This window comes from Mycobacterium sp. MAA66 (genome assembly GCF_041261665.1).
Taxonomy (GTDB): Bacteria; Actinomycetota; Actinomycetes; order Mycobacteriales; family Mycobacteriaceae; genus Mycobacterium.
Genome location: NZ_JBGCCC010000001.1, coordinates 340,777 through 452,105 on the forward strand (window position 1 = coordinate 340,777; position 111,329 = coordinate 452,105).

Here is a 111,329-nt window from a genome sequence, read left to right on the forward strand (position 1 = left end):
CTGAGAGGGTCGGTCAGTGCTTGTGCCCGGCTTTGGCAGGGTCGGGTGGGCCCTTGCCGATGATCTTGTCTCCGCGCTCGTCCGAGGCCCAGCCGCCGGTGTTGTACCCGGTGGTGTCGATGCAGACGTCGCAGAACTGCTGGCCGAAGGTCGACAGGTAGATGCTGCGGTAGACGCTGATGGTGCTGGCCGCCCGCGCCGCCGCTTCCAGTGCTCGTGGTTGTACCTCGAGCAAGGCGTATCGCCGGTAGTCGGCGACCGGCTCGGTGGAAAAACGCACCAGTCCAAGACGATTCAGGTTCACCAGGTACCGGTCGTCGAATTCTGGCCACCGGCAGCCGGCCATTTCGGCAATCATGTTGACACCGGCGGCGAGTCGCTCGGAACCGACCTGGAACAGCGTCTTGGTGCGGATGTCGATCGCCGGCTGCGGTCCGGCGACGGCCAGGAAACGTACGACGCGCGACTCGTCGGGGCTGAGCTGTTCCAGGATGTGGCCGAACGCCGGATGACGATGGGGTGGCTTTTTCGCAGGCTGCTGCGAGGCGGCAATCAGTTGGTCGCCGACAGCCCGCAGCTGGATATCGGTGTCGGTTTTGGTGCCGCGGTCGGGGGCGACAATGCGGCGCACCGGTGAGACCGCGACGCCCAGCACCGCGCTCGGATTCAGAATCGTCTCGGCTGCTCGCTTGAGCCCGCCGACGATGCCGGGACCGGCTGCCGGTGCCGTGGCCGGCAGTGATGCGGTGTCTTCGGGGGTGTCGCCGTCGATGTCGGGATCGTCGGCTGCGGCGAGAGCGGGGATGTCGGCGGGCGAGAGCGCTGAATCACGTTGTGCGCCACCGTCGCGACCGGGTATGCGGTTGAGCACATTGGCCAGCCGCCACAGATCGCGACCGGCGGCTCTGGTGGACTGCACGGCTGCGGCGAGGTCACGCGCGGTGTCGATGCCCAATTGTGCAAGGGGATCGATGAGAGCACTGAGCGGGTTCTCATCACGCCCCGGTTCGCGACCGTCCGTCATTGCGGCTCCATCACCCCATTGTGAATTAACGTGTGCGTCAACGATTGTCAGGCCGTTGAGCGTGTTTCGCACGTTACGCGCGGTGCGAGCCAACTGGGTTTGGTTTGGAATTTGCCGTTGAACAGGCCGATCTGTGGATGGATTGGGCACTGTGGATAACTGACCGTCCGGCCGGACGATTTCGCCTACGGCGCTGGCGATCTGTCGGTGTCACCCGCCACGGTGGCGATATGAACACACCACCACGCATGAGCCGCGCCGAGATCGGGGCACTCGGTGAACAACTCGCTGTCGATCACCTGACGTCGCAGGGCATGACGGTGCTGGCCCGGAACTGGCGCTGCCGCTGGGGCGAACTCGACATCATTGCGGCCGACAATGGCGGCGACACTGTGGTTTTCGTCGAAGTGAAAGCCAGGACCACAGCCGAGTTCGGTGGCGTCGAAAACGCGGTGACTCCCGAGAAAGTCCGTAGGCTGCGCCGGCTGGCCGGGGTGTGGCTGGCCGAGAAGGGCCAGCGGTGGCCCGGGCTGCGGATCGATGTGGTCGGCGTGCGCTTCGGCGGTCGGCACCCGGAACTGCTGCACCTGAAAGGGATCGGCTGATGGCACTCGGACGGGCCTACTCTGTGGCCATTCGCGGACTTGACGGTGTCATCGTGGAGATCGAGGCAGACATCACCTCGGGGCTGCCCGGTGTGCATCTCGTCGGGCTGCCCGATGCGGCGCTGCAGGAATCGCGCGACCGAGTGCGCGCCGCGATCACCAATTGCGGTAACACCTGGCCGATGTCGCGCCTGACGCTCGGCTTGTCGCCGGCGACGCTGCCCAAGGGTGGATCGATGTACGACCTGGCGATCGCGGCCTCGGTACTGTCGGCGCACCTGAAGACACATTGGTCCCGACTCGAAAAGACGGTTCTGCTGGGGGAGTTGGCGCTCGACGGGCGGGTTCGTCCGGTCAAAGGTGTGCTGCCCGCGGTGATGGCTGCCAAACGCGAAGGATGGCCGGCGGTGGTGGTGCCCGCCGAGAACCTGGCCGAGGCCTGCTTGGTCGACGGCATCGAGGTGTGGGGCGTACGCACTCTCGGGCAGATGCAGGCCTGGCTCAACGGCAAGGCACCCTTGGATGAACGGGTTGGCACCTCGGCGCCGGTGGCCGACGATGCGGTCGATCTCGCTGATGTGGTGGGACAGTCCCAGGCGCGCTGGGCCGTCGAGATCGCCGCGGCCGGTGCCCATCACCTGATGTTCACCGGCCCGCCAGGGATCGGGAAAACAATGCTGGCTCAACGGCTTCCGGGGTTGTTGCCGAATCTGACCGACGACGAGGCGCTGGAGGTCACCGCCATCCATTCGGTGGTCGGTCTGCTGACCGGGGACACTCCGCTGATCACCCGGCCGCCGTTCGTGGCACCGCACCACACCTCCACGGTGTCGGCGCTCGTCGGCGGTGGGTCCGGGATGGCTCGGCCAGGTGCGATCAGCCGCGCGCACCGTGGTGTCCTGTTTCTCGACGAGTGCGCAGAGATCGGGGTCAGTGTGCTCGAAGCATTGCGCACACCGCTGGAAGAAGGCCAGATCCGCCTTGCTCGGCGGGACGGCGTGGCGTGCTATCCGGCCCGTTTCCAACTCGTCATGGCCGCCAACCCGTGTCCGTGCGCCCCGCCGAATCCGAGGGACTGCGTGTGCCCGTCGGCGGATCGGCGCCGGTACCTGGGCAAGTTGTCCGGGCCGTTGATGGACCGGGTCGATCTTCAGGTCGGCATGCACCCGGTGCTTGCCGGGGCCTTCGCCGATCAGACCGCCGAGTCCACCAGCGCTGTCCGGGACCGGGTCGCCGCGGCGCGGGCCGCCGCCGCCGAACGTTGGCAGGTGGTCGGGGTGCGGACCAATGCGGAAGTGCCGGGGCCGGTGCTGCGCCGGGCATTTCGGCCGAGCCGTCAGGCCATGGCGCCGCTACGGTCCGCCCTCGATTCCGGAAAGCTGAGCATCCGCGGCGTCGACAGGACACTGCGCGTCGCGTGGTCGTTGGCCGATCTCGGTGGTCGGGCATCTCCGAATCTGGAGGATATCGGTACCGCCCTGAGCTTTCGGGAGTCGGCGCGATGAACAACAACGATGCGCAGCGACTTGCGTGGGCGTACCTGTCACGGGTGGTCGAACCGCCATGCCCGCAACTGACTGCCTTGGTGGCCGAGCGCGGTCCGGTCGAGGTAGCTCAGATGATCCGGTCCGGCGCTGAACCACATGAGTTGACCGGCAAGGTCGCTGCACGTCGTGAGTCTGACTACGCAGCACACGATTTGGCGGTCTTGGACCGACTGGGCGGACGTCTCATCACCGCTGCGGACGCAGAATGGCCGTACTTGTCGTTCGCGGCCTTCAGTAACCCTGGAGCGGATCAGCGGGTATACCAGGCCGCGCCCATGGTGCTGTGGGCTGTCGGTCCTGCGCGGCTCGATGCCGTCGCCAACCGGGCCGCTGCGATCGTCGGCACGCGGGCCTGCACGCGTTATGGCGAGCACGTCACCGCGGAGCTGGCGGCCGGGCTGGTCGAAAGGGACGCCGCGGTCGTCTCTGGCGGCGCTTATGGGATCGATGGTGCTGCGCATCGAGCAACCCTTGCCGGAGACGGCGTCACCGTGGCGGTGCTGGCCGGCGGTGTCGATGTGCCGTATCCCTCGGGGCACTCGGCTCTACTGCGGCATGTTGCGGACACTGGATTGGTCATCAGCGAGTACCCGCCCGGGGAGCGGCCGACCCGCTACCGTTTTCTCACGCGAAATCGACTGGTAGCGGCCATGTCCGGGGCCACGGTCGTGGTTGAGGCGGGCCTGCGAAGCGGCGCAGCCAACACTGCGGGGTGGGCGGCACGGCTGGGTCGGGAGGTCTGCGCCGTGCCCGGCCCCGTGACCTCGGCGTCGTCGGCCGGCTGCCACGTGCTGTTGCGCAACGGTGCGACGTTGGTCGACCGAGCCGACCAGATCGTCGAAATCATCGGTCGGATAGGCGAACTCGCCGACGAGCCGGACCACCCCGAGACACCGCTGGACGGGCTGCCACCCGATCAAGGTTTGGTCTACGAAGCCCTGCCGGCGCGTGGCTGGCGCAATCTGGAGCAAATCGCGGTCGGTGCGGCGCTGCCGCCAGAACGCGTCCTCGGGCCGCTGGCGTTACTGGAGGTCGGTGGGCTGGTTGAGAAGCGGGACGGGAGGTGGCGGATCGCCAGGGCAGGGTGAGGGGCATGCGACGACACCGCCGCTGGAAGGAAGCCACCGCTGTGGCCGCCGGCGCTCGTATAGTCGACCGGTGGCCGGTCGACCGATTCATACCTTCCAGGTGGTGCGCAGCGAGCGCCTCACACCGCACATGATCCGCGTCGTTTTCGGCGGCACCGGGTTCGACACCTTCGAACCCAAGGAGTTCACCGATTCGTACGTGAAGATCGCCATCGTCCCTGATGGGGTTGACGTCGAGGCATTGGAACGGCCGCTGGGCCTGGACAACTTCAAGGTGCTGCCGGCCGAGCAACAGCCCACGGTACGGACCTACACCGTGCGCTCCTACGACGCGGTCGCCCGCGAGATCACCATCGACTTCGTGGTGCACGGGGACACCGGTGTTGCCGGACCGTGGGCCGCATCGCTGGCACCCGGCGACAGCGCCTACCTGATGGGACCCAACGGCGCTTACGCCCCCGATCCGCATGCTGATTGGCACCTGCTGGTGGCTGACGAAGCCGGGCTGCCGGCTTTGAGTACTGCGCTGGAAGCGTTGCCGCCCAACGCAATTGGACAGGCGTTCATCGAAGTCGCCGGACCCGATGACGAGCTCGATCTGACCGCGCCCGCCGGCGTGCAGGTCCGGTGGATTCACCGTGGCGGCCGCGCCGACCTGGTGGCCGACAGCGCAGCCGGCGACAACGCCCCGGTGATCGCCGCGGTCCGCGAGGCGGACTGGTTGCCGGGTCAGGTTCAGGTCTTCATGCACGGTGAGGCACAGACCGTCATGCACAACCTGCGTCCCTACGTCCGCAAGGATCGCGGCGTTGATGCCAAGTGGACCTCGATTTCCGGCTATTGGCGGCGCGGCCGCACCGAGGAGACCTTCCGGCAGTGGAAGGCTGAGCTGGCCAAGGCAGAAGAAGATGGGCGGGACTGACAGTGGCTTACGGCGACTACCAGCTGGAGATCTACCTGCAAGGGCTCGGCGGCGTCGTGCCCACGCTGCCGATGTCCTTCGACGAACTCGAAGAGCGCGCGCAAGCCGCCATGCCACCGTCGGTGTGGTCCTACGTGGCGGGCGGCGCGGGTGATGAACGCACCCAGCGGGTCAACGTCACCGCCTTCGAGCGCTGGGGCCTGATGCCGCGGATGCTGGTCGGGGCCACTGAACGCGACCTGTCCATCGACCTGTTCGGCATGAAGCTGGCCTCACCGCTGTTCCTGGCGCCCATCGGCGTCATGGGCATCTGCTCGCGCGACGGTCACGGTGACCTGCACGCCGCGCGCGCTGCGGCCCAGACCGGTGTACCGATGATGGTCTCCACGCTCACCACTGATCCGTTGGAAGATGTCGCGGCCGAGTTCGGCGACACCCCGGGTTTTTTCCAGCTGTACACACCCAAGGACCGCGACCTGGCGGCCAGCTTCGTCGCGCGCGCCGAGGCCGCCGGCTATCGCGGCATCGTCGTCACCCTGGATACCTGGGTGCCCGGCTGGCGGCCGCGCGACTTGTCGACCTCGAACTTCCCGCAGCTGCGCCGGCACTGTCTGTCCAACTACACCAGTGACGCGGTGTTCCGGGCCAAGCTGCCCGCCCCGCCCGAGCAGAACCCGCAGGGTGTGGTGCTGCAGTGGGTGCAGGACTTCGGTAACTCGTTGACCTGGGATGACCTGGCCTGGCTGCGGTCGCTGACCAAGCTGCCGCTGCTGGTCAAGGGCATCTGCCATCCGGATGACGCGCGCCGTGCCCGTGACGTGGGAGTGGACGGCATCTACTGCTCCAACCACGGGGGGCGTCAAGCCAACGGCGGGATCCCGGCGATCGACTGTCTGGCTGCTGTGGTCGAGGCGGTCGACGGTATGCCGGTGCTGTTCGATTCCGGTGTGCGCAGTGGTGCCGACGTTGTCAAGGCGTTGGCGCTGGGTGCCACCGCAGTCGGCGTGGGCCGGCCGTACGCCTACGGCATGGCGCTGGCCGGCACTGCAGGCGTTGTGCATGTGCTGCGTTCGCTGCTGGCCGAGACCGACCTGATCATGGCCGTCGACGGTTACAAATCACTGGCCGACCTGACGCCGGACGCGCTGCGACGGGTCGACGCTCGATAACGGCTCGGCCACCGTCGGCGGGTCCGACGGCGCTCACGCCCGCGGGCTGTCAACGTAGGGGAGTGCGCCAGGCCGTCCTCGAAGAGTTCGATCAATACCTCGAACTGGAATGCGGTCGTTCGGCACACACCCGTCGGGCATACCTCGGTGACCTGCGGTCATTGGGGGAATTTCTGGGGCCTGAGGCCGAGCTGTCCGAGTTGAGTCTGCCGATACTGCGGTCTTGGCTTGCCCAGCAAGCCGGCCAGGGCGCGGCGCGGACCACGCTGTCACGGCGCACCTCGGCGATCAAGACGTTCACCGCGTGGGCACTGCGCCGAGGGCTGCTGGCCACCGACCCGGCCGCGCGGCTGCAGACCCCGAAGGCCCGGCGCACCCTGCCCTCGGTGCTGCGTCAGGACCAGGCGGCCGACGCCATGGATGCGCTGAATTCCGGTGCGCAGCAAGGTGATCCGATGGCGCTGCGAGACCGGGCGATCGTCGAGATGTTGTACGCCACCGGAATCCGGGTCAGTGAGCTGTGTGGGCTGGATATCGATGACGTCGACACCGGCCGGCGGGTGCTGCGGGTGCTGGGCAAGGGCAACAAACAGCGCACTGTGCCGTTCGGTGAACCGGCCCTGCAGGCCCTGCGGGCGTGGCTTTCCGCTGGCCGTCCAGCCGTGGCGGTGGCGACGTCGGGCCCGGCGCTGCTGTTGGGGGCCCGGGGACGACGGCTCGATCCGCGACAGGCCCGCACCGTCGTACACCAGACGATGTCCGCGGTCGCCGGGGCGCCGGACATCGGTCCGCACGGTCTGCGGCACAGTGCCGCAACGCATCTGCTGGAAGGCGGCGCCGATCTGCGGGTGGTCCAGGAACTGCTGGGTCATTCGTCGTTGGCGACCACCCAGCTGTACACCCATGTCACCGTCGCCCGGTTGCGGGCAGTGCACGACCAGGCCCACCCCCGCGCCTAGGTGTGCTCCCGAACGTCGGCTCCTGTGCCGTCCCCCAGCGGTTTGAGGCGGATGGGGGTTTCGGCGACCAGACCCAGCGGATCGACGTAGTCGGCGCGGGAGGCCGGGCCCCACATCGCACCCCAGTGCAGGCAGGCCGGCGCCGGGCACCCCGCATGACCAGCCAGCAGTGCGCCGAGCACCGATCCGGCTTCGACCAGAGTGCCGGGACGGACCGCCGCGGTCATCGGCTCGTAGCTGGTGCGTAGCCCACCGGCGTGAGCCACCGAAACCAGTGGCCGGCCTGCGAGCGAGCCGGCGAACACCACTGTTCCGGCCTCTGCGGCGTATACCGTCTGACCGGGTTTTCCAGCCAGGTCGACGCCGCGATGCCCGCGCTGCCACTTGAGTTCGGGGCCGTCGAAAGCTCGCACAACGGCGGGCCGGGGCCGTAGTGGCCAGTCCAACCGGTCCTCGGTTGCCGCGGCCTGCGCTGTCGGCCGAAGGACTGCCAGCAGCACCAGGGCGGCGAACTTTCGCATCGTTCCAGCTCAGCGCACTGACGGGGAGAACGGAACCCGGGGTGGCCCGATCTGTGGATGGTCGGAGCTCTGTGGACAAAGCACCCCATTTCACCGTGTAAACTTCCCTTTGCAATCCGCCCATGTGGATTGACTTCGCGCGCCTGCACAGTGGCCCGTTTCGGGTCTCGATCGCATGCCGGGCGGTCTCACCTCGGACAACCGAGCTGGGTCCGGCACGCAGCAGACGCCAGGGTCCGGGATCACCGATGCTGGACGACAACCGACAACACAAAGGAATGAGCTCATGGCTGTAGTGACCATGAAGCAGCTGCTCGACAGCGGCGCGCACTTCGGGCACCAGACCCGTCGCTGGAACCCCAAGATGAAGCGGTTCATCTTCACCGACCGCAACGGCATCTACATCATCGACCTGCAGCAGACGCTGACCTACATCGACAAGGCGTACGAGTTCGTCAAGGAAACCGTCGCCCACGGTGGCAGCGTTCTGTTCGTCGGCACCAAGAAGCAGGCGCAGGAGTCCATCGCCGAAGAGGCCACCCGCGTCGGCATGCCCTACGTGAACCAGCGCTGGCTGGGCGGCATGCTCACCAACTTCTCCACCGTGCACAAGCGTCTTCAGCGCATGAAGGAACTTGAGGCCATGGAGCAGACCGGTGGCTTCGAGGGTCGCACCAAGAAGGAAATCCTCATGCTCACGCGTGAGAAGACCAAGCTCGAGCGCAGCCTCGGCGGTATCCGCGACATGCAGAAGGTGCCGTCGGCCATCTGGGTCGTCGACACCAACAAGGAGCACCTGGCCGTCAACGAGGCCATCAAGCTCGGCATCCCGGTCATCGCGATCCTGGACACCAACTGCGACCCCGACCAGGTCAACTACCCGATCCCGGGCAACGACGACGCCATCCGCAGCGCTGCGCTGCTGACCAAGGTCATCGCTTCGGCGGTTGCCGAGGGTCTGCAGGCCCGTTCGGGTGCAAAGACCGAGACCGAGGGTGCAGAGCCGCTCGCCGAGTGGGAGCAGGAACTACTCGCCGGGGCGACGGCAGGAACCGACGCTGCACCGTCCTCCGACACCACCGAATCCACCACGACAGAAAGCTGAGATGGCTAACTACACCGCTGCTGACGTCAAGCGACTGCGGGAGCTCACCGGCTCCGGCATGTTGGACTGCAAGAACGCACTGGTTGAGACCGACGGTGATTTCGACAAGGCCGTCGAGCTTCTGCGCATCAAGGGTGCCAAGGACGTCGGCAAGCGCGCTGAGCGCGCCACCGCCGAGGGCCTGGTCGCCGCCAAGAACGGCGCACTGATCGAGCTGAACTCCGAGACCGACTTCGTCGCCAAGAACGCCGAATTCCAGGCTCTCGCGGATCAGATCCTCACCGCGGCCGTCGAGGCCAAGGCCGACGACGTGGACGCCCTCAAGGCTGCCACGGTCGGAGGCACCACTGTGGAGCAGCTGGTTGCGGACCTGTCGGCCAAGATCGGCGAGAAGCTCGAGCTGCGCCGGGTCGCCTACTTCGACGGCACCGTGGAGACCTACCTGCACAAGCGCGCCGCGGACCTGCCGCCGGCCGTGGGCGTGCTGGTCGAGTACACCGGTTCCTCGGAAGAGGCCGCTCACGCCGTCGCTCTGCAGATCGCCGCGCTGAAGGCCAAGTACCTCACCCGTGAGGACGTGCCCGCAGACCTGGTGGCCAACGAGCGTCGCATCGCCGAAGAGACTGCCAAGGAAGAGGGCAAGCCCGAAGCCGCGCTGTCGAAGATCGTCGAAGGCCGCGTCACCGGCTTCTACAAGGACGTTGTGCTGCTGGATCAGCCGTCGGTGTCCGACAACAAGAAGACCGTCAAGGCGCTGCTGGACGAGGCCGGTGTCACTGTGACCCGCTTCGTTCGCTTCGAGGTCGGCCAGCAGTAAGAACTTGAGCGGCGCACCAACCGCTCAATTGAAAAACCCCGCGCAAGCCCGGCGATCCCGGGCGCGCGGGGTTTTACTTTTCTCGGGCTAGGGCCGGGGGAGCCTGCGGTGCAGGGGATTCGCAGTCACCTGTGCGCGGCGGTTGCTTGCCGGCAAGCTCCGGACCACATCTGGGCTGTCGGCCGTGGCACGGGTGCCATCGTGCAGTCGCATCGCCGTGGTGCTGCCGATGCCCAAGCTCGGCGCGCCCACCTTGCGTCGGGCCTGACCGTCACAACTCGGGCAGCACACGACGTCGGGCACCGTGGCCATCGGGTGTAGTTCGGTGAAATCCGGGCAACCCTGTCCGCACCGGTATGCATAGGTAGGCATGGCGATCACCATAAGCCCTATCGGCCAACGTCATCCGGACGTAACGTGGGCGATCTATAGACGAGACATCTTCACTATTGAATACTTCCATTCGGAATGAAATGTCGTGTGTCGCCAGGCTAGGGAGGTCAATGTGCCCGAATTGCTGTTCCCCTTGGATTCGACGAAGAAGTTCACCGAGCAGTCGCTCGTCGGCCACAACCGCTGGCATCCGGATATCCCGCCGGCGGTGACCGTCAAGCCGGGGGACAGCTTCCGGGCGCATTGCCGGGAGTGGTTCGACGGCGCGATCCATAACGACGACTCGGCCGAGGACATCCTCAATGCCCCACTCAAGGGCGTGCACTGTCTGTCCGGGCCGTTCGCGGTCGAGGGAGCCGAGCCCGGCGATCTGCTGATCGTCGACATCCTCGATGTCGGGCCCATTCCGCAGGAGGACTCGGGGCCGCTGGCGGGGCAGGGCTGGGGGTACACCGGAATTTTCGCCAAACAGAACGGCGGGGGATTCCTCACCGATCAGTTTCCCGATGCCTACAAGGCGATTTGGGACTTCGCCGGCCAGAGTGCAACCTCACGGCACGTGCCCCGGGTGAAGTACACGGGCATCGTGCATCCAGGTCTGATGGGCACCGCACCGTCGGCGGCTCTGCTGGCCAAATGGAATGCGCGAGAGGGTGCGCTGATCGCGACTGATCCGGACCGGGTCCCGCCGCTGGCCTTGCCGCCCGAACCACAGGACGCGATCCTCGGTTCGTTGCGCGGCGAGGCGTTCGCCAAGGCTGCAGCCGAGGCTGCCCGCACTGCGCCGCCTCGGGAGAACGGCGGGAATCAGGACATCAAGAACCTCACCAAGGGCAGTCGGGTGTTCTATCCGGTGTTCGTACCGGGTGCGAACCTGTCGTTCGGCGACCTGCACTTCTCACAGGGCGATGGCGAGATCACGTTCTGCGGGGCGATCGAGATGGGCGGATTCCTGGACCTGCATGTGGATCTGATCAAGGGCGGTATGGATACCTACGGTGTCAATGAGAACGCGATCTTCATGCCGGGTAACACCGACCCGCAGTACTCGGAATGGCTGGCCTTCTCCGGTACCTCGGTAACGCTCGACGGCGAACAGAAGTACCTCGACTCGGATTTGGCTTATCAACGAGCCTGTCTGCACGCGATCGACTACCTCACCAAATTCGGATACCGGCCCGAGCAGGCCTATCTGCTGCTCGGGTCCGCGCCGATCGAAGGCCGGCTTTCCGGAGTGGTGGACATCCCGAATTCCTGTGCCACGGTGTACATCCCGACGGCGATCTTCGACTTCCCGGTGGCGCCGTCGGCGTCGGGGCCCTACCAGATCGATCCCGGAATGGGTGCACCGCACGCCAGTTTCTGATCTTGCAGCCGGCGGTCGGTCCCTCGATTATGTTGGGGGACCGGCTGTTTGGCCGGTGCGGTGCTTGGCGATGGATGTCCGGCTCACCGTAACGCGGTGAGCAACTCGGCCAGTTTGTCGGCCGGAACCGGACTGGTCGCACACAGCGCGGTCAATTGCTCGGACTTGTTGAGGCGCTCGCGGATCTGGCGGTAGAGCGAAGCGCCCCGCCTGGTCTGATACACCAGTACCCGCCGTCGATCGACGATATCGGCCTTGCGCAGCACCAGATTGTCGTCGACCATGCCATCGATCAAGCGGGTCAGGCTGGGCCCAGGTAGCAGAGTCACATCGGCCAGCGCAGTCATCGGTTTGCCGACGCCACCGTCGAGAGTGGCCAGCACATGCCATTGCCGCACCGACAAACCGGCCAGATGCTCGGTGACCAGGCGGTCGAGCTCATGGGCGGCCGACTTCACCAATCGAGAGAGCTCCTCGATCGTGTCGGCGCGGGTGCCCAGCTTGATGTCCATGATGGCGCTCAGCCTACCGCTGTTGGCGCATTCGTCTCGCCGGGAAACTACGCTGGTCGGCAGGTATGTTGAAATGAATTCTTGCCGCTGAGTATTGGACGTCGTGGTCTTTGCGACTCGGGTGGCATAGCTGGGCCGGTCTCCTGGACGAGGTGATGGTGGATCCGAATCCTGACGGTGGGCTGCCGACAATTACCGCGCGCGGCGACCAGGACGTGGTCGACATCGCGCTCGTGGTGCCGTTGAGTGGACCCGCCGGAATGTTCGGGCCGTCCTGCGAGGCAAGCGCCGAGCTGGCCGCCGAAGACATCAATGCTGCCGGCGGCATCCTGGACCGGCCGGTTCGCATTCATCCGGTCGACGCTGGTGCGCAATTGGGTGATCTGGCTGATGAATTGGGCCGCTTGGTCACCCAACAGCGGATTGATGCGGTGGTGGGTTGGCATCTGTCCAACGCCCGGCGGGTGATCACCCCGCAGACCGCCGGTCGAGTGCCCTACGTGTACACCACCTTCTATGAAGGCGGAGAGAGCGCTGACGGGGTTTACATGGTAGGCGAAACCCCAGAGCAGCAACTATTTCCGGCGTTGTGGTGGTTGCGGGAGAACCTCGGGCTGAGACGCTGGTGCATCGTCGGTAACGACTACATCTGGCCGCGGCAGACCGCGAGGGTGACGAAGGAGTACATGTGGCGATCGGGCATCGAATTCGTCGGTGAGGCCTTCGTTCCGTTGGGGGGACGAGATTTTGGGCCGATGCTCGATCTCATCGGCAGCTCGCAGGCCGACGGCGTGCTGGTGCTGATGGTCGGCGCAGACAACGCCGCGTTCAACCGTGCGTTTGCCGGTACCGGTCTGTGTCAGAGCGTCGTTCGACTGTCGCTGATGATCGGTGAAGATGTGTTGTGCGCCAGCGGAAGTGGGGCGACCACCGGCTTGTACACGGCGTGCGGTTACTTCGAGAGCCTGCCCACCGAGGTGAACATGGGGTTCGGCTCGCACTATCAGCAGCGGTTCGGCACTGCAGCTCCGGTGCTGAACAATATCGGTGAATCCTGTTATGAGGGACTGTTGCTGCTGACTGCGCTTGCGCAGGCGGCCCGCAGCCTAGAGGTGTCGGCGATCGACCGGGTGCGGTCCAACGTCGCTTACCAGGGACCCCGGGGTGAGGTTGCCATGCGGGGTGCGCACACCCGACAACCGGTGTACCTCGCCAGCGCTGATGAACTCGAATTCGATGTAATCGCCGAGCTCACTTCATAACCGCCACGTGACATCCGTGGTTGAGACGGGGGAGGCGTGCTGGGCAACCCGGTAGGGCGCTGTTACCGTCACGCCATGACGCGGATAAGCACGTTCGGCGACGACGCCCTCGGTGACCTCGACGCCGTCGGCGTGGTCGAAGCGCTGCGCAGTGGTGCGGTGTCGGCGGCTGAGGTGGTGCACGCCGCGATCGCCCGCACCGAGAAGGCCGACCCCGAGCTGGGTGGTCTGGCCTACGAGGCGTACGAACAGGCCCGGCAGCGGGCAAGTGCGCCAAGGCCATTCGGCGGATTCTTCGATGGGGTGCCGACTTTCATCAAGGACAACGTCGCGGTCGGAGGTTGGCCGACTCAGCAGGGCACTGATGCCTGGACACCCCGACCGATGCCGGCCGACGGCAACTTCGCCCGGATGTATCTGTCGACCGGGTTGGTGCCGTTGGGCAAGACCCAGTTGTCGGAATTCGGGTTCAGTGCTTCGGCGGAGCATCCGCGGCTGGGACCGGTGCGCAACCCCTGGGATACCACCGTGACTGCCGGCGCGTCGTCATCGGGCGCAGGTGCGTTCGTGGCGGCTGGCGTGGTGCCCATTGCCCATGCCAACGACGGTGGTGGGTCCATCCGAATTCCGGCCGCCTGCAACGGATTGGTGGGTCTCAAGCCCACCCGCGGAAGGCTGCCGATCGATCGGGAGACCTGGATGCCGCTGCAGATCGTCGCCAACGGCGTGGTGACCCGCAGTGTCCGCGATACCGCTGCGTTCTATCGCGAAGCTGAGAAGATCTACCGCAGTCCGAAGCTGCCCGTCATCGGCGACGTCACCGGGCCCGGCCGGCGCCGGCTGCGAATTGCCGTGTGCACCAGCTCGATTGGTCGCGACGCCAGCCCTGAGATCCGCGACCTGACAGCGAAAGTCGCTGCCCAACTGGAGGGGCTCGGGCATCGGGTCGATAGCATCGGTAACCCGGTGCCGGACCGGTTCCGCGACGACTTCCTGCTCTACTGGGCATTTTTGGCGTTCGCGTTGGTCCGAGGCGGCAAGCGTACCTTCGGGCCCAGCTTCGACCGCAGCAAGCTCGACAATCTGACGCTGGGTCTGGACCGACAGGCTGCGCGCAACCTGCACCGCCTGCCGGCGGCCATCGCCCGACTGTCTGCATCACGACGCATCCCGGCTCGGCTGGCTCAGGACTACGACGTGGTGCTGACGCCGACACTGGCCCACGTGACCCCGAAGATCGGCTACCTGGACCCGACCGCCGACTACGACCAGATCATCTCGCGATTGATCGACTGGGTCGGATTCACACCGCTACAGAATGCCAGTGGGGCGCCGGCGATTTCACTGCCGCTGGCGCAGTCGGCCGACGGCCTGCCGGTGGGCATGATGCTGGGGGCGGCCGCAGGGCAGGAGGCGCTGCTGTTGGAGCTGGCCTACGAGTTGGAACAGGCCATCGGCTGGCCGACGCTGGCGCGCTGACTCAGCTCCGGCCGGCCAGCGCGGTCAGGATGGTGCGGAATTCGCGTTGCTGTTCAGGCGAGAGGTCGTCCAGCAGATTCTCGTCCGCGGCCCGAACCCCGGCATCGGTCTCCCGCGCCAGGGTGTGACCGGCCCGGGTCAGTTCGGTCGGGCGGGACCGCCCAGATGCGACGGTGGAGGGGCGGGCGACCAGGTCGCGATCCTGCAGGGCGCGAACCACGATGTTCATCGCCTGCGGGGAGACCCCGATCTCGCGGGCCATCTCGGCGTTGGACATCCCGGGGAAGTTCTCCAGCATCCGCAGGCAGATGAACTGCGGGAAGCTCAGGCCCAGTGGCTCGAGCACAGTGGCGGTGATTTCGGCGCGCAGCCGACCGGAGACGCGATTCAGCAGATATCCGAGCGGAGCGTCATCACCTTTGAACATGTCAACCATGTTGACACATATCAATCAGGTTGATAAACCGGACGCATGACCAGACCAAACGAAGTGATGTTCGAAGCCGCCTACCGGGGCGAGGCCCCAGAGATGGGAGAGGGGCAACGCCCGCCGTGGAGCATCGGTGAGCCGCAGCCGGAGATCGCCGCGCTGATCGAAGCCGGCAAGGTGCACGGTGAGGTTCTCGACGCCGGCTGTGGTGAGGCCGCGACCGCAATTGCCCTGGCCGAGCGCGGATTCGTGACCGTCGGACTGGACGCGTCGGCGACGGCGATCGAACTGGCCCGTGACGAGGCCGCCCGCCGCGGCGCGCACAACGCCAGCTTCGAGGTGGCCGACATCAGCAATTTCTCCGGCTACGACGGCCGATTCGGCACCATCATCGACAGCACGCTGTTCCACTCGATGCCGGTCGAGCTGCGCGACGGCTACCAGCGTTCCATCGTCCGGGCGGCGGCTCCCGGCGCCTCGTACTTCGTGCTGGTTTTCGACCGAAACGGTATGCCGGAGGGCCCGGTCAACGCCGTCACCGACGACGAGTTGCGCGAGGTCGTCGGCAAATACTGGGTTATCGACGACATCCGTCCGGCCCGGATCCACGCCCAGGTCTCCGCTGCCTTCCAGGAGCGGTTCACGACCTTCGGCGGCAGCGTTCGCGACGAAGCGGGCGGCCGCAAGTCGGTCGGCGCTTGGTTGCTGTCGGCGCACCTGGGGTAGATATTCGGGCCCGGCCCGACGGGGTTGCACCCTCGGGCCGCGCACCGGTCTCCATGAGGCAGGATGGAGCCGCCGCCTGACGTCAGGGGTGGTTTTGGCATGCAGGGGACCGGAGGAGTGTTCGATGGCCTACTCGCGAGTGGTGCTCAAGCTCGGTGGGGAGATGTTCGGCGGCGGCGCCGTCGGTCTGGATCCCGACGTGGTGGCATTGGTGGCCAGGCAGATCGCCGAGGTCGTCCGTGACGGTGTTCAGGTCGCGGTGGTCATCGGCGGCGGTAACTTCTTCCGCGGCGCGCAGTTGCAACAGCGCGGCATGGAACGCACCCGCAGCGACTACATGGGCATGCTCGGCACAGTGATGAACAGCCTTGCGCTGCAGGACTTCTTGCAGAAGGAAGGCATCGACACCCGGGTGCAGACCGCGATCACCATGGGACAGGTCGCCGAGCCGTACATCCCGCTGCGGGCACGTCGGCACCTGGAGAAGGGCCGGGTGGTGATTTTCGGCGCCGGCATGGGCCTGCCGTATTTCTCCACGGACACCACCGCTGCTCAGCGCGCCCTGGAGATCGGTGCCGAGGTGGTGCTGATGGCCAAGGCCGTCGACGGCGTGTTCACTGCGGACCCGCGGGAGGTGCCTGACGCCGAGATGATCACCAGCATCACCCATCGCGAGGTGCTCGAACGTGACCTGAAGGTCGCCGATGCCACCGCATTTAGCCTGTGTATGGACAATGGCATGCCGATGCTGGTGTTCAACCTGCTGACCGAAGGCAATATCGCGCGTGCGGTCGCGGGTGAGAAGATCGGAACGCTGGTTTCCACCTAGTCGGTGTGGTCTGAGACAGGAGAATGTGAAATGGGCGAGCGGCAGCGACAGGCAATAATCATGTGGGCGAGCGCCAGCGACGGGAATCAGTGAAGTGATCGACGAAACGCTCTTCGACGCCGAAGAGAAGATGGACAAGGCCGTGTCCGTGGCCCGGGATGACCTGGCGGCCATCCGGACCGGTCGGGCCAATCCCGGCATGTTCAACCGCCTCAACATCGAGTACTACGGCTCGATGACCCCGATTACCCAGCTATCGAGCATCAACGTCCCCGAGGCGCGCCTGGTGGTCATCAAGCCTTACGAGGCCAGCCAGCTCAAGTCGATCGAAGATGCGATCCGCAACTCGGACCTGGGCGTCAATCCGAGCAACGACGGCAGCGTCATTCGCATCTCCATCCCGCAGCTGACCGAGGAACGTCGCCGCGAGCTGGTCAAGCAGGCCAAATCCAAGGGCGAAGACGCCAAGGTCTCGGTGCGGAACATCCGTCGCAAGGCGATGGAAGAGCTGGCCCGGATCAAGAAGGACGGCGAGGCCGGCGAGGACGAGGTCGGCCGCGCCGAGAAGGATCTGGACAAGACCACCGGTACCTACACCGCGCAGATCGACGATCTGGTCAAGCACAAGGAAGGCGAGTTGCTGGAGGTCTAGGGACCACCAGCGCCCGAATTCTCATGGCCACCGACACCGCTCCCGCCGGGGAGCCCAAGAAGACCTCGCGCGCCGGGCGAAATCTGCCGGCGGCGATCGCCGTCGGCGTGATTCTCGGTGGCACCGTGATCGCCACCCTGCTGTTCGCCCCGCAGTTCTGGGTGGTGCTGGTCGCGATCGCCATCGCGTTGGCCACCCACGAGGTGGTCCGACGGCTGCGTGAAGGCGGTTATGCCGTCCCGGTGATCCCGCTGCTGATCGGCGGTCAGGCCATGGTCTGGCTGACGTGGCCATATCGGGAAGCCGGCGCGCTCGGCGCCTTCGGTGCCACGGTGGCGCTGTGCCTCATCTGGCGGTTGCTCTCCGGTGGGCTGAAGGTCGCGCCGGTCAACTACACGCGCGACGTGTCGGTGACGATCTTCTTGGCCGCCTGGGTTCCGCTGTTCGGCGCGTTCGCGGCGCTGCTGATCTATCCGCACTATCCGTACCTGGGCGACTATCACGCGGGCGCCATGCAGGTGTTCTGCATGATGCTGGGTGTGGTGGCCTCCGACATCGGTGGCTATACGGCCGGCGTGCTGTTCGGCAAGCACCCGATGGTGCCGGCGATCAGCCCCAAGAAGTCCTGGGAGGGCCTCGGCGGGTCGATGCTGTTCAGCATCGTCGTCTCGATGCTGTCGGTGCATTATCTGGCGGGTCGGCCGATATGGGTCGGCGTGCCTTTGGGCATCATGCTGGTCATCACCGGCACCCTTGGGGACCTGGTGGAGTCTCAGGTGAAGCGGGACCTCGGGATCAAGGACATGGGCACTCTGCTGCCGGGTCACGGTGGCCTGATGGACCGGATCGACTCGATCCTGCCGTCGGCGGTGGCGGCGTGGTTGGTGCTGGAGCTGTTGAGCTGACGCTCTGGGCGGCCGAGTTGAGCCAGCAGGCGGCTGCTCCGATGACCAGGCCGATGACGATCCCGATGTCCGGGCGCTGACCGAGGATCAGCCAGGACAGCAGCCCGGCGATCGCGGGGATCACGGCGAACAGCATCGATACCGCCGCCGCGCCGTACCGGTCGATGGCGCGCACGTACAAGGTCATGCACAGCGTCGAATTCAGCAGGACCACTGCGGCCACCCCGATGATCGCCTTGTGGAGGTCGGCCACGTGCCATGGCATGAAGACCGCCAGAATCGACACGGGCACCAGCGACGCCGCGTTCTGCAGGGCCGCGTTGGCCCGGAAGTCCACCCCTCTGCAGAACTTCTGCTGATACACCCCGCCCGCGGCGATCGCCAACAGCGAGGCGAACAGCAGGACAGTCACGACGTCCACCCCGCCGACCGTCAACAGTCGCTGTGCGCAGGCCGCGAGCACGGCGACCACACCCAGCACCAGCGCCACCACCCGCTTGGCGGTCAGGCGTTCACCGAGGAACACCGCTGCCAGCAGTGCCGTGGCCACGGGGTTCATCGAGATCATCACCGCGCCGAGCACCGCAGGCGAACCGTGCATCAAGGCCACGTACATGCAGCCGAACTGCAGCCCCTGGGTGAGCAGGCCGGCGACCAGGACGTGGCCCAGCAGGGCCCCGGTGGGCCATCTCACACCGGAAGCCAGTGCCCAGGCGGTCAGTATCAATGCGGATAGACCGAACCGGAACACCAACACGCTCATCGGTGACATGGCCGAAACGGCCAGTGCCCCAATGGGATAACCCAGTGCATAGATGACGGCCAAGATCGCGGCAGGACGAGGCGGCATGGCCCCATGGTGGGCGGTAGTCGGCGCGGAGTCCAATCATTTGATGGTGCAGTGCGATACTGGAGGCTCTTATGGCCGGTTCCCTACCTCTGGTTTTCGACGCGCCGCGACGGGCTATGCCGCCGCGGCACCTTGCCGACCTCGATGCCGACCAGCGAATCGCCGCCGTCGCCGAGCTGGGGCTGCCGAAGTTCCGGGCCAAACAGCTGGCCAACCAGTACTACGGCCGGCTGATCGCGGATCCGCGCGAGATGACCGATCTGCCGGCTGCGGTGCGCACCCAGGTGGCCGACGCGTTGTTCCCGGAATTGATCACGCCGGCGCGGCAGATTCAGTGTGACGCGGGGGAGACCCGCAAGACCCTGTGGCGCGCGGCGGACGGAACGACGTTCGAGTCGGTGCTGATGCGCTACCCCCAGCGCAACACCGTGTGCATCTCATCGCAGGCCGGCTGCGGCATGGCCTGCCCGTTCTGCGCCACCGGCCAGGGTGGGCTCAAGCGCAACCTGTCGACCGCCGAGATTCTGGAGCAGGTGCGCGCCGCGTCGGCGACCATGCGATCCGAACATGACGGCCGGCTCTCGAACATCGTGTTCATGGGTATGGGCGAGCCGCTGGCCAACTACAACCGGGTGGTGGCCGCGGTCCGGCGGATCACCGCGGCCGTGCCCGAGGGTTTCGGCATCAGCGCCCGATCGGTGACGGTGTCGACGGTGGGGCTGGCGCCGGCCATCCGCAAGCTGGCGGACGAGAAGCTGGGCGTGACCCTGGCGCTGTCGCTGCATACCCCCGACGACGAGCTGCGCGACACCCTGGTGCCGGTGAACAACCGATGGAAGGTGTCCGAAGTGCTCGACGCCACACGGTATTACGCCCAGACCACCGGGCGCCGGGTGTCGGTGGAGTATGCGCTGATTCGCGATGTCAACGATCAGCCTTGGCGGGCAGACCTTTTGGGCAAGAAGCTGCGTTCGGCCTTGGGCCCACTGGTGCATGTGAATCTGATTCCGTTGAATCCGACGCCGGGCAGCGAGTGGGACGCGAGTCCCAAGCCGGTGGAGCGTGAGTTCGTCAAGCGGGTCCAGGCTGCCGGGGTGTCCTGCACGGTGCGCGACACTCGGGGCCGCGAAATTGCCGCTGCCTGTGGGCAATTGGCGGCCGAAGGCTAGCTGCTTCGCGAGATCCCCACGGCGTGGCGCAGCTGGGAGAGGAACTGGTCGGCGTCGTCGCTGCGCACGATGTAGTGCGACACCGCCACCCGGATGGCCGTGCCGGCCTTGAGCCCGGCGTTGGGTCCGGTGAGCAGCTTCTGCAACCGGGCCCGCATGATCGGGATGACGTGGGTGAGTTGCGCGATGACGACCTCGGGCTCGATGTCGACCACTCGCACACCGGAATACGACTGCTGATACTGAACAATGAATCGCAAAGCGGCATCGAGCTTTTCGTTGCCGCGCAGCCCGGCGGTAGCCCGGCTGATGCCGTCGTCGAACAGATCCCGCTCGTGGCGGCCGAACGACTCGAGCAGCTCCTCCTTGGAGGCGAACCAGCGGTACAGCGTGGGCCGCGAGACCCCTGCCTGCAGAGCCACCTCGGACAGGCTGAGTTTGGTCTGGCCATTGCGGGCGAGCACCTCGGACGTGGCCGCGAGTATCCGGCTGCGCGTCGAGGTGTCCTCTGTTGCGGTCCCGGCGTCGTTCACGGTTCTGATGGTAGTTGCTGATCGGCTACAAACACTTCTGCAACTGCCTGACCGTGTCCAGATCTTCCAGGGCCGCCACTGCGCGGGCCAGGCCTTTCATCGCGATCGTGTGGTCCTGCATACCGCCCATGCCGGATGTGATCAACGTCGCGACGTATGCGTACGTCGCACCCTGACGGAACCGGTCCCACAGCTCGTCCCGGTCGAGCATCGGACCGCCGGCTGCGGCCAGCGCGCCGCGATAGAGGTCCAGCAGCTCACGCTGGTGGGCACGGCGGTCGTCGGTGGTCATGCTGGTCACCAGCGTGTACGACAGCTCGCGGCCTGGATGCCCTTTCCGTACCGCCTGCCAGTCCAGCAATCCCGCTTTTCCGTTGCGAAAGTAGATGTTTCCCGGATGTGCGTCGCCGTGCATGACGGTGGTGGGCGCCTGGTCGACGAGCGCCGCCGCGGCGCGGTAGTTGTCGATGATGAAGCGGCCGCTGGAGACCGGGATGTCGGTGCGTCCCTCCAGCTTTGTGATCGATGCGTTGGCCAGCGGCCCGGTCAGCAGGTTGGTGTCATCGCCGGAGGCCGAATACACCCACGGGTTGCCGGACCCGCCCCAGAAGGTGGCGTGCAGCCGCGCCAGCAGTTCCACGATCAGCGCGGCCTGATCGACGTTGAGCGGATGCAGGGTGTCCGGGAACTCGCACGGCCCTTCGGCCGCAAGGTCTTCGAGTACCAGGACGAAGCGGCCGGTCAGTTCGTCGAATGCGCTGCTGTGACAGCGCGGAACGTCGGGGAGTCGCGGCGCCAAGTCTCGGTAGAACCGCACCTCGGTAGCGCCGAGCCGGCCCAGTTCGCCCATCAGACGGGTGGCCACGGTCTCGGCGGCCATCTTCAGGAAGACGGTTTCGGGAACGTCGTCACCGGTCAGCCGGAGGCGGGCCCGGGACGAGGTCCCGGCGTCGCCGTCGATGATCTCGACGGACGTGACCTTCCGGCTCATCGCGGCGGACAGATAAGTCGCGTCCACATCGGCGATTTGGCGGGGGAGTGCGCGCATCCGCCCGATCGCCGCGTCAGTTGCGATACGTTGCACACCGTGGCCCAGATGGGCAACCAGGTTCAGGGTGGCAACCAGCGGAAGCATTCGGCAAGTTTACGAAGAATGCGATAGATGTAAAGGCGGGTTTGGGTATGGCCGGACCGATGGAGGGCTTCCGGGTGGTCGAGCTCGGTGTGTGGGTGGCCGCGCCCGCCGCCGCGGCCATCCTCGCCGATTGGGGTGCCGACGTCGTGAAGATCGAGTCACCGGCCGGTGATCCAGCGCGGACTTTCGGTGCGATGCTGGGATTGGAGCAGGACGGTGGCGTCGCGGCCAACCCGCCGTTCGAGATGGACAACCGCTCCAAACGCAGCATCGTATTGGATCTGGCGTCCCCGGACGGCCGCGAAGCGGCCATCCAACTGCTCTGTAGTGCAGACGTTTTCATCACCAATTTGCGTCCCGGCGCGCTGCAGCGGCTGGGGCTGGACCATCCGACCATCGCCGAACTGGCGCCGCAGTTGGTGTACGGCATGATCACCGGTTACGGAATGGACGGTCCCGACGCCGACCGTGCTGCCTACGATGTGGCCGCATTCTGGGCCCGCGCCGGAATCGCAGACCTGCTGACCAGGCCGGGCGACACCCCGCCGTTCCAGCGCGGGGGCATGGGTGACCACTCGTCGGGGATGACCCTGGCCGCCGCCGTGTGTGCCGCGCTGCTGGCCCGGAACCGTTCCGGTGCAGGACAATTGGTCACCACCTCGCTGTACCGGCAGGGGGCCTATACGATCAGCTTCGATCTGAACACCGTGCTGTTGTCCGGTCGGCAGGTGGCGATCGGACAGCGTGAGTCGATGGCCAACCCATGTATGAACAACTATGCCGCCGCCGATGGCAGACGGTTCTGGATCGTCGGTCTGCAGGGAGATCGGCACTGGCCCTCGCTGTGCCGCGCGATCGGGCGCGCGGACTGGCTCGACGATGACCGGTACCGCACCGCTCGCGACCGCTTCGTCAATGCCCGCGAGTTGATCGCCGCGCTGGACGCGATCTTCGCCACCCGGCCGCTGGACGAATGGGCCGAGGAGTTCGCCGCCGAGCCCGACTTCTTCTGGTCGCCGATCAACAGCCTCGATGATGTCATCGCCGACGAGCAGTTCTATGCGGCCGGCGGAATTGTCGATGTACCAGAAGGAAATTCGAGTGTTCCGATGGTCGCATCACCCGCCGACTTCTCCGGTACCCCGTGGCAGCCACGGTCGGTGGCTCCGGTCTTGGGACAGCACACCGAGGAGATCCTCGCCGAGCTGCGGCAGTCGCGCTGAGCGTCTCTCGGGATGCGCGGTCCATAGATCTTCGACTATATTTTGCTGATACGTCACCAATCAGGAATGTGATTACGTAACGTCGGCGTTGTGAGGATCATGCCCGTCGACCGTCAATCCTCTCCGACATGACGGTCGACGTCGGTGTACTCCGTCGTGTACTGACGGATCGCGACCAGCATCCGGTCCAGCAGCTCACTCAAGGTGTCGAGTTCGTCTTTGGAGAGCGGGTCGAAGAACAATTGCCGCACCAGTGCCACGTGGTTGGGTGCGGCGTGTTCGATGGCAGCCCTGCCCGCGGGGGTCAGACGAACGATCGAACCGCGGGCATCGTCCTGGCAGAACTCGCGAGCGACCAAGCCCCGCTTGACCATTCGGGTGACTTGATGCGAGGTGCGGCTACGGTCCCAGCCCAGCGCGATACCGAGGTCCTTGGTCCGCAATTGTCCGTTCGCGGCATCGGCCAACGGCACCATGACGGCGTAATCGGCGGCCGAGATGCCTTCTTGCCGCGACAGCTGAAGGTGGAACGCGGCCTGCAATTCCCTCCGCACATCGCGGTAGGACTGCCAGATTCGCGCTTCCCGTTTAGTGAGCCACCCGGACCTTCTCACCACAGCAACACGCTAGCAGGACACGTCCCCGATCAACGTCAACAGAAAGGCAGGCAGCAATGACCGATCTCGATACCCCCGAGGCCATCAAGGCATTGGTGCGGCGCAACACCGAAGAAGTCCAGGGCGGCGGCGATTTCGAGCTCTTCGACGAACTGTTCGCGGACGACTTCGTCGACCACACCCCCCAGCCCGGGACCACGCCCGACAAGGCCGGGGTCCTGGTGCTCTACAAACGACTGCGCGACGCCTTTACCGATTTTCGGCCCGAAATCCACTGGCAGGCCGTCGACGGCGACGTCGTGACGACCTACAAGGTCTATCACGGCGTCCACGACGGCGATTTCCTCGGCATCGCTCCTACCGGCAAGCGCGTCCAGTTCGAGACGGTCGACGCGATGCGCGTGCATGACGGCAAGATCACCGACCACTGGGGCGTGGCCAACCTCTATTCCGTCCTACAACAACTCGGAGCGCTACCGATCTGACCGAGTGGTTTCGACGCGGTGCGCGCTCAGCCGGGGTTCTTGAGCCGCGCGGCGTAGCGCAACTGCTCGAGGAACTGATCCTCGTCGTCACTACGAACCAGATAGTGCGACACCGCAACTCGCATGATGGTGGCCGCGATCTCGGCGGCGTTCGGCCCGGGGATCAACCGTTGCAGGCGTGCGCGCATCACCGGCATCGTGGCGCTCATGCGCGCGATGACCGGCTCGGGCTCGATGTCGACCATCCGAAAGCCGGGATAGGAGCGCTGATATTCGACGATGACCCGCAGTGCCGCATCGAGTCGTTCGGCAGGAGGCAGGCCCGCGGTCGCCTCGGCCACGCCGCGGTCGTAGAACGAACGCTCCCATTCCACGAAGGCCTCGAGCAGTTCTTGTTTGGAGGCGAACCATCGGTACAACGTCGGACGTGAGACCCCGGCCTGGGTTGCGACTTCGGACAAGCTGAGCTTGGTCATGCCTTGACGCCCGAGTACCGCGGCGGTGGCGGCGAGAATCCGCTCGCGCGTGGTGTCGGCCTCGGTTGACATGGCATAAGCTTTACAAAAAATTGCCGAAGTGTCACGCTAATTTAGTAGGGTCGCGATCGTCGGCCGCAGCGGGAAGGGGCGCCGGTGAGCGTTGTCAGTGAGTTGGACATCACGTCCCACGCTTTCTGGGAACAGCCATTCGACCAGCGCGACAAGACTTTTGCGCAATTGCGGCAGAGCAAGGGGGTGACCTGGCACCGGCCGCTGCCGTCGTTGTTCCCGATGGAGGAGCCCGGCTTCTGGGCGGTGACCCGACGCGCCGACATCGGCTACGTCAGCCACCACCCCGAGCTGTTCACCTCGGCTCACGGCGTTGCGCTCGATCCGATGCCCGCCGACGTGCAGCGATTCGCATCGTTCTTCCTGAGCATGGACCCGCCCGAGCACACCCGATACCGGCGGTTGATCAGCGCGGCCTTCACCCCACGCAACGTCCGGATGATCGAGCAGCAGATCCACGACAATGCGGTGCAGGTGGTCGACGATCTCGTCGGTGCCGGGGACGTCGACTTCGTCGAGGCCTGCTCGTCGCGGCTGCCGATGATGACCATCTCGGAGATGCTCGGTGTCGTTCCATCCGAGCGCGAAGCACTGGCCAAAGCCGCAGAGAAGTTGTTCAGCATGAGCGATGACGAGTACTCCTCACTCGAGGAACGCGCTGCCGACACCATCAACGAGATCATGCTGCTGTCCGGCACCGGCGTCGAGTTGGCCAAGTACCGCCGCGCCAACCCGGGCGATGACCTGATGACCGCGATCGTCAATGCCGAGGTGGACGGTCACCGGCTCACCGACGAGGAGATCGGCGCGTTCCTGATCCTGCTGGCCTCGGCGGGCAACGACACCACCAAGCAGACCACCACCCACGCCATGCTGGCGCTGCACCGCAATCCGGTTCAATTGGCTTGGCTGATGGAGGATCTCGAGGGCCGGATCGACCTGGCCGTCGAGGAGTTCATCCGGTGGGCCACGCCGGTCATGCAGTTCGCCCGCTTCGCCACCGAGGACACCGAGATCGCCGGCCAGCCGATCAAGGCCGGCGACAAAGTCGGCCTGTTCTACTGCTCGGCCAACCGCGATGCCGCCGTGTTCGAGGCGCCGGAGGAGTTCAACCTGCAGCGTTCACCCAACCCGCACATGGGCTTCGGTGGCGGTGGCCCGCACTTCTGCCTGGGCAACCAACTGGCCAAGGCTGAGCTGCGAAACCTGTTCCGGGAGTTGCTGACTCGATTGAAGACCATCGAGCTTGGCCAGCCCGACCTGCTGTACAGCAGCTTCGTGCACGGCATCAAACGTGTCCCGGCGCACCTGGCCTGATCGTTCGAGGAGGGGCAACCATGCGTATCGAGGTCGACCTGGATAAGTGCACCGGCCACGGCATCTGCGAGTCCATCGCCGACGAGATCTTCGAAGTGCAGGACGACGGTGCTGTGCGCATCCACGATGCTGAGCGCCCCGAAAGCGATCGGCAGCGCATGCAGCGGGTCGTCACCCAGTGCCCGGCGGCGGCGCTGCGGCTGATCGGTTAGTGCGCCCGCGCGCACTACTCGACGGTGCCCGTCAGACCGAGCTCGTCCAGCGTCTGTTGCACCGACTTGCCCAGTGCGTCTTTGTCATTGGCGGTGCCGAGAGTCCACCCGGTGACGGTGACCGAGGTGAATCGAGCTGTCTGCGCGGCCACCAGGAACAGATGCCCGCCGAGTCGTTCGAGGTCGGCCGACGTCAGCCCAGGCTCGATCATCCGGATCGACATGCGATCGGCGTCGGTGCCGTCTGGCCGGTTCACCGCACCGGCGATGGTGCCGATATTCGAACAGCCGATGGGTTTGCCAACCTTGAGCACCATCTTCTCCAGGCGCCGGGCCGCGAACTTGGGGACCAGCGGAGTCAACGGCAGTGGCGTCATCATCACCGTCGTCCATTCATCGACACCGGCCAGTTCCTGCTTGATGCCGCTGCGCAATTCACTCAAGTCGGTGTCGACCGGCGCTGGGTCGGTCATCACGGTGATGGTGGTCAACGCGTTGCCCCGGGTGTCGCCGGCGGAGCGGATGCTGACCGGGAACGACAGCATTGCCCGGCCGTCGTCATCCACACGTCCGATGACCTGCCCGAGCCGCGCCCCGAAGGCAGCGAACAGCACATTGCTGGTCCCGCCAAGGCTTTCCGCACGCCGATTCCAGGTCTCGGTCTCGACGTACAGCGTGACGGTCGGTAGCCGTACCGGTGCCTCGGTGCCAGTGGTCACCGGAGCCGAGGTCGTTCGCGCCGAGGTCGCCAGGTCGCTCTTCTGCTCGCGGGCGATACGGGCGAGGCCGGCCACCGCGGCGAACCAACTGGGCACCGAGCGAATGGTCTGACGCATATCCTGACGTACCGCTTCGCCTCGGGTGCGCGACCCCGGCAGCGGATAACCGAGGTCGCGGGGAACCCCGTCGATGGCGTCGGCGACCGCCTCGCTGATCGCCAACGCATCACCGATGGTGTGCGACACCACCAGTGACGCAACGGAACCGCCGCCTTCCAGCGGCTGTACGCCGAGGTGCCAGGCAGGTCCCTGCTCTGGGTCGACCGGCAGATGTACGCGGTCGTCCGCCCAGTCACCGGCATCGGCGCGGCTGCGGACCTGCGCTGCGACGTCGAGATTCACCGGACCCGGCGAACTCACCCACCGGTGGCGGCCGAACGGCAGTGGCGAACGCTCGATACGGCGTCCCAGTAGGCCGCCCTCACCCAGATTGCGCTGCAACCGGCGTAACCCATCCAGATCGACGGGCCGGTCATAGATCCAGGTGAACTGGATGACCGGACCACGGCCCAGAGCTCGCAGCCCCATGAACGACCCCTGGTCGAGGTAGTCGATGGTGTTGTCAGGTCCGGTCATGCGCCGATGGTACCCGGGCCGTTCATAATGTCCCGGTGAGTGATCAGTCTGTTGACCGCGTGGTGAGTCGGGAAGCGGCCGTTGGGTTGGAGGCCCGGTTGTCGTGGTTGCTGGCCTGGCTGGCGGGCATGATCGGCGCGGTGGCCTTCCTGCACAGTGCCGGCTACTTCGTCACCTTCATGACCGGCAACACCGAGCGTGCGGTACTGGGTTGGTTCCCCGTTGCCGGTCGGCAGAAGGTAGCCGGCGCCGGCCCGGAGGCCGCGATCTGGCTCATTGTGATGTTTCTGTTGGGTGTGTTCGCCGCGTCGTATCTGCGCCGCAAGTACTGGAAGAACCATCCGCACGGAGCCACCCTGCTGGCCACGTTCGGCTTGGTGGTCGCCGCGATTGTCGAACTGATCGAGGACGGCTGGGACTACCAGGAAGTGGATTTCACCGGAATCCTCATGGTCTCGTTCTCAGTGGGTGCCCTGAACACCAGCTTCATCCGCAACGGTGAGGTTTCGGTGCCGCTGAGCTACGTCACCGGAACGTTGGTCAAGCTGGGCCAGGGGTTGGAGCGGCACTTCTGTGGCGACGGCACCATCTACGACTGGCTGGGCTATGTCGCGCTGTACTGCTCGTTCCTGTTCGGTGCGGCGATCGGTGGTGTCCTGGCCGAACACTCCACCGGTCCCCAGCTGATCGGGGTCGTCGGGCTGATCTGTGGGGCCACCACGCTGTACACCTTCGTCCGCTGGGACAAGGTGCCGCAGCGCAGTTAGCGAGGCCGGACCAAGACCGACTGTTGGATGTGCCCGACCGCACCGGCCCGATCGAACAGCGTGCCCACCGTGGTGCCGATACCGTCCGGGCCGTAACTGGTGTCGGCGCGGATGCCGATCCACTCACCGTCGGGCAGTCGATGGATGTGCACCACCAGATCGGTGTTCAGGAATGTGTACTTACGAATGTCGATCTTGGAGCCGATGCCGTTGGCGTCATCGGCCACCGCGAACAGCCGTTGCAACGGCGTCATCGATTCGCCCTTGACCAGATCGACCGTCGGGCTCAACCACGATTCACCCGGACCCGGGGACAGCGGCACCGTCAGCCAGCGCCAGTCGATGCTGTGCACGTAGTTGGGCTGCCAATTCTTCGCCATGTCACGGCTTTTCGCGTGTTCCAGCGGTGCCAGTGGGACGTCCGCGTCCTGTGCGACCGTGCTGGTGTCCAGCTGCAGCATGCGCCAGCCGCCGGCCCGCGCAACGACTCTGGGCGCACCGTCGGGACCCGGCGCCAGCATCTGGGCGCCGACCAGCTCGACCTGCTTACCGGGCCGCTCCAGTTGCGCCCGCACCCACAGATCGCCTTCGGCGGGCACCCCGCCCATGAGATCGACGGCGACGCGGGCCAGTCGGGTGTCGGTGCGGCGTTCGCAGTTCTCCAGCGCGCGGACCAGTAGCGCCGACACTGGGGCGGCATGCTGGATGTCGGCCGACCAGGTGCCGCGCACCATATCGGTGGCGCGGAACTTCTCGCCGTTCTCGTCCGCGGGATCGAGCAGTTCGTAGTACGAATCAGACATCTGAACCCGGTGCCGGTACCTCGACCAGCAGTGCCTCCACCGTCGACTGGTTCGTACCGATCATCCGATCGGGATGGCAGTCGTGCGTGGTGACCAGGAACAGCGTCTTGCCCTCGGGGCCACCCAACGCCGCCGCGATGGCCATCCGTTCGCCGATGTCGATACGGTCGGTGACGGTTCCGCCCTCGGTGATGCGCTGGAACTGATGGGCCAGCGTGAGCGCGGCCCACACCCCACCGTGGCTGTCGATGGCGAGGCCGTCCGGTGGTCCGTCCAGTCCGTCGGCGAATACCCGCCGATCCGACAGGGCGCCGTCGTCGGCGATGCTGAACCCGGTGAGTCGCCGGCCCGTCGACTCGGCGACGATCAACGTCGAGCCGTCGGCGGTGATGACCATGCCATTGGGGAAGTCCAGCCCCTCAGCCACCACACGCACCGTGTCGTCGGCGCCGATCAGTACCACGACGCCAGTTTCGCGGGCTTGTGATCCGATGTAGGCGCGGCCGGCGTCGGTCACCACCAGGTCTCCCAGATCGGCAGATACCAGGCCGCTGAGGTCGGCCAGCAGTTCCACGCTGTCACCGTCGTAACGCAGCACCTGGCGGGCCGTGGCGGACACGATCAGCAGGGTGCCGTCGGGCCGAAAACCCAAGCCGGACGGGCGATGTCCGGGCAGCGGCAGCGTGGTGATGGCGCCGCTGAGGTTCACCGTGTGCACGGCCTCGCCGAGCATGTCGGAGAACCACAACAGACCTTCGAACCAGCGGGGGCCTTCACCGAAGCAGAACCCACCGGCGAGTTGGATTGTCGGCACCGGTTCGGCTTGGACACTCATCGCGGCGTACCTTTACAAATCATGCCCTGAGTGTCACGCTCGCAGGGTGCGACTGTCAACCACCGGTGGCGTGTCATGAAGACGTTCTACGGCCACACCCTGATGTACCTGCACGAGACCATCGACCTGGGTGCCGGGTCGGTCGAGGGATTTCTCGCGGTATTCGGCGAGGTCTACCGCCCGATGATGGAAGACCTGGACGCACGACTGTTCGCGATGTGGGAGACCACCCGATACAACGGGCACTGGCCGCAGGTCACCACGATCTGGGAAATCGACGCGTTCGCCGACTACGCCCGCATCGGGAGGGCGCAGGGCCATGGCGGCAGTCACGAACGTCAGGCCGGGCAGTGGGCGGGGTTCCTGGCTTCGGTGGGTGCGCGCGGCGAAGGCCGGATCATGTACGCCGGCAAGTACAACCGCACCCTGGCGCAGCTTCAGCAGGCGAATTTCGGTGCGGGACTGGTGATTCAGGAAGTCATGGAGACCAAGCCGGGTAAGCAGGACGACTACATTCGCGAATTGGAGCGGTTGTACGTGCCGTGGTCGGAATCCACCGGCAAGCGGTGGCTGGGCTCGTTCATCACCACTTTCCGCTTCAACGAGGTCATCCACTACTGGGCACTGGATGGCGACTGGGATTGCTTCGAGAACCACTATCCGTCCTGGAAAGGCAACCCGCCGGCGGAGATCGTCACCTGGATGAGTATGGCCCCGGCGCTGCGCGACGGCTGGGAAGACTCGATCATGTCCGCGCTGCCGCCCTCACCTCTGCAGTGAAAAGCACTGCGGTGCAAGGGTTCACGTATGATCCGTTCGCTCCCGAGGTGATGGCCGATCCGCATCCGTTCTACCAGGTTTTGCGCGACGAACACCCGGTGTACTACGTCGAGGCGTGGGACACCTACGCGCTTTCCCGGTTTGAGGACATCTGGACTGTGCTGGAGCTCAACGACGGCACGTTCGTGGCTTCTGAAGGCACCTTGCCCGCTGCTGATGTGCTGGCCGGCCACAACGACGGACCGGTGGTCGACCCGGCGTGGCACCCCATGCCGTTTCACGCCAATTTCGACTCACCGATCTACGAGGACGTGCGCAGGTGCACCGCGACGCAGTTCCGGCCACGATCGGTGAACCAGCTGGCCGACCGCATCCGCGAACTGGCCAACCAGCGCCTCGACGTGCTGCTGCGGCAAGGAGATTTCGACCTCACGCAAGACTATGGCGGAGTCGTCGCAGCATCGGTGGTGTGCGAATTATTGGGTCTGCCAACGGAACTTGCGCCGGAGGTGCTGGCCAGCGTCAACGCCGGGAGCCTGGCCGAACCGGGCGCCGGGGTGGAGATCGGCAATGCCCGGCCCGGCTACCTGGAGTATCTGACGCCGTTGGTCGGCGAGCGGCGGGCCGGCCGGCGTGAGGGCAACCTGCAGATCGTCGACGCCCTGCTGGATTACCGGCTGCCGGACGGGTCCGAATTCACCGACACCGAAGCCGCGGTGCAGCTGCTGGGGGTGTTCATCGGCGGCACCGAGACCGTGCCCAAGGTCGTCGCGCACGGCCTGTGGGAACTGCTGCGCCATCCCGAGCAGCTGGCCGCAGTCCGAGAGGACCTGGACACCAACGTTCCGGTCGCTCGCGAAGAAATGATCCGGTACTGCGCCCCCGCCCAGTGGTTCGCCCGAACTGTGCGCCGCCCGTTCACCATTCACCGCACCACTATCAACCCGGGACAGCGGATCATCACCCTGCTCGGCTCGGCTGCCCGCGACGAACGTGAATACGACAAACCCGAACTCTTCATCTGGAACCGGCCGATTGCGCGGTTGCTGTCCTTCGGTCGTGGGCAGCACTTCTGCCTCGGCGTACACCTGGCGCGACTAGAGATCACCATCTTGGTCACTGAATGGCTCAAGCGGGTCGGGGAGTTTCACATACATCCCGGCGCCGCATTCCGTCCACCGTCCAGCTTCCAATGGGGCTTCAACAACGTCGGGGTGGAGGTCTGAACATGTGGTGCTACCGACTGGTCGCGCCGTACACCTTTGAGCGAATGGACATTCCGGAGCCGGACCCCGACACCTTGCCGGACGGGCAGGTGTTGCTCAAGTTGGCCGCCGCCGGCATCTGCGGCAGTGACATACCCGGGTTCAAGGGCACCAAAGGCAAACTGCCCGGCGACACCGGACCGTGCGCGGCGGAGATGAACGGCTTCCCGATCCACGAGATCGCCGGAGTGGTGATGGCCAGCCGGCATCCGGACCATCGGGTGGGCGACCGGGTGGTCGGCTGGGCGTCGGGCTTCAACGGCCTGATGGACACCGTGGTGACCGACGGAAATGGCTTGGTCGCATACGATCCGACGCTGAGTCCGGAGCTGGCGGTGGGCCTGCAACCGCTGGCCTGCGTGATGTATGCCGTCGAACAACTGCCGGAGCTGACGGGCAAACGGGTTGCGGTGATCGGACTGGGCTCGATCGGACTGCTGTTCGCCTACCTGGCCAAAGTCGCTGGGGCAGTGCACGTCACCGGGGTCGACCCGGTCGACCGGTCGGCGATCGCCGGCGCGTTCGGCGTGGACACCGCTGTGCGCGCTACCAGCGACCGCTGGGTCAGCGCATTGGCTGCCGCCGACAAGGCCGACGTGGTGATCGAAGCGGTGGGGCATCAGGTCGCAACCCTGAACCATGCGCTGGACGCCGCGGCAGTCGGCGGTACCGTGTTCTACTTCGGTGTGCCCGACGACGACAGCTACCCGATGAGCATGCGTACCCTGCTGCGCAACAACCTGACGCTCAAAGCCGGTGTGACCCTGGACCGACGTCGAGTGCTGTTGGCGGCCAACGTGTTTGCCCGTCAGCACCCCGATCTGTTGCCGCGGTATCTGACCCACGTCTTCACCGTTGAGCGGACCCAGGACGCCTTCGAACTGGCAAGCCGGCCCGACCCGGCCCGCGTGAAGATCGCGATCACCGCATGAGCTCGCGGCTGCAGGACGCCTTGGCCGCGGGCGGTCCGATCTGGGGTGGCTGGGTGGTCGGTCCAACCATCACGGGCCCGGAAGAGTTCGCTGCCGCCGGGTATGACTACGTCGGTCTGGATCTGCAGCACGGGTATCTCGACGACGTCGATGCTGCGCGGATGTTGCGGCGGTTGGAACATGTGCCGATCGCCGCCGCGGTTCGGCTGCCTTCGGTGGATCAGGCAGCTATCGGGCGGGTGCTGGATGCCGGGGCCGACGCGGTCATCATCGCGATGGTGGAGTCCGCCGACCAGGCCGCCGCCGCGGTGGCGGCCACGCGGTATGCACCGCAGGGCGTTCGAAGCTTCGGTCCGCTGCGCGCTTCGCTGGGTCACGACATCGGTGCCCTGCAGGACCGGGTCAGTGTCTTCCCGATGATCGAGACCGTCAAGGGCGTCGCGGCGCTACCCGAAATCCTTGGGGTCCCGGGGGTTTCGGGGGTGTATGTCGGCCCCGCGGACCTGTCGGTGTCGATGGGACGTACGGTCGCCGAGGCCTGGCGCGATCCGGCCGTGCTCGACCAGATCGGCGGGATTGCCGCCGCGGTGAACGCAGCCGGCCTGGTCGCTGCGGTGCATGCCGGATCCGGGACGATCGGCAACACTGCGTCGGCCATGGGATTCCGGATGCTGACCCTGGCATCAGAGTCTGCGGCCCTGCGTCGGGGCGCAGCCGAACATCTCAGGGAGGCAACCGGTTCCGAGTCGACCGACGATCGAAACGGCGCCGGAGGTTACCGCTGAGATGACTGCACACACAGCGCTGGTGACCGGAGCCGCGGGAGGACAGGGCGCCGCCATCGTCGCGCGGCTGTGTCGTGACGGGTTTCAGGTCGCAGCGTGCGACGTGCGAACAGACGAATTGCCCACCGCCGACGGAGTACTCTCCCTTGCGCTCGACGTCACGTCGCAGGAGCACTGGCAGCACGCGGTGCGGCAGGTAGTGATGCATTTCGGTGGATTGACCACCCTGGTGAACAATGCCGGTGTGCTGCACCGGGCTTCGCTGAGCGAAGAGACCGCCGAGGGCTTCGAGGGCAGCTGGCGGGTGAACTGTCTGGGGCCGTTCCTCGGAATCCAGGCCTGCCTACCGCACCTCAGAGAGGCGCAGGGCGCCGCGATCGTCAACACCTGCAGCACCGGAGCCGTGCGCCCATTCCCGAACCATGCTGCCTACGGCTCGTCGAAATGGGCGCTGCGTGGCCTTACCCAGTCTGCAGCCGCCGAGCTGGCGGCATCGGGGATCAGGGTCAACGCAGTGTTCCCAGGTCCGGTGCAGACCCCCATGCTCGACGCCCCCACTCAGTCCCGGCTGGCTGAACGATCGATGATGGGCCGGTTGGGCAGGCCCACCGAGATCGCCGATGCGGTTGCATTTCTGGTGTCCGATCAGGCGTCCTTCATCACCGGGTCCGAGCTGGTGGTCGACGGCGGTCAGTGCCTGCAGATCGGATGAGCATCGGAGATCGGCTTGCCCCCGCGCTACGGCCACTGGCCGCGGCGCGGATCGACTTGTCCGCGGAAACTCTTGACCAGGTGCGTGATTCGCTGAACGAGCGCCGTCGTGCGGTTCCCGTCGACCTCACCGGGGTCGACGTGCTGGACACCGATGCCGACGGAGTGCCAGTGCGCATCTATCGATGTGGACAGGCGCCCGTGTCCGCGATCGTGTTCTGTCATTCGGGTGCATTCGTGTTGGGAAATTTGGACACAGATCACCGATGGTGCGTCGAGATGTCGAGAACCGTCGGCTGCGCGGTGATATCGGTCGACTACCGACTGGCGCCGGAACATCCGTATCCGGCGGCGGCCGTGGACGCGGCGTCGGCTCTTCGGTGGGCGGCGGACAATGCGGCCGAACTGGGGATCGACGCGGCGCGAATCGTGGTGGCCGGCAACAGCGCCGGCGGTGCACTGGCTGCCGGCCTGGCGCTGCGGTCGGCCGCCGGCGACCTGCCGCCGGTGGTGTTTCAGCTGCTGCATCAGCCGGTGCTCGATGACAGGTTGACTCCGGCGAAGCAGGAGTTCACCACGACGCCCGGTTTCGACGGTGCGGCCGTGGAACTGATGTGGCGGTACTACCGTGCCGGTACTGATCTGCCGGTCCGCGCTGTGCCTGGCCGCTGCGACGAATTATCTGGTTTGCCAACGACATTGATCACCTGTTCGGAACTCGATCCGTTGCGCGACGAGGCCGTCGACTACGCATTGCGGTTGATGTGGGCCGGGGTGGCAGTCGAGCTGCACGTGTACCCGGGCACCTGCCACGGATTCGACTCACTGCTGCCCGACTGGCAGACCAGCGCGGAACTGCGTGCACTGCAGGCATCGGCGCTGCGGCGAGCACTGCTGGCTGAAGAAGCGGTTCGGCCGAACTGCTAGCCGTCCACGTGAGGCAGTTCGGCGGTCACCTCGACCCGACCGGCGTCAAAGCTCACCTGGCCTTTGATCGGTAGTGATTCGGGCAGCGGGTCCTCATAGCTCCACGCCACGTCTTCGACGAGCGTGCCGTCGATTTCGGCTGACCAGTACGTCGCGTGGCCTTTGTAGTTGCAATAGCTGGTGGTCGACGACCGGCGCAACAGATCGGTGCGGACCTGGGCCGGCTTCACGTAAAGTCTTGCTGCCAGCGATGTTTCGAACACAATGATGGTGTCAGTGGTATCGACCAGTGTCACTGCGCCGACGACCGCGCGCAACCGTCGATTCGTGGGCCGGCAGTCGACGCGGTGGTAGGGGTTCGGCGGGTAGTGCACCAGTCGTCGTCCCTCCTCGGTCCAGAAGTCCACCGCGGCCCAGGGCACCCGCACGTATCCGGGTGCCTCGGCCACCGACTCGGTGGGCAGGTCCGCCGTCAGTTCGGCGGGGAAGGCATAGCTCAGCGGATGACCGGCGCGGTGCACCAGCAGCGCGCGTTCGGTGTCGATTATTGATACGTCGTCGCGAAATGCCTGGATACGCCGGGGATGTGGCTCGATGTAGACGACGTTGTCGGGAACTTCCGGGGTGAACCGACCGGCTCGGTCGCTACCGAAAGGGCCGCGGCCGGCTACCAGGCTCATGGTCGGTCCTCTCTGCTGCGGTCGAACTCAAGCTTTACAGATTTAATTAAAAATGTCACTCTGTCATCCGAGCCACGTCGCGCCGGTCGGTCCGTCCAGGAAGTGATTTGATGACTGCAAACAACTCTGACATCGATACCGCTGCGGTGTTCACCGAACGGCGTGGCATCGGGGTAAGGCATTCGGCTGCAGGGCTTTTGGAGTATGACCTGATCGTGGTCGGCCGCGATGCGCTCGACGTCGTGGGTGCAGCCGGTGGTTGGCTGTGTGACCGGGTCCGAGCCGGCTGGCGGGTGAGTGCGGTGCTCACCGACGGCGTCGATGACGCGCCGCTACAGGTGCTCGGCGTGCGCAGCGTGACCGCCGAAGCAGATCCGGTTGTTCTGGTGCGTTCGAATCCCGCGGCGCTGGCGGTGTCGGCTGAACTACTGGAGGCTGACCCGGTGCTACGGGCGGAGGTCCTGCGAGTGGCGGAGCCGGGGAACACGGAGTTCACGGTTTGGGGGCGGTGGCAGGTCGGTCGGATGTCACCGACCCGGCACGTACTCAGTGGTGCGGCCCGAGCGTTCAAGTTGCAGGCCCTGGCCATGGCGGGATATTCGCTGGGAACTTCCTGTAGTGCAACCGATTCCGTGGAGGAGTTCCATAGCTGCGCATTGTGGTACCCACCGGCGGGGCCGGATCTGATGCCTGTGGGCTGACGTTGCCCTCAAACAAGAACTCACGCCCTCCGATATGGAGAGCGTGAGTTCTGTCTGTGCTCGGTGCTTACCGGTGCCAGCCGCGGCGGCGCAGCCACCAGTCGCGACCGACCAGGACGAAGAGCAGGAGGGCAAAGCCGACCAGCCAGATGTTCTCGACCTTGCCGACGTGGTTGCCGTGCATCATCAGCAGCATGAACAGCCCGGACAGGACGCCGCCCAGCTGGATAACCGTGGGGTTCTCTTTGGACCAGCCCCAGTTGGCGGACGGGACGTCCTCGACATCGACGCCGGTGTGTCGTTCGACCTCGGTGGTGGCCACGGCTACTCCTCACGATTGAGCGAATTGCGGCCATTCTCGCATACGACGCTCGGTCGTAGTTCGACTGACCCGGGTTGGTTGGGTTGTTGATCGGATTCGCCGCCGAGCGCCGTTCCGTGCCGTCGGCCGGCCCGACAATTGACAATCCGAGGGCCACCGATGCGTTCGCTGAGCGGTTCAGGCGGCACAATGGACAGGTGAGTGAGCGGCTGCGTGTTCTGGTGCTCGGTAGTACCGGATCGATCGGTACCCAGGCGCTGGAGGTGATCGCGGCCAATCCCGACCGCTTCGAGGTCGTCGGTCTGGCGGCCGGCGGTGGTAATGCCGACCTGCTGGCCCAGCAGGCAGCGCAGACCGGAGTGCGCAACGTTGCAGTCGCCGATCGAGATGCCGCGGTGCCGGCCAACTATCGAGGCCCGGATGCGGCCACCCAGTTGGTCCAGGACACCGAGGCCGACGTGGTGCTCAACGCCCTGGTCGGTGCCCTCGGCCTCAAACCGACGCTGGCTGCGCTGGAGTCCGGCGCCCGGCTTGCTCTGGCCAACAAAGAATCGTTGGTCGCGGGCGGTCCGCTGGTACTCAAGGCGGCACAGCCCGGTCAGATCGTGCCGGTGGACTCCGAGCACTCCGCGTTGGCGCAGTGTCTGCGCGGCGGCTCCGCCGACGAGGTAGCCAGCCTGGTGCTGACCGCTTCGGGTGGACCGTTCCGGGGCTGGGCGGCCAAGGACCTGGAGGCCGTCACGCCGGAGCAGGCCGGCGCGCACCCGACCTGGTCGATGGGGCCGATGAACACCCTCAATTCGGCGTCGCTGGTCAACAAGGGCCTCGAACTCATCGAGACCCACCTGCTGTTCGGCATCGACTACGACCGCATCGAGGTGGTGGTGCACCCGCAATCGATCGTGCACTCCATGGTCACCTTCACCGACGGTTCTACGCTGGCGCAGGCCAGCCCGCCTGACATGAAGCTCCCCATCGCCCTGGCGCTGGGCTGGCCGGCGCGGGTGCCCGGGGCCGCCCTGGCCTGCGACTGGACCACGGCGTCGACCTGGACATTCGAGCCTTTGGACGACGACGTGTTCCCAGCGGTGCGACTGGCCCGCGAGGCCGGCACCAGGGGCGGATGCCTGACCGCGGTGTACAACGCCGCCAACGAAGAGGCCGCCGAAGCCTTCCTGGCCGGCCGGATCGGCTTCCCGGCGATTGTGCGCGCCGTGGCGGACGTGTTGAGCGCTGCAGATCAATGGGCTGCCGAACCCGCTACCGTGGAAGACGTACTCGATGCGCAGGACTGGGCCCGAGACCGGGCTCGGCGCGCCATCCATGAGGAGGTAGTGCCCGCCCGATGATGTTCGTGATCGGTATCGCGCTGTTCGCGTTGGCCATTCTGGTATCGGTGGCCCTGCACGAATGCGGTCACATGTGGGTGGCACGAGCCACCGGCATGAAGGTCCGGCGCTACTTCGTCGGCTTTGGCCCGACACTGTGGTCGACTCATCGACCCAACCGGCTCGGGTCCACCGAATACGGCCTCAAAGCCGTGCCGCTCGGTGGGTTCTGTGACATTGCCGGGATGACCACGGTCGACGAGATCGACCCGGCCGACGAGCCGTACGCCATGTACCGGCAGAAGGTGTGGAAGCGGGTCGCGGTGCTGTTCGCCGGTCCGGCGATGAACTTCATCATCGGCCTGGTGCTGATCTACGGCATCGCGGTGGTGTGGGGGCTGCCCAACCTGCACCCGCCGACTACCGCAATCGTCGGCCAAACCGGTTGCGTCGCAGCGGAAACCGCCAAGGGGCAATTCGGCAAGTGTGAGGGTTCGGGACCGGCGGCACTGGCCGGTATCAAGTCCGGCGATGTCATCGTCAAGGTCGGTGACACCGGCGTCGGCAGCTTCACCGACATGGCCAAGGCGATCCAGAAACTGCACGGACCGGCCACTGTGGTCTACGAGCGGGACGGTCAGAAGTATTCGACGGTCGTCGATGTGACGCAGACCCAGCGGTTCGCCGGCAAGGACGCCACCGCGGCGACCACGGTCGGCGCCATCGGTGTCAGTGCTGCTGAACCACCCGCACCCACGCAGTACAACCCACTGACCGCGGTGCCCGCGACCTTCTCGTTCACCGGCGACCTCGCCGTCGAACTCGGCAAGTCGATCGCCAAGATTCCCACGAAGGTCGGTGCTTTGGTGCATTCGCTGAGCGGCGGTCCGCGCGATCCGGAGACTCCGATCAGCGTGGTGGGCGCCAGCATCATCGGTGGTGACACCGTCGACCATGGCGTGTGGGTGATGTTCTGGTTCTTCCTGGCTCAGCTGAACTTCGTGCTCGGCGCGGTCAACCTGCTGCCGCTGCTGCCGTTCGACGGCGGCCACATCGCCGTTGCGGTATTCGAGAAGGTGCGCAACATGATTCGCGCCGTCCGCGGGAAGACGGCCGCCGCGCCGATCAACTATCTCAAGCTGATGCCCGCCACGTACGTGGTGCTGGTCGTCATGGGCGGCTACATGCTGCTGACCGTCAGCGCTGATCTCATCAACCCGATCCGCATCTTCCAGTAGGAGACAACAGCCATGACGTCCATCGGCCTCGGAATGCCGGCACCGCCTCCGGCCACGCTGGCCCCGCGCCGCCAGACCCGCCAGTTGATGGTGCGCGACGTCGGCGTCGGCAGCGACTATCCGATCGCAGTGCAGTCGATGTGCACCACCAAGACCCACGACGTCAACTCGACGCTGCAGCAGATCGCCGAGCTGACCGCCGCGGGTTGCGACATCGTGCGGGTCGCCTGTCCTCGTCAGGAGGACGCCGACGCGCTCGCCGAGATCGCCAGGCACAGCCAGATCCCGGTCATCGCCGACATCCACTTCCAGCCCAAATACATCTTTGCGGCCATCGACGCGGGGTGTGCCGCGGTGCGCGTCAACCCCGGGAACATCAAGGAGTTCGACGGCCGGGTCAAGGAGGTGGCCAAGGCCGCGGGCGACGCCGGCACCCCGATCCGGATCGGTGTCAATGCCGGATCGCTGGATCCCCGGCTGCTCAAGAAGTACGGCAAGGCCACGCCCGAGGCGCTGGTCGAGTCGGCGCTCTGGGAGGCCGGCCTGTTCGAGGAGCACGGCTTCGGCAACATCAAGATCAGCGTCAAGCACAACGACCCCGTGATCATGGTCGAGGCCTACCGCCAGCTGGCCGCGCAGTGTGACTACCCGCTGCATCTGGGCGTGACCGAGGCCGGGCCTGCGTTCCAGGGCACCATCAAATCTGCGGTCGCCTTCGGTGCCTTGCTGTCCGAGGGCATCGGCGACACCATTCGAGTCTCGCTGTCGGCACCGCCGGTCGAGGAGATCAAGGTCGGCTCGCAGATCCTGGAGTCGCTGAACCTGCGGCCGCGTGGTCTGGAGATCGTGTCCTGCCCGTCGTGCGGGCGGGCTCAGGTGGACGTGTACAAACTTGCCAACGCGGTGTCGGCGGGTCTGGACGGCCTCGACGTTCCGCTGCGTGTTGCGGTGATGGGCTGCGTGGTCAACGGACCGGGTGAGGCCCGCGAGGCGGACTTGGGCGTCGCGTCCGGAAATGGCAAGGGGCAGATATTCGTTCGCGGCGAAGTGATCAAGACCGTGCCCGAGTCGCAGATCGTCGAGACGCTGATCGAGGAAGCGATGCGAATCGCCGAAGAACTAGGCCAGGACAGTGCGAGCGGTTCGCCGGTTGTCACCGTAAGCTGATCACTGCCCTGTGACGACGGTCACCCGTGCGTTCGGTTTCATACAAGGTCACGCAGAAGGTTCGATGTCCGCACCACCGTTGTTCCGCATCGCCGACGAGCGGCGGGTATCGGTGGTTCGCGACCTCGCCGACGTGCGGCAGGTCTTCGACGAAGATCCCGTGGGAACGTGCATGGTGGCCGCGCGGATCGGGGACCACGGACTGGACCCGGCCGCGATCGGTGGGGAACTGTGGACCCGCAATCGCTCGGTTGATTCGTTGTGCTTTGCCGGTGCCAACCTGATTCCGATTCGGGGCGACGCCGCCGACCTGACCGCCTTCGCGGAGAAGGCGATGAGTGTGCCGCGGCGGTGTTCGTCACTGGTGGGCCGGGCCGAGTTGGTACTGCCGATGTGGGAGCAACTGGAGCCGGTGTGGGGACTGGCCCGCGAGGTGCGGGACTGCCAGCCGCTGCTGACGCTGACCGCGCCGCCGCAATGCCCTGTCGACCCTCTTGTGCGTCCGGTGCGGATGGAAGAGCTGGACACTTATCTGGTGGCGGCCGTCGAGATGTTCATCGGGGAGGTGGGCATCGACCCGCGACTCGGTGACGGCGGTCGGGGCTACCGCCGCCGGGTGGCCGGTCTGATCGCGGCCGGGCGCGCCTGGGCACGGTTCGAGGGCGGCGAAGTGGTCTTCAAGGCCGAGATCGGCTCGCAAACCCCGTCCGTCGGCCAGATCCAGGGCGTGTGGGTACACCCCGACTGGCGCGGGCGGGGTCTGGGTGCCGCGGGTACCGCGACGCTGGCCTCGGCGATCCTGCGCAGCGGACGCACGGCCAGCCTGTACGTCAACGATTTCAACATCGCCGCCCGGGCCGCCTACCACCGGATCGGTTTCAGTCAGTTGGGTACGTACGCAACGATTTTGCTCGACTGATCATCACTCCCGCGCTGCGTTGTCCGCCGCTGCGCGATTCTCACAACAAAGTCACGGTTCGGTTTCGGTGTGCCTACGTGCCTATGGCCGGTCACACTTCTAACATCAGCCCCAATGGCAACGTACAGATCATCCGTTTCACTGTTGGTGGTTGCGGCGGTGGCAGGTGGCATGACGGCCTGCACCCCACGGCCCGACGGTCCCGCGCCCACCGCGGAGGCATTTTTTGCGGCGCTGGGCAAGGGCGACACCGGGGCGGCCGCCGACCTGTCCGATCGCCCCAACGACGCCCGCACCGCGCTGAACCAGGCATGGTCGGGACTGCAGGCCACCAAGCTGGACGCGCAGGTTCTCGGATCCAAGTACACCCAGGACACCGGCAGCGTGAACTACCGGTACACCTGGCACCTGCCCAAGGATCGCACCTGGACCTACACCGGTCAGCTCAACATGATCCGGCAGGACGGACACTGGCAAGTCCGCTGGAGCACAACGGATCTGCATCCCAACCTGGGTGAGCATCAGAGCGTCCAACTGCGTGCCGACGCGCCGAACCGGGCCTCGGTCAACGAAATCGGCGGATCCGACGTCTTGGTGCCGGGTTACCTGTATCACTACGCGCTGGACGCCCAGACCGCCGCCGGTGAACTGATGCACACCGCCCAGGCGGTTGCCGATGCACTGCGGCCTCTCGATGATTCCGTTGACGCCCAGCGGCTGGCCGAGCAGGCCAGTTCGTCGACCAAGCCGCTGGATCTCATCACGTTGCGTAAGGCCGACAACGACCGGATCTCCGCGATCATCGGACGCATGCCCGGCGTGATCATCACCCCGCAGCCGGAGATGACTGCGACCGACGACCGGTTCGCCCCGGCCATCGTCAACGAGGTCAAGAAGCAGGTGTCCGACCAGCTCCTGGGTCAGCCCGGTTGGCGGGTGGTCAGCATGAACCAGAACGGAGCGGACCTCGATGTGCTCTACGAGGTATCCGGTAAGCCGGCCCCGTCGGTCACCATCAGCCTGGACCGCAACGTGCAGAACGCGGCTCAGGATGCGGTGAACATGGTCGGCCGGAAGGCGATGATCGTCGCGATCAAGCCGTCCACCGGTGAGATCCTGGCCGTCGCGCAGAACGCAGCCGCCGATGCTGACGGTCCGACTGCGACCATGGGCCTGTACCCGCCGGGTTCGACGTTCAAGATGGTCACCGCCGGCGCGGCGATCGAGAGCGACATGGCCACCCCGAATACCTTGCTGGGCTGCCCGGGAACCATCGATATCGGTCACCGCACCATTCCGAACTACGACAAGTTCGATCTCGGTGTGGTGCCGATGGCCAAGGCCTTCGCGAATTCGTGCAACACCACGTTCGCCGAGCTGGCCAGCCGGATGACCCCGCGGGCCCTGACCACTGCGGCCGCGCAGTACGGCATCGGCGCCGACTATCAGGTCGCAGGTCTGGACACGGTCACCGGTGAGGTACCGCCGACGGTGAACCTGACTGAGCGCACCGAGGACGGGTTCGGCCAGGGCAAGGTGCTGGTCAGCCCCTTTGGAATGGCGCTGGCAGCCGCCACCGTCGCGGCCGGGAAGACCCCGGTGCCGCAACTGATCGAGGGTCGTCCGACGTCGGTCACGGGCAGCGGCACCGCGATCACGGACAAGATGATCGATGGCCTCCGGCCGATGATGCAGCTGGTGGTGACCAACGGCACGGCCAAGGATCTGCGCGGCAGTGGTGACGTCCGGGGAAAGACCGGTGAGGCCGAGTTCCCCGGTGGGTCGCACGCTTGGTTTGCGGGCTATCGCGGTGATTTGGCGTTCGCCGCCCTGATCGTCGCCGGCGGCGGGTCGGAGACCGCGGTGCGGATGTGCCGGGACATGTTCAAGGGACTACCCCCCGACTACCTCACCTGACCGAACCTCACTTGACCAGGGTCGCTCCGCTCCTGCCCACCGAACCTCACCCGAACCGCAGTACCCTGACCGGATGATGACCAACGGCGACGAAACCGCGATCCTGCGGGTATCCGATGCCGATCGCAGTGGGACGTTGCGGCGACTGCACAACGCGGTTGCCCTCGGACTGATCGACATCGAGGAGTTCTCCGAACGGTCCGCCCTGGTCGCCCAGGCTCGGCTGCACGCCGACCTTACGGTGCTGGTCGGAGACCTGCCGGGGCCGGGCGCGATCGTCACCGCCGCCACCGACCGGGTTGAATTGCGCGGGGTCATGGGATCGCTCAAACGGCAGGGAGAATGGGTGGTCCCCACCCGGCTGTCGCTGGTGCGACGGGTCGGCTCGATCGATCTGGACCTGACCCGGGCCCGGTTCGCCGGATCCATGGTCGTGATCGAACTGGACCTGAAGTTCAGCTCACTGGAACTGCGCCTGCCCGCCAGCGCCAGCGCCTCGATCGACGACGTCGAGGTGGCGGTCGGCAGCGCCCGCGATCACCGCAAGGAAGCACCCAGTGAAGGCAATCCACACGTCATCCTGACCGGCCGGGTCACCTTCGGATCGATCGACATCCGCGGGCCGCGCCGCGGTTGGTTCCGCCGCGGCGAACGCGGTTAGGCTGTTCGGATGCCTGTTCGTAGTGCGCTCGCACCCGGCGAGCTGTCCCCGACGCTTCCGGTGCCCAAGTCGATCCCGCGTCCGGAGTATGCCTGGCAGCCGACGGTCCGCGAGGGTTCTGAACCGTGGCTGCAGACCTCCGAGGTGATCGAGAAGATGCGGGTGGCCGGCCAGATCGCGGCGGCCGCACTGGCCGAGGCCGGGAAGGCCGTCGCCCCCGGTGTCACCACCGACCACCTGGACCGGGTGGCGCATGAGTACATGCTGGACCACGGTGCCTATCCATCGACCTTGGGCTACAAGGGATTTCCGAAGTCGTGCTGCACCTCGCTCAACGAGATCATCTGCCACGGCATCCCGGACTCGACAGTCATCGAGGACGGCGACATCGTCAACATCGACGTCACGGCCTACAAAGACGGCGTGCACGGCGACACCAACGCCACCTTCCTGGCCGGCGATGTCTCCGAGGAACACCGGTTGCTGGTCGAGCGCACTTACGAGGCCACCATGCGCGCCATCAAGGCGGTCAAGCCCGGCCGTCAGCTCTCGGTGGTCGGTAGGGTCATCGAGGCTTACGCAAACCGATTCGGCTACAACGTGGTTCGCGATTTCACCGGGCACGGCATCGGTGAGACCTTCCACAACGGATTGATCGTGCTGCACTACGACCAACCGGCCGTGGAGACCGTCCTGGAGGTCGGCATGACCTTCACCATCGAGCCGATGATCAACCTGGGCTCCCTGGACTACGAGATCTGGGATGACGACTGGACCGTCGCCACCGTGGACAAGAAATGGACGGCGCAGTTCGAGCACACCCTCGTGGTGACCGACGACGGCGCCGAGATCCTGACCCTGGCGTGACGGTCCCTTCGCGAGCAGGCATAAATGTCCGCGACACGCCGGGAATTCGGGGGCATTTGCGTCTGCTCGCGGGAAAAGGGTGAGGGGCGCGCTGCTGGTTGCCGGCACCACCTCGGACGCCGGTAAGTCCATGGTGGTGGCCGGACTGTGCCGGCTGTTGGCGCGCAGGGGAGTTCGGGTCGCGCCGTTCAAGGCGCAGAACATGTCGAACAATTCGGCCGTCACCATCGAGGGCGGCGAGATCGGGCGCGCGCAGGCCATGCAGGCCCGCGCCGCCGGCCTGGCGCCCAGTGTGCGCTTCAACCCGATCCTGCTCAAACCGGGCGGTGACCGGACCTCGCAATTGGTGGTGCGCGGTGTGGTCGCCGGTACCGTGACGGCGGGGGACTACTTCACCCGCCGGACCCAGTTGGCACAGGTTGTCGCCGACGAATTGGCTTCGCTGCGAAGCGAATTCGATGTGGTCATCTGTGAAGGGGCCGGTTCGCCGGCGGAGATCAACCTGAGGGCCACCGACGTGGCCAACATGGGATTGGCCCGGGCCGCCGACATCCCGGTGATCGTGGTCGGCGACATCGACCGCGGTGGACTGCTGGCCCACCTGTTCGGCACGGTCGCGGTACTCGATCCCGATGACCAGCGGCTCATCGCGGGCTTTCTCGTCAACAAATTTCGGGGCGATCCCGCATTGCTGGCCCCGGGTCTGGCGCAACTGGAGCAGCTGACCGGCCGGCCCACCTACGGGGTGATCCCGTACTGCGACGAACTGTGGTTGGACGCCGAAGACTCGCTGACCGTCGGCGCCCGTGGGCTAGTCGGGCGGGCGTTGGCGCCGCTGGGCGCACAGACACTGACGGTCGCGGTGGTGCGGCTGCCACGCATCTCGAACTCCACCGATGTGGAAGCGCTGGCCTGCGAGCCCGGCGTGCTGGTGCGCTGGGTGGACTCGGCGGCAGAGCTGGCAGGGGCGGACGTGGTGGTACTGCCGGGCAGTAAGGCCACGGTCGCGGACCTGGCCTGGCTACGAGAGCGCGGGCTGGCCGACGCCGTGGTGGCGCATGCCGAGTCCGGTCGCGCGGTGCTGGGTGTGTGCGGCGGGTTTCAGATGCTGTGCGCGACGATCGATGACCCCGTGGAGTCCGGTGCCGGTGCGGTTCCGGGCCTGGGGTTGCTGGCTGCGGACATCGCGTTCGACCGGGACAAGACCCTCAAGCACTGGGATAAACCCCTGTACGGCTACGAGATTCACCACGGACGCGTGACTCGCAGCGATGAGTCGGACTGGCTGGGAGTCGGGATCCGCCGTGCCAATGTGTTCGGCACCCACTGGCACGGACTGCTCGACAACGACCCGGTGCGCAGGCGCTGGCTTCGCGAGGTGGCCGACGCCGCCGGTCGCTGCGGGTTCGTGGTGGCCGGCGATGTGAACGTGGCGCGGCTGCGTGATGCCCAGCTCGACGTGATGGCCGATCTGCTGGCTGCGCACGTGGATATCGACGCAGTGCTCGGCCTGCTGAACGGTGCGGCCCGACTGCCGGTGATCGCCAGCGAATTGCGCGGGCGGTCGTTACCGTAGGGCCATGCCCTCCACCATCGCGACCGGCGACGGTTTCGACGCGGTCGTCGAGGTGGACGGTCCGGAGAACGCGACAGTCGTGGTGGTGCTCGGGGCAGCTCAGCAGGGACCGGCGGCCTACGACGCGATCTGTCGTCGGCTGCACACCGCGGCGTTGCGCACGGTGGTGATTGCGGCGGACCCCCGGCTGAGCCCCAAATCGGTGGTGGCCGTGCTCGACACGCTCGGGGTGCGCTGGGCCATTCTGGTCGGCGACCGCAAGGGGGCCGAGCTGGCCTGGGAACTTGCGGCCACCCGCCTGGACCGGTTCACCGGCCTGGTGGTCATCGATCGCGGTCATCCGGAGGACTGCCCGCCGGTGGAGATCAACACCACAGTGCTGGTCACCACCTCCGCCGCTCGATCGGCGGCCCAGTCCAGTCAGCGCTACGTCTACGGAGAGCTGCGGGTGGTCGAGATGACCGCACGGCGCAGTGCCGAGGAGGCAACTGCTCAGGTGGCAGCGGAGATCGTGATGCGCAGCAGCACCTGGTGACCAAGTCCTAGGCCTCGACGGCGTCGATCTGCTTGATGGGGCCGGTGAACCAGTGCTTCACCGAGACGTGCCAGTAGATGTAGAGCAGCAACAGCACACCGCCGACCAACAGTGGCGTGTAGTTGACGAACTTCCATTCGAAACTCGGATCCCACGGTGCCCCGCCCAACGACGTCGGGAACATCGCGATGACTGAGGTGATGGCGATCTCGGCCAGTGCCACCGGCGCCATCCATTTGTGGTGTCCGTGCAGATTCCAACTGCCCGTTTCGAATTCGTCACCCGCGCGCCAGCGGTAGTAGATCGGTATCGCGAAGCACAGGTACACCCCGACGACCCCGATCGACACCACGGCGTAGAACGCCACCGGTGTAGGAGTGCCGTTGACGTCGACCTTGACCAGGGCAGGCAGGGTCAGCGCCGCGGCGACCACGGCGGTGACGGTGACGCTGTGCGTCGGAACCCTGTTCTTGCCGACCTCTGACCAGAATTTGTGCCCAGGTACCGCGCGGTCGCGACTGAACGCGAACAACATTCGTGAGGCACTGGTCTGACATGCGGTGGTGCAGAAGAACTGACCAGCGGTGGAGATGAACAACACCAGCACGATGAGGTTGTTGTGTTTGAGGGCCTGGCTGACGATTTCGGCGACGGGTGTCGATGCGGCGGACACCTTGTCGGGGTCTTGCACAGCAAACAGGAAGGCCAACAACAGAATCCAGCCACCGATGGCCGAATAGAAGATCGACCGCCACATGCCGTTGGCAGCGGCGTTGGCTGCGCCCTTGGTTTCTTCGGACAGGTGCGCCGACGCGTCGTAACCGGTGATGGTGTACTGCGTCAGGATCACAGAGATCGGCAGCACGAAGAACAACCAGCCGAAGCCCGAGGTGGCACCGCTGAACATACCGCTGTTGTTGATGGTCTTGGCGAAGACATCGGAGAAACTCGCGTGGTGGGTGGGCACGAAGAGCAGGATTCCGATCACCGCCGCCGCGCCGAAAACGTGCCACCACACCGAGATGTTGTTGATGATGGCCAGCAGATGGCTGGAGAAGATGTTGATCACTGCCGAGATGGCCAGGATGATCAGGAAGATGACGAATGTGCGAGTCAGGCTGTAGCCGCTGAGCCAGTCGGCGCTCAGGGTACCCAGGGTGAGGTCGAGGAACGTCGCACACCCGTATGCCACCGAGGCCAAGATGGCGACCAGACCGATGAGGTTGAGCCAACCGGCGTAGAAGCCGGCTTTGACGCCGCCGAGTTTGGATGCCCACCAATAGAGTCCGCCTGAGGTGGGGAAGGCAGAGACCAGTTCGGACATACAGAGTCCGATGACGAGGATGAACACCGACACGATCGGCCAACCCCAGGCAATGGCGGCCGGACCTCCGTTGTTCCAACCCAGGCCGAACGAGGTGAAGCACCCGGACAGAATCGAGATCATGGAGAACGAGATGGCGAAGTTGCTGAAACCTGACCAAGATCGCTGTAGTTCCTGGCTGTAACCGAGCTTGGCGAGGAGTTGTTCGTCCTCGGTAAGCGCTTCGTGACCCTCTGGCATGGGGCTCTCCTTCTGCGTGGCCCGATTTGGTAGCACAATAGGGCGCCGCGGGGGCCCGCGCAGGACAAACGGGTTGACAGCTCTCCGCCGATCATCGACGCTGGATGCAGATATTGCAGTCCGCGCGCATCTGGTGGCATGAGTTATGTTGCGTCACTTATCAATACGATTACAACTGCGGCGGCTACCGAATTCGGCAGGCCCACCGGCGCAGGGGCACGTCAGGCGTGCCGTTGGCGTGGACGCCCGAGGGATGGCCGCCTGGGGGCGGACGAGCGCTGGGGGGCCGGCGCGCAGCGAGTGGCCGACATCGAGGCGTCGACCGGTTGTTTTCGATAGGTTCAGCCGATGAGGTTGCCCACGTGCCTCGGGTGCCTGTCGATCGGCCTGGTCCTGACCGGATGTGCCGCGGCGATACCGGGAACCCCGACCGCTCCGGCCGGCGTCACCTCCATCGAGGCGTTCCCGCCTCCGCCCGGCCCGGACGAAGTGCCCCCCGACATGTACGACCAGTTGCGTGCCCGCGGCGTCGAAGGGACGGACGAGAAACTCACCGCCGAACTCGTTCAGGCGTGTACGTTCCTGACGCTCGGCGCCGGAACACGATCGCATGACGAGGTCGCGCATCTGCTGACCGAGTCGCCGAGCACGCTGTCGCTGCGGGATGCGAAAGTCATTGTTCTGGCGGCGGCTACCTACATCTGCGCGAGGTGAAGCGCCCTACGCGTGCGCAGCGGCGCGGTGCTTGCCACCACCACTGGACTTGACCGCTTCGTGCTTGGGCGTGCTGGGGGCCTTGTCGGAGTCGCTTGTTTGGGCTTTGGGCGTCGAGTCGGTCTCCTTGGCTGCGGCGCCAGCCGACTTGTCGGACGACGTCTTGGCGGATGGCTTGGGTTTGGACGGTGAATCCTTTTGTTTGTCAGCAGAATTCGGGTCTGATTTGGTGTCGGTGGCGGCAGGCTTTTTCGACGCGGGCGTGGCAATCGTGTTCGCCGTCGCCGCGAGTGCCTTCACCTTGGGGACGGAGGTGATCGAGTTGTCGGCCGCGGCGGGCGTGATCGACAGGGACTTGGCCCCGGCCGCGGCCGCCCCTGCCGCGGGGAGCGCGACGCTGCCCAGCGGATTGCCCTTACCGCTCCAACCGAGAGCCTTGGCGATCAGTTGCGACAGCCTCGTCAGGGCGGCCAATGGCCCGACCCGTTGACCCGGGATGTTCAGCGTGATCGGAACCAGGATCTGGGCGGTGACGCCCATGGCGAGTGAATTGAAGATCGATCCGCCGATGCCGTCTTGGGTGCTGCCGGTGCTGAACAATCCACCGAGGTTCAGCTGGAGCGAATTGACCGACACGCCGGAGAGCAAGATGCCCGACCTGTTGACCAACGGTGCCAGCGCGCTGAGATTGACGTTCGCCCCGTTGAGGAACGCGCCGACCATGTTGGCAGGAATGTTCACGAGGTCCTGCACGGCTGCCCCGAGGTTCGGGGTCGGGCCGGTGAGGTGGGAGACGAAGCTCTGCAGGCTCTGACCGAGTGCCACCGCCGGACTCAACGCCGGGCCGAGGAGGCCGATCAGCACGCCGCTCAGCGGTGAAGCCGCGAACGACATGATGTTCTTGACCGCGCTTATGGCCTGCGGGTTCAGTTTCAGGAACGTGGGCAGCGTGAGCAGGGCCAAGTTGTGCAAGGTATCGATCGACCCCGCCAGGGCATCGGTCCGCGTCGCCGAGTCCGCCCCGACCACGACGCTGGTGTCGATCGCGGTCTGCACGTCGTGTCCGATCTGGCCCAGTACCGAGCCGATGGTGCCCGGGTTCCGCAAGATTTCGCCGAGGTACTTGGACTGATTGACCAGGATCTGCTGCAGTGCAACTGCCGGCGCCTGGAAGAAGACATCGCCGATCTTGGTTGCGTTGGCCTGCGCGGTCTCGAAAGCGCTGATCCACGGAGCGAGCGGGTCAAAGCCCGCGGCGAACGCAACAGCGGACGACCGTAGTTCGGGCAGTGACGGGTGGTAGATGTCCGGTAGCGGCGGCGCCACCGGGCTGAGCGCGATCACCGCGGCGCCTGCCACCCCGACGCTGGTGGTAAGTAGTGGACGAACCGTTGACCCCATCATTTGCCCCCCAATTTGCTACAGATGGTGAAATTTTTCGCCTCAAATCGATACCGACATCGTTATTGCATGTCAAGACAATTATTTATGGCGTGTCGACGTCCAACTATGGCGATTCGAAGCTGTAGATAGTTTGCTGCAAGTGATCTGGGGGTGGTGTCCGAGGATGGTTGGGCAAACCTGGCGAGCTCGTGCTCGCCGGTGTCTGTCGATCTGGGCCGGTTAGCGACAGTCGCGATTTCGGTAGGAATCCTGCAGGCGATGACACGCGTTCGGCGATGTCGAATTGGTAGCTGCGGCGCGCTGAATGCGCGACGGGTGACAACGCTGGGTGTCAATGTGGCGAACGGGGTCGCGCAGCTCGTCGGGGCGCCGGCGCGACGATCTGTGTGAGCTGAGCCGCATTGCGGGTCGAGCGCCCTCCGGGTCTCCTGTGTGACTCATGTCACATCGGAGTTGTGCTGGATGCGTTCGGCGCCGCGATCGCACCGATCAGAGCAGTCCCAGGAGGGCATTTTCGATGACCTCCGGCAGTGCCGGGTGGATCCAGTACTGGCCGCGTGCGACCTCTTGCGCGGTCTGGCCAAATGACATGGCCTGGATCAACGGCTGGATGAGCGACGACGCCTGATAACCCATGATGTGGGCACCCAGTAACCGTCCGGTACCGCGCTCGGCGATCAGTTTGGCCACCCCGGTGGTGTCCTCCATGGCCCATCCGTAGGCGGTGTCACCGTAAGCCTGTAGCTTGACCACTACGTCCAAACCCGTTGCGCGGGCTTCGGTTTCGTTCATCCCGACCATGGCCACCTGCGGGTCGGTGAACACCGCGGCCGGCACGAACCGGTGATCGCTGGCCACCAGATCGCCGTCCCAGTCCCGTAGCAGGTTCTCCTTGACGGTCCGCGCCTCGTGGTTGGCCACATGCTTGAGCTGATGCGGCGAAGAGACGTCGCCCAATGCGAAAATCCCACGCGCCGTAGTGCGTTGGTATTCGTCGACGACGACGTAACCGTCGTCATCGAGCTCGACACCAGCGTGCTCGACGTCCAGCAGATCACCGTTGGGCATCCGGCCGGTGGCCACCAACAACGCGTCGGCGACAAGAGTCTGGCCGTCATCGAGGGACAGTACGACGTGTTCGCCATCCTGACGGGCGCCGGTGATGTTCTCCCCGGTGCGGATCGTCCATTTCTTCGATACCACGGTGCCGAAGCGGTGGCAGATCTCCTCATCGCAACGTCGCAGCAGCCGGTCGCCGCGCAGGACGATGGTCACCCGCACGCCCAACGCCGAGAACACATGCGCGAACTCCACGGAGATGAACCCGCCGCCGACGATCACCAGGTGCTCGGGCAACCGAGGTATCCGCATGATGTCGTCGCTGGTGTAGTACTTGACCGCGGCGTCGGCGATGGCGGAAGGGATCCGGCTGCGCGAACCGGCCGCGATCACCACCTGATCTGCGCTGAATTCGTCACCTGCGTCGGTGCGTAGCGTGTAGCGACCGTCGGGCAGTTTCGGCCCGAACCGGGTGTGGCTGGCGTACACCGTGACGTTGGCCATGCTGCGGCGGTACTCCTCGCCGCCGGCGGCGATCGGATCGATCCGGCCGAATACGCGATCCACGATATCGGGCCAGCGCACCTCGTCGATATGGGCATCGATCCCGTAAGTGGCACTGTGTCTTATGGTTTGGGCGACCTCGGCGGCGTACACAAACATCTTGGTGGGGATGCATCCGACATTCAGGCAGGTGCCGCCGAAGGTGCCCTCCTCGCAGATCGCCACCTTCTTGTCGGCGTAACGATCATCGAGAACACTGTTGCCCGAACCGGTTCCGATGATGGCCAGGTCGTAGTGCTCCATGCGGGGCTGTCCTATCTGAATTGTGTTGTGGTCGAATGAGATTCGAGATATCCATCGAGCCACAGGTCGAGTGCGTCGAACGCCGCGGCCCGTGGCTGCGGCAGTGACAGGAATACGTCGTGCTTGGCGTCCACAATAGGCACGACGGTGCCGCGGTTGCCCACGCAACCCGCCCACCTGGCGATCTGTGCGACGTCGAGCACCGCGTCGCCGCACTGCATCTCGGCCGGTTCCTCGGCGACGGTGTGATCCGAACGCAGGATCAGGCTGGAAACACCGACGTCGAGCCCGCGGTGCAGCGCGGCCTGCCCGCGCCGAATGGCGTTGATCCAGCCGATGGTGACCGGGAAGCCACCGAGGGGCTTCCAGTCCAAGTTGTAGTCGAAGTCGCCGCCGTACTCGCGGTGCAGGCTGGTGCCGTATCCGCCCTCGGTCGGTTGGCGGATCACTGAGAACTTGCTCACCTTGGCCAACGTCATCAGCAGTACCGACACCGGTGCGCTGCGCAGCAGGGCCGGTCCGCGGAGGTCGAAAAACGGGCTGTTGAGGATCAGCCCGCTGACCCGCCCGTGCGCAGTTCCGCGACGCAGCCGGTCGGCGAACAGCGTGGTGATCAACCCTCCGGCCGAATGCCCGTACAGGCACACTTGCGCGTCACCGGTATCCGCGGCGATCAACCGCAGGGCCGCCAGCAGTTCGGCGTCGTAGGAGGCCAGGTGGGTGGTGAAGTGCGGGGTCTGACCGGGACGTCGGGAGCGGCCGCATTTATGCAGGTCGATCGCATAGAACGCGAACCCTCGGGCGGCAAAACGGTCCGCGATCTCGGTCTGGAAGAAGTAGTCTGTATAGCCGTGCACGGCCAGCACCGCATGACTGCTGGACACTGGATCGCCGCGGCGGATCACGGTGGCGAACAGGTCGCCCTCGCCGTCGGGATCCGGCCCCAACGCGATGGTTCGTTGCCAGTAGCCGGCCAGTACATCCGGCTGCCATCCCGACGGCCCTTGCGGCACCCGCGACGTCACGGCTTCACCCTAGCGGCGCGTGAGCGATTGCACTGAAGACGCGCGTTCACCACAAAACTCGATCGCGATAACCTGAGCACCAACATCCGTCAATACCGGCGGGTAACCCGACCACGAAGGACGAGCGATTCAGGTGTCTAAGGAAAACGGAGCTGGGATCGAGAAAACCGACGTCGTCCTCGTAGGTGCGGGAATCATGAGCGCCACCCTCGGCGCGCTGCTCCGGTTGCTGGAGCCGGACTGGGACATCACGCTGATCGAGCGTCTCGACGGTGCAGCGGCGGAGAGCAGCGACCCGTGGAACAACGCGGGCACCGGGCACTCGGCGCTGTGCGAGCTGAACTACACACCGCAGAACGCGGACGGCTCGATCGACATCGCCAAGGCCGTCAACGTCAACGAGCAGTTCCAGGTGACCCGCCAGTTCTGGTCGTACGCGGTGGAGAACGGGGTGCTGACGGACGTCAAGGGCTTCCTCAATCCCATTCCGCACGTCAGCTTCGTGCACGGCGCCGGCAGCACCGATTACCTGCGCAAGCGCCGCGAGGCGCTGGTGGCCAACCCATTGTTCTCGACCATGGAGTACATCGACGACAAGGACGAGTTCGCCCGGCGTCTGCCTTTCATGGCCGCGCAGCGGGACTTCTCGGACCCGGTGGCGCTGAACTGGACCCAGAACGGTACCGACGTGGACTTCGGTTCGCTGTCCCGCCAGCTCATCGGTTACTCGGCCCAGCGCGGTATGACCACCATGTTCGGGCATGAGGTGGTCAACCTGAGCAAGCAGTCCGACGGCAGTTGGACGCTCAAGGTGGTCAATCGGCGCACCGGTGACAAGCACAAGATCAATGCCAAGTTCGTGTTCCTCGGCGCCGGTGGCGGCGCACTGCATCTGCTGCAGAAGGCAGGCATCCCGGAGGCCAAGGGCTTCGGCGGGTTCCCGGTCGGCGGTGCGTTCCTGCGCACCGACAATCAGGTGCTGGCAGACGGGCACCAGGCCAAGGTGTACGGCCAGGCGTCGGTCGGCGCCCCGCCGATGTCGGTGCCGCACTTGGACACTCGCGTCATCAACGGCCGGTCGTGGCTGTTGTTCGGCCCGTTCGCGGGTTGGTCGCCGAAGTTCCTGAAGCAGGGCTCGATCACCGATCTGCCACTGTCGGTCAAGCCCAACAACCTGGCCTCGATGCTCGGCGTCGGTGTCACCGAGTTGGGTCTGGTCAAGTACCTGCTCAGCCAATTGGCCCTGAGCGAAGGCGACCGCGTCGATGCATTGCGCGAATTCGCGCCCAGCGCAGTCGATTCCGACTGGGAACTGGACATCGCCGGCCAGCGCGTGCAGGTGATCCGCCGTAAGGGCATCGGCGGTGTACTGGAGTTCGGCACCACGGTGCTCACCGCGCAGGACGGCAAGATCGCCGGTCTGCTCGGCGCCTCGCCGGGCGCGTCCACCGCGGTGCCGGCCATGATCGAGGTGCTGGAGCGCTGCTTCGCCGACCGCTACCAGGCCTGGCAGCCCAAGCTCAAGGAAATGGTGCCGTCGTTGGGCACCAAGCTTTCCGGTGAGCCCAAGCTCTACAAGCAGGTCTGGGACTGGGGCACCAAGGCGCTCAAGCTCGATCAGCCGGCATGACGCGGATCCTCGCGTGACCGTCGCACCGCGGCGTAGCTGGGCCAAAGACCTCGACGCCGCGACACTGTACGAACTGCTCAAGCTGCGGGTCGAGGTGTTCGTGGTGGAGCAGGCCACTCCCTACCCGGAGTTGGACGGCCGCGACCTGTTGGCCGAAACCCGGCACTTCTGGCTGGAAGGTCCTGACGGGCAAGTGGTTTCGACGCTGCGGTTGATGGAAGAACACTCCGGTGGTGAGAAGGCGTTCCGGATCGGTCGGGTGTGCACCAAACGCAGCGAGCGTGGGCATGGGCACACCACCAGGCTGATGCAGGCGGCGCTGGCCGAGGTCGGCGACTACCCGTGCCACATCAACGCCCAGATCTATCTCGAGGAGATGTACGCCCGGCACGGATTCGTCCGCGATGGCGACGAGTTCTTGGATGACGGCATTCCACATGTGCCGATGGTTCGGCATGGAGGACATACGTGAGCTATCCGTTCAGCGCCCTGGTCGGGCAGGACCGCCTGCGGCTGGCGTTGGTGCTGTGCGCGGTGCGACCCGATATCGGCGGCGTGCTGATCCGCGGCGAGAAGGGCACCGCGAAGTCGACTGCGGTACGCGGACTCACCGAGATCCTGGCGCTGGTCGACGCCGACGCGAAGTTGGTCGAGCTGCCGATCGGCGCCACCGAGGACCGGGTGATCGGATCGATCGATCTGCAGAAGGTGCTGCGCGACGGCGAACACGCCTTCTCACCGGGCTTGTTGGCGCGGGCGCACGGCGGGGTGCTGTACGTCGACGAGGTCAACCTGCTGCATGACCACCTCGTCGATGTTTTGCTCGATGCCGCGGCGATGGGCCGGGTGCACATCGAACGCGACGGCGTATCGCATTCGCACGAGGCCCGTTTCATGTTGGTGGGCACCATGAACCCCGAAGAGGGGGAGCTGCGTCCGCAGCTGCTCGACCGGTTCGGGCTGACCGTCGACGTGTACGCCTCGCGCGAGATCGATGTGCGGGTCGAGGTGATCCGTCGTCGCATGGCTTATGAGGCGGACCCGTCCGGGTTCGCCGCGGGGTACGCCGGGGCGGGCACCGAGTTGGCCCGGCAGATCGCGGCCGCCCGGGCCCGACTGGACTCGGTAGTGTTGCCGGACAAGGAATTACGACGCATCGCCGCACTGTGCGCCGCGTTCGACGTGGACGGCATGCGGGCCGACTTGGTGGTGGCCCGTACGGCTGTGGCGCATGCCGCGTGGCGCGGTGCCGGTGAAGTTACGGAAGAGGACATTCGGGTGGCCGCCGAACTGGCGCTGCCGCACCGTCGTCGACGCGATCCGTTCGATGATCCGGGGCTCGACCCGCAACAACTCGATGATGCGATGGCCCAGGCCGAGCACGAATCCGACCCAGATCCTGAACCCGAGCCCGATCCGCCGGGCGGTGGTATGTCGGATGGTGACGGGCAATCTCCGGCCCAACAGGCCGGGCCGTCCGCCTCGCGGCCGAGCGCACCACCGTCGGCGACGTTCAGGGCCCGGGCGCTCGTGGTGCCCGGCGTGGGGAAGGGAGCGCCGGGTCGGCGTTCGCGGGCCCGCAATCGCACCGGTACCCCGATCTCGGCCACCGATGACGCTCTGACCGGTCACGGTGTGCACGTCTTCGGGACGCTGCTGGCAGCAGCGGACCGTAACCCCCGAGCCGGCCGATTGAAGGTGGCGCCCGGCGACGTCCGCCACGCGATTCGCGAAGGGCGCGAAGGCAATCTGGTGATCTTCGTCGTCGACGCCTCGGGGTCGATGGCGGCGCGGGACCGGATGTCGGCGGTCAGCGGCGCGACGCTGTCACTGCTCCGGGACGCTTACCAACGCCGGGACAAGGTCGCCGTCATCACATTCCGCGGGGCGGACGCCCAGCTGCTGTTGCCGCCGACCTCGTCGGTGCATATCGCGAGCCGGCGGCTGGCCCGATTCGACACCGGAGGCAAAACTCCACTGGCGCAAGGACTCTTGGCCGCACGGGATGTGGTGCTGCGGGAGAAGGCTCGTGATCGCGCGCGTCGGCCCCTGGTGGTGGTGCTCACCGACGGCCGCGCCACCGGTGGGCCTGATCCCTTGGGCCGGGCCCGCACGGCAGCGGCGATGCTGGTCGCCGAGGGCGCTGCCGCCGTGGTGGTGGACTGCGAAACCGGTTATGTACGACTGGGATTGGCTGGGCAACTGGCCGGCCAGCTCGGTGCCCAGGCAGTGCAGTTGGCGCAGCTGCGCGCCGACAATCTGACCCGCCTGGTGCGCAGCACCGAAGCCGCAGCGTAGAGGAATTCTGTTATGCCGCAAGGACAACCACTGAGTGTCCCGGAGGACGGGCTGACCACCAAGGCACGCCGCAACGTGCCGCTGCTCGCCGTGCACACCGGCCCGGGCAAGGGCAAGTCGACCGCGGCGTTCGGTATGGCGCTGCGGGCCTGGAATCAGGGCTTCGATGTCGCGGTGTTTCAGTTCGTCAAGAACGCGAAGTGGAAAGTGGGCGAAGAGGCCGCCTTTCAGGCATTGGGCCGGCTGCACGACGAGCAGGGCATCGGTGGACCGGTGCAGTGGCAGAAGCTGGGCTCGGGCTGGTCGTGGACCCGCAAGCAGGGATCCGAAGAGGACCACGCTGCGGCCGGCCGCGAAGGGTGGGCGGAGATCTCGCGCCGGCTGGCCGCCGAGCGTCACGACTTCTATGTGCTCGACGAATTCACTTATCTGTTCAAATGGGGCTGGCTGGACGTAGACGAAGTGGTCGAGGTGCTCCGTTCACGGCCGGGCAACCAGCACGTGGTGATCACCGGCCGCGACGCACCACCGCAGTTGATCGCAGCGGCCGATCTGGTGACCGAGATGACCAAGATCAAGCACCCGATGGACGCCGGCCGCAAGGGCCAGCGGGGTATCGAGTGGTAGCTCCCGCCGTCGTGGTGGCGGCACCGGCCTCGGGCAGCGGCAAGACCACGGTGGCCACCGGTCTGATGGGCGCGTTGCGCCGGGCCGGCCACCGAGTGGCATCGGCCAAGGTCGGACCCGACTTCATCGACCCCGGCTACCACGCGCTCGCGACCGGTCGGCCCGGCCGCAACCTGGACCCGGTGCTGGTCGGCGAGGAACTGATCGGTCCGCTGTACCGCCATGGCAGCTCAGGTGCGGACATCGTCGTCGTCGAAGGCGTCATGGGCCTGTTCGACGGGCGGATCACCGAGCAGCCCATGAGCCCGGCACCCGGGTCGACCGCGCACGTCGCCGGGTTGTTGGGTACCCCGGTGCTGCTGGTGGTCGATGCCCGTGGCCAGAGTCAGAGCATTGCCGCTCTGCTGCACGGCTTTTCGACGTTCGACTCCTCGGTGCGTGTCGCGGGGGTGATCCTCAACCGGGTCGGCACGCCGCGACATGAGCAGGTGCTGCGGCAGGCCTGCGAACAAGCCGGAATGCCGGTGCTCGGTGCCATTCCCCGGGCGGACGAACTCGAGGTGCCTTCCCGGCACCTGGGCTTGGTCACCGCGGTGGAACATGGGCGGCTGGCCCAGCAGGCGGTGGCGGCCATGACCGAACTGGTGGCACGGCATGTGGATATAGAAGCCGTCGTGCGGTGCGCCGGGATCGGAGCGCTGGAAGCGCCATGGGATCCTGGCATCGAGGCCGTTGGCCGGCCGGTCACCGTGGCGCTTGCAGCCGGCAAGGCCTTCAGTTTCGGCTACACCGAGCACGTCGAGTTGCTGGCGCGCGCCGGTGCGCAGGTGATCCCGTTCGATCCGCTCACCGACGGACTGCCCGACGGCGCGCGGGCATTGCTGATCCCCGGGGGATTCCCCGAGCAGTTCACCGCGGAGCTGTCGGCCAATGTCCAAGTGCGCCAGCAGATCGCCGCGCTGGCGCGCTCCGGTGCCCCCGTACATGCCGAGTGCGCCGGGCTGACCTACCTGGTCGATGACTTGGACGGGCACCCGATGTGCGGGGTGTTCGCGGGGTCGGCGCGGTTCACACCGCGGTTGACGCTGGGGTATCGGGACGCCGTTGCGGTGGGCGACTCGTCCGTGCACTCGGCCGGCGAGCGTGTCGTCGGTCATGAATTTCACCGCACCGCAGTCGAATTCGCCGACGAATACTCGCCGGCCTGGGTGTTCCGCGGCGCCGACGGAACCACGATGCGCGACGGGGCGGTACGACTCGGCGTGCACGCCGGGTATCTGCATACCCACCCCGCCGCGCACCCGCAGTCGGTGCGTCGGTTCGTTGAGGCAGCCACTAAACTCGCCGCGTGAAGCGCACGCGAGGAGCACGATGAGTTCTGCTGGGAATGCCTACCTCGTCGGCTTGCATCTCACCGGCAAGAAGGTCGTGGTGGTGGGCGCCGGGAGCGTCGCGCAACGGCGACTGCCGTTGTTGATCGCCAGCGGTGCCGACGTTCACGTCGTGGCCCGCGCTGCCACCCCGGTCGTCGAGGCCTTGGCGGGTAACCCGGCCGGCACCGGGATCACCCTGACCCTGCGCGACTTCCAACCCGACGACCTCGACGGCGCCTGGTACGCGCTGGCCGCCACCGACGACGAAGCCGTCAACGCCGAGATCTCCGCCGAAGCGGACCGGCGCCGTATCTTCTGTGTCCGCGCCGACGCCGGTCGTGAGGGCTCGGCCGTCACCCCCGCATCGGTGGACTACGACGGCCTGACCGTCGGCGTGCTGGCCAGTGGTGAGCACCGGCGCTCCGCGGCAATCCGCACCGCGATCCACGAGGCGCTACAACAGGGCGTCATCAGCGATGCCGAGCCCGAGACCCATACCGGAGTGGCCCTGGTGGGCGGCGGTCCAGGTGACCCGGAGCTGATCACCGTCCGTGGCCGGCGCCTGCTGGCACATGCCGACGTGGTGGTGGCCGACCGGCTGGCACCGCAGGAGCTGCTTGCCGAACTCGGTCCGCATGTCGAGGTGATCGACGCCGCCAAGATCCCGTACGGCCGGGCCATGGCGCAGGAGGCGATCAACGCCGTGCTGGTCGAACGGGCCAAGGCCGGCAAGTTCGTGGTGCGGCTCAAGGGGGGAGACCCCTTTGTCTTCGCGCGAGGTTATGAAGAGGTCCTGGCCTGCACCGAAGCCGGTGTTCCCGTCACCGTCGTACCCGGCGTGACCAGCGCGATCGGGGTGCCTGCGCTGGCCGGTGTGCCGGTCACCCACCGGCACGTCACCCATGAGTTCGTCGTGGTCAGCGGCCACGTTGCGCCAGGGCATCCGGAATCGTTAGTGAATTGGGACGCACTGGCCGTGATGAAGGGCACACTCGTCCTGCTGATGGCCGTCGAGCGGATCGAACTTTTTGCCAAAGTGCTGCTGGAGGGCGGCCGACCTGCGGAAACGCCGGTCTTGGTGGTGCAACATGGATCGACTGCCGCTCAGCAGACACTGCGAACCACCCTTGCCGACGCGCCGGAGGCCATCCGCGCGGAGGGCATCCGACCCCCCGCGATCATCGTCATCGGGGCAGTCGCGGCATTCTCGGGGTTAAAGGATTCTTAAGATTACTGTAAGGTAGCTTTTCATGACGGCTCTCAACGACGCTGAGCGCACCGCCATGGGAATAAACCGCGAACCGCTCTCGATGCACGTCGGGCAGACTGCCGATGAGCGCATGAGCTGGTATCCGACCTGGCTGCCTTCTCCTCGCTTTCTCGCCGCAGTCGTCGCAATCGGCGGTATGCAGCTCCTGGCCACCATGGACAGCACGGTCGCCATCGTCGCGCTTCCTAAGATTCAGGACGAGCTCGGCCTCTCGGACGCTGGACGCAGCTGGGTGATCACGGCCTACGTGCTCACCTTCGGCGGTCTCATGCTGCTGGGTGGACGCCTCGGTGACACCATCGGCCGCAAGCGCACCTTCATCGTCGGTGTCACCTTGTTCACCATCGCTTCGATCCTGTGTGGCATGGCCTGGGATCAGACCACTCTGGTCGTCGCCCGGTTGCTGCAGGGCATCGGTTCGGCGATCGCATCGCCGACAGGCCTCGCACTGGTCGCCACCACGTTCCCGAAGGGCCCGGCTCGCAACGCCGCGACCGCGATCTTCGCAGCCATGACCGGCGTCGGCTCGGTGATGGGTCTGGTCGTCGGCGGTGCACTGACGGTGTTCTCCTGGCGCTACGCGTTCCTGGTGAACGTGCCGATCGGCCTGGTGATGATCCAGCTTGCCCGCACCACCCTGACCGAGACCACCCGCGAGCGCATGAAGCTCGACGCGGCCGGCGCCATCCTGGCGACCCTGGCCTGCACCGCAGCCGTGTTCGGTTTCTCGATGGGCCCGGAGAAGGGCTGGATGTCTCCGCTGACGCTGGGTTCCGGCGCCGCCGCGGCCGTGCTGTTCCTGGCCTTCCTGTACGTCGAGCGCACCGCCGTCAACCCCGTCGTCCCGTTCGCGCTGTTCCGCGACCGCAACCGGGTGGCCACCTTCGCCGCGGTCTTCCTGGCCGGAGGCGTGATGTTCACGCTGACGGTGCTGATCGGCCTGTACGTGCAGGACATCATGGGCTACAGCGCGCTGAAGGCCGGCATCGGCTTCATCCCGTTCGTCATCGCGCTCGGCGTCGGACTGGGCCTGTCCTCGCAGCTGGTGGCGATATTCTCGCCGCGCGTGCTGGTGATCGCCGGCGGTGTCCTGGTCCTGGCCGCGATGATCTACGGCTCGACGCTCAACGGCGGCATCCCGTACTTCCCGAACCTGGTCATCCCGATCACTGTCGGCGGTTTCGGCATCGGCTTGATCGTGGTGCCGCTGACCGTCTCGGCCATTGCCGGGGTGGCGCTCAGCGACATCGGCCCGCTGTCGGCCATCGCGCTGATGCTGCAGAACCTCGGTGGCCCGGTGGTGCTGGCCATCATCCAGGCCGTCATCACCTCGCGCACCCTGTACCTGGGTGGCACCACCGGTCCGGTGAAACGGATGAACCCGGCGCAGTTGCACGCCCTGGATCAGGGCTACACCTACGGCCTGCTGTGGGTCGCTGCGGTCGCGGTGCTGGTCGGTGCGGTGGCGTTGTTCATCGGTTACACCGCCAATGAAGTGGCTGCGGCCCAGGAGACCAAGGAAGCCCTCGACGCCGGCGAACTGTAGTCGTGTGACAGAAGTTACTTATGTGACACGCCTGGGATGAACCGGCAGGTGCACTGATCCGCACATAAATTTGGATCAAACCGTGGGGCGGCTTTCTCGGAGGATCGGTGTGCCTGCATTCGTGACACATGCGTCGCTGATGCACGGCTGGCTGCCGAACCTCATTCAGCTCCTTTCCTTCGTCGTGCTGTGCATCGCGGTCGGACGACGGTCGCAGCGATGGCATCTGCGCCGGCTGCCGCCGGCCGTCACCGTCGGTGTCGCATGCGCCGGCGGCCTGTACTGGTACATCACCTCGCTGGGTATCGCGGGCGATCCTGCCCCGGTCCGGTTGTGGCTGTGGACGGCCTTGTGCGGCTTCGCCGCCGCGATCGCGGTCGTCGGTTGGGGCGGATCGCGATGGTGGGGACGGGGCATGGCCGTACTGGCCGTGCCGATGTCCGGCCTTTGCGCGCTGTTGATGATGAACCTCTGGGTCGGTTACTTTCCGACTCCGTATGTCGCCTGGAACAAATTCACTGTCGGCAAGGTGCCCGACGAGGTCGACCGCTGGACGGTTACCGCCATGCAGCTCAAAGGCATTCGACCCGCGCGCGGCGTCGTCGTGCCGGTCTCGACCACCTCCAGCGAATCGAATTTCGCGCACCGCGCCGAATTGGTCTACCTACCCCCGGCCTGGTTCGCGACCAATCCGCCGCCGCAGCTGCCCACCGTCATGATGATCGGCTCTCAGCTCAACACCCCGTCCGACTGGATCTGGGCGGGCAACGCCAAGGCCAACATCGACAAATACGCCGCCGCGCACGGCGGCAACGCCCCGGTGTTCGTCTTCGTCGATGCCACCGGCTCGTTCAACAACGACACCGAGTGCGTCAACAGCAGCCGCGGTAACGCGTCGGTCCACCTGACAAAAGAGGTGGTGCCGTACATGACCGCCAACTTCGGGGTCAGCCCCGACGCCAAGAAGTGGGGCATCGTCGGTTGGTCGATGGGCGGCACCTGCGCGGTGCAGCTGACCGCTCGCCGACCGGACCTGTTCAGCGCCTTCGTCGACATCGCCGGCGACCTGAGCCCCAACATCGGTACCAAGGACCAGACCATCGCCCGGCTGTTCGGCGGCGACGAGGCGAAGTGGGCCGAGTTCGACCCGAGCACCGTCATGGAGCAGCACGGCCACTACAACGGGGTCTCGGCGCTGTTCGAGGTGCCGGGCTCAGGCCAGGATTGCAGCGCTCCGGCGCCGGGGACCCCACGCGATGCGCTCGGCAATCCCGAGGGACAGGACATTGCGGCCGGCACATTGTGTGCAGAAGCCCATCGCTATGGCATCGACGCCGAGGTGCGTACCCTGCCAGGGCTGCACGACTGGGGGTTCGCCAACGAGGCATTCGCCGACTCGCTGCCCTGGATGTCCGGGGTGCTGGGCACCCCGGGCGCCACGCCGGTGCCGCGCTCGGGAGCCAAACTCTAGGAGCCGCGGTCAGCCACTGGTGCTATGTATGAGGCATGACTACAGCCCATCTCTGGCACCGGCCGGTGACCGTCATCGCGGTCGGCGCGGCACTGCTGACCGCCTGCCAGCGTCCGCCCGCACCCGGCCCGCAGGCCGGTGCGGGCGCGGGCGGAGCGATGCTCAACAACGTCCCCGCGAATCAGGTGGTGCAAGCCATGGGCGCGGCCGGCCTGGCCGTGGGCAATCCGCATGACGTCACCGCCCAGAAGTGCCCTGACATCAAGTGCATCGAGCAGATCGACACGGACGCATTGTCGGTGATCCGCTTCTCCACCACCGGCGCCGCAGAGGCGTACGCCGGGGCCACCACCGGCACCTACCAGGCCGAGAATTTTGTGCTGCAGTTCGGGCCGTCGGTCAGCGTGGACGGCCGGGGTGCCTACGAAAAGGTCGTTACGCAGCAGTTGCACTGAGCTCCCGGGGTTTCCGAGACGGGTTGGGTAGGCTTGCGACCCATGTCTGCCGCGGCTGGTTCGTCGGGATCGGCCGGCCGGGCATTGTCGACGTCGGTGCTGGGGCTGGCCATCGTGGCGATCACCGGCATGCAGTTGATGGCGACGCTCGACGGCACCATCGTCATCGTCGCGCTGCCCAAGATGCAGGCCGAGCTGGACCTGTCCGATGTCGCCAAGAGCTGGGTGATCACCGCTTACGTGCTGACCTTCGGCGGCATGCTGTTGCTCGGCGGCCGGCTGGGTGATGCCATCGGGCACAAGCGGGCGTTCCTGTCCGGCGTGGGCATCTTCACCATCGCCTCCCTGATTTGCGGCCTCGCGGGCGACGACCTCACCCTGATCGCGGCGCGGGCACTGCAAGGCGTCGGTGCCGCCGTCGCCGCCCCTACCGGGATGGCCTTGATCGCCACCACCTACGCCGCCGGGCACGCCCGCAACCAGGCGATGGCGGTCTCGGCCGCCATGCAGGCGCTCGGCTCGGTCTTGGGCCTGATCCTCGGTGGCCTGCTGACCGTCATCTCCTGGCGGCTGGCCTTCCTGATCAACGTGCCGCTGGGCCTCATCGTGATCGCGGTGGCGGTGCTACGGATCGCCGAGACCAACCATGAACGCCTCAAGCTGGATATCACCGGCGCGCTGCTGGTCACCGTCGGTTGTACGGCCGCAGTGCTGGTCTTCACGCAGGGCCCGCCACGCGGCTGGGTCGACCCGCTGGTGATCGGCGCCGGCGTCACCGCGGTACTGGCAGGGCTGGCATACCTGTACGTCGAGCGCCATGCCGAACATCCGCTGGTGCCGTTCTCGGTCTTCGACAACAGGAGCAGGGTCGCCACCTTCGTCGCCTACTTCCTGGCCGGGGGCGTCATGCTCACCGTCAGTGTGATGATCGGCCTGCTGGTCCAGGACGTCCTGGGCTACTCTGCACTGCAAGCCGGTGTCTGCTTCCTGCCGTTCGCGGTCGGCATGGGAGCGGGCAACCTGCTGGCCACCCGGTTCGCGCCGCGCGTCGCACCGCGCGCTCTGGTGATCGGCGCCGGCAGCCTGGTGCTGGCGGCCATGTTGTTCGGCTCGACGCTGCAGCGCAGCGTGCACTATTTCCCGGACTTGGTGGCGCTGTTCCTGGTCGGCGGCTTCGGCATCGGGGTGATCTCCGTGGTGCTGCCACTGTGTGCGGTGGCGCAGGTCGGGCCCCGCGAGATCGGCCCGGTCTCGGCCATCACCCTGATGGTCTACAACCTCGGTGGCCCGCTGATGCTGGTGGTGATCCAGGCAGTGCAGACCTCCCGCACTCTCTATCTGGGCGGCACCACCGGGCCCGTCGGGCGAATGACGCCGGCCCAGCTGGACGCGCTCGGGCACGGCTACACCTACTCGCTGCTGTGGGTGGCCGGGGTGGCGGTGCTGGTCGGTGTCGCCGCGCTGGGCATCGGATTCTCCGCGGCCGACATCGCTCGGGCACAGCACACCAGGGAAGCGGTCGAAGCCGGCGAGCTCTAGCGTCCCCCGTCGCTTCGCTCGCCCCCGGTAGCGTCCCCCGTCGCTTCGCTCGCCCCCGGCAACTCGATAGGGTGGTCCGCTGTGATCACCCGGATGTCCGAACTGTTCCTGCGCACTCTGCGCGACGACCCCGCCGACGCCGAAGTGCCGAGCCACAAGCTGCTGATCCGGGCCGGTTATGTCCGGCCCATCGCGCCGGGGCTGTACAGCTGGCTGCCGCTGGGCCTGAAGGTGCTGCGCAAGATCGAGGGCATCGTCCGCAGCGAAATGAATGCCATTGGCGCGCAAGAGATCCTGTTCCCGGCGCTGCTGCCCAAGGCCCCGTACGAGGCCACCAACCGGTGGACCGAATACGGCGACGGGGTGTTCCGGCTCAAGGACCGCCGGGGCAACGACTACATGCTCGGCCCCACCCACGAGGAGTTCTTCACCCTCACGGTCAAGGGGGAGTACTCGTCGTACAAGGATTTCCCGTTGCGGCTCTACCAGATTCAGACCAAGTACCGCGACGAGGCGCGGCCACGGGCCGGCATCCTGCGCGGGCGTGAGTTCATCATGAAGGACTCCTACTCGTTCGATATCGACGAGGGCGGCCTGAAGAACGCCTACGAGGCGCACCGCGAGGCCTACCAACGGATCTTCGACCGGTTGGTGGTCAAGTACGTCATCGTCTCGGCGGTGTCGGGCGCCATGGGTGGCAGTGCTTCCGAGGAGTTCCTGGCCGAGAGCGAGGTCGGAGAGGACACTTTCGTGCGGTGCGTGCAGTCCGGCTACGCCGCCAACGTCGAGGCGGTGATCACCGCCCGCCCCGACACCTTGCCGATCGACGGGCAGCCCGAGCCGGTGGTGCACGAGACCGGCGACACCCCGACCATCGCCACGCTGGTCGACTGGGCCAACGGCGCGCTGGACCGCGAGGTCACCGCCGCCGACACCCTCAAGAACGTGCTGCTGAAGGTGCGACAGCCCGGCGGTGACTGGGAACTGCTGGCGATCGGCGTGCCCGGGGACCGCGAGGTCGACGACAAGCGCCTCGGTGCCGCGCTGGACCCGGCCGAATACGCGATGATCGACGACACCGACTTCGCCAAGCACCCCTTCCTGGTGCGCGGCTACATCGGCCCGAAAGCCCTGCTGGCCAACGGTGTTCGCTACCTGGTCGACCCGCGTGTGGTGGACGGCACGGCCTGGATCACCGGCGCCGACGAAAAGGGCAAGCACGTGGTCGGCTTGATCGCCGGCCGCGACTTCACCCCGGACGGCACCATCGAGGCCGCCGATGTCCGCGACGGTGACGCGTCACCGGACGGTGCCGGACCGCTGGTGTCGGCGCGCGGCATCGAGATCGGCCACGTGTTCCAGCTGGGCCGCAAGTACACCGACGCGTTCAGCGCCGACGTGCTCGGTGAAGACGGCAAGCCGGTGCGCCTGACCATGGGCTCGTATGGCATCGGGGTGTCCCGACTGGTCGCGGTGATCGCCGAGCAGCACCACGACGAACTCGGCCTGCGCTGGCCGGCTTCGGTGTCGCCGTTCGATCTGCACCTGGTGATCGCCAACAAGGATGCCGAAGTACGGAGCGGCGCGTTCGAATTGGCCGACGAGCTGGACCGTCTCGGCGTGGACGTCCTGCTTGACGATCGGACATCCTCACCCGGCGTGAAGTTCAAGGACGCCGAGCTGCTCGGTGTGCCGTGGATCGTGGTGGTCGGCCGGGGTTGGGCCGACGGCACCGTCGAGCTGCGCAACCGGTTCACCGGAGAGAAGAGCGAGTTGCCGGTCGACGGGGTGGCCGGCGCGATCGCCGCGAGGCTTAGCGGATAACTCGCGGCTATTCGGCGCCGCCCGGGAACGCCACGGTGGCCGGCGTCATGCCGAGCACCTGGCGCCAACGGGCGGCCAGCACCGCGGAGTCGGTGAGCGCCTTGACCGCGAGCTTGCGATCGTCGGCGGAGGTGGCCTGCTCGGCCACGGCCCGCCAGGCCACCGCGGTGTCCTCTTCCATTCGCACCGCGTCCTTGGCGGCGTCATTGGGATTGTCGGCGTCGACCGGCATCAGGTAACCGGCGGCCGGAAGTGGGGTGGGCACCGAACGAGCGGTCAGCGCCGCGATTCCGGCTTCCCGGTTGGCGCGGTGGATAGCCAGCGCATCGGCCACCAGATCGTTGACCTCGGGTGCAGTGTGTGCAGATACCAGCCCGTACCCGTAGATGGTGCCGTGCTCGGCGTCGATGGCGTCGAACAGCGCGGCGTCGGCCGCATTGGACGGACGCGACGATTGAGTGCTGGTGGGCGTCGTCATCAGGCCGCCAGCGCAACGGTGGAAGCGGTGGTGCACGCCGCCGCGATCGAGGCGAGCAGTCCTGCCCGGTACCCGGACAGGTCGACGGCGGCCTGGGTGGCGCCATCGGCGGATTGCTGCAGGGCACCGACCACGTCCTGCGCCGTCGGCGCGGGAGCGGGGACGGCCGAGCTGGTCGCCGCGGCCGCTGAGGTCGCTGAGGTCGCCGAGGTCGTGGTGGCACCGCCGATGCGCTGGATCTCGTCGGACAGTGCTTGGGCATGCGCGTCGCGGATCGAGGCCACGGTGGTCAGCGCGGAAGCCACTTTGGGCTGCGCGGTGATGGCAGCCGTAGCCGCGAGTGCGCTGTCGCTGCGAGCTCGGCCCAATTGGCCGATCAGCACGTCCAGTGCGGGATCGCGGGTCGGCGGTGAGCTACAGCCGGGCAGGGCGCCGCCGAACAGCACGAGGGCTGCGGTGCCGACCAGGACACGTCGCCTGCTGACGGTGGGTAGGGCGTTCGGCACAGCCACATACTGCCATTGTCGGAGGGTCGGGCCCGACGGCTGCCCAGTGCGTCGGTCAATTGGCACTGGCCGGCTGACGTATCGTTGATACTGGATCGACCCCAGGTCGAACCGATCCGCACAACTCAAGATGAGGAGCTCGCCGTGTTGCCGACCCAGGCCCAGGTGCTCGAGCTGCTCACCGACGCGTTCGCCGACGCGGGCTTTGACATCGAAGACGTCCGGGTTCACGCCGAAGCCAAACCTCCGCGGATCGTGGTGGTCGCCGACAGCGACGACGGGCTGAATTTGGATATCGTCGCCGTGCTGTCGCGCAGTGCATCTGACCTGCTCGATCAGGTCGCCGTCGAGGCCGACGCGTACGTTCTCGAGGTCACCTCGCCCGGCGTCGAACGGCCGTTGGCCACCGCCACGCACTATCGGCGGGCCCACGGCCGCAAGATCGACCTGGCGCTTTCCGACGGCACGTCGCTGCAAGCACGGGTCGGACGGTCCGACGGGGTCGAGGTCGATCTGGTGATCGCCGAGCGCGGCAAGCTGTCGGTGCGTCGGGTGGCGATCGCGGATATTACGAAAGCTGTTGTCCAGGTTGAATTTTCACCACCGAACCGGCGCGAGCTGGAGCTGGCCGGGGTGACCCGAGAGGAGGCCGACGAATGAACATCGACATGGCTGCGCTGCACGCCATCGAGGCCGACAAGGGGATCACAGTCGACGTCGTGATCGAGACGATCAAGTCGGCCTTGCTGACTGCGTATCGGCACACCGATGGCCACGAACCCGACGCCTACATCGACATCGACCGGAAGTCCGGCATCGTGCGGGTGATCGCCCGTCAGACCGACACCGACGGCACCGTGATCCACGAATGGGACGACACCCCGGAGGGTTTCGGGCGCATCGCGGCGACCACCGCCCGGCAGGTCATTCTGCAACGCCTGCGGGACGCCGAGAACGAGAAGAACTACGGCGAGTTCGCCGCGCGCGAGGGCGACATCGTCGCCGGCGTGATCCAGCGGGACGCCCGGGCGAATGCCCGTGGCCTGGTGATGGTCCACGTCGGTACCGAGGCCAAGGGCTCCGAGGGCGTGATCCCGGCCGCCGAGCAGGTGCCGGGGGAGCGCTACGAACACGGCGACCGGGTGCGTTGCTACGTGGTCGGCGTCGCTCGTGGTGCCCGCGAGCCGGTGATCACCCTGTCGCGCACCCACCCGAACTTGGTGCGCAAGCTGTTCTCGCTCGAGGTTCCCGAGATCGCCGATGACTCGGTGGACATCGTCGCGGTGGCCCGTGAAGCCGGGCATCGGTCCAAGATCGCGGTCGCCTCGCGGGTGCCGGGCCTGAACGCCAAGGGCGCCTGCATCGGGCCGATGGGGCAGCGGGTGCGCAATGTGATGAGCGAGCTGTCCGGCGAGAAGATCGACATCATCGATTACGACGAGGACCCGGCCAGGTTCGTGGCCAACGCGTTGTCTCCGGCCAAGGTGGTCTCGGTCAACGTCATCGACGAGGTGGCTCGGGCGGCCCGAGTGATCGTGCCGGACTTCCAATTGTCGTTGGCGATCGGCAAGGAGGGGCAGAACGCCCGGTTGGCCGCCCGGCTCACTGGTTGGCGCATCGATATTCGTAGTGACGCAGCCGACGCCGGGTCGGACTGACCGCGATTGAATTACATCGGCTGGATGCAGGTAGACTGCGGTGTGATCCAGCGCGAGACTTCGGCCGCTCCGGTGCGTACCTGCATCGGATGCCGGAAGCGAGAGCTGGCTGTCGATCTGCTTCGGGTGGCCGCGGTACACGACGGGGATGGCAAATGCGCCGTCTCGGTCGATGCAGCGGGTAGCCTGCCGGGTCGGGGCGCGTGGCTGCACTCCGATCAGCAGTGCCTGCACGCGGCACTAAGACGGCGAGCATTTGGGCGAGCGTTGCGGATCACCGGTTCGCCGGACACCTCCGCGGTGGAAGAGTTCTTCAGGGTTTCTGATGGACTCGGTCCAGCGCGGCAACAGAACAGGTAGCGAAGAACATGAGCACACCGTGAAGTCCCGATGACCATGCGTCATAGCTAAACCGAGGCGCGGCCTACCCACCGCTGACGCCTCACGATGAGGAGAGAAGTGGCAGCAGGTAAGGCACGTGTACACGAGTTGGCCAAGGAACTCGGTGTTACCAGTAAGGAAGTACTCGCCCGACTGAGCGAACAGGGCGAATTCGTAAAATCAGCATCGTCGACCGTCGAGGCGCCAGTGGCCCGCCGGTTGCGCGAGGCGTTCGGTACCGGATCGGCACCGAAGGCCGAGGCCCCCGCAAAGCCGGCAGCCAGCGGTCCCAAGCCGGGCGCACCCCGGCCCGCGGCTCCCGCTCCGGCCGCTCCGGCTCCCGTGGTGTCCACCGGTCCGAAGCCGGCTGCACCCAAGCCCCCGGCGCCTGAGGCGCCCGTAGCTCCGCAGGCCCCCGTGGCTCCGCAGGCTCCCGCCGAACCGGCCGAACCGGCCGCCGCGGCCGGCGCTCCGGCCCAGCCGCGTCCGGCCGCCCCGGGTCCGCGCCCCGGCCCGGCGCCCGGCGTCCCCGGAGCTCCCAAGCCTGCCCCGCGTGCTCCGCGGGTCGGCAACAACCCGTTCTCCTCGCAGCAGCCGGTCGAGCGGCCGGTGCCGAGGCCCCAGGGTCCAGGGGGTCCTAGGCCCGGCCCAGGCGCCGGCGGTCCGCGCCCAGGTGGCGGCCCACGTCCGGGCGTCACTCCCGGCAACATGCCGCCGCGTCCGCCAGGTGCCCGTCCGGGTGCCGTCGGCCGTCCCGGTGGTCCGCGTCCCGGCCCCGGTGGCGGTCCCCGTCCCGGTGGCGGTGCACGTCCCGGCGGTGCCGGTGGTGGCGGTAACTACCGCGGCGGTGGCGCCGGCGGTGGTGCTGGCGCCGGTGCTGGTGCCGGTGCCGGTGCCGGTGGTGGTTTCCGCGGTCGCCCCGGCGGTGGCGGAGCCCCCGGCGGCGGTGGTCCCGGTGGTGGCGGTGGCCGTCCCGGTCAGCGCGGTGGCGCCGCAGGTGCCTTCGGGCGTCCCGGTGGCGCACCCCGTCGCGGTCGTAAGTCGAAGCGGGCGAAACGCGCCGAGTACGAGAACATGCAGGCGCCGATCGTCGGTGGCGTGCGGTTGCCGCACGGCAACGGCGAGGTCATCCGGCTGGCCCGCGGCGCGTCGCTGAGCGATTTCGCCGAGAAGATCAACGCCAACCCGGCCGCGCTGGTGCAGGCGCTGTTCAACCTCGGTGAGATGGTCACCGCCACTCAGTCGGTGGGCGACGACACCCTGGAGCTGCTGGGCAGCGAGATGAACTACGTCGTCCAGGTGGTCAGCCCCGAGGACGAGGACCGCGAGCTGCTGGAGTCGTTCGACCTCACCTATGGCGAGGACGCCGGCGACGAGGACGACCTGGCCAGCCGGCCGCCGGTGGTCACCGTCATGGGCCACGTCGACCACGGTAAGACCCGACTGCTGGACACCATCCGTAAGGCCAACGTCCGCGAGGGCGAGGCCGGTGGCATCACCCAGCACATCGGTGCCTACCAGGTGCTGACCGAGCTGGATGGCAGCGAGCGTCTGGTGACGTTCATCGACACCCCGGGTCACGAGGCGTTCACTGCCATGCGTGCCCGTGGTGCCAAGGCCACCGACATCGCGATCCTGGTGGTCGCCGCCGATGACGGCGTCATGCCGCAGACGGTGGAAGCCATCAACCACGCCCAGGCCGCCGATGTGCCGATCGTGGTGGCGGTCAACAAGATCGACAAGGAAGGCGCGGATCCGCAGAAGATCCGGGCGCAGCTGACCGAGTACAACCTGGTGGCCGAGGACTACGGCGGCGAGACCATGTTCGTGGACATCTCGGCCAAGCAGGGCACCAACATCGATGCGTTGCTCGAAGCGGTGCTGCTGACTGCCGATGCCTCCCTGGACCTGCGGGCCAACCCCGACATGGAAGCCCAGGGTGTGGCCATCGAGGCGCACCTGGACCGCGGTCGCGGCCCGGTCGCCACGGTGCTGATCCAGCGCGGCACGCTGCGGGTCGGCGACTCGATCGTCGCCGGCGATGCCTACGGCCGCGTCCGCCGCATGGTCGACGAGCACGGTGAGGATGTCCACGAGGCGCTGCCGTCGCGTCCGGTCCAGGTGATCGGCTTCACGTCGGTGCCCGGCGCCGGCGACAACCTGCTGGTAGTCGACGAGGATCGCATCGCCCGGCAAATCGCCGACCGGCGCAGCGCGCGCAAGCGCAACGCTCTGGCCGCGCGCAGCCGCAAGCGGATCAGCCTGGAAGACCTGGATTCGGCGCTGAAGGAAACCAGCCAGCTGAACCTGATCCTGAAGGGCGACAACTCCGGTACCGTCGAGGCGCTCGAGGAGGCCTTGATGGGCATCCAGATCGACGACGAGGTGGAACTGCGCGTCATCGACCGCGGTGTCGGTGGCGTCACCGAGACCAACGTCAACCTGGCTTCGGCCTCGGACGCGATCATCATCGGCTTCAACGTCCGTGCGGAGGGCAAGGCCACTGAGCTGGCCAACCGCGAAGGCGTCGAGATCCGCTACTACTCGGTGATCTACCAGGCCATCGACGAGATCGAGAGCGCGCTCAAGGGCATGCTCAAGCCGGTCTACGAGGAGAAGGAGCTCGGCCGCGCCGAGATCCGCGCGATCTTCCGGTCGTCCAAGATCGGCAACATCGCTGGTTGCCTCGTGCAGTCGGGCATCATGCGGCGCAACGCCAAGGCCCGTCTGTTGCGCGACAACATCGTCATCGCCGAGAACCTCACGGTGTCTTCGCTCAAACGCGAGAAGGACGACGCCACCGAGGTGCGCGAGGGTTACGAGTGTGGTCTGACGCTGACCTACAACGACATCAAGGAAGGCGACGTCATCGAGACGTACGAGCTCGTAGAGAAGGCTCGTACCTAGGCGATGGCAGATCCAGCACGGGCCAAGAGATTGGCCAAGCGCATATCGACGATCGTCGCCTCGGCGATCGAGTATGAGATCAAGGATCCGAGGCTGGACGGCGTGACGATCACCGATGCCAAGATGACCGGTGATCTGCACGACGCCACGCTCTACTACACGGTCATCGGGACCAGCCTCGACGAGGAGCCGGACTATGACGGCGTCGCGGCTGCCCTGGAGAAGGCCAAGGGTGCGTTGCGCACGAGAGTCGGTGCGGGGACCGGAGTGCGGTTCACCCCGACGCTGACTTTCGAGCGTGACACCGTGCCGGACGCAGCTCTGAAGATGGAGGAGCTGCTGGCCGCGGCCCGTGCCGCAGACGCCGACGTGGCGCGGATCCGCGAGGGCGCCACCCACGCTGGTGACGCCGACCCGTACCGTGTCAGTGGGGAGAGCGACAACACGCCCGAGGGCTCCGAGGATGCAGGTGACCGCGATCGAACCGACGACTGAGGCACGGCCGCAGGGTGCGCGGGTTGACGCGCGCGGTGCGGCCGAGCTTCTCGGCGAGGTCGACAGCGTCAGCGTCGCCTGCCACGTGTACCCGGATGCCGACACCATCGGTGCCGGCCTGGCGCTGGCCCTGGTGCTCAGCGAGTCAGGCAAAGATGTTCAGGTCGGCTTTGCCACACCTGCTCAGTTGCCGGAATCGCTGCGGACCCTGCCGGGTGGGCATCTGTTGGTTCCGCCCGCGCAGATGCGGACCGACGCCGACCTGGTGGTCACCGTCGACATCCCCAGCGTGCATCGATTGGGGTCGCTGGCGCGGCTGGTCGATCCGGATCGCCAGGTGCTGGTGATCGATCACCACGCCTCGAACAGCCTGTTCGGATCCTCGAATTTCGTTGACCCGTCGGCGGATTCGACCACGTTGCTGGTGGCTGAGCTGCTCGACGCCTGGGGCAAGACCATCGGTCCCGACGTCGCGCATTGCCTGTACGCCGGGCTGACGACCGACACTGGATCGTTCCGGTGGGCCAGCGCCCGGGCCCACCGGTTGGCGGCCCGGTTGCTGGAGATCGGTGTGGACAACGCCTCGATCAGCCGGACGCTGCTGGACACCCACCCGTTCTCCTGGCTGCCGATGCTGTCGCGGGTGCTGTCCTCGGCGCAGCTGGTGCCCGACGCGGTCGATGGCCGCGGCCTGGTGTATGCCGTTGTGCCGCACGAAGAATGGGCACAGGCGCGTTCCGAGGAAGTCGAGAGCATCGTCGACATCGTGCGGACCACATCGCAGGCCGAGGTGGCTGCGGTGTTCAAGGAGATCGAGCCGCAGCGCTGGTCGGTGTCGATGCGGGCCAAGTCCGTTGACCTGTCAGTGGTGGCCAGTTCGTTCGGCGGCGGTGGGCACCGGTTGGCGGCAGGTTACTCAGCCACCGGTGCTGCCGACGGCGCCGTCGCGGCCCTGATCGCCGCCTTGCGCTAAATCGCACCGCGCGTGACACCAGAGCAGCAGGCGACCGGCCGTCGTATTGCCGCCCTGGCGTTCCCGGCTCTCGGGGTGCTGGCTGCCGAACCGATCTACCTGTTGTTCGACACCGCCGTGGTCGGTCGGTTGGGAGCGCTGCCGTTGGCCGGGTTGGCGATCGGTGGGCTGATCCTGAGCCTGGTCTCCTCGCAGCTGACTTTCTTGTCTTACGGGACCACGTCGCGTTCGGCTCGGCTATTCGGCGGCGGGGACCGCGCCGGTGCCGTGGGCGAGGGCGTTCAAGCCACCTGGCTGGCTTTGGGTATCGGCCTGTTGATCGTGTTGGTGGTCGAGGCTGCCGCAGTGCCGCTGGTGGGTGCCATCAGCGGCGGAGGCGCCATTGCGGCTGCGGCCCTGTCGTGGTTGCGGATCGCGATCCTGGCAGCGCCGGCGATCTTGGTCTCGATGGCCGGCAACGGTTGGCTGCGTGGGGTGCAGGACACTGCTCGCCCGCTACGTTATGTGCTTGTCGGCGTGGGCCTTTCGGCGTTGTTGTGCCCGCTGCTGGTGTTCGGTTGGGCGGGGTTTCCGCGGTTGGGTCTGGCCGGTTCGGCGGTGGCCAATCTGACTGGTCAGTGGCTGGCCGCCGGGTTCTTCGGCTGGGCGCTGCTCTCTGAGCGGGTCCCGTTGCGGGTTCGGCCGTCGGTGCTGCGGGCGCAGCTGGTGATGGCGCGCGATCTGGTGTTGCGGTCACTGGCGTTCCAGGTGTGTTTTGTATCCGCGGGGGCAGTGGCGGCACGCTTTGGTGCCGCGGCGGTGGCTGCCCACCAGGTGGTGCTGCAGTTGTGGAGTTTCCTTGCGCTGGTGCTCGATTCGCTGGCCATCGCCGCTCAGCAATTGGTCGGTGCGGCACTGGGCGCGGGGCAGCCCGCGCAGGCCAGGGCCGTCGCTTGGCGGGTGACCGGCTTCTCCGCGATTGCGGCGCTGGCGCTGGCCGCCGTGTTCGCGATGGGCGCCCCGGTGCTGCCCGGTCTGTTCACCTCTGACGCGGGGGTGCGCGCCGCGATCGGGGTGCCGTGGTGGTTCATGGTGGCCCAACTACCGGTTGCCGGTGTGGTCTTCGCGCTGGACGGCGTGCTGATCGGGGCGGGGGACGCAGCCTTCATGCGGACCGCGACGTTGATCAGCGCGCTGGTGGGGTTCCTGCCGCTGATCTGGTTGTCATTGGTTTTCGGTTGGGGACTGGCGGGCATCTGGGCCGGGCTCAGTACGTTTCTGGTGCTGCGGCTGGCGTTCGTCGGCTGGCGGGCGCAGTCCAATCGCTGGCACTAGTCCAACCCTCCCTCGCGAGGGTGCGCAAACTGCTCATTGCGCGTAGCCCACCGCCGACCATCGCGGGGGATCGATGCGAACCTGAATCTGGGTGAACCGGCACCGGCCAACCGGTCTTTGATCTCTGCCGGGTCAATCGGGTTGTAGGTGTCGTCGTTGTGCAGGGCTTCGAGTTCCTCGCTGCCGATGCTGTCGCTGACCACCAGCGGTGCGCCGGGCCGCAGCACTCGTGCGATCTCGGACAACAGCCGATCCTGCATCTCGGTAGTCGGTACATGGTGCAGCATGGTGAAACACGCTGCGCCGGTGAACTTTTCGTTCTGGAAGTTCAGTGCGGTGGCGTCAGCCCGAACGATGCGAACCGACGGTGTAGCGGCGAACCGCTCTTGCAGCATTGCAGCCAGCTGCTCATCGACTTCCACCGACGTCAACCGGGCCGTCATCGTGCTCAGGACGTCGGTGGTCGCGCCGTATCCGGGGCCGACCTCCAGGACGTCGTTGCCGAGGCTGGCGTCGCCCAGCGCCCACGGGAAGACGACGTCGCGCATGATCTCACGCCATTCCTCGCTGCCGCAGACCTGGTGTGCTTCGTTCATGGCTGTCAATGTAGCCATGCCGGCTGACGGGTAGCCCGCTCGTCGCTCGCGAGCGGGCGCAAAATCCACGCCCCGCCAGGCGTGTCGGTATGCAACCATGCATCCCCGCCGGAGTTGAGATCAGAGTTGGGTGCGGCCGCGTTGCATCACGGCGTCGCGATTGGCGGCGATCTCGTTGCCGACCACGTCGTTCCATTCCCGTGCCGATGAGGCTTCGATCCACAGCCCCGCGTCCGTCTGGGAGGCATCGATTCGGTGATAGGAATCCAGCAGGGCGCGAACGGCCTTTTGGTTGTTGCCGACGATCGACGCTGCGACCTTGTGCGTGGCCGTCAGCAGCTCGTCGTGCGGTACCACCTCGGTGACAAGACCGGCCCGCAGCGCCTCGGGGGCCGACAGGTAGTCGCCGGTCAGGCTCATCCGGCGGGCCAGCCCGACCCCGACCTTCTGGGGTAGCCGCACGCTCAGGCCCCATGTGGGCAGCAGGCCGACCCGGGCGTGGGTGTCGGCGAACTTGGCGTTCTCCGACGCGATCAGGATGTCGCAATACAGTGCCAGTTCCAGGCCGCCGGTGACGGCTGCGCCGTTGATCGCACCGATCACGGGTTTCGTCAGATTCGGCCAGCGCGGGGAGATGTCCGGCAGGTCGGCGCCTTCACCGAGCTCCTTGAGGTCGAGCCCCGCGCAGAACACCGGATCGGCTCCGGTCAGGATCAGCACGTCGACGTCCGGATCGCTCTCAGCCTGCCGCAGTGCACCGTAGAAGGAGTCGCGCAGCTCCGAGGACAGCGCGTTGCGCGACTGCGGACGGTTCAGGGTCAGGGTGCGCACCCGATCGGTGGTGTCGATCAGCAGGCTGTCGGTCACTTCGGCTCCTTGCGTCGCGGCCGGTGAGGGCTCGGCGGTTCACCGACACCGTAACCCGCGTCGCAATCGCGCCTATCGTGGAGTCCATGTGCCGCAACATCACCGAACTGCGTGGGTTGGAGCCGGCGGCCACCGACGTGGAGATCGAGGCCGCTGCTCGCCAGTACATCCGCAAGGTCAGTGGCATCACGCGTCCGACCGAGGCCAATTCTGCGGCTTTCGAGGCCGCGGTCGCCGCGGTCGCCCAGGCTACGGAGCGACTGCTGGATCAGCTTCCGGCCCGCCGTCAGCCGCCCAAGACGGTCCCGCCGCTGCGTCGTCCGGAAGTGCAGAACCGGCTGGCTGCCAAGTGAACTCGCCGGCGCTCAAGGAGTGGAGCGCGGCCGTGCAGGCACTGCTCGACGGGCGGCAGACCGTTCTGCTGCGCAAGGGCGGTATTCACGAGAAGCGATTTGCCGTCCAGGCGCCGGAGTTCGTCTTCTTCCCGACCGTCGCGCACAGCCATGTCGCGCGGGTACGTGCTGAACTTCGCGGCTTGGTCACCGCCGGGGAGCGAGACAGTACCGAGACTGCGTTGACGATCCGGGGTGGAGCGAAAGTGGTTGCCGCCGTGGAAGTCCAGCGGCCGGAGAACCTTGAAGACATTGCCGATCTGCATATCTGGACCGCTGAGTCCGTCCGCGAGGACAGGCTGGACTTTCGGCCCAAGCACCTGCTGACGGTGCTGGTGGTGCAGGCTCGTCCGCTGCTGGCCCCGGTCACGATCGCCCGCACTCCGGAGTATGCCGGTTGCCGCAGTTGGGTGGATCTGCCGTTGACTCCGCAGTGGGGCGCGTCGGTGCGCGACGACGCGCTGCTGGGCGCCACCGCCGACAGGGTCAGAGAGTCGGTCGGCTGAGGAGTTCGGTCACCGGCAGGGTCAGGCGGGACTCGGCCCCGAAGTGAATCCGATGGGTCGCGGGTACCAAACGCCGTCCCGTCGCATAGGGCTCGTCGGTACCGAGGTTGCGTGCATACCGGGGATGGCAGCCACCGGCGATCAGCACCCGGATCCGGGAGCCGGCGCGCAGCCGGTGACCGACCGCGTCGAGTTCCAGTCGTATCCGCTGTGGGTTGTCCGAATCGCCTGTCAGCCTTTGGAATCCGTCGCTGAGATTCCGGGATCGGCCTCGCGCGTCGATTTCACTGATCCGCACGAAGACGTCCCGGTAGGGGTTGTCGCAGGAATGGGCCAACTCGATCACCGGAGTGCCCAGGAGATCGACGTCGGCGGGCAGCGGCGCCCCGGTGAACACCACGGTGTCGCCACGCTCGGCCAGCGCCGCGTCGTCGAGATACCCGCCCTTGCCGGACAGTAGCCGGCCCCCGACGGTCGGAGTCGGGTCGGCCGGGTCGAAGGTGAATGTCGACGGCACGTCAGCCACTTCCGGCGGGTTGGCCGAAAGTTGTTGCGAAGGAGCGAGATACAGCGTCATGTCGGTGACCGCCGGCGGCCAGTGTGGCAGCGGGACCCAGCCGTGGTGGTTGATCTCTGCGTGTACTGCCGATCGGTCGACCACGGAGCCGCCGGCCAGGTGGCCCTCAAGCCAGTCCAGCGACTCTCGCAGCACCCGGGCTCCGCCTCGGGTGATCACCTGCGTGTGCGTCCAGGATCCGATGGTCAGTGCGGTCGTCACACCCCGGCTGTGCAGCCGTTGGAACTGGGTCAGCGACTGCTCCAGGAACAGATCCTGCCAGCCGCTGAACAGCAGCACCGGCACCTCGACCGTGTCCAGGGCTGCATCCAGTGCCATCGACTCCCAGAACGGATCGTCGGTGTCGGGGTGGCTCAGCCAGGACTCATACCAGCGCGCGCCGCTGCCCAGCAGCGCCCGGCCGGCCGCGCCGGCGGGTACCTCGGCGGCGGTGCGGATCACCGCCTTCGGGGTCCGCATTTGTCGCAGCAGGCTGCGCAGACGGCTCGGATCCTCCTGGTGGGCCATCATGTCGCTCCAGCCCAGGAAGTTGGCCAGGGTGAAAGACCCGGTGCCCCAGCTGGACTGGGCGAAATCATGCGGCCCGACGGCGATGATCGCGGCCTTGAGCTCCGGTGGTGGATCGGCCAGCAGGGCCCACTGGGTGAAGCCGAGATACGACAGCCCCATGGTCGCGAACGACCCGGTGAACCACGGTTGGTCGCGCAGCCAGGCGACGGTGTCCGCGCCGTCGGCGATCTCGTGGACCATCGGTTCGAACACGCCGCCGGAACCGAAGGTGCCCCGGACGCTCTGCAGCAGCACGTGGTAGCCGCGGGCCGCGTAAGCCATGCCGTACAGGGTGGAGGTCGGAAATGTCCGCCCGTAGGGGCAGCGCACCAGCACGGTGCCCTTGGCCGCTCCGGCGGGCGCGTAGTGGTCGCCGACGAGTTCGACGCCGTCGCGCATCGGGACGCGGACCCGGGTGACGGTGTAGTCCGTCGTCGGCGGGGGTACGTCCATGACGCGGCTCAGGGCCCGGTGGAGGTAGCGGGAAAGGCGCACGATTCGAAGGGTACTGAGCCCCGACCGGTCAGAACTTGTAGAACGGCACCAATTGGTTGGCCCGCTGCAGGTTGGTCTGCAGGCAGTCCGGCCGGTCCGGGGACTCGATCGGCGAGTAGAACAGCGACTGATTGATCAGGCCGTAGTGGGTCTTGAAGGTGATCATGCACGTGGTCCACCACCGGTCGTTCCAGTCGGTCGGCTTCATGATCCAGTACTGCGCGGCGCGGTGCCCAGCGATGTTCAGTTCGACTGCGTCGGGCGGGATGGTCTTTTCGTAGGTGCGCCACACGATCGGCTCGACGGCCATCTGGTAGTCGCCGGCGTCGTAGTGGCAGCGCAGGCCGTCCTCGTGATCGGGCGGGGTGAAGCCCAGGCCGATGCCGTTGGTGACGTCGATCGGGATCTGATCGCACGGGTCGAACGGACTCGGGTCGGTGGTCGCGATGATCGGCCATTTGATGGACGTGGTCGCCCCGGTGATCGGTGCCGAGGTCGATCGCAGGTCCACGCCGCCGTTGCGCGTCTGACCGACAGGATCCGACTGCCAGACCACGATCACCGCCGTCAGCAGTGCGCACACCGCCGACAGCAACCGCAGTTTCGTCGTCATGGGAGTCCCTTCAGCCTTACGTGATGCGACCTACGTTGCGGGGGAGTCTACAAGTCGCCCAGGTCACATCCGACAGGATGCGAGAACCTGTTCTCGTTGCGGTTCCCGTTGGGCGGGACGGTTGTCGCGGCGGCCCAAGTACCCTGGTCGTTTGTGTCGAGTCAGCCGACCCTCTGGGCGATCAGTGATCTGCACATCGGGCATACGGGAAACAAGCCGGTCACCGAGTCGTTGCACCCGGCCTCGCCGGATGACTGGCTGATCGTTGCCGGTGACGTGGCCGAACGCACCGATGACATCCGCTGGTCGCTTGACCTGCTGCGCAAGCGCTTCGCCAAGGTCATCTGGGTGCCGGGTAACCACGAGCTGTGGACCACCAACAAGGACCCGATGCAGATCTTCGGGAAGGCCCGCTACGACTATCTGGTCGACATGTGCGACCAGATGGGCATCGTCACTCCCGAGCATCCGTTCCCGGTCTGGACCGGTGAGGGCGGCGCGGCGACCATCGTGCCGATGTTCCTGCTGTACGACTACAGCTTCTTGCCCGCGGGCACCGCGACCAAAGCCGAGGGCCTGGCGGTGGCCCGTGAGCGCAACGTGGTGGGCACCGACGAGTTCCTGTTGTCCAGCGAGCCGTACGCCACCCGTGACGCGTGGTGCCGGGACCGGCTGGCGGTTACCCGCAAAAAGCTCGACGAGCTGGACTGGATGACGCCGACGGTCCTGGTCAACCATTTCCCGCTGGTGCGTGAACCCTGTGACGCGATGTTCTATCCGGAGTTCGCGCTGTGGTGCGGCACCACTGCGACCGCGGACTGGCACACGCGGTACAACGCCATCTGCTCGGTGTACGGGCACCTGCACATCCCGCGTACCACCTGGTATGACGGGGTGCGCTTCGAAGAGGTGTCGGTGGGGTACCCGCGAGAGTGGCGGCGCCGCAAGCCCTATCGCTGGATGCGCCAGATCCTGCCGGACCCCAAGTACCCGCCCGGCTACCTCAACGACTTCGGCGGCCATTTCGAGATCACCCCTGAGATGCGGGAGCACGCGCAGAAGATGCAGGACCGAGTCAATTCGAGGCGGCTATGACCGAAACCCTGCTTGCGCAGGTGCTGCCGGAGCAGGTGGCGACCGCTGAAATGTATTCCGACCCGGGGGATCTGGTTCCGTGGCCGGAGGAGGAACCGCTGATCGCCCGGTCGGTGGCCAAGCGCCGCAACGAGTTCATCACTGTTCGCTACTGCGCCAGGGAAGCGCTCGGCCGGCTCGGCGTGGCGCCGGCGCCGATCCTCAAGGGGGACAAGGGCGAACCGTGCTGGCCCGACGGCATCGTCGGCAGCCTGACGCATTGCGAGGGCTTCCGCGGTGCGGGGGTCGGCCGGGCCACCGAGGTACGTTCGGTGGGCATCGATGCCGAGCCGCATGGCGTGTTGCCCAAGGGCGTGCTCGGGGCCATCGCGTTGCCTGACGAGCAGACCGAGCTGTCGGCGTTGGGTGGGAGTTTGCACTGGGATCGAATTCTGTTCTGCGCCAAGGAAGCAACGTACAAAGCCTGGTTCCCGCTGACGCACCGGTGGCTGGGCTTCGAGGACGCCCACATCACCTTCACCCTGGATTCCTCGGGGAGTGCGGGCACGTTCCGGTCCCGGATTCTGATCGACCCTGCGGCCGAATCCGGACCTCCGCTGACCGAATTGCCCGGCCGTTGGTCGGTGACGAACGGTCTGGTGCTGACTGCGATCTCGCTGTGAAGCAGGCGTCGAAGCCCGCGCCGTCTCCGGGTTTGGTCATCGTCGACAAGCCGGCCGGGATGACCAGCCACGACGTGGTGGGCCGGTGCCGACGGTTGTTCGGCACCCGCAAGGTCGGGCACGCCGGCACCCTCGATCCGATGGCCACCGGGGTCTTGGTGGTCGGGATCGAGCGCGCCACCAAGATCCTGGGCCTGCTGACCGCCACCGACAAGACCTATGTTGCCACCATCCGCCTTGGCCAGAGCACCTCCACTGAGGACGCCGAAGGTGAAGTGCTGCAAACTGTTCCAGCCGGTCATGTCACCGACGAACAGATCGAAGATGCGGTGGCTACGCAGCGCGGCGCGATCGACCAGGTGCCGTCGGCGGTCAGTGCCATCAAGGTGGGCGGCGAGCGTGCCTACAAGCTGGTGCGGGAAGGCAAGGCGCCGGAACTTGCGGCTCGTCGGGTCCGGATCTCACGGTTCTCGGTCGACGCTGTGCGCCGGTCCGAGGATTTCGTCGACGTCGATGTCACGGTGGACTGTTCGTCGGGCACCTATATCCGGGCGTTGGCCCGGGACGTCGGCGTGGCGCTCGGTGTGGGCGGCCATCTGACGGCGTTGCGGCGCACCATGGTTGGCCGCTACGGCCTGGACGAGGCGCGCACCCTGGAGCAATTGGCCGACGCCGCGGAGTTGAGCTACAGCCTGGACGCGGCCTGCCTGCTCGGGTTTCCGCGCCGCGACCTGACTGATACGGAGGCCGAAGACACCCGGCACGGCCGGGCGCTGGAACCGGCCGGTATTGACGGCATCTACGCGGCCACCGCCGCCGACGGACGGGTGATCGCCCTGCTGTCCGACGGCGCGACGCGCACCAAATCCGTCGTGGTGCTGCGTCCGGCCACCTTGTAGGGACCCGGACCTCGTTGTGCCGCTGCAACTTACGCGGCCGGGGCCGCACCAAGCGCTACCGGCGGCATCGGCGTCAGCCGGCAGCCAATTCTCGTTGTTTGTCAGTCAATTTCGGACTTCCGCGGTTCGGGCCTCGATCGCATTCGCTCGGGTGCGATGTGGTGGGATCCAGCCACCGAATGCCCGCTCGAGTTCGACGGCTGCCGCGATGGTGAGATGGTCGTGACCGAGTCGCCCGGCCACTTGGACGCCGAGGGGCAATCCGTTGGGTGCGAAACCGAGGGGGACCTGGGTGACGGGAAGCCCAGCGAGTGAGAATGCCGCGACACCGTTTGCGTGCCATGGCTGCCCGGTGGTGGTGCCGTGGCGCGGGGCGACCGAGGCGGTGGTCGGGTGTAACACGAGGCCGTCACCGATCGCTTCGCCCATCGCATTCTCGATGGCGTGTGCGTTCTGAACCAATTGCCGGACAAGTCGTTTCGGCAGCAGCGACTCGAATTTCTCGCCGATGACCAGCGCGCGCATCGGTGCGGTGTGGTTCCCGCGTGGGGCGCACAGTTCGCGCAGTGCCAGGGGCCGGGCGCCCTGCTCGTTCATGACGTCGGCGAACCGTCGACCGGTCTCTTCGGCGAGGACGACGGTGGTGAGAAAACCGATGCTGCGCAGCGACTTGAGCGAGCGGTATTCGATTCTGGCACCGGCTGTTTCCAGTGCCGCGGCGGCTCGGTCTCGCGCGCGCAGCATCTGGCGGGCAGCGCCGGGTAGAAATGCCTCCTCGATCAGCGTGACTCGGACACCGCGCAGGAGGGCGCGGTCGGGGTCGGGCAGTTCCATGGGATGCACCAGTGGGTCGACGCCATCGGGGCCGGCCATGATCCGCAACACGGGCATCAGGTCTTCTGCCCGGCGTGCCAGCGGTCCGTTGACACACATCTTCGCCACGCCGTAAGGCGGGGGCCAGCTGCCGGTGAGGGGAACAAGTCCGGTTGACGGTCGATGTCCGAAGACGCCATTGCACAGCGCGGGAATGCGGATCGATCCCAAGGTGTCGGTACCCAGCCCAATAGGCGTGGCGCCCGACCCGATCGCTGCGCCTTCGCCGCCCGATGATCCACCTGCGCTTCGCCGCTGGTCATAAGCGTTGTTGGTTCGCCCATAGACGCGGTTGCGGGTCTCGGTCCACATGCACGCTTCAGAGGTGTTCGTCAGGCCGAGGATGATCGCGCCGGCATCGACAAGGCGTTGCACGACCGTGGCATTGTGCGTGGCGGTGATGCCGCGGCGGGCAACGACGCCGGCGGTGTTGGGCAGCCCCGCCACCGCTACTGATTCCTTCACTGTCAGCGGCACACCCAGCAACGGCGGAAGTTCTGCGGCGGACGCACCCGCGATCAGGGCATCGGCTCGATCGGCCTCGAGCCGCGCCGCGTCATACCGCGCGACGACCACGGCATTGACAGCCCGGTTGACGCGCTCCAGCACTTCGATATGGGCGTCGATCACCTCGCGCGCACTCAGCACACCGGCCCTGATGGCTGCGGCGAGCGTCACCGCCGACTGCTCGGTGATAGGCGCTTGCCTGGTGAACACGCGTAAGACGTTACATCATTACAATAGCTGTAAATATGTAAAGAATGGCGCTAAAGCCCCCGGCCGGGCTGACTGCCGGCAGTTGGCTTCGCCGCAGTCAGAGTGAAGACGTCGTGAATTGAATCGTCGGTGCGACGATGCCGTCCGCCTTGGCTGGGATGAAGGACATCGCCCGTTCGGTCATGGCTGTGATGGTGAGGCTCGGATTGACGCCGACGTTGGCGGGGATCGCGGACCCGTCGCAAACCAACAGGTTCTGGTAGCCGAATACCTCGTGCTTGGCGTTGATCACACCGGCGGCGGCGGACTCGCCGATGACGGCGCCGCCGAGGAGGTGCGCAGTCGTCGGGATGGAGAAGATGGCCTCGGTTGCGGCGGCCTGGACGGTTCCGCCGATGCGCTCGGCCAGCCAGTTCGCCGCCGCGTACGCAGCTGGCACCGAATCCTGATTCGGATGGTTGGGATCCTGCTCGGTGGTCAGTACCGGGAAGCCCCCGGGGAGACGCCATCTGACTTTGATGCGGATGGAATTGTCGAGGGTCTGCATCACGGCAAGGATGACTGTCCGCCGCGACCAGCGTCGGACTCGGGTGCTGCGCAGAAACTTCCGTGGGTGTCGTATCGCGTTGAGCAGGAAGTAGATCGGTCTCGTTCCGCGACGTCCCGCTTCGGTCGCCAGGGTGAAGATCAGTGATTGCGTATCGGCGTTGCGACCGTAGGTGACCGGCTCGATGTGCGTGTCCGGGCTCGGGTGAATGCTCGAGGTCAACGCGATGGCCGCCGAGAAATCGCGTTCGTCGTCGGGTGCCGTGACCGCGACGATCGACTCGCTGTTGGTGCGCACAAGGTAGCCCAAGCGATCGGAAACCAGCGGAAGCGAACCGGCGAGCTTGGTTCGTTGCAGGAGTCGGTTGGACCCGAGTGGTCCGGCTGAGATCACAACTCCGCGGGTATCGATCGTCTTGCGGTCCTTGCGAAACCACGCACCGGTTCGGACGTGCGTCACGCGGTAGCCGTCGATGCCGTCGGTTCCCTTGCGCGGCACGATATCGGTGACCGTGCGCTCGGGTTCGATCGTGGCTCCGCGCTTTTCGGCAAACCAGAGGTAGTTCTTCATGAGGGTATTTTTGGCGTTGTTTCGGCAACCGAGCAGGCAGCTGCCGCAGCGCACACATCCCGTGCGCTCGGGCCCTGCTCCTGCGAAGTACGGATCGGGCACTGTTTTGCCGGGCTGACCGAGGAAGACGCCCACTCTGGTGCGGTGATAGGTATCGCCGACGCCGATCTGTTCGGCGTACTCGTGGAGCAGGATGTCTGCGGCGGCGTCGACGTCATTGGTGGTGACGCCCAACATCTTTTCCGCGGTGTCGTAGTGCGGGGATAGTTCTGCGTCCCAGTCGCCCAGTGTCGCCCATTGCGGATGTGTCGCGAACTCGGGACGTGAGCGGTACAGCGTATTTGCGTAGCCGAGCGAGCCACCGCCGACACCCGCGCCCGTCCCGATGAAGACGTCACGGAACAGTGTGATCCGGAAGATACCTTTCATGCCGAGCATCGGAAAGAAATAGTAGCGCCGTACTTTCGACGCCTTCTCGGCGAAATCCTCATCTTCGAACCGGCGGCCTGATTCGAGAATGCTTACGTCGTAACCTTTTTCGGTCAAGCGCAGCGCGGATACACTGCCGCCGAACCCGGAGCCGACAATCAACCAATCGGTGTCGAATTCAGACATATAAGGCCTCGACTTCCGTCGCGTAGGTCGCGGCGATCGTCTTCCGCTTGAGTTTCATTGTCGGCGTGACATTTTCGCCGCCCGGCTCCCAGATGTCGGGCAGGATCACGAATTTCTTGATCTGCTCGACACGTGCAAGCTTGGTGTTTACTTCGGCGATGCCGGCTTCGAACGCTGCGGTGATTGCTGGATGCTTGGAGAGTTCCGGGATCGACAACTCGCCCAGGTCGTGCTTCTGGGCAAACGCGGCGACCGCTTCGGGATCGAGGGTCACCAGTGCGACGATGTAGGGCCGATTGTCCCCGATCGCAATGACGGGACCTGAGAGCGGACAGGCCACCGCCACAGTGTTCTCGATATGGGTCGGCGACATGTTCTTTCCCGACGAGTTGATGATCAGTTCTTTCTTGCGGTCAACGATTCGCACGAACCCCTCGTCGTCGATCGTGCCGATGTCGCCGGTATGCAGCCAGCCGTCAAGATCGATTGCCTCGGCGGTCTTGTCAGGATCGTTGCGGTAGCCCTTCATCACGTTCGATCCGCGGACCAGTAATTCACCGTCCGCCGCCACCTTGATCTCCGACCCCGGCACCACCTGTCCGACGGTTCCGACGCGGATGTCATGTGGCCGGTTGACGGTCGCGGCCGCAGTCAGTTCGGACATGCCCCACGCCTCGCACACCTTGATGCCGATGCCCAGCATGAACTGATGCACCTCAGGTGGAATCGGCGCCGCGCCCGAGGCACCGATACGAACGTGATCGAGTCCCAGCTTCGCCCGCACTTTGGACAGCACGAGCCGGTCGGCCACCGCATGCTGCACTTTCAACGCACACGGCACCGGCTTGCGGGCAGAGTCGAGACCGGCACGCTCCTGACCGACTCCCAGTGCCCAGCTGGCCAATGCGCGCTTGGCGGGGCTGGGCTCGCCGGCAACGGAAGACTCCAGCGCCGCCTTGACCTTCATCCAGATGCGTGGCACACCCATGAAAAGCGTCGGGCGGGCATCGGTCAATGCCTCGATTGCCTTCTTGGGATCGGCGACCGTCGTTATTTGGCTGCCGCGCAGCAGATTCGCGTAGTGCGCGATCCATCGGTTCGCGGCGTGCGCGTCAGGCAGATACGACACCACCCGGTCGTCCGCGCCGAAACCGCCCAACTCGTCGAGCAATGCGGCATTGGCAATGAAGTTGGCATGGGTGAGTTCGACGCCCTTGGGCATTCCCGTCGTGCCGGATGTATAGACGATCGTCAGCACATCACCGGGTTCGACCGCTCGCCAGGATGCATCGAAGTCGAAACCGTCGGCCGGTGCGGCCTCGACACTGTCCAACGTCACGGTGCCCTCGGCTTGTCCATCGATACAGATCACGTGCTCGACGTGGCCGCCGATCTGCATTGCGGCGAGAATTTGTGGCACGAACTGCTTTTCGCAGATCACGACCCGGTTCTCGGCGTTTCCGAACAGGTGGGCGAGCGTCTCGGCAGGGTTGGTGTTGTACATCGAGAATGGTGTCGCTCCGGTATGCAGAACAGCCGTGTCGCACAGGTGGAACTCGGGACGGTTCGTCAACATCAAAGCGACGGTGTCGCCGTGTCCCACCCCGAGGGTTGCCAAGCCGTTGGCGATACTTCGTACCCGGACGCCGTACTCCCGCCAGGTCACCTGCATAGCGTTACCGGGTGTCCGGAGCGCGACTCGGTCCGCGTACCGCTGCACGTTTTCCTGGAATGCTCCGCACAACGTCGGAGGCACGGGGTTCGTCGTCACTGTCTTCCCTTTCAGATGGCCTGGTGACCGACATCGCGGGTAGCCGAATCCAGGAATTGCAGCACGTGTTTCGTCAATCCGGCCGGATCGTCGAGCTGGGGGCAATGGCCACTGCGATCCATGACGACCAGCGTGCTGCCCGGCACCGACCGGTGCAGTCGCACGCTCGCGTGCACCGGGATTATTCGGTCCCTTCGTCCATGAACCACCAACAGCGGGCACCGCACTTTGTCGGTGTCGTATCCCGCCACCGTTTCGAACGCGACGACGCGCGCGTCGGACAGCATTCGACGCAGCGCCGAAAGATCGGGGACCTGCGCGGTAAATCTCGAGACGGCGCTCGGGTCGGCCAGCCGCGGATCCCCATACATTGCGCGCTCGAACGCATGACGGATTAGTCTGCGGTACAGGCAGTTCGGCACCGGTAGCCCATTGTCCAGGATGCCGAATGGATCCCTGCTCGCTCGTGCGATGCGCATCAACCGGTGGTTCGCGAGGATCGGTTCGTCGACGGCAACCACACCGCGAATATTCGCCGAGCCACGCGATGCCGCTCGCACAGAAAGACATGCGCCAAGTGAGTTGCCCATCAGCACGACCGATCCGAGTTCGGCGACGATCGCGTCGACGAACGAGTCGAGTTGGGGCATCAACTCCCCAGGCCCACGGGCGTCGGCCGCGCCGTAGCCCGGCAGGTCGACGGCGATCGCCGCGCGGCCCGCAACCTCCAGTTCGGACATGACACCACGCCACGTTTCGACGCTGTCAGAGAAGCCGTGCAGTAGAACTATCGGCGTCCCGCTACCGGCAACCGAAAGGACCCGGGTGCTCACCTCGTTGTAGCGCGCCCGGGTTTCGGTGATCATGCTTTTCTGGTCCAGCGCGCGAGTAGCGATTCCACCGACTCGTCTTTGGCGTTGAGTGGCAGGGGCGTCGCGGCGGGGGTGCGACTGAACCGCGGTGCCGGCGCCGGCTGACGGAGACCATCGACCTCGATGAACGCCTTCCGTGCGACGTTGTGGGGGTGCTCGTGCGCCTCCCACGGCGAGAGCACTGGACTCACACACGCGTCGATATCGGCGAATGCCTCCGCCCATTCGTCACGGGTACGCTCCTTGAACTTTGCGGTCAGCACTGATCGCCACTGTGGCCACGTGCGAGGGTCGATCTGGAAATCCAGTTCGCTGTCGTCGATGTCGAGGACTGCAACGAGTTGCGCAAAGAATTCGGGCTCGACCGCACCCACCGCGACGAACTTGCCGTCCGCTGTCTCGTAAGTGTCGTAGTAGGCGGCGCCGCCGTCGGTCATGTTCGTGCCGCGTTTGTCCGTCCACATACCCCTCGCGTGCAGACCGTGGAAGAAGGTCATCAGCAGGTTCGACCCATCGACCATCGCAGCGTCGATCACCTGACCTCGCCCCGACCGGTCACGTTCATACAAGGCGCCCATGACGCCCATCGCGAGAAGCATTCCGCCGCCCGCGAAGTCGCCGAGGATGTTCGCGGCCGGTACGGGACGTTCGCCTTCGCGTCCGACGAACTCCAGCGCGCCTGTCAGCGCGATGTAGTTGATGTCATGGCCGACGCGCGCTGCCAGCGGACCATGCTGGCCCCACCCGGTGAGCCGCCCGTAGATCAGCCGCTGATTCAGCCCGGACAGCACGTCCGGACCGATACCGAGTCGCTCCGCGACACCTGGCCGGAAGCCCTCGATGAACACATCTGCGTTCGACGCTAGTTCTTGGACGAGCGAAACCCCCTCCGGGTCTTTGAGATTCACGGCGATACTGTTCTTGCCGCGATCCAAGGGCCCCGGCGGCGCCACGTACCCGCCGCCGATGCGGTCGATCCGGACGACGTCCGCGCCGAGATCGGCGAAGATCATGCCTGCGAACGGAACCGGCGCCAATCCCGCCATCTCGATGACGCGAACTCCGTCGAGCGGTCCCATGTCAGGCCCGCTCTTTGGAGCTACCGAGCAGGCCCTTGGCAACGTGTGTCACTTGGACTTCGTTGCTACCTGCGTAGATCATCAGCGACTTGGCGTCGCGCGCAAGCTGTTCCACGCGGTACTCGGCCATGTAGCCGTTTCCGCCGAAGAGCTGCACGGCCTCCATCGCGACATCGGTGGCAGCCTCGGAGCTGTACAGCTTTATCGCCGACGCCTCCGCCAGAGACAGTTCCTTTCCTGCAGCGCTCATTTCGATTGCCCGGAACACCATGTTCTGCACATTGATTCGTGCGATCTCCATCTTCGCGAGCTTCAGCTGAATCAGCTGGAAATCACCGATCGGCTGGCCCCACAGCTCGCGCGACTTCGCGTAGTCGATCGAAAGGCGTTGACACTCCTCGATAATGCCCAGCGACATCGCACCCACACCGACACGTTCGAAGGTGAAGTTCGCCCGTGCGCTTGCTCGACCGTCGCCGCCTTTGTTCTCTTCGGTCTCGCCGAGCAGGCGGTCCTTGCTCACTCGCACGTTGTCGAAGCTCAGCTCACCGGTCGGCGACGAGCGCATGCCCATCTTCTTGAACGGCTTGGACTGCGTCAGCCCTGTCATGCCCTTGTCGAGTACGAACGTCAGCACCGGTCGGTTGCGGATGTCGGTGTTGCTGCCGTCATCCAGTTTGGCGTACACGACGATGGTATCGGCGTACGGCCCGTTGGTGATAAATGTCTTGTGGCCCTTGAGGATGTAGTCCTCGCCGTCGCGTTTGACGGTGGTCTTCATGCCGCCGAACGCATCCGAGCCCGCCTCGGGTTCGGTGATCGCCCACGCGCCGACCTTGTCGAAGGTCAGCAGGTCCAGCGCCCAGCGTTCCTTCTGCGCCGTGGTGCCGCGACTCATGATGGTGGTCGCCGCCATGCTGACGCTGACGCCGGCAGCGGTCGAAACGCCCATCGACACCTTGCAGATCTCGCTGAAGGCCACCAACGCCATCGACATCTGCTGATTACCGCCGTCGCCGGAACGCTTCTTTTTGGCCGGGGGCTCGTCACCGGCAGCCAACGCGGCGGCCTTGATCTTCTCGCGTTCGATCGTCTTCTTGAACGTCTCGCGCGCCATCGCGTCGAGTCCGAAGGCGGCGAACATCTTTCGGATGATCTCGTAGGGCGGAAGATCGCCATGTTCGAGCTCGTCGACGTGGGGGCGGATCTCCTTGTCGATGAATCCCTTGATGCTGTCGCGGATCATCAGGTCGGTCTCGGACCACTCGATCATGGCGTACTCCTTTGTACGAGAAGAGAAAACAACTAGTTCGGCAGTCGATCGGCGATGTCGTCGATCAACCAGGGACCGTCGGTCTCGATGGTCTTCACGTCGGTCCAGCCCTGCAGCGTCGAGATGGCGCCGCCCTGGACCGCGAACACCTGACCGGTCAACGGGCACTTCTCCGTCGCCAGGTACGCGACGACGGGGGAGATGTTGGCCGGGGCGAAGTAGTCGAACTCGCCTTCCTCGACCTCGGCGGAGAAGATGGCGCCCATGCCGGGCGTGGCCTCGGTGAGACGCGTCCGGGCGATCGGGGCGATCGCGTTCACGCGGACGCCGTAGCGCTCCAACTCATCTGCGGCGACGAGTGTCAGTGCGGCGATGCCGGCCTTGGCGGCGCCGTAGTTGGTCTGACCGGCCTGCGGCAGCGTGATGCCGGACGCTGACGCGGTGTTGATGACCGCGGCATTGGGCTGGTTGCCCGCCTTGGACTGCGCCTTCCAGTACGCGGCGGCATGGTGCAGCACTGCGGCATGCCCCTTGAGGTGCACCGCGAGCACCGAATCCCATTGCGACTCTTCCATCGTCGCGATGAAGTTATCGCGCAGGATGCCGGCATTGTTGACCACGACGTCCAGCTGGCCGAACTCACTGATCGCCTGCTCGACCAGCGCCTGCGCGCCCGCCCAGGTGGCGACGTTGTCGGCGTTCGCGACCGCCTTGCCACCGGCGGCGACGATCTCGTTCGCCACCTCCTGCGCGGGCCCGACATCGGATCCTTCACCGGAGTTGCTGCCACCGAGGTCGTTGACCACCACCGAGGCACCTTCCTTGGCGAACAACAGTGCGTGCTCGCGACCGATGCCACGACCGGCGCCGGTGATGACGGCGACCCGTCCGTCCAATACACCCATGATTCCCGCTCCTCAGTTGGCTAGTCGGCGATTTCGGCGAGACCGTCGGTGATGACGAAGTCGTCGCCGCGCGCGGTCTCGAATGCGTAAGTGCTGAGCCCATTTTCGGTTCCGACCTTCCAGATGCGAGTCTCGAGGTCGTCACCCGGAATCACCATCTTCGAGAAGCGCACCGCAAAACGCTTGAGCCGGTTCACATCCGAACCGCCGACCTCGGTGAGCACCGCCCACGAGGTGAAGGCCATCGTGCACAGTCCGTGCCCGATGATGCCGGGCAGACCGGCATCCTTTGCCACTTCCTCGTCCAGATGGATCGGCATCGGATCGCCGGCAGCCGGTGCGTACCGGAACGTCTGATCCTCGTCGAAATGCTGCACGAGTTTGGCGACCGGCGCGCTATCGCGCAAGGCGGGATCGAACTTGTGGCTAGGGCTCAGCACACCGATCCTCTTGCCCGCGTTGAAGCCTCGCACGAAACAGGTGACGTACTGCTCGTTGACCAGTTCACCGTCCTCGGTGCGACATTCGAGCAATATCGTTGCCCGGGTGCCGTTCTCGAGACCCTCGTAGCCGATCATCTTGCCGCAAGAAACCAACGTGTCGCCGGGCTTGGTCGCACGATAGAAGTGGAAATCTTGCTCCCCATGTACAACTCGGGGTATCAGTTCCACCGGCATCACGTCGACCGCTGGTACGAGCAGCGACTCGAACACCGGCACGATATTGAACACCGGCGAAGCGACATCACCGTTGAGGTGCGCAGCGATCGGATCGTTGGTCGCCTTCGCGTATTCGACCAGTCGCTCGCGGGTGACCTCGAACGTCTCTTCGTCGCTCCAGACGTCCAGGCCGGCGTCGTCGAACTCTACGACGTCGTCGGACATCAGACGGCGGCGAGCGCGTCGAGCTTCGACACGGACTTGTCGAGCTGCTTGCCGAAGTCCTTCTCGACCGCCTTGCCGAGCGCACCCTTGATGAGTGCACCCTCGAAGTCGCCGACGACCGAGAACTTCGAACCCGACTCCGCCGGCGCCACGATGAACGAGAACTCGACCTTCACACCTGCCATGCCGGTGCCCGCCATGGTGAGCTTCTGGCCCATATCGAAACTGATGATGTCCCATTCGAGCTTGTTCGCCATACCGAGCATGACGATCTTCTCGACCAGCTTGCTGCCGAGCTCGATGGTGGTGGGGGGCTCCGCGAGCCAGCCGTCGTGAATGGTGAACCATTTGTCCCACGTCTGCGGGTCCGAGATAACGGTCCACACAGCGTCGGGGGTAGCGGTCAGATCCTTGGTTGCTTCGACGTGTCCCATGATGTTTCTCCTCGTTGAGTATTGTTGGTGGGCAGGTTGATTCAGCGCTGTGCTGAATGGCGCTTCGCTGCGCTCAGCGCTCGGCGCGCTGGTAGGCCGTGACGACGGCAGCGCCGCCAAGGCCAATGTTGTGCTGCAGCGCGGCGGTCACGTTCTCCACCTGACGTTTGTCGGCGGTGCCGCGTAGCTGCCAGGTGAGCTCGGCGCACTGCGCCAAACCTGTTGCGCCCAAAGGGTGTCCCTTGGAGATCAAGCCACCGGAAGGGTTGACGACCCAGCGGCCGCCGTAGGTGGTGTCGTCGTTGTCGATCAACTTGCCGGCGTCACCCTCGGCGCAGAGGCCGAGCGCTTCGTAGGTCAGCAGTTCGTTGGCCGAGAAGCAGTCGTGCAGCTCGATGACCTGGAAGTCTTCAGGTCCTAGGCCGGACTGGTCGTAGACCGAGCGCGCGGCCTGGACGTTCATGTCGTACCCGACGAGGTTCTTCGCGGTCCCGTTGAAGCTGGATTCGAAGTCGGTGGTCAGCGCCTGGCCGACGATCTCGACGGCTTGGCCGGCCAGTCCGTGCTTTTCGACGAACGCCTCGGAGGCCAGGATCGCCGCGCCAGAGCCGTCCGAGGTCGGCGAGCACTGCAGCCGGGTGATGCCCGACGGCGGGTAGATCATCTTGGCGTCTTTGATCTGATCAAGGGTGTAGACGTCCTGGAACTGCGCGTACGGGTTGTTCACCGAGTGCTTGTGGTTCTTCAAGCCGATCTTGGCGAAGTGCTCGGCGGTGGTGCCGTAGATGTCCATGTGCTCTTTGCCTGCCGCGCCGAACAGCCATGACGCGGGCGGGAAGACGACTTCGGAGATTTCGGCCATCTTCTCCATGTGGTCGGCCATCGGCTGCATGCGGTCTTCGTACATCGTGCCGAGCGAGCCTGGGTTCATCTTCTCGAAGCCGAGGGCGAGCACACAGTCCGCCAGACCGCCCTTGATCGACCGCGCGGCGAGGTACAGCGCCGTCGAACCGGTGGAGCAGTTGTTGTTGACGTTCACAACGGGAATGCCAGTCATGCCCAACTCGTAGACTGCGCGCTGGCCCGAGGTCGACTCGCCGTAGACGTAACCGACGTAGGCCTCCTGGACCTCGCGATAGTCGATGCCGGCATCCGCAAGCGCCTTGGTTCCCGACTCGCGGGCCATGTCCGGATAGTCCCAGTCCTTCGAACCAGGCTTCTCGAACTTCGTCATCCCGACGCCGATCACATAAACCTTGTTCGCCATGAACTCTCCCTGTTTACCTTCGCTGGTGTGCGATAAACATACCCACCTGAATGTATCTTTACAACAGTGGCGCCGGTCACACAGTCCAGCAACGACGGACAGGCGCGAAGTTAGGAACTCTGCAGCGCTTGTGCGCCTAGGACCAGCAGTCCCGCCGACGCCCGGTCCCACTGACGCTTGGCGCGGGTTGCATCCGGTTCCACGAAATTCGAGATCAGGATTCCGCGGATGACGTCCATCGCGGTGAAGAAGAAAGACCGCAGCTCGCCGCCGGCTTCGACGCCGGGAAAGACCTGAGCGATACCGGCAACGAGGTTGGCCGTCACGACCGGCTCGAACTTCGCCATCTCCCGGGCAAGGGTCGGATCCGCGCGCCCTGCGACCCAAAGTTCAACGGTCGCAACGAACACCGGACCCTGGTGCACATCCCACAACAGGTCGAGAACGGCACCTATCGGGTCTTCGCTCGCGGTAGCGGCGCCCATCTTCTGGATTGCCACCTCGGCTCGTTTCGCTGCGAGATGACGAATGGCGGCGATGACCAGCTCTGTCTTCGACGGGAAGTGATGGACCTGCGCGCCCCTGGTGACGCCGGCCTTCTCCGCAACACGCGGCGTGGTGGTTCCGGCATATCCGTACTCGACAAGACAGTCGATCGTCGCGTCGAGCAACCGCACGCGCATCTCGGCGCTACGCTGTGCCTGGGTGCGACGAGACTTGGGCTGACGGTGCGATCCGAGCGTTGGCATGCACCGCATCGTACCTGTTTGATACAGGCAGGATCGTCTGTATTACGATGCGCCGCTAAAGCGGAGAGTCGGCCGAGATGGTCTTGCTAGCCGGCGGGTCGCTTCCGGTGACGTATGAGCCGGTACGTTCACCCGGCGCTTTGTCCGGCGCGGGGGACAGGCAGACCCAATCCACCGTCGGGTCGGCGCTTTTGAGGGCTTCAAGCACCACTGCGTGGCATCAGTCGTTTTCGGCCAGAAACGGCTCGGCGCTGTGCTGGTGGGCATTGCCGTCTTCGGGCAGGGTGCCGACGCTGTCCAGGGCAGCGAGCGCTTCGGCATCGAGCCGAATCGAACCGGCGGCGGCGTTGTCCTCCAGATGGGCGACTGATCGGGTACCGGCGATCAGCAGGCTGTTGGGCGCGTGCGCGAGCAGCCACGCGAGCCCGACCTGCGCCGGCCTGGCGTTGATTCGAGCTGCCACCGCACACACCGTGGGGTTGTCGGCGACGGCGGGGAACCCCGGGAAGGCTGATCCGAGCGGGAAGAACGGCACCCAGGCAATGCCCTCGTCGACACACAGGCACAGGGTGTCTTCCTGCACTCGGTCCAGCAGGCTGTAGGCGTTCTGGACGCAGGTGATATCGGCCGATAACGCGTGCTGCACCAGCTCGACCGGCACCGCGCTGAGGCCGATGCCGCCGATCTTGCCCTCGTCCCGCAGCGCGATCATCTCGGCCAACTGGTCGTCGAAGTCGACGATCTGGTCGCCCTCGGCTTGCAGGCCCGGGGCCAGATCCAGTCGCCGCAGGTTGACCACCGGAATCTGTTCCAGCCCAAGCTGATTCAGGTCCGCCTCGACCGCGGCACGCAGTTCGGCGGGTTTCTGAGCGGCCGCCAGCGGCACAGGTCCGTCCGGGACGTGCACGGCACCCACCTTGCTGACGATGACCAGGTCGTCGCGGTACGGCCGCAGAGCTTTCCGGATCAGTGTGTTCACCGTTCCGCCGCCGTAGAAGGACGCGGTGTCGATGTGGTTGATGCCGAGCTCGACCGAACGGTGCAGCAGTGCCACCGCAGCATCAGGGGAGCCGGCATCGTGCAGCTGCATGGCTCCGTAGCCGATCCGGGCCACCGGGCGGCCACCGATCGAACCGAGGCCGCCGGGGTGTGTCGTATCGGTCATCGTCGCTCCTCAGCTGTGATTTTCTGCGATACTCGAGTGATTCGGAGGAACCTCCGCTTAGTTCACGATAACAGAAACGGAGGAGCCTCCGCTATGGCTAACGGTATCCGCGCCGATGCCCGCCGCAACCGGGAACGGATCCTGGAAGTGGCGGCGCTCGCCTTCGGCACGGCTGACGGTCCGGTGTCGCTCGAGGCGGTAGCGCGTGATGCCGGCGTCGGCATCGGCACGTTGTACCGGCATTTCCCGAACCGTGAAGCGCTGGTCGAAGCGGTGTACCGCGCCGAACTGGCCGAGGTGGCCGCTACGGCCCATGAACTCCTGCAGGGCCATCCACCGGCTGAGGCGCTACGGGTCTGGATGGACCGCTACGCGAAGTTCGTGGCCGCCAAGCGGGGCATGGCCGAGTCGCTCACGGCCATCTTCGCCTCTGGTGCGGTGGCCCAGGGCGATACCCGCGCCGCGATTGTCGCGGCGGTCGGGGCACTGCTCGCCGCAGGCGCCGACGACGGCACGTTGCGCCCCGACGTGTCAGCTGATGACGTAGTCAGCAGCCTGCTGGGCACCATGCTGGCGGCCGGGTCACCTGAGCAGTGCCAGCGGATGTTCGACCTGCTGATCGCGGGCTTGGTCGCTAGCCGATAGCGCCGCTACGCGACGACCCAGATCGCTTCTGCGGCAGGGCTACCCAGCTCGACGGTGGACTCGTCGGGATCGCCGGTTGCATCCGGATTGGCCACTGCCACCGAGATCATCCCGGCGAAATCCCGCCGGGCCACCACGCGCAGATGCGAATCGAGGGTGATCCCGACGCTCTGGAAGTACCGCAGCATTTCCGGATCGTGATCGGAGATCCGGGCCACCGTGCCGGCATCACCGTCGGAGCACACCGACAGCTGACGTGCCGGAGGCGTCGGCACCTGACCATCGGCCGCCGGGATCGGGTCGCCGTGGGGGTCGCGGGTCGGGTAGCCCAGCTTGGCGTCGATCCGGTCGAGCATCCGATCGGACACCGCATGCTCGAGCACCTCGGCCTCGTCGTGCACCTCGTCCCAGCCGTAGCCCAACTCCTGAACCAGGAAGGTCTCCATCAACCGGTGCCGGCGCACCATGGCCAGGGCGGCGTACCGACCCGAGTCGGTGAGTGTCACCGCGCCGTACTTCTCGTGGTGCACCAGGCCCTGATCGGCAAGCTTGCGGATGGACTCCGAAGCCGTCGACGCCGACACTCCGATGCGCTCGGCGAGCATCTTGGTACTGACCTTCTCCCTGGACCATTCCTGCGCGGTCCAGATGACTTTCAGGTAGTCCTGAGCCACTGGGGATAGGCCTGGCGGGTTGCCAGCGTCTTCTGCAGGACTCACGGCACAGAGTTTAGGCAATCGTCACCTGATTCGGGGATCTAGCGGTGCCCTGCGCGACCGCGCGCCGTACGCTTGCACTCGTGCAGCGCTGGCGTGGGCAGGACGAGATCCCCACGGACTGGGGCCGGTGTGTGGTCACCATCGGGGTGTTTGACGGCGTGCACCGTGGACACGCCGAGTTGATCAGCCATGCGGTCAAGGCCGGGCGGTCCCGGGGCGTGCCGACGGTGCTGATGACCTTCGATCCGCATCCGATGGAAGTGGTGCTCGCCGGCAGCCACCCGGCGCAGCTGACCACGTTGACCCGGCGTGCCGAGTTGGTCGAGGAACTCGGCGTCGACGTGTTCCTGGTGATGCCGTTCACCACCGACTTCATGAAGCTGACCCCGGAGCGGTACGTGCATGAATTGCTCGTCGAGCGGCTGCACGTGCTCGAGGTCGTGGTCGGCGAGAACTTCACCTTCGGCAAGAAGGCCGGCGGCAACGTGGCGCTGCTGCGCAAGGCCGGTGAGCGGTTCGGATTCGCGGTCGAGGGCATCTCGCTGGTCGCCGAGCACCATCAGGCCGAGACCGTGACCTTCTCGTCCACCTATATCCGGTCCTGCGTGGACGCCGGCGACATGGTCGCCGCGACCGAGGCGCTGGGCCGGCCCCACCGGGTGGAGGGCGTGGTGGTCCGCGGCGACGGCCGGGGCCGCGGTCTGGGATTCCCGACCGCCAACGTCGCCCCGCCGATGCACTCGGCGATCCCGGCCGACGGGGTCTACGCGGCCTGGTTCACCGTGCTGGGCCACGGCCCGACGATGGGCACCGTGACGCCGGGCGAGCGATACCAGGCGGCGGTGTCGGTCGGCACCAACCCCACGTTCTCCGGGCGTACCCGAACCGTCGAGGCATTCGTCCTGGACACTGACGCCGACCTGTACGGGCAGCATGTTGCGGTCGACTTCGTAGCGCGAATCCGAGGCCAGGAGAGATTCGGTTCGGTCGACGACCTGATCGTGGCGATGGACCGCGATACCCAGCGCGCCCGCACGATTCTGGCTGCGCACTAGCTTCCTGTTAGACTGCCCGACGCGCGTGCTGCAGTTCGCGGCGGCCGTGTCCTTGTTGTTTCTCGCGGACCCGTTTATTGGAGTTGTTTCGTGGCGCTCACTGCCGAACAGAAAAAAGAGATCCTGGGCCAGTACGGCCTGCATGAGACCGATACCGGTTCGCCGGAGGCTCAGGTTGCCATGCTGACCAAGCGCATCTCGGATCTGACCGAACACCTCAAGCAGCACAAGCACGACCACCACAGCCGTCGTGGCCTGCTGCTGCTGGTCGGCCGTCGTCGCCGACTGCTCAAGTACGTCGCCCAGGTCGACGTTGCTCGTTACCGCTCGCTGATCGAGCGCCTGGGTCTGCGTCGCTGACCCGGACCGAGCCGAAACGGCCACCCGTCTGCTCGCGCAGGCTGGTGGCTTTTCGCATCTTTTGCGGGAAGCTCGCCGCCAAAGGGCCTGGCGGGAGCGCCGGTGTAACATAGATGTGTTTTGAGCCGAACGCTCAGAACATCTCAACGTCACAGCAGCATCCGACCCAACCTCGTGGGGCGGTCTTCGGTAGTGGCTGTCGGGGTAGGACTCCGGCCGCTTCGATCGACGGCCGTCGGCAGTTTGCGGGAAGGTTTTCGGGATTTCTGGGTGCTCGCGTGTGACGATGCGACAGCTGAATAAGAAGGACCCAGAAATACACCGAGCCCGCATACGGCGGGCCCGAGAGAGGTTATTGCGACATCCATGTCTGCAGTTGAAATTGAAGAGGGCGTGTTCGAAGCAACCGCCGTCATCGACAACGGGAGCCACGGCACCCGCACCATCCGTTTCGAGACCGGTCGCCTGGCCAAGCAGGCCGCCGGCTCCGTCGTCGCCTACCTGGACGACGAAACCATGCTGTTGTCGGCCACCACGGCCAGCAAGAGCCCCAAGGACCACTTCGACTTCTTCCCGTTGACCATCGACGTGGAAGAGCGGATGTACGCCGCCGGACGTATCCCGGGGTCGTTCTTCCGCCGTGAGGGCCGCCCGTCCACCGACGCGATCCTGACCTGTCGGCTGATCGACCGGCCGCTGCGTCCGTCGTTCGTCGACGGTCTGCGCAACGAGATCCAGGTCGTCGTCACGATCCTGAGCCTGGATCCCAAGGATCTGTACGACGTTCTGGCCATCAACGCCGCATCGGCGTCGACCCAGATCTCCGGCCTGCCGTTCTCCGGCCCGGTGGGCGGCGTTCGCGTCGCTCTCATCGAAGGCCAGTGGGTGGCGTTCCCGACCGTCGAGCAGCTGGAGAAGGCCGTGTTCGACATGGTCGTCGCCGGCCGCGTGGTCGCCGGCGACGTCGCGATCATGATGGTCGAGGCCGAGGCCACCGACAACGTCATCGACCTGATCGCCGGCGGTGCCGGTGCCCCGACGGAAGCTGTGGTGGCCGAAGGTCTGGAAGCCGCCAAGCCGTTCATCTCCGCGCTGTGCGCAGCCCAGCAGGAGCTGGCCGACGCGGCTGCCAAGCCGACCGGCGAGTACCCGGTGTTCCCCGACTACGCCGACGACGCCTTCCAGGCTGTCGCCGCAGTGGCCACCGATGCGCTTTCGCAGGCGCTGACCATCGCCGGCAAGCACGAGCGCGATGCCCGCACCGATGAGATCAAGGTCGAGGTGCTCGAGCGCCTGGCCGATACCTATGCCGGCCGCGAGAAGGAGGTCGGCGCGGCGTTCCGCTCGCTGACCAAAAAGCTGGTGCGCCAGCGCATCCTGACCGACCACTTCCGCATCGACGGTCGCGGCATCACCGACATCCGCGCGCTGAGCGCCGAGGTGGCAGTGATCCCGCGGGCGCACGGCAGCGCGCTGTTCGAGCGTGGCGAGACCCAGATCATGGGTGTCACCACGCTGGACATGGTCAAGATGGCCCAGCAGATCGACTCGCTCGGTCCGGAGACCTCCAAGCGCTACATGCACCACTACAACTTCCCGCCGTTCTCGACCGGTGAGACCGGCCGGGTCGGTTCGCCCAAGCGCCGCGAGATCGGCCACGGTGCGCTGGCCGAGCGGGCCCTGATGCCGGTGCTGCCGAGCGTCGAGGACTTCCCGTACGCGATCCGGCAGGTGTCGGAGGCACTGAGCTCCAACGGTTCCACCTCGATGGGCTCGGTGTGTGCCTCGACCCTGTCGCTGCTGAACGCCGGTGTGCCGCTGAAGGCCCCGGTGGCCGGTATCGCCATGGGTCTGGTTTCTGACCAGGTCGACGGTGAGACCCGTTACGTGGCGCTGACCGACATCCTCGGCGCCGAGGATGCCTTCGGCGACATGGACTTCAAGGTCGCCGGCACCAAGGACTTCGTCACCGCGCTGCAGCTGGACACTAAGCTGGACGGCATCCCGTCCAAGGTGCTGGCCGGTGCGCTGTCGCAGGCCAAAGACGCCCGCATGACCATCTTGGAGGTCATGGCCGAGGCCATCGACGCCCCGGACGAGATGAGCCCGTTCGCACCGCGGGTCACGGCCATCAAGGTGCCCGTCGACAAGATCGGTGAGGTCATCGGGCCCAAGGGCAAGATGATCAACTCGATCACCGAGCAGACCGGCGCCTCGATCTCCATCGAGGACGACGGCACCGTGTTCGTCGGCGCCACCGACGGATTGTCGGCGCAGGCGGCGATCGACATGATCAACGCGATCGCCAACCCGCAGCTGCCGAAGATCGGCGAGCGGTTCCTGGGCACAGTGGTCAAGACCACCGATTTCGGTGCGTTCGTGTCGCTGCTGCCGGGTCGCGACGGCCTGGTGCACATCTCCAAGCTCGGCAAGGGCAAGCGGGTGGCGAAGGTCGAGGACGTGGTGAACGTCGGCGACAAGCTGCGCGTGGAGATCGCCGACATCTCTGCCGACAACCGCGGCAAGGGCCAGAAGATCTCGCTGATCCTGGTCGACGAAGAGGGCGAGGCAACCGCTGCGCCTGAGGCTTCGGATGCCGAAGCTGGAATCGATTCGGAGGCTGCGCCGGCAGATGCCGCGAACGCAACCTCCTAGTCCCAAACTGCGCAACGGCCGGGGTTCTTCAGTGACATCGCTGGAGGCCCCGGCCGCGGTGCGCAAGACCACCTTGCCCGGCGGCCTGCGGATCGTCACCGAGTACCTGCCGGCAGTGCACTCCGCGTCGGTCGGGGTGTGGGTCGGCGTCGGTTCCCGTGACGAGGGTCCGACCGTCGCCGGCGCCGCGCATTTCCTTGAGCACTTGCTGTTCAAGTCGACACCGACCCGCAGCGCGGTCGAGATCGCCCAGGCTGTGGATGCGGTCGGCGGTGAACTCAACGCCTTCACGGCACGCGAGCACACCTGCTACTACGCCCATGTCCTGGACAGCGACCTGGAACTGGCCATCGACCTGGTGTCCGACGTCGTGCTCAACGGGCGTTGTGCCCCAGAAGATGTCGACGTCGAACGCGACGTGGTGCTCGAAGAGATCGCCATGCGTGACGACGATCCCGAGGACACCCTGGGAGACATCTTCCTGTCGGCGATGTTCGGTTCGCATCCGGTGGGTAGGCCGGTGATCGGCAGCGTCGAGTCGATCGCGGCAATGACCCGCAACCAGCTGCATTCGTTCCATGTTCGGCGCTACACGCCCGAGCGGATGGTGGTCGCGGTCGCCGGCAACATCGACCACGACGAAGTTGTCTCCTTGGTGCGCAGACATTTCCGTCCGCATCTCGTGCGTGGCACGAAGCCGGCGGCACCCCGCAAGGGGAGCGGCCGGGTACCAGGGAACCCCACGCTGCAGTTGCTGAACCGCGACGCCGAGCAGACCCATATGTTCCTCGGGGTGCGGGCACCGGGTCGGCAGTGGGAACACCGCTGGGCGCTGTCGGTGCTCAACACCGCGCTCGGCGGTGGCCTGAGTTCCCGTCTGTTCCAGCAGATTCGGGAGAACCGCGGTCTGGCCTACTCGGTGTACTCGACAGTGGACACGTTCTCCGACGCCGGTGCGGTGTCGGTCTACGCGGCATGTCTTCCCGAGCGCTTCGAGGAAGTGGTGCGGGTTGCCACCGAAGTGCTGGGAGACGTTGCCCGCGACGGCATCACCGAAAGCGAGTGGCGGATCGCCAAGGGTTCGCTGCGGGGCGGCCTGGTGCTGGGCCTGGAGGATTCGGGCTCCCGAATGCACCGGATCGGGCGCAGTGAGCTCAACTACGGTAATCACCGGAGCATCGCCGATTCGCTGAAGCAGATCGACGCCGTGACGCTCGACGAGGTGAACGCGGTTGCGCGCCAGTTGTTGACCCGGCCGTACGGGGCCGCGGTGCTCGGGCCCCATCGGTCCAAGCGTTCGCTGCCCAAGCAGCTGCGGTCCATCGGCTGCTGATTTGATGATCAGCCGCCGCGGGGTGCTGGTCGGTGGGACGGCGCTGGCGGCGTCGGTCGCGGCGTTGCGGGTGGGGTCGGCCTCAGCGGATCCCGAGTTGTCTGTCTCCGAACAGCTCTCGGACCTGGAGCGCGAGAACGATGCACTGATCGGTCTGATGGCGATCGAGCTGGCTTCCGGCCGTTCCGTGGGCAATCGCGCCGACGAGCGGTTCGCGGTGTGCTCGACCTTCAAGACCTACGCGGCCGGCCGGGTGCTCCAATTGGTCGATCAGGGCGAACTGTCCCTCGACCGCAGCATGGTCGTCGATCCGGCACGCGTGGTGGCGGACTCACCGGTCACTGGTCCACGTGCAGGCACCGCGATGACACTGCGCGAGCTGTGCCAGGCGGCCCTACAACAGAGCGACGACACCGCAGGCAATCTGCTTCTGACGACCATCGGAGGGCCGTCGGCGGTCACTGCATTCGCCCGCAGCATCGGCGACGACCAGACCCGGCTGGACCGCTGGGAGACCGAATTGAACTCGGCGGTGCCAGGCGATCCGCGTGACACCGGCACTCCTGCGGCGTTGGCGGCCGGGTACCGCGCACTGCTGGTCGGGCAGGTGTTGAGCCCTGCGCGGCGCAGCCTGCTCGTCGATTGGATGCGTGGCAACCAGACGTCGAGCATGCGGGCCGGTCTGCCGCAGGGCTGGACCAGTGCGGACAAGACCGGAAGCGGTCACTATGGCAGCACCAACGATGTCGGTGTGGTTTTCGGCCCCAGCGGGCAGCGGGTGTTGCTGGCGATCATGACTCGGTCACAGGCTGAGGACGCCGATGTGGCGAATCTCCGTCCGTTGATCGGGCAGGTCACCGGGCAGGTGCTGCCGGCGTTACTGGGGCAGCCCTAGCGAGTTCTCCCGGCGCAGCACGAAGAAATACGGCCGCCGCGAGCCGCGGAAGTCCATGGCACCCACGACCGCGTCGTCGGTCAGCTTGCGGAACACGTCGTTGATCGGCAGTTGGTCGTAAACCATTGTCGCGGTGTCGGTTCCGCGATACCGGGTGGTGCGCAGCCGGGCCTTCGCCGAGCCTGCTTGCAGCAGTGGCCGCATCAGGGCGATCGGCTTGGCCAGCGGAACCCGGTGCAGCAGCGGAAGTTTGTTGGCCAGGCCCAGGCCGCCGAAAGCCAGGGCGGGGTTCATCGGCCATAGCGTCCGGCCGGAGGAATCGGGGAACAACAGCGGGTGGACGGTCTCGGCGTCCACGAACTGCTTACCCCACCAGCCGCTGGTTTCCAGCAGTCCGTCCATGGGGTGACCGGTGGGCATCTCCGCGCCGTGCCAGGTGCCGATCATGAATTCGGGTTCGACGGCCGGCGCGGCGTCGAAGAGATCCAGGGCATCGTCAGTCCTGGTCGGTGCAGTGGCCAGCAGTTCCTGCAAGAGCATGGCCGCAGCGTAGTTGACAGGTGTCAAGAATGCCTAGCGGGGCTCTGGAAAAATCATCGCCCGGCCGTCGCAAAACCGCGCTGACCGGGCGATGGGTGGCAGGGGCGATGGGTGGCAGGCTTGGGAAATCAGAGCACGCCTAGCGGCAGGTCCAGGTCGGCGGCGACCTGGCTGCTCAACAGCTGACCTTCGTGCGTCGACAGACCCTTGGCTAGGGCCGCGTCGTCGCGGCAGGCCGCCTGCCAGCCCTGGCCGGCGAGCTTGATTACGTACGGCAAGGTTGCGTTGGTCAGTGCGTAGGTCGACGTTCGCGGGACGGCGCCGGGCATGTTCGCCACGCAGTAGAAGACCGATTCGTGCACGGGGAAGGTCGGGTCGTCGTGTGTGGTGGGCCGCGAGTCCTCGAAGCAGCCACCTTGATCGATCGCGATGTCCACCAGTACCGAGCCTGGCTTCATGTGTGCCACAGTCGAATTCGTCACCAGGCGGGGTGCCTTGGCGCCGGGCACCAGCACCGCGCCGATGACCAGGTCGGCACGCTTGACCGCGTCCTGAAGTTCCAGGCTCGACGAGTAGCGGGTCTGGATCCGGCCGCCGAACTCGGCGTCGATCCGGCGCAGCGTGCCCAGGTTGACGTCGAACACGGTGACGTGGGCGCCCATGCCTGCGGCGATCCGGGCGGCGTTGTCGCCTGCGGTGCCGCCACCGATCACCACGACCTCCGCCGGAGCGACGCCGGGAACGCCACCCATCAGCACGCCGCGGCCGCCGTGGCTGCGCATCAGGTGGTAGGCGCCGACCTGAGCCGAGAGTCGGCCGGCCACTTCGCTCATCGGGGCGAGCAGGGGCAGGCGGCCGTCGGCGGTCTGGACGGTCTCGTACGCGATCGCAGTGGTACCCGAGGCCAGCAGCGCGTCGGTGCAGGCCCGCGACGCGGCCAGGTGCAGGTAGGTGAACAGGGTCTGTCCCTTGCGCATCCGGTGGTATTCGGCGGCGATCGGTTCCTTGACCTTGAGCAGCAGGTCGGACTCGGCCCAGATCTCGTCGGCGGAGGCGATGATCTGCGCGCCGGCGGCCTTGAAGTCGTTGTCCGAGATGGCCGAGCCTTCGCCGGCCCCGGCCTGGATCAGGACTTCGTGTCCGTGCAGGACCAGTTCGGCCACACCGGCCGGGGTGATGGCCACGCGATATTCGTTGTTCTTGATTTCGGTCGGGATGCCGACGTGCATCTGGGCTCCTCGGTTGATCAGGCGATGTCTCAAGTGTGAACAAACGTCGGAACCCATGCAATATTGGTGATTAAGATTCTTGGTATGGCATCGACAGTCGAACAATCATCGAAAAATTTGGGGTCTGGGAGTGCTCAGGCGAAGGATGTTCAGCCCATCGAGGTCGACGACGTCGACCGCCGCATCTTGACCGCGCTGCACGCCGACGCACGCATGCCCAACAACGCCCTGGCCGAGGCTGTCGGCATCGCAGCATCGACCTGCCACGGCCGGGTACGCAGGTTGCAGGACCTTGGGGTGATTCGCGGGTTCCACGCCGACATCGATCCGGCGGCCATCGGGTTGGGCCTGCAGGCGATGATCTCGGTTCGGCTGCAAGCCAATGCCCGTGCCAAGATCCGCGACTTCATCGCAAATATCCGCGGACTGCCGCAGGTGATGGACGTCTACTTCCTGGCCGGCGCCGACGATTTCATCCTGCACATCGCGGCGCGGGACACCGAGGATCTGCGGGCGTTCGTGGTGGAGAACCTCAATGCCGACGCCGACGTTGCCGGTACCCAGACGTCGCTGATCTTCGAGCACCTGCGTGGCGCCTCGCCGTTGTGACGTGTTGGGTGGCTCAGGTCTGAGTTGCGGCCCGCAGCTCGGCGAGCGATTCGCGCAGGTGCTCGGCGAGGCTCCGGTCCGCGGGGTCGGTGAGCCAACGTTCGAATGCGACCTTGAATATCGCAACGCCGGTCTCGGCGACCAGGCTGGCAGCCGGCTCGTCGACGCCGCGCCGGCGTAGCGCGCTGCCGAGGCCGGCCCCCAGTGACGCGAGTTTGATCAGTTCCCGTTCCTGCAGGCTGGGGTTCGCGTCGATCACGCTCTGGCGCAGGCGCGCATGTGTCCGCCGATCGGTGAAGAAGTCCGACGCCGACTCCAGGGCGACGGCGACGGCATCGAGCGGAGTGGTTGAGGCGGGTGCTTCGTCGACGGCGGCCGCCATGGCCTCACCAAGCTGGTTGCCGCCGAACAGTACTTCGCGCTTGTCGCTGAAGTGTCGGAAGAAGGTGCGTTCGGTGAGGCCGGCACGGGCGGAGATCTCGGCGACGGTCGTCTGGTCGAACCCGCGTTCCACGTAGAGCTGTAGCGCCGCCTGCTCCAGGCGGCCTCGCGCGTTCGGTTGCCAACGGCCCACGAGCGGATTCTAGGCGACGCACGTCGCCGTCACGGCGCTTGATGACAGTCCATGACATCGAGCGTAGTGTCGGTTGATGTCATGGACTGACATCAACCAGGGAGTGGAGACATGCGCGTATTCGTCACCGGAGCCAGCGGCCACATCGGATCAGTGGTCGTCCGCGAGTTACTCGAAGCCGGCCACCAGGTCACCGGCCTGGCCCGATCCGACGCATCGGCGGGCGCCGTGGCTGCGGCGGGTGCCCAGGTGCACCGCGGCACGCTTGATGATCCCGACAGTCTGGCCGCCGCGGCCGCCACCGCTGACGGCGTCATCCATCTGGCGTTCAACCACGATTTTTCCAATTACGCCGCGGCCATTGCCACCGATCTGCGCGCGGTAGAGGCCATCGGTGCGGCGTTGGCAGGCTCCGGCAAGCCGTTCGTCAACACCTCCGGAACACTCATGCTGGCGTTCGGCGCTCCGGGGCGGCTCGGCACGGAGGACACCGCCGTCGATCAGTCCGGTCCGAGAGCGGCATCCGAACTCGCGACCCTTGCGCTCGCCGCACGTGGGGTGCGGTCGTCGGTGATTCGGCTCGCGCCGACGGTGCACGGATCGACCGATCACCACGGTTTCATCCCATGCCTCATCGAGTTCGCCCGCGCGGCGGAACGAGCCGGGTACCTCGGTGACGGATCGAACCGCTGGCCGGCGGTGCACACGGTCGATGCGGCCCGGCTGTACCGATTGGCGCTGGAGTCGGCGCCGGCCGGATCGATGTTGCACGGCGCAGCTGAGGAAGGAGTGGCCTTCCGCGACATCGCGCAGGCCATCGGTGATCAGCTCGGCGTGCCGGTGCGGCAGATTCCCGACAGTGAGGCAGCGCAGCAGTTCGGATTCCTCGCAGGGTTCGCCGCGCTGGACAACCCGACGTCCAGCGCGCAGACGCGTGCCCTGCTGGGTTGGGAACCTGGTCAGCCCACCCTGTTGGAGGACCTCAAGGCCGATCACTATTTCGCGAAGCTCGCGAGCTGAGCGGGCGGACCGGATCGCACTGGCGCCCAGTGGTGACGGGCTAGGCGCCGACGAGCTCCGGGTGGAATTTGGTCACCATCCGGCGGACGCCATCGCGCCAGTCCATCGCAGTGCCCCCAACGAGCTCATGCATCCGGGTGGTGTCGGTCGGACCGCCGCGCAGCGCGTTCGGGTCTTCGGCGAACACCGGTTCGCGTCCCACCAATTCGCCGATGTACGAACACCATTCCTGGAGGCTGACGGTCTGATCGCCGCACCAGTTGACCGTGGTGGCCGGTACCGATGCCGCGGCCAGTAGCTTGGGCAAGGTCGCGATGATGTCGTCCTCGTGGATCGGGTTGTACCGGGCCGCCCCGCCTGGCGGCACCTGGATCGGCATGCCGGCCAGGATCATCTCCATCTGATAGAACGGCCATCCGCCGTTGTCGCCGTACGGGACGTTGAGCCTGGCGATGATGGTCGGCAGTCCGAGCGCGCGGGCCATGGTGCGGGCCACCACCTCGCCGGCGATCTTGGAGATCGAGTAGGTGGGGAACAGGTGCTTGTGGTTGTCGCCCAGCGCCGCCGCCTCGGTCCGCGGCTCGTCGTCGGGCGGGTCGTAGACCGCCGCCGAAGAGGCGTGCAGGAATGCCTTGGCCTCGCGGCAGTGCGCCATCAGCAGGCCGACAGATTCGGCATTGGCGCCCAGATCCTTGTCCCAACGGCCGCTCTTGGCTACCGCCAAGTTGATGACGTAGTCGAAATCCGTTGGCAGGGTTGAGAAATCACCCACCGCAAGATTGACCTTCTCGCAGTGGACGCCGGCCTGCTCCAGGTCCTGACGGGCCCGCGGGTCGTTGAACCGGGCGATGCCCCATACCTCGTTGTCGGCCGCCAGGGTCTTGGCAATCGGGGTCGCCACTTGGCCGGTCGGTCCGGTGATGAGGATCTTGTAGCCGCGCATGGGGCAGATGCTACGGCCGGGGCGAGCGGAGCGACGGGAAATGTACTGGCCTAGGCTTTCCGTCATGCGAATTGGGGTATTGGGAGCCAGAGGCAAAGTCGGTGCAACCATCGTCGAGGGGGTGCAGGCCGCCGATGATCTGACCTATACCGTCGGCGTCGACGCCGGTGATCCGCTGAGCCTGTTCACCGACAATCAGACCGAGGTGGTCGTCGACTTCACCCACCCCGACGTGGTGATGGACAACCTGCACTTCCTCATCGACAACGGGATTCACGCCGTCGTCGGCACCACCGGCTTCACCGATGAGCGCATCGCCCAGGTCCGCGAATGGGTGGCCGCCAAGCCTGAGGTTGCGGTCTTGATCGCCCCGAATTTCGCCATCGGCGCGGTGCTGTCCATGCACTTCGCCAAGCAGGCCGCCCCGTTCTTCGAGTCGGTCGAGGTCGTCGAGCTGCACCACCCGCAGAAGGCCGACGCCCCGTCGGGGACGGCAACCCGCACTGCCCAGCTGATCGCCGAAGCGCGAAAGGGTTTGCCGCCCAACCCCGATGCCACCAGTACCGGGCTGCCCGGTGCGCGCGGCGCGGACGTCGACGGCATTCCGGTGCATTCGGTGAGACTGCGGGGTCTGGTGGCGCACCAGGAAGTGCTGTTCGGCACCCAGGGTGAGACCCTGACCATCCGGCACGACAGCATCGACCGGACGTCGTTCGTGCCCGGCGTGCTGCTCGGTGTGCGCGAAGTGGCCAACTACCCGGGGCTGACCATCGGCATCGAGACGCTGATGGGGCTGTGACGAGGTCCGTCATGACCAAACCGAGCCCGCAGGTGCTGCGCATCCAGCTGGTGGTCGCCTTCCTGTGCTTGGCGCTGGTGGTCTACTTCTGGATGCTCGGCCGGTCCGGGGTGATCCTGATGCAGTCCGGAAAGCCCGCCGCGATCGGTTTGGGCATCGGGATTTTCGTGTTGCCGTTGATCGGGTTGTGGG

General features: G+C 66.1%; 113 protein-coding genes (1 of these 113 running past the window's edge). 71 read left to right on the top strand and 42 right to left on the bottom strand.

Annotated elements, in window-relative coordinates:
- Positions 1-13 precede the first annotated feature (13 nt).
- Positions 14-1,024, bottom strand: coding sequence for an Abi-alpha family protein (locus ABIA30_RS01655; protein WP_370061470.1), 1,011 nt, complete (start codon positions 1,022-1,024; stop codon positions 14-16).
- A gap of 230 nt (positions 1,025-1,254) precedes the next feature.
- Here ABIA30_RS01655 and ABIA30_RS01660 point away from each other — a divergent pair, with 230 nt between their 5' ends.
- The 6 genes from ABIA30_RS01660 to ABIA30_RS01685 all read left to right on the top strand — a co-directional run bounded on the left by ABIA30_RS01660 (position 1,255) and on the right by ABIA30_RS01685 (position 7,314).
- Positions 1,255-1,629, top strand: coding sequence for a YraN family protein (locus ABIA30_RS01660; protein WP_370061472.1), 375 nt, complete (start codon positions 1,255-1,257; stop codon positions 1,627-1,629).
- On the top strand, positions 1,629-3,134 hold the full coding sequence (locus ABIA30_RS01665) for a YifB family Mg chelatase-like AAA ATPase (protein WP_370061474.1): 1,506 nt from the start codon (positions 1,629-1,631) through the stop codon (positions 3,132-3,134). Before ABIA30_RS01660 ends, ABIA30_RS01665 begins: the two co-directional genes overlap by 1 nt.
- Positions 3,131-4,264, top strand: a complete 1,134-nt coding sequence (gene dprA, locus ABIA30_RS01670) for a DNA-processing protein DprA (protein WP_370061476.1) — start codon at positions 3,131-3,133, stop codon at positions 4,262-4,264. The genes ABIA30_RS01665 and dprA overlap by 4 nt, the downstream gene beginning before the upstream one ends.
- Positions 4,265-4,334: 70 nt before the next feature.
- Positions 4,335-5,186 (top strand): siderophore-interacting protein, encoded by an 852-nt coding sequence (locus ABIA30_RS01675; protein WP_370061478.1) that lies wholly within the window; start codon positions 4,335-4,337, stop codon positions 5,184-5,186.
- A 2-nt stretch (positions 5,187-5,188) separates the two neighbouring features.
- Entirely contained in the window at positions 5,189-6,355 is a 1,167-nt protein-coding gene (locus ABIA30_RS01680) for a lactate 2-monooxygenase (RefSeq protein ID WP_370061480.1), read from the top strand.
- A 62-nt stretch (positions 6,356-6,417) separates the two neighbouring features.
- Positions 6,418-7,314, top strand: coding sequence for a tyrosine recombinase XerC (locus tag ABIA30_RS01685; RefSeq protein WP_370061482.1), 897 nt, complete (start codon positions 6,418-6,420; stop codon positions 7,312-7,314).
- Here the strand turns inward: ABIA30_RS01685 and ABIA30_RS01690 are convergent.
- Entirely contained in the window at positions 7,311-7,835 is a 525-nt protein-coding gene (locus tag ABIA30_RS01690) for a M23 family metallopeptidase (RefSeq protein ID WP_370061484.1), read from the bottom strand. The genes ABIA30_RS01685 and ABIA30_RS01690 overlap by 4 nt on opposite strands.
- Before the next feature lie 286 nt (positions 7,836-8,121).
- Here ABIA30_RS01690 and rpsB point away from each other — a divergent pair, with 286 nt between their 5' ends.
- Both rpsB and tsf read left to right on the top strand, forming a co-directional pair.
- Positions 8,122-8,940: a 30S ribosomal protein S2 gene (rpsB, locus tag ABIA30_RS01695; protein ID WP_370061486.1), complete on the top strand. Its 819-nt coding sequence runs from the start codon at positions 8,122-8,124 to the stop codon at positions 8,938-8,940.
- Between the two features lies 1 nt (position 8,941).
- Positions 8,942-9,757 (top strand): translation elongation factor Ts, encoded by an 816-nt coding sequence (tsf, locus tag ABIA30_RS01700; protein WP_370061488.1) that lies wholly within the window; start codon positions 8,942-8,944, stop codon positions 9,755-9,757.
- A gap of 87 nt (positions 9,758-9,844) precedes the next feature.
- On the opposite strand, the gene ABIA30_RS01705 is transcribed toward tsf, so the two are convergent.
- A complete protein-coding gene (locus ABIA30_RS01705) occupies positions 9,845-10,129 on the bottom strand; it encodes an FmdB family zinc ribbon protein (protein WP_370061490.1) in 285 nt (94 codons plus the stop codon).
- Positions 10,130-10,262: 133 nt separating this feature from the next.
- On the opposite strand from ABIA30_RS01705, the gene fmdA reads away from it, so the two are divergent.
- Positions 10,263-11,516: a formamidase gene (fmdA, locus tag ABIA30_RS01710; protein ID WP_370061492.1), complete on the top strand. Its 1,254-nt coding sequence runs from the start codon at positions 10,263-10,265 to the stop codon at positions 11,514-11,516.
- A gap of 83 nt (positions 11,517-11,599) precedes the next feature.
- Here the strand turns inward: fmdA and ABIA30_RS01715 are convergent, their stop codons facing one another.
- Positions 11,600-12,028, bottom strand: a complete 429-nt coding sequence (locus ABIA30_RS01715) for a MarR family winged helix-turn-helix transcriptional regulator (RefSeq protein ID WP_370061494.1) — start codon at positions 12,026-12,028, stop codon at positions 11,600-11,602.
- A gap of 155 nt (positions 12,029-12,183) precedes the next feature.
- Here ABIA30_RS01715 and ABIA30_RS01720 point away from each other — a divergent pair, with 155 nt between their 5' ends.
- Positions 12,184-13,290: a substrate-binding domain-containing protein gene (locus ABIA30_RS01720; RefSeq protein ID WP_370061496.1), complete on the top strand. Its 1,107-nt coding sequence runs from the start codon at positions 12,184-12,186 to the stop codon at positions 13,288-13,290.
- 75 nt (positions 13,291-13,365) lie between these two features.
- Positions 13,366-14,769, top strand: coding sequence for an amidase (locus ABIA30_RS01725; RefSeq protein WP_370061498.1), 1,404 nt, complete (start codon positions 13,366-13,368; stop codon positions 14,767-14,769).
- A gap of 1 nt (position 14,770) precedes the next feature.
- On the opposite strand, the gene ABIA30_RS01730 is transcribed toward ABIA30_RS01725, so the two are convergent.
- A complete protein-coding gene (locus tag ABIA30_RS01730) occupies positions 14,771-15,196 on the bottom strand; it encodes a MarR family winged helix-turn-helix transcriptional regulator (protein WP_370061500.1) in 426 nt (141 codons plus the stop codon).
- 45 nt (positions 15,197-15,241) lie between these two features.
- Here ABIA30_RS01730 and ABIA30_RS01735 point away from each other — a divergent pair, with 45 nt between their 5' ends.
- The 4 genes from ABIA30_RS01735 to ABIA30_RS01750 all read left to right on the top strand — a co-directional run bounded on the left by ABIA30_RS01735 (position 15,242) and on the right by ABIA30_RS01750 (position 18,311).
- Positions 15,242-15,925, top strand: a complete 684-nt coding sequence (locus ABIA30_RS01735; RefSeq protein ID WP_370061502.1) for a class I SAM-dependent methyltransferase — start codon at positions 15,242-15,244, stop codon at positions 15,923-15,925.
- Positions 15,926-16,049: 124 nt separating this feature from the next.
- Positions 16,050-16,754: a UMP kinase gene (pyrH, locus tag ABIA30_RS01740; protein WP_370061504.1), complete on the top strand. Its 705-nt coding sequence runs from the start codon at positions 16,050-16,052 to the stop codon at positions 16,752-16,754.
- A gap of 94 nt (positions 16,755-16,848) precedes the next feature.
- Complete coding sequence (gene frr, locus ABIA30_RS01745; RefSeq protein WP_370061506.1) at positions 16,849-17,406, top strand: ribosome recycling factor; 558 nt, start codon at positions 16,849-16,851, stop codon at positions 17,404-17,406.
- A gap of 23 nt (positions 17,407-17,429) precedes the next feature.
- Positions 17,430-18,311, top strand: a complete 882-nt coding sequence (locus ABIA30_RS01750) for a phosphatidate cytidylyltransferase (protein ID WP_370061508.1) — start codon at positions 17,430-17,432, stop codon at positions 18,309-18,311.
- On the opposite strand, the gene ABIA30_RS01755 is transcribed toward ABIA30_RS01750, so the two are convergent.
- Positions 18,202-19,161, bottom strand: a complete 960-nt coding sequence (locus ABIA30_RS01755) for a DMT family transporter (RefSeq protein ID WP_370061510.1) — start codon at positions 19,159-19,161, stop codon at positions 18,202-18,204. The two genes, ABIA30_RS01750 and ABIA30_RS01755, sit on opposite strands and share 110 nt — an antisense overlap.
- A gap of 71 nt (positions 19,162-19,232) precedes the next feature.
- Between ABIA30_RS01755 and rlmN the strand changes: the two genes are divergently transcribed.
- Positions 19,233-20,330: a 23S rRNA (adenine(2503)-C(2))-methyltransferase RlmN gene (rlmN, locus tag ABIA30_RS01760; RefSeq protein WP_370061512.1), complete on the top strand. Its 1,098-nt coding sequence runs from the start codon at positions 19,233-19,235 to the stop codon at positions 20,328-20,330.
- Here the strand turns inward: rlmN and ABIA30_RS01765 are convergent.
- Both ABIA30_RS01765 and ABIA30_RS01770 read right to left on the bottom strand, forming a co-directional pair.
- Positions 20,327-20,863 carry a TetR/AcrR family transcriptional regulator gene (locus tag ABIA30_RS01765; protein ID WP_370061514.1) on the bottom strand — a complete coding sequence of 179 codons (537 nt, stop codon included), beginning with the start codon at positions 20,861-20,863 and terminating at the stop codon, positions 20,327-20,329. The two genes, rlmN and ABIA30_RS01765, sit on opposite strands and share 4 nt — an antisense overlap.
- Positions 20,864-20,888: 25 nt before the next feature.
- Entirely contained in the window at positions 20,889-21,998 is a 1,110-nt protein-coding gene (locus tag ABIA30_RS01770; protein ID WP_370061516.1) for a phosphotransferase, read from the bottom strand.
- A 47-nt stretch (positions 21,999-22,045) separates the two neighbouring features.
- Here ABIA30_RS01770 and ABIA30_RS01775 point away from each other — a divergent pair, with 47 nt between their 5' ends.
- Entirely contained in the window at positions 22,046-23,221 is a 1,176-nt protein-coding gene (locus ABIA30_RS01775; RefSeq protein WP_370061518.1) for a CaiB/BaiF CoA transferase family protein, read from the top strand.
- A gap of 113 nt (positions 23,222-23,334) precedes the next feature.
- Here the strand turns inward: ABIA30_RS01775 and ABIA30_RS01780 are convergent, their stop codons facing one another.
- Entirely contained in the window at positions 23,335-23,838 is a 504-nt protein-coding gene (locus ABIA30_RS01780; RefSeq protein ID WP_370061520.1) for a MarR family winged helix-turn-helix transcriptional regulator, read from the bottom strand.
- 56 nt (positions 23,839-23,894) lie between these two features.
- Between ABIA30_RS01780 and ABIA30_RS01785 the strand changes: the two genes are divergently transcribed.
- Positions 23,895-24,323: an ester cyclase gene (locus ABIA30_RS01785; protein WP_370061522.1), complete on the top strand. Its 429-nt coding sequence runs from the start codon at positions 23,895-23,897 to the stop codon at positions 24,321-24,323.
- A gap of 26 nt (positions 24,324-24,349) precedes the next feature.
- Here ABIA30_RS01785 and ABIA30_RS01790 read toward each other — a convergent pair whose 3' ends face one another.
- A complete protein-coding gene (locus tag ABIA30_RS01790) occupies positions 24,350-24,871 on the bottom strand; it encodes a TetR/AcrR family transcriptional regulator (RefSeq protein ID WP_370061524.1) in 522 nt (173 codons plus the stop codon).
- Between the two features lie 84 nt (positions 24,872-24,955).
- On the opposite strand from ABIA30_RS01790, the gene ABIA30_RS01795 reads away from it, so the two are divergent.
- A complete protein-coding gene (locus ABIA30_RS01795) occupies positions 24,956-26,188 on the top strand; it encodes a cytochrome P450 (protein ID WP_370061526.1) in 1,233 nt (410 codons plus the stop codon).
- Between the two features lie 20 nt (positions 26,189-26,208).
- Positions 26,209-26,400: a ferredoxin gene (locus ABIA30_RS01800; RefSeq protein ID WP_370061528.1), complete on the top strand. Its 192-nt coding sequence runs from the start codon at positions 26,209-26,211 to the stop codon at positions 26,398-26,400.
- Positions 26,401-26,414: 14 nt separating this feature from the next.
- Here the strand turns inward: ABIA30_RS01800 and ABIA30_RS01805 are convergent, their stop codons facing one another.
- Complete coding sequence (locus ABIA30_RS01805) at positions 26,415-27,755, bottom strand: hypothetical protein (RefSeq protein ID WP_370061530.1); 1,341 nt, start codon at positions 27,753-27,755, stop codon at positions 26,415-26,417.
- 35 nt (positions 27,756-27,790) lie between these two features.
- On the opposite strand from ABIA30_RS01805, the gene ABIA30_RS01810 reads away from it, so the two are divergent.
- Positions 27,791-28,522 (top strand): YoaK family protein, encoded by a 732-nt coding sequence (locus ABIA30_RS01810; protein WP_370061532.1) that lies wholly within the window; start codon positions 27,791-27,793, stop codon positions 28,520-28,522.
- Here ABIA30_RS01810 and ABIA30_RS01815 read toward each other — a convergent pair.
- Together ABIA30_RS01815 and ABIA30_RS01820 are read right to left on the bottom strand one after the other, a co-directional pair.
- Entirely contained in the window at positions 28,519-29,325 is an 807-nt protein-coding gene (locus ABIA30_RS01815) for a thioesterase family protein (protein WP_370061534.1), read from the bottom strand. The genes ABIA30_RS01810 and ABIA30_RS01815 overlap by 4 nt on opposite strands.
- A complete protein-coding gene (locus ABIA30_RS01820) occupies positions 29,318-30,160 on the bottom strand; it encodes an SMP-30/gluconolactonase/LRE family protein (protein ID WP_370061536.1) in 843 nt (280 codons plus the stop codon). Before ABIA30_RS01820 ends, ABIA30_RS01815 begins: the two co-directional genes overlap by 8 nt.
- Positions 30,161-30,235: 75 nt before the next feature.
- Here ABIA30_RS01820 and ABIA30_RS01825 point away from each other — a divergent pair, with 75 nt between their 5' ends.
- Genes ABIA30_RS01825 through ABIA30_RS01850 form a run of 6 tightly spaced genes read left to right on the top strand, consistent with a single transcriptional unit; the run spans position 30,236 to position 35,560 of the window.
- Positions 30,236-30,940, top strand: coding sequence for an NIPSNAP family protein (locus ABIA30_RS01825; RefSeq protein WP_370061538.1), 705 nt, complete (start codon positions 30,236-30,238; stop codon positions 30,938-30,940).
- Between the two features lie 50 nt (positions 30,941-30,990).
- Positions 30,991-32,166 carry a cytochrome P450 gene (locus tag ABIA30_RS01830; protein ID WP_370063222.1) on the top strand — a complete coding sequence of 392 codons (1,176 nt, stop codon included), beginning with the start codon at positions 30,991-30,993 and terminating at the stop codon, positions 32,164-32,166.
- Positions 32,167-32,168: 2 nt separating this feature from the next.
- Complete coding sequence (locus ABIA30_RS01835) at positions 32,169-33,137, top strand: zinc-binding dehydrogenase (RefSeq protein ID WP_370061540.1); 969 nt, start codon at positions 32,169-32,171, stop codon at positions 33,135-33,137.
- Positions 33,134-33,922, top strand: a complete 789-nt coding sequence (locus ABIA30_RS01840) for an HpcH/HpaI aldolase/citrate lyase family protein (protein WP_370061541.1) — start codon at positions 33,134-33,136, stop codon at positions 33,920-33,922. The genes ABIA30_RS01835 and ABIA30_RS01840 overlap by 4 nt, the downstream gene beginning before the upstream one ends.
- Position 33,923: 1 nt before the next feature.
- Positions 33,924-34,634 (top strand): SDR family NAD(P)-dependent oxidoreductase, encoded by a 711-nt coding sequence (locus ABIA30_RS01845; RefSeq protein ID WP_370061543.1) that lies wholly within the window; start codon positions 33,924-33,926, stop codon positions 34,632-34,634.
- Positions 34,631-35,560 (top strand): alpha/beta hydrolase, encoded by a 930-nt coding sequence (locus ABIA30_RS01850; RefSeq protein ID WP_370061545.1) that lies wholly within the window; start codon positions 34,631-34,633, stop codon positions 35,558-35,560. Before ABIA30_RS01845 ends, ABIA30_RS01850 begins: the two co-directional genes overlap by 4 nt.
- Here ABIA30_RS01850 and ABIA30_RS01855 read toward each other — a convergent pair.
- Positions 35,557-36,240: a DUF427 domain-containing protein gene (locus ABIA30_RS01855; RefSeq protein ID WP_370061547.1), complete on the bottom strand. Its 684-nt coding sequence runs from the start codon at positions 36,238-36,240 to the stop codon at positions 35,557-35,559. The two genes, ABIA30_RS01850 and ABIA30_RS01855, sit on opposite strands and share 4 nt — an antisense overlap.
- 110 nt (positions 36,241-36,350) lie before the next feature.
- On the opposite strand from ABIA30_RS01855, the gene ABIA30_RS01860 reads away from it, so the two are divergent.
- Positions 36,351-36,941 (top strand): hypothetical protein, encoded by a 591-nt coding sequence (locus ABIA30_RS01860; RefSeq protein ID WP_370061549.1) that lies wholly within the window; start codon positions 36,351-36,353, stop codon positions 36,939-36,941.
- 67 nt (positions 36,942-37,008) lie between these two features.
- Here the strand turns inward: ABIA30_RS01860 and ABIA30_RS01865 are convergent, their stop codons facing one another.
- Positions 37,009-37,263 (bottom strand): DUF2631 domain-containing protein, encoded by a 255-nt coding sequence (locus ABIA30_RS01865; protein WP_370061550.1) that lies wholly within the window; start codon positions 37,261-37,263, stop codon positions 37,009-37,011.
- 197 nt (positions 37,264-37,460) lie between these two features.
- Between ABIA30_RS01865 and dxr the strand changes: the two genes are divergently transcribed.
- The 9 genes from dxr to ABIA30_RS01910 all read left to right on the top strand — a co-directional run bounded on the left by dxr (position 37,461) and on the right by ABIA30_RS01910 (position 47,471).
- Positions 37,461-38,612 carry a 1-deoxy-D-xylulose-5-phosphate reductoisomerase gene (gene dxr, locus ABIA30_RS01870; protein ID WP_370061552.1) on the top strand — a complete coding sequence of 384 codons (1,152 nt, stop codon included), beginning with the start codon at positions 37,461-37,463 and terminating at the stop codon, positions 38,610-38,612.
- Positions 38,609-39,829, top strand: coding sequence for an RIP metalloprotease (locus ABIA30_RS01875; protein WP_370061554.1), 1,221 nt, complete (start codon positions 38,609-38,611; stop codon positions 39,827-39,829). Before dxr ends, ABIA30_RS01875 begins: the two co-directional genes overlap by 4 nt.
- 12 nt (positions 39,830-39,841) lie before the next feature.
- On the top strand, positions 39,842-40,996 hold the full coding sequence (gene ispG, locus ABIA30_RS01880) for a flavodoxin-dependent (E)-4-hydroxy-3-methylbut-2-enyl-diphosphate synthase (RefSeq protein WP_370061556.1): 1,155 nt from the start codon (positions 39,842-39,844) through the stop codon (positions 40,994-40,996).
- Between the two features lie 64 nt (positions 40,997-41,060).
- Positions 41,061-41,915, top strand: coding sequence for a GNAT family N-acetyltransferase (locus tag ABIA30_RS01885; RefSeq protein ID WP_370061558.1), 855 nt, complete (start codon positions 41,061-41,063; stop codon positions 41,913-41,915).
- A gap of 114 nt (positions 41,916-42,029) precedes the next feature.
- Positions 42,030-43,832 (top strand): penicillin-binding transpeptidase domain-containing protein, encoded by a 1,803-nt coding sequence (locus tag ABIA30_RS01890; protein WP_370061560.1) that lies wholly within the window; start codon positions 42,030-42,032, stop codon positions 43,830-43,832.
- Positions 43,833-43,905: 73 nt separating this feature from the next.
- Positions 43,906-44,493 carry a DUF1707 domain-containing protein gene (locus ABIA30_RS01895; RefSeq protein WP_370061562.1) on the top strand — a complete coding sequence of 196 codons (588 nt, stop codon included), beginning with the start codon at positions 43,906-43,908 and terminating at the stop codon, positions 44,491-44,493.
- 9 nt (positions 44,494-44,502) lie between these two features.
- The gene (map, locus tag ABIA30_RS01900; protein WP_370061564.1) at positions 44,503-45,360 is read left to right on the top strand and encodes a type I methionyl aminopeptidase; all 858 of its coding nucleotides are present in this window, start codon (positions 44,503-44,505) and stop codon (positions 45,358-45,360) included.
- 79 nt (positions 45,361-45,439) lie between these two features.
- Positions 45,440-46,936 carry a cobyric acid synthase gene (locus ABIA30_RS01905; RefSeq protein WP_370061566.1) on the top strand — a complete coding sequence of 499 codons (1,497 nt, stop codon included), beginning with the start codon at positions 45,440-45,442 and terminating at the stop codon, positions 46,934-46,936.
- Between the two features lie 4 nt (positions 46,937-46,940).
- Positions 46,941-47,471, top strand: coding sequence for an alpha/beta fold hydrolase (locus ABIA30_RS01910; protein WP_370061568.1), 531 nt, complete (start codon positions 46,941-46,943; stop codon positions 47,469-47,471).
- 7 nt (positions 47,472-47,478) lie between these two features.
- Here the strand turns inward: ABIA30_RS01910 and ABIA30_RS01915 are convergent, their stop codons facing one another.
- On the bottom strand, positions 47,479-49,035 hold the full coding sequence (locus ABIA30_RS01915) for an amino acid permease (protein WP_370061570.1): 1,557 nt from the start codon (positions 49,033-49,035) through the stop codon (positions 47,479-47,481).
- Between the two features lie 348 nt (positions 49,036-49,383).
- Between ABIA30_RS01915 and ABIA30_RS01920 the strand changes: the two genes are divergently transcribed.
- Complete coding sequence (locus ABIA30_RS01920; RefSeq protein WP_370061572.1) at positions 49,384-49,749, top strand: DUF732 domain-containing protein; 366 nt, start codon at positions 49,384-49,386, stop codon at positions 49,747-49,749.
- Between the two features lie 6 nt (positions 49,750-49,755).
- Here ABIA30_RS01920 and gjpA read toward each other — a convergent pair whose 3' ends face one another.
- The 3 genes from gjpA to ABIA30_RS01935 form a co-directional block, all read right to left on the bottom strand.
- Entirely contained in the window at positions 49,756-51,150 is a 1,395-nt protein-coding gene (gjpA, locus tag ABIA30_RS01925; RefSeq protein WP_370061574.1) for an outer membrane porin GjpA, read from the bottom strand.
- Between the two features lie 492 nt (positions 51,151-51,642).
- Complete coding sequence (gene mtr / locus ABIA30_RS01930; protein WP_370061576.1) at positions 51,643-53,019, bottom strand: mycothione reductase; 1,377 nt, start codon at positions 53,017-53,019, stop codon at positions 51,643-51,645.
- Between the two features lie 11 nt (positions 53,020-53,030).
- Complete coding sequence (locus ABIA30_RS01935; protein ID WP_370061578.1) at positions 53,031-54,044, bottom strand: alpha/beta hydrolase; 1,014 nt, start codon at positions 54,042-54,044, stop codon at positions 53,031-53,033.
- Positions 54,045-54,240: 196 nt separating this feature from the next.
- On the opposite strand from ABIA30_RS01935, the gene mqo reads away from it, so the two are divergent.
- The 11 genes from mqo to ABIA30_RS01990 all read left to right on the top strand — a co-directional run bounded on the left by mqo (position 54,241) and on the right by ABIA30_RS01990 (position 68,077).
- Positions 54,241-55,674: a malate dehydrogenase (quinone) gene (gene mqo, locus ABIA30_RS01940; RefSeq protein ID WP_370061580.1), complete on the top strand. Its 1,434-nt coding sequence runs from the start codon at positions 54,241-54,243 to the stop codon at positions 55,672-55,674.
- A 13-nt stretch (positions 55,675-55,687) separates the two neighbouring features.
- On the top strand, positions 55,688-56,146 hold the full coding sequence (locus ABIA30_RS01945; RefSeq protein WP_370061582.1) for a GNAT family N-acetyltransferase: 459 nt from the start codon (positions 55,688-55,690) through the stop codon (positions 56,144-56,146).
- Positions 56,143-57,972: a magnesium chelatase subunit D family protein gene (locus tag ABIA30_RS01950; protein ID WP_370061584.1), complete on the top strand. Its 1,830-nt coding sequence runs from the start codon at positions 56,143-56,145 to the stop codon at positions 57,970-57,972. Before ABIA30_RS01945 ends, ABIA30_RS01950 begins: the two co-directional genes overlap by 4 nt.
- A 12-nt stretch (positions 57,973-57,984) precedes the next feature.
- The gene (cobO, locus tag ABIA30_RS01955) at positions 57,985-58,599 is read left to right on the top strand and encodes a cob(I)yrinic acid a,c-diamide adenosyltransferase (protein WP_370061586.1); all 615 of its coding nucleotides are present in this window, start codon (positions 57,985-57,987) and stop codon (positions 58,597-58,599) included.
- On the top strand, positions 58,593-59,951 hold the full coding sequence (locus ABIA30_RS01960) for a cobyrinate a,c-diamide synthase (RefSeq protein ID WP_370061588.1): 1,359 nt from the start codon (positions 58,593-58,595) through the stop codon (positions 59,949-59,951). The genes cobO and ABIA30_RS01960 overlap by 7 nt, the downstream gene beginning before the upstream one ends.
- A 19-nt stretch (positions 59,952-59,970) precedes the next feature.
- Positions 59,971-61,200, top strand: coding sequence for a uroporphyrinogen-III C-methyltransferase (cobA, locus tag ABIA30_RS01965; RefSeq protein WP_370061590.1), 1,230 nt, complete (start codon positions 59,971-59,973; stop codon positions 61,198-61,200).
- Between the two features lie 55 nt (positions 61,201-61,255).
- A complete protein-coding gene (locus tag ABIA30_RS01970; protein ID WP_370063224.1) occupies positions 61,256-62,788 on the top strand; it encodes an MFS transporter in 1,533 nt (510 codons plus the stop codon).
- 109 nt (positions 62,789-62,897) lie between these two features.
- Positions 62,898-64,259 (top strand): alpha/beta hydrolase, encoded by a 1,362-nt coding sequence (locus tag ABIA30_RS01975; RefSeq protein WP_370061592.1) that lies wholly within the window; start codon positions 62,898-62,900, stop codon positions 64,257-64,259.
- 35 nt (positions 64,260-64,294) lie between these two features.
- Positions 64,295-64,714, top strand: coding sequence for a hypothetical protein (locus tag ABIA30_RS01980; RefSeq protein WP_370061594.1), 420 nt, complete (start codon positions 64,295-64,297; stop codon positions 64,712-64,714).
- 42 nt (positions 64,715-64,756) lie between these two features.
- Complete coding sequence (locus tag ABIA30_RS01985; RefSeq protein ID WP_370061596.1) at positions 64,757-66,253, top strand: MFS transporter; 1,497 nt, start codon at positions 64,757-64,759, stop codon at positions 66,251-66,253.
- Between the two features lie 81 nt (positions 66,254-66,334).
- Entirely contained in the window at positions 66,335-68,077 is a 1,743-nt protein-coding gene (locus ABIA30_RS01990) for a proline--tRNA ligase (RefSeq protein WP_370061598.1), read from the top strand.
- Between the two features lie 7 nt (positions 68,078-68,084).
- Here the strand turns inward: ABIA30_RS01990 and ABIA30_RS01995 are convergent, their stop codons facing one another.
- Both ABIA30_RS01995 and ABIA30_RS02000 read right to left on the bottom strand, forming a co-directional pair.
- Complete coding sequence (locus ABIA30_RS01995) at positions 68,085-68,555, bottom strand: ferritin-like domain-containing protein (protein WP_370061600.1); 471 nt, start codon at positions 68,553-68,555, stop codon at positions 68,085-68,087.
- Positions 68,555-69,067: a hypothetical protein gene (locus ABIA30_RS02000; RefSeq protein ID WP_370061602.1), complete on the bottom strand. Its 513-nt coding sequence runs from the start codon at positions 69,065-69,067 to the stop codon at positions 68,555-68,557. The genes ABIA30_RS01995 and ABIA30_RS02000 overlap by 1 nt, the downstream gene beginning before the upstream one ends.
- Before the next feature lie 108 nt (positions 69,068-69,175).
- Between ABIA30_RS02000 and rimP the strand changes: the two genes are divergently transcribed.
- The 7 genes from rimP (at position 69,176) to ABIA30_RS02035 (ending at position 76,789) form a co-directional block, all read left to right on the top strand.
- Positions 69,176-69,721, top strand: a complete 546-nt coding sequence (gene rimP, locus ABIA30_RS02005) for a ribosome maturation factor RimP (protein WP_370063226.1) — start codon at positions 69,176-69,178, stop codon at positions 69,719-69,721.
- Positions 69,718-70,719 (top strand): transcription termination factor NusA, encoded by a 1,002-nt coding sequence (gene nusA, locus ABIA30_RS02010; RefSeq protein ID WP_370061604.1) that lies wholly within the window; start codon positions 69,718-69,720, stop codon positions 70,717-70,719. The genes rimP and nusA overlap by 4 nt, the downstream gene beginning before the upstream one ends.
- A gap of 24 nt (positions 70,720-70,743) precedes the next feature.
- Positions 70,744-71,079 (top strand): YlxR family protein, encoded by a 336-nt coding sequence (locus ABIA30_RS02015; protein WP_370061606.1) that lies wholly within the window; start codon positions 70,744-70,746, stop codon positions 71,077-71,079.
- Positions 71,080-71,178: 99 nt separating this feature from the next.
- Complete coding sequence (infB, locus tag ABIA30_RS02020; RefSeq protein WP_370061608.1) at positions 71,179-74,007, top strand: translation initiation factor IF-2; 2,829 nt, start codon at positions 71,179-71,181, stop codon at positions 74,005-74,007.
- Between the two features lie 3 nt (positions 74,008-74,010).
- On the top strand, positions 74,011-74,502 hold the full coding sequence (gene rbfA, locus ABIA30_RS02025) for a 30S ribosome-binding factor RbfA (RefSeq protein ID WP_370061610.1): 492 nt from the start codon (positions 74,011-74,013) through the stop codon (positions 74,500-74,502).
- Positions 74,471-75,475, top strand: coding sequence for a bifunctional oligoribonuclease/PAP phosphatase NrnA (locus ABIA30_RS02030; protein WP_370061612.1), 1,005 nt, complete (start codon positions 74,471-74,473; stop codon positions 75,473-75,475). The genes rbfA and ABIA30_RS02030 overlap by 32 nt, the downstream gene beginning before the upstream one ends.
- A 12-nt stretch (positions 75,476-75,487) precedes the next feature.
- Complete coding sequence (locus ABIA30_RS02035; RefSeq protein ID WP_370061614.1) at positions 75,488-76,789, top strand: MATE family efflux transporter; 1,302 nt, start codon at positions 75,488-75,490, stop codon at positions 76,787-76,789.
- Here ABIA30_RS02035 and ABIA30_RS02040 read toward each other — a convergent pair.
- Positions 76,786-77,385, bottom strand: a complete 600-nt coding sequence (locus ABIA30_RS02040; protein ID WP_370061616.1) for a class I SAM-dependent methyltransferase — start codon at positions 77,383-77,385, stop codon at positions 76,786-76,788. The two genes, ABIA30_RS02035 and ABIA30_RS02040, sit on opposite strands and share 4 nt — an antisense overlap.
- 120 nt (positions 77,386-77,505) lie before the next feature.
- Complete coding sequence (locus ABIA30_RS02045; RefSeq protein ID WP_370061618.1) at positions 77,506-78,252, bottom strand: enoyl-CoA hydratase; 747 nt, start codon at positions 78,250-78,252, stop codon at positions 77,506-77,508.
- 86 nt (positions 78,253-78,338) lie between these two features.
- On the opposite strand from ABIA30_RS02045, the gene ABIA30_RS02050 reads away from it, so the two are divergent.
- Together ABIA30_RS02050 and ABIA30_RS02055 are read left to right on the top strand one after the other, a co-directional pair.
- Positions 78,339-78,605: a DUF2277 domain-containing protein gene (locus ABIA30_RS02050; RefSeq protein WP_370061620.1), complete on the top strand. Its 267-nt coding sequence runs from the start codon at positions 78,339-78,341 to the stop codon at positions 78,603-78,605.
- The gene (locus tag ABIA30_RS02055) at positions 78,602-79,150 is read left to right on the top strand and encodes a DUF1802 family protein (RefSeq protein WP_370061621.1); all 549 of its coding nucleotides are present in this window, start codon (positions 78,602-78,604) and stop codon (positions 79,148-79,150) included. The genes ABIA30_RS02050 and ABIA30_RS02055 overlap by 4 nt, the downstream gene beginning before the upstream one ends.
- On the opposite strand, the gene ABIA30_RS02060 is transcribed toward ABIA30_RS02055, so the two are convergent.
- Together ABIA30_RS02060 and ABIA30_RS02065 are read right to left on the bottom strand one after the other, a co-directional pair.
- The gene (locus ABIA30_RS02060; protein ID WP_370063228.1) at positions 79,131-80,729 is read right to left on the bottom strand and encodes a CocE/NonD family hydrolase; all 1,599 of its coding nucleotides are present in this window, start codon (positions 80,727-80,729) and stop codon (positions 79,131-79,133) included. The genes ABIA30_RS02055 and ABIA30_RS02060 overlap by 20 nt on opposite strands.
- Before the next feature lie 70 nt (positions 80,730-80,799).
- Positions 80,800-81,384: a DUF3558 domain-containing protein gene (locus tag ABIA30_RS02065; RefSeq protein ID WP_370061623.1), complete on the bottom strand. Its 585-nt coding sequence runs from the start codon at positions 81,382-81,384 to the stop codon at positions 80,800-80,802.
- Between the two features lie 153 nt (positions 81,385-81,537).
- On the opposite strand from ABIA30_RS02065, the gene ABIA30_RS02070 reads away from it, so the two are divergent.
- From ABIA30_RS02070 to truB, 3 genes are read left to right on the top strand one after another with little or no spacing between them, the layout of a single operon-like run.
- Positions 81,538-82,479 (top strand): metallophosphoesterase, encoded by a 942-nt coding sequence (locus ABIA30_RS02070; RefSeq protein WP_370061625.1) that lies wholly within the window; start codon positions 81,538-81,540, stop codon positions 82,477-82,479.
- Complete coding sequence (locus ABIA30_RS02075; protein WP_370061626.1) at positions 82,476-83,141, top strand: 4'-phosphopantetheinyl transferase; 666 nt, start codon at positions 82,476-82,478, stop codon at positions 83,139-83,141. The genes ABIA30_RS02070 and ABIA30_RS02075 overlap by 4 nt, the downstream gene beginning before the upstream one ends.
- Positions 83,138-84,040 carry a tRNA pseudouridine(55) synthase TruB gene (gene truB, locus ABIA30_RS02080; RefSeq protein WP_370061628.1) on the top strand — a complete coding sequence of 301 codons (903 nt, stop codon included), beginning with the start codon at positions 83,138-83,140 and terminating at the stop codon, positions 84,038-84,040. The genes ABIA30_RS02075 and truB overlap by 4 nt, the downstream gene beginning before the upstream one ends.
- A 105-nt stretch (positions 84,041-84,145) precedes the next feature.
- On the opposite strand, the gene ABIA30_RS02085 is transcribed toward truB, so the two are convergent.
- The 12 genes from ABIA30_RS02085 to ABIA30_RS02140 all read right to left on the bottom strand — a co-directional run bounded on the left by ABIA30_RS02085 (position 84,146) and on the right by ABIA30_RS02140 (position 97,761).
- Positions 84,146-85,630, bottom strand: a complete 1,485-nt coding sequence (locus tag ABIA30_RS02085; protein WP_370061630.1) for an amidase — start codon at positions 85,628-85,630, stop codon at positions 84,146-84,148.
- A 97-nt stretch (positions 85,631-85,727) separates the two neighbouring features.
- Complete coding sequence (locus ABIA30_RS02090) at positions 85,728-87,362, bottom strand: GMC oxidoreductase (protein ID WP_370061632.1); 1,635 nt, start codon at positions 87,360-87,362, stop codon at positions 85,728-85,730.
- On the bottom strand, positions 87,355-89,133 hold the full coding sequence (locus ABIA30_RS02095; RefSeq protein WP_370061634.1) for a long-chain fatty acid--CoA ligase: 1,779 nt from the start codon (positions 89,131-89,133) through the stop codon (positions 87,355-87,357). Before ABIA30_RS02095 ends, ABIA30_RS02090 begins: the two co-directional genes overlap by 8 nt.
- Before the next feature lie 11 nt (positions 89,134-89,144).
- Positions 89,145-89,999 (bottom strand): alpha/beta fold hydrolase, encoded by an 855-nt coding sequence (locus ABIA30_RS02100; protein WP_370061636.1) that lies wholly within the window; start codon positions 89,997-89,999, stop codon positions 89,145-89,147.
- Positions 89,996-91,084 carry a CaiB/BaiF CoA transferase family protein gene (locus ABIA30_RS02105; protein WP_370061638.1) on the bottom strand — a complete coding sequence of 363 codons (1,089 nt, stop codon included), beginning with the start codon at positions 91,082-91,084 and terminating at the stop codon, positions 89,996-89,998. Before ABIA30_RS02105 ends, ABIA30_RS02100 begins: the two co-directional genes overlap by 4 nt.
- 1 nt (position 91,085) lies before the next feature.
- Positions 91,086-92,357: an acyl-CoA dehydrogenase family protein gene (locus ABIA30_RS02110; RefSeq protein WP_370061640.1), complete on the bottom strand. Its 1,272-nt coding sequence runs from the start codon at positions 92,355-92,357 to the stop codon at positions 91,086-91,088.
- A 32-nt stretch (positions 92,358-92,389) separates the two neighbouring features.
- Complete coding sequence (locus ABIA30_RS02115) at positions 92,390-93,262, bottom strand: SDR family oxidoreductase (RefSeq protein WP_370061641.1); 873 nt, start codon at positions 93,260-93,262, stop codon at positions 92,390-92,392.
- A 20-nt stretch (positions 93,263-93,282) separates the two neighbouring features.
- Positions 93,283-94,146 (bottom strand): MaoC/PaaZ C-terminal domain-containing protein, encoded by an 864-nt coding sequence (locus ABIA30_RS02120; protein WP_370061643.1) that lies wholly within the window; start codon positions 94,144-94,146, stop codon positions 93,283-93,285.
- On the bottom strand, positions 94,146-94,580 hold the full coding sequence (locus ABIA30_RS02125) for an SRPBCC family protein (protein ID WP_370061645.1): 435 nt from the start codon (positions 94,578-94,580) through the stop codon (positions 94,146-94,148). The genes ABIA30_RS02120 and ABIA30_RS02125 overlap by 1 nt, the downstream gene beginning before the upstream one ends.
- Before the next feature lie 73 nt (positions 94,581-94,653).
- A complete protein-coding gene (locus ABIA30_RS02130; protein ID WP_370061647.1) occupies positions 94,654-95,847 on the bottom strand; it encodes a lipid-transfer protein in 1,194 nt (397 codons plus the stop codon).
- 110 nt (positions 95,848-95,957) lie between these two features.
- Positions 95,958-96,596, bottom strand: coding sequence for a TetR/AcrR family transcriptional regulator (locus ABIA30_RS02135; protein WP_370061649.1), 639 nt, complete (start codon positions 96,594-96,596; stop codon positions 95,958-95,960).
- A gap of 220 nt (positions 96,597-96,816) precedes the next feature.
- Positions 96,817-97,761, bottom strand: coding sequence for an aldo/keto reductase (locus ABIA30_RS02140; RefSeq protein WP_370061651.1), 945 nt, complete (start codon positions 97,759-97,761; stop codon positions 96,817-96,819).
- Positions 97,762-97,854: 93 nt separating this feature from the next.
- Between ABIA30_RS02140 and ABIA30_RS02145 the strand changes: the two genes are divergently transcribed.
- Entirely contained in the window at positions 97,855-98,406 is a 552-nt protein-coding gene (locus ABIA30_RS02145; protein ID WP_370061653.1) for a TetR/AcrR family transcriptional regulator, read from the top strand.
- A gap of 5 nt (positions 98,407-98,411) precedes the next feature.
- On the opposite strand, the gene mntR is transcribed toward ABIA30_RS02145, so the two are convergent.
- Positions 98,412-99,125 (bottom strand): manganese-binding transcriptional regulator MntR, encoded by a 714-nt coding sequence (gene mntR / locus ABIA30_RS02150; protein WP_370061655.1) that lies wholly within the window; start codon positions 99,123-99,125, stop codon positions 98,412-98,414.
- A gap of 80 nt (positions 99,126-99,205) precedes the next feature.
- Here mntR and ABIA30_RS02155 point away from each other — a divergent pair, with 80 nt between their 5' ends.
- The 5 genes from ABIA30_RS02155 to bla all read left to right on the top strand — a co-directional run bounded on the left by ABIA30_RS02155 (position 99,206) and on the right by bla (position 105,423).
- Positions 99,206-100,180 carry a bifunctional riboflavin kinase/FAD synthetase gene (locus ABIA30_RS02155; RefSeq protein WP_370061656.1) on the top strand — a complete coding sequence of 325 codons (975 nt, stop codon included), beginning with the start codon at positions 99,206-99,208 and terminating at the stop codon, positions 100,178-100,180.
- A 90-nt stretch (positions 100,181-100,270) separates the two neighbouring features.
- Positions 100,271-100,540: a 30S ribosomal protein S15 gene (rpsO, locus tag ABIA30_RS02160; RefSeq protein WP_370061658.1), complete on the top strand. Its 270-nt coding sequence runs from the start codon at positions 100,271-100,273 to the stop codon at positions 100,538-100,540.
- Between the two features lie 366 nt (positions 100,541-100,906).
- The gene (locus ABIA30_RS02165; protein ID WP_370061660.1) at positions 100,907-103,195 is read left to right on the top strand and encodes a polyribonucleotide nucleotidyltransferase; all 2,289 of its coding nucleotides are present in this window, start codon (positions 100,907-100,909) and stop codon (positions 103,193-103,195) included.
- Entirely contained in the window at positions 103,173-104,528 is a 1,356-nt protein-coding gene (locus tag ABIA30_RS02170; protein WP_370061662.1) for a M16 family metallopeptidase, read from the top strand. Before ABIA30_RS02165 ends, ABIA30_RS02170 begins: the two co-directional genes overlap by 23 nt.
- Positions 104,529-104,532: 4 nt before the next feature.
- Complete coding sequence (gene bla, locus ABIA30_RS02175) at positions 104,533-105,423, top strand: class A beta-lactamase (RefSeq protein ID WP_370061664.1); 891 nt, start codon at positions 104,533-104,535, stop codon at positions 105,421-105,423.
- Here the strand turns inward: bla and ABIA30_RS02180 are convergent.
- The gene (locus tag ABIA30_RS02180) at positions 105,406-105,963 is read right to left on the bottom strand and encodes a DUF4334 domain-containing protein (protein WP_370061666.1); all 558 of its coding nucleotides are present in this window, start codon (positions 105,961-105,963) and stop codon (positions 105,406-105,408) included. The two genes, bla and ABIA30_RS02180, sit on opposite strands and share 18 nt — an antisense overlap.
- Positions 105,964-106,091: 128 nt before the next feature.
- Positions 106,092-107,192 carry an alanine dehydrogenase gene (gene ald, locus ABIA30_RS02185; RefSeq protein ID WP_370061668.1) on the bottom strand — a complete coding sequence of 367 codons (1,101 nt, stop codon included), beginning with the start codon at positions 107,190-107,192 and terminating at the stop codon, positions 106,092-106,094.
- 84 nt (positions 107,193-107,276) lie between these two features.
- Between ald and ABIA30_RS02190 the strand changes: the two genes are divergently transcribed.
- Positions 107,277-107,801, top strand: a complete 525-nt coding sequence (locus ABIA30_RS02190; protein WP_370061670.1) for an Lrp/AsnC family transcriptional regulator — start codon at positions 107,277-107,279, stop codon at positions 107,799-107,801.
- Positions 107,802-107,814: 13 nt separating this feature from the next.
- Here the strand turns inward: ABIA30_RS02190 and ABIA30_RS02195 are convergent, their stop codons facing one another.
- Positions 107,815-108,375 (bottom strand): TetR family transcriptional regulator, encoded by a 561-nt coding sequence (locus ABIA30_RS02195; protein WP_370061672.1) that lies wholly within the window; start codon positions 108,373-108,375, stop codon positions 107,815-107,817.
- A gap of 111 nt (positions 108,376-108,486) precedes the next feature.
- On the opposite strand from ABIA30_RS02195, the gene ABIA30_RS02200 reads away from it, so the two are divergent.
- Entirely contained in the window at positions 108,487-109,395 is a 909-nt protein-coding gene (locus ABIA30_RS02200; RefSeq protein ID WP_370061674.1) for an SDR family oxidoreductase, read from the top strand.
- Positions 109,396-109,435: 40 nt separating this feature from the next.
- Here the strand turns inward: ABIA30_RS02200 and ABIA30_RS02205 are convergent, their stop codons facing one another.
- Positions 109,436-110,338, bottom strand: a complete 903-nt coding sequence (locus tag ABIA30_RS02205; protein WP_370061676.1) for an NAD-dependent epimerase/dehydratase family protein — start codon at positions 110,336-110,338, stop codon at positions 109,436-109,438.
- Positions 110,339-110,402: 64 nt separating this feature from the next.
- Here ABIA30_RS02205 and dapB point away from each other — a divergent pair, with 64 nt between their 5' ends.
- Both dapB and ABIA30_RS02215 read left to right on the top strand, forming a co-directional pair.
- Positions 110,403-111,137: a 4-hydroxy-tetrahydrodipicolinate reductase gene (gene dapB, locus ABIA30_RS02210; RefSeq protein WP_370061678.1), complete on the top strand. Its 735-nt coding sequence runs from the start codon at positions 110,403-110,405 to the stop codon at positions 111,135-111,137.
- A gap of 11 nt (positions 111,138-111,148) precedes the next feature.
- A protein-coding gene (locus ABIA30_RS02215; RefSeq protein ID WP_370061680.1) for a hypothetical protein crosses the window boundary here: on the top strand, positions 111,149-111,329 show its beginning. The gene runs 290 nt beyond the window's last position; only the first 181 of its 471 coding nucleotides appear in the window; its start codon is at positions 111,149-111,151; its stop codon lies beyond the right edge, outside the window.

Excerpts from the sequence above, each read along its gene's own strand:
- ABIA30_RS02170 (WP_370061662.1), top strand. The coding sequence starts at position 103,173 with ATGCCGCGAACGCAACCTCCTAGTCCCAAACTGCGCAACGGCCGGGGT.
- ABIA30_RS02120 (WP_370061643.1), bottom strand. The coding sequence starts at position 94,146 with ATGTCCGACGACGTCGTAGAGTTCGACGACGCCGGCCTGGACGTCTGG.
- nusA (WP_370061604.1), top strand. The coding sequence starts at position 69,718 with ATGAACATCGACATGGCTGCGCTGCACGCCATCGAGGCCGACAAGGGG.
- mtr (WP_370061576.1), bottom strand. The coding sequence starts at position 53,019 with ATGGAGCACTACGACCTGGCCATCATCGGAACCGGTTCGGGCAACAGT.
- ABIA30_RS02050 (WP_370061620.1), top strand. The coding sequence starts at position 78,339 with ATGTGCCGCAACATCACCGAACTGCGTGGGTTGGAGCCGGCGGCCACC.
- ABIA30_RS02065 (WP_370061623.1), bottom strand. The coding sequence starts at position 81,384 with ATGACGACGAAACTGCGGTTGCTGTCGGCGGTGTGCGCACTGCTGACG.
- ABIA30_RS01775 (WP_370061518.1), top strand. The coding sequence starts at position 22,046 with ATGGCCGGACCGATGGAGGGCTTCCGGGTGGTCGAGCTCGGTGTGTGG.
- ABIA30_RS01910 (WP_370061568.1), top strand. The coding sequence starts at position 46,941 with ATGCCCTCCACCATCGCGACCGGCGACGGTTTCGACGCGGTCGTCGAG.
- ABIA30_RS01730 (WP_370061500.1), bottom strand. The coding sequence starts at position 15,196 with ATGTTCAAAGGTGATGACGCTCCGCTCGGATATCTGCTGAATCGCGTC.
- ABIA30_RS01860 (WP_370061549.1), top strand. The coding sequence starts at position 36,351 with ATGACTGCAAACAACTCTGACATCGATACCGCTGCGGTGTTCACCGAA.
- ABIA30_RS02200 (WP_370061674.1), top strand. The coding sequence starts at position 108,487 with ATGCGCGTATTCGTCACCGGAGCCAGCGGCCACATCGGATCAGTGGTC.
- ABIA30_RS01885 (WP_370061558.1), top strand. The coding sequence starts at position 41,061 with ATGTCCGCACCACCGTTGTTCCGCATCGCCGACGAGCGGCGGGTATCG.
- ABIA30_RS02165 (WP_370061660.1), top strand. The coding sequence starts at position 100,907 with ATGTCTGCAGTTGAAATTGAAGAGGGCGTGTTCGAAGCAACCGCCGTC.
- ABIA30_RS01750 (WP_370061508.1), top strand. The coding sequence starts at position 17,430 with ATGGCCACCGACACCGCTCCCGCCGGGGAGCCCAAGAAGACCTCGCGC.
- ABIA30_RS02030 (WP_370061612.1), top strand. The coding sequence starts at position 74,471 with ATGCAGGTGACCGCGATCGAACCGACGACTGAGGCACGGCCGCAGGGT.
- ABIA30_RS02115 (WP_370061641.1), bottom strand. The coding sequence starts at position 93,262 with ATGGGTGTATTGGACGGACGGGTCGCCGTCATCACCGGCGCCGGTCGT.
- ABIA30_RS01995 (WP_370061600.1), bottom strand. The coding sequence starts at position 68,555 with ATGACGACGCCCACCAGCACTCAATCGTCGCGTCCGTCCAATGCGGCC.
- mqo (WP_370061580.1), top strand. The coding sequence starts at position 54,241 with ATGAGCGCCACCCTCGGCGCGCTGCTCCGGTTGCTGGAGCCGGACTGG.
- ABIA30_RS02135 (WP_370061649.1), bottom strand. The coding sequence starts at position 96,596 with ATGCCAACGCTCGGATCGCACCGTCAGCCCAAGTCTCGTCGCACCCAG.
- ABIA30_RS01785 (WP_370061522.1), top strand. The coding sequence starts at position 23,895 with ATGACCGATCTCGATACCCCCGAGGCCATCAAGGCATTGGTGCGGCGC.
- ABIA30_RS01720 (WP_370061496.1), top strand. The coding sequence starts at position 12,184 with ATGGTGGATCCGAATCCTGACGGTGGGCTGCCGACAATTACCGCGCGC.
- tsf (WP_370061488.1), top strand. The coding sequence starts at position 8,942 with ATGGCTAACTACACCGCTGCTGACGTCAAGCGACTGCGGGAGCTCACC.
- ABIA30_RS01735 (WP_370061502.1), top strand. The coding sequence starts at position 15,242 with ATGACCAGACCAAACGAAGTGATGTTCGAAGCCGCCTACCGGGGCGAG.
- map (WP_370061564.1), top strand. The coding sequence starts at position 44,503 with ATGCCTGTTCGTAGTGCGCTCGCACCCGGCGAGCTGTCCCCGACGCTT.
- ABIA30_RS02060 (WP_370063228.1), bottom strand. The coding sequence starts at position 80,729 with ATGGACGTACCCCCGCCGACGACGGACTACACCGTCACCCGGGTCCGC.
- pyrH (WP_370061504.1), top strand. The coding sequence starts at position 16,050 with ATGGCCTACTCGCGAGTGGTGCTCAAGCTCGGTGGGGAGATGTTCGGC.
- ABIA30_RS01655 (WP_370061470.1), bottom strand. The coding sequence starts at position 1,024 with ATGACGGACGGTCGCGAACCGGGGCGTGATGAGAACCCGCTCAGTGCT.
- ABIA30_RS02130 (WP_370061647.1), bottom strand. The coding sequence starts at position 95,847 with ATGGCGAACAAGGTTTATGTGATCGGCGTCGGGATGACGAAGTTCGAG.
- ABIA30_RS01815 (WP_370061534.1), bottom strand. The coding sequence starts at position 29,325 with ATGTCTGATTCGTACTACGAACTGCTCGATCCCGCGGACGAGAACGGC.
- ABIA30_RS01805 (WP_370061530.1), bottom strand. The coding sequence starts at position 27,755 with ATGACCGGACCTGACAACACCATCGACTACCTCGACCAGGGGTCGTTC.
- ABIA30_RS01980 (WP_370061594.1), top strand. The coding sequence starts at position 64,295 with ATGACTACAGCCCATCTCTGGCACCGGCCGGTGACCGTCATCGCGGTC.
- ABIA30_RS01830 (WP_370063222.1), top strand. The coding sequence starts at position 30,991 with ATGGCCGATCCGCATCCGTTCTACCAGGTTTTGCGCGACGAACACCCG.
- ABIA30_RS01725 (WP_370061498.1), top strand. The coding sequence starts at position 13,366 with ATGACGCGGATAAGCACGTTCGGCGACGACGCCCTCGGTGACCTCGAC.
- ABIA30_RS01660 (WP_370061472.1), top strand. The coding sequence starts at position 1,255 with ATGAACACACCACCACGCATGAGCCGCGCCGAGATCGGGGCACTCGGT.
- ABIA30_RS01770 (WP_370061516.1), bottom strand. The coding sequence starts at position 21,998 with ATGCTTCCGCTGGTTGCCACCCTGAACCTGGTTGCCCATCTGGGCCAC.
- cobO (WP_370061586.1), top strand. The coding sequence starts at position 57,985 with ATGCCGCAAGGACAACCACTGAGTGTCCCGGAGGACGGGCTGACCACC.
- ABIA30_RS01690 (WP_370061484.1), bottom strand. The coding sequence starts at position 7,835 with ATGCGAAAGTTCGCCGCCCTGGTGCTGCTGGCAGTCCTTCGGCCGACA.
- cobA (WP_370061590.1), top strand. The coding sequence starts at position 59,971 with ATGAGTTCTGCTGGGAATGCCTACCTCGTCGGCTTGCATCTCACCGGC.
- ABIA30_RS01705 (WP_370061490.1), bottom strand. The coding sequence starts at position 10,129 with ATGCCTACCTATGCATACCGGTGCGGACAGGGTTGCCCGGATTTCACC.
- ABIA30_RS02040 (WP_370061616.1), bottom strand. The coding sequence starts at position 77,385 with ATGAACGAAGCACACCAGGTCTGCGGCAGCGAGGAATGGCGTGAGATC.
- ABIA30_RS01790 (WP_370061524.1), bottom strand. The coding sequence starts at position 24,871 with ATGTCAACCGAGGCCGACACCACGCGCGAGCGGATTCTCGCCGCCACC.
- ABIA30_RS02145 (WP_370061653.1), top strand. The coding sequence starts at position 97,855 with ATGGCTAACGGTATCCGCGCCGATGCCCGCCGCAACCGGGAACGGATC.
- rlmN (WP_370061512.1), top strand. The coding sequence starts at position 19,233 with ATGGCCGGTTCCCTACCTCTGGTTTTCGACGCGCCGCGACGGGCTATG.
- ABIA30_RS02100 (WP_370061636.1), bottom strand. The coding sequence starts at position 89,999 with ATGATCACCGAAACCCGGGCGCGCTACAACGAGGTGAGCACCCGGGTC.
- ABIA30_RS01915 (WP_370061570.1), bottom strand. The coding sequence starts at position 49,035 with ATGCCAGAGGGTCACGAAGCGCTTACCGAGGACGAACAACTCCTCGCC.
- bla (WP_370061664.1), top strand. The coding sequence starts at position 104,533 with ATGATCAGCCGCCGCGGGGTGCTGGTCGGTGGGACGGCGCTGGCGGCG.
- ABIA30_RS01895 (WP_370061562.1), top strand. The coding sequence starts at position 43,906 with ATGATGACCAACGGCGACGAAACCGCGATCCTGCGGGTATCCGATGCC.
- ABIA30_RS01840 (WP_370061541.1), top strand. The coding sequence starts at position 33,134 with ATGAGCTCGCGGCTGCAGGACGCCTTGGCCGCGGGCGGTCCGATCTGG.
- ABIA30_RS02015 (WP_370061606.1), top strand. The coding sequence starts at position 70,744 with ATGCAGGTAGACTGCGGTGTGATCCAGCGCGAGACTTCGGCCGCTCCG.
- ABIA30_RS01850 (WP_370061545.1), top strand. The coding sequence starts at position 34,631 with ATGAGCATCGGAGATCGGCTTGCCCCCGCGCTACGGCCACTGGCCGCG.
- ald (WP_370061668.1), bottom strand. The coding sequence starts at position 107,192 with ATGCACGTCGGCATCCCGACCGAAATCAAGAACAACGAATATCGCGTG.
- ABIA30_RS01855 (WP_370061547.1), bottom strand. The coding sequence starts at position 36,240 with ATGAGCCTGGTAGCCGGCCGCGGCCCTTTCGGTAGCGACCGAGCCGGT.
- rbfA (WP_370061610.1), top strand. The coding sequence starts at position 74,011 with ATGGCAGATCCAGCACGGGCCAAGAGATTGGCCAAGCGCATATCGACG.
- ABIA30_RS01875 (WP_370061554.1), top strand. The coding sequence starts at position 38,609 with ATGATGTTCGTGATCGGTATCGCGCTGTTCGCGTTGGCCATTCTGGTA.
- ABIA30_RS02075 (WP_370061626.1), top strand. The coding sequence starts at position 82,476 with ATGACCGAAACCCTGCTTGCGCAGGTGCTGCCGGAGCAGGTGGCGACC.
- ABIA30_RS01715 (WP_370061494.1), bottom strand. The coding sequence starts at position 12,028 with ATGGACATCAAGCTGGGCACCCGCGCCGACACGATCGAGGAGCTCTCT.
- ABIA30_RS01665 (WP_370061474.1), top strand. The coding sequence starts at position 1,629 with ATGGCACTCGGACGGGCCTACTCTGTGGCCATTCGCGGACTTGACGGT.
- ABIA30_RS02180 (WP_370061666.1), bottom strand. The coding sequence starts at position 105,963 with ATGCTCTTGCAGGAACTGCTGGCCACTGCACCGACCAGGACTGACGAT.
- ABIA30_RS01800 (WP_370061528.1), top strand. The coding sequence starts at position 26,209 with ATGCGTATCGAGGTCGACCTGGATAAGTGCACCGGCCACGGCATCTGC.
- gjpA (WP_370061574.1), bottom strand. The coding sequence starts at position 51,150 with ATGGGGTCAACGGTTCGTCCACTACTTACCACCAGCGTCGGGGTGGCA.
- dapB (WP_370061678.1), top strand. The coding sequence starts at position 110,403 with ATGCGAATTGGGGTATTGGGAGCCAGAGGCAAAGTCGGTGCAACCATC.
- ABIA30_RS01985 (WP_370061596.1), top strand. The coding sequence starts at position 64,757 with ATGTCTGCCGCGGCTGGTTCGTCGGGATCGGCCGGCCGGGCATTGTCG.
- ABIA30_RS02140 (WP_370061651.1), bottom strand. The coding sequence starts at position 97,761 with ATGACCGATACGACACACCCCGGCGGCCTCGGTTCGATCGGTGGCCGC.
- ABIA30_RS01890 (WP_370061560.1), top strand. The coding sequence starts at position 42,030 with ATGGCAACGTACAGATCATCCGTTTCACTGTTGGTGGTTGCGGCGGTG.
- rpsB (WP_370061486.1), top strand. The coding sequence starts at position 8,122 with ATGGCTGTAGTGACCATGAAGCAGCTGCTCGACAGCGGCGCGCACTTC.
- ABIA30_RS01845 (WP_370061543.1), top strand. The coding sequence starts at position 33,924 with ATGACTGCACACACAGCGCTGGTGACCGGAGCCGCGGGAGGACAGGGC.
- ABIA30_RS01820 (WP_370061536.1), bottom strand. The coding sequence starts at position 30,160 with ATGAGTGTCCAAGCCGAACCGGTGCCGACAATCCAACTCGCCGGTGGG.
- ABIA30_RS01920 (WP_370061572.1), top strand. The coding sequence starts at position 49,384 with ATGAGGTTGCCCACGTGCCTCGGGTGCCTGTCGATCGGCCTGGTCCTG.
- ABIA30_RS02105 (WP_370061638.1), bottom strand. The coding sequence starts at position 91,084 with ATGGGACCGCTCGACGGAGTTCGCGTCATCGAGATGGCGGGATTGGCG.
- ABIA30_RS02205 (WP_370061676.1), bottom strand. The coding sequence starts at position 110,338 with ATGCGCGGCTACAAGATCCTCATCACCGGACCGACCGGCCAAGTGGCG.
- ispG (WP_370061556.1), top strand. The coding sequence starts at position 39,842 with ATGACGTCCATCGGCCTCGGAATGCCGGCACCGCCTCCGGCCACGCTG.
- ABIA30_RS02110 (WP_370061640.1), bottom strand. The coding sequence starts at position 92,357 with ATGATCGAGTGGTCCGAGACCGACCTGATGATCCGCGACAGCATCAAG.
- ABIA30_RS02190 (WP_370061670.1), top strand. The coding sequence starts at position 107,277 with ATGGCATCGACAGTCGAACAATCATCGAAAAATTTGGGGTCTGGGAGT.
- ABIA30_RS01755 (WP_370061510.1), bottom strand. The coding sequence starts at position 19,161 with ATGCCGCCTCGTCCTGCCGCGATCTTGGCCGTCATCTATGCACTGGGT.
- ABIA30_RS02125 (WP_370061645.1), bottom strand. The coding sequence starts at position 94,580 with ATGGGACACGTCGAAGCAACCAAGGATCTGACCGCTACCCCCGACGCT.
- dprA (WP_370061476.1), top strand. The coding sequence starts at position 3,131 with ATGAACAACAACGATGCGCAGCGACTTGCGTGGGCGTACCTGTCACGG.
- ABIA30_RS01835 (WP_370061540.1), top strand. The coding sequence starts at position 32,169 with ATGTGGTGCTACCGACTGGTCGCGCCGTACACCTTTGAGCGAATGGAC.
- ABIA30_RS02090 (WP_370061632.1), bottom strand. The coding sequence starts at position 87,362 with ATGTCTGAATTCGACACCGATTGGTTGATTGTCGGCTCCGGGTTCGGC.
- ABIA30_RS01970 (WP_370063224.1), top strand. The coding sequence starts at position 61,256 with ATGGGAATAAACCGCGAACCGCTCTCGATGCACGTCGGGCAGACTGCC.
- ABIA30_RS01825 (WP_370061538.1), top strand. The coding sequence starts at position 30,236 with ATGAAGACGTTCTACGGCCACACCCTGATGTACCTGCACGAGACCATC.